Origin of the sequence: Streptomyces sp. NBC_01460, assembly GCF_036227405.1 — a bacterium.
Taxonomy (GTDB): domain Bacteria; phylum Actinomycetota; class Actinomycetes; order Streptomycetales; family Streptomycetaceae; genus Streptomyces.
This window is the reverse complement of sequence record NZ_CP109473.1, coordinates 5023148-5137403: the sequence shown is the minus strand read 5'-3', so window position 1 is coordinate 5137403 and position 114256 is coordinate 5023148. Positions and strand designations below refer to the sequence as shown.

General features: G+C 72.2%; 103 protein-coding genes and 1 pseudogene (2 of these 104 cut by a window edge). 39 read left to right on the top strand and 65 right to left on the bottom strand.

What is annotated here, in order from left to right; all coding sequences use genetic code 11:
• A protein-coding gene (locus OG488_RS23260) for a family 20 glycosylhydrolase (protein WP_329232058.1) crosses the window boundary here: on the bottom strand, positions 1–128 show its beginning. It extends 1459 nt beyond the left edge of the window; the window shows 128 of its 1587 coding nt (coding positions 1–128); its start codon is at positions 126–128; its stop codon lies beyond the left edge, outside the window.
• A gap of 372 nt (positions 129–500) precedes the next feature.
• On the opposite strand from OG488_RS23260, the gene OG488_RS23255 reads away from it, so the two are divergent.
• The 7 genes from OG488_RS23255 (at position 501) to OG488_RS23225 (ending at position 6298) form a co-directional block, all read left to right on the top strand.
• Positions 501–1061 carry a 2-oxo-4-hydroxy-4-carboxy-5-ureidoimidazoline decarboxylase gene (locus OG488_RS23255; RefSeq protein WP_329232056.1) on the top strand — a complete coding sequence of 187 codons (561 nt, stop codon included), beginning with the start codon at positions 501–503 and terminating at the stop codon, positions 1059–1061.
• A gap of 166 nt (positions 1062–1227) precedes the next feature.
• Complete coding sequence (gene sdhC, locus OG488_RS23250) at positions 1228–1608, top strand: succinate dehydrogenase, cytochrome b556 subunit (protein ID WP_073744455.1); 381 nt, start codon at positions 1228–1230, stop codon at positions 1606–1608.
• A gap of 5 nt (positions 1609–1613) precedes the next feature.
• Complete coding sequence (locus OG488_RS23245) at positions 1614–2096, top strand: succinate dehydrogenase hydrophobic membrane anchor subunit (RefSeq protein WP_329232054.1); 483 nt, start codon at positions 1614–1616, stop codon at positions 2094–2096.
• Positions 2097–2125: 29 nt separating this feature from the next.
• A complete protein-coding gene (gene sdhA, locus OG488_RS23240; protein ID WP_329232052.1) occupies positions 2126–3880 on the top strand; it encodes a succinate dehydrogenase flavoprotein subunit in 1755 nt (584 codons plus the stop codon).
• A complete protein-coding gene (locus tag OG488_RS23235) occupies positions 3880–4656 on the top strand; it encodes a succinate dehydrogenase iron-sulfur subunit (RefSeq protein WP_104788451.1) in 777 nt (258 codons plus the stop codon). Before sdhA ends, OG488_RS23235 begins: the two co-directional genes overlap by 1 nt.
• A 174-nt stretch (positions 4657–4830) precedes the next feature.
• Entirely contained in the window at positions 4831–5418 is a 588-nt protein-coding gene (locus OG488_RS23230) for a hypothetical protein (protein ID WP_329232049.1), read from the top strand.
• A gap of 109 nt (positions 5419–5527) precedes the next feature.
• Positions 5528–6298 (top strand): TetR/AcrR family transcriptional regulator, encoded by a 771-nt coding sequence (locus tag OG488_RS23225; protein ID WP_329232047.1) that lies wholly within the window; start codon positions 5528–5530, stop codon positions 6296–6298.
• 125 nt (positions 6299–6423) lie between these two features.
• On the opposite strand, the gene OG488_RS23220 is transcribed toward OG488_RS23225, so the two are convergent.
• The 3 genes from OG488_RS23220 to OG488_RS23210 form a co-directional block, all read right to left on the bottom strand.
• Positions 6424–7977, bottom strand: coding sequence for an ABC transporter substrate-binding protein (locus OG488_RS23220; protein ID WP_329232045.1), 1554 nt, complete (start codon positions 7975–7977; stop codon positions 6424–6426).
• 141 nt (positions 7978–8118) lie between these two features.
• The gene (locus tag OG488_RS23215; protein WP_329232043.1) at positions 8119–9426 is read right to left on the bottom strand and encodes a metallophosphoesterase; all 1308 of its coding nucleotides are present in this window, start codon (positions 9424–9426) and stop codon (positions 8119–8121) included.
• A gap of 54 nt (positions 9427–9480) precedes the next feature.
• The gene (locus tag OG488_RS23210) at positions 9481–9726 is read right to left on the bottom strand and encodes an SCO4848 family membrane protein (protein ID WP_329232041.1); all 246 of its coding nucleotides are present in this window, start codon (positions 9724–9726) and stop codon (positions 9481–9483) included.
• 121 nt (positions 9727–9847) lie between these two features.
• On the opposite strand from OG488_RS23210, the gene OG488_RS23205 reads away from it, so the two are divergent.
• Complete coding sequence (locus OG488_RS23205; protein ID WP_329232038.1) at positions 9848–11092, top strand: D-alanyl-D-alanine carboxypeptidase family protein; 1245 nt, start codon at positions 9848–9850, stop codon at positions 11090–11092.
• Here the strand turns inward: OG488_RS23205 and OG488_RS23200 are convergent.
• Positions 11040–11975, bottom strand: a complete 936-nt coding sequence (locus OG488_RS23200; protein WP_329238941.1) for a YihY/virulence factor BrkB family protein — start codon at positions 11973–11975, stop codon at positions 11040–11042. The genes OG488_RS23205 and OG488_RS23200 overlap by 53 nt on opposite strands.
• A gap of 128 nt (positions 11976–12103) precedes the next feature.
• On the opposite strand from OG488_RS23200, the gene OG488_RS23195 reads away from it, so the two are divergent.
• The gene (locus tag OG488_RS23195; RefSeq protein ID WP_329232036.1) at positions 12104–13453 is read left to right on the top strand and encodes an FAD-binding oxidoreductase; all 1350 of its coding nucleotides are present in this window, start codon (positions 12104–12106) and stop codon (positions 13451–13453) included.
• Positions 13454–13588: 135 nt separating this feature from the next.
• The gene (locus tag OG488_RS23190; protein ID WP_329232035.1) at positions 13589–14347 is read left to right on the top strand and encodes a decaprenylphospho-beta-D-erythro-pentofuranosid-2-ulose 2-reductase; all 759 of its coding nucleotides are present in this window, start codon (positions 13589–13591) and stop codon (positions 14345–14347) included.
• A gap of 130 nt (positions 14348–14477) precedes the next feature.
• Here OG488_RS23190 and OG488_RS23185 read toward each other — a convergent pair whose 3' ends face one another.
• Together OG488_RS23185 and trpS are read right to left on the bottom strand one after the other, a co-directional pair.
• Entirely contained in the window at positions 14478–15068 is a 591-nt protein-coding gene (locus OG488_RS23185; protein WP_329232033.1) for a 2'-5' RNA ligase family protein, read from the bottom strand.
• A gap of 90 nt (positions 15069–15158) precedes the next feature.
• The gene (gene trpS, locus OG488_RS23180; protein WP_329232031.1) at positions 15159–16172 is read right to left on the bottom strand and encodes a tryptophan--tRNA ligase; all 1014 of its coding nucleotides are present in this window, start codon (positions 16170–16172) and stop codon (positions 15159–15161) included.
• 54 nt (positions 16173–16226) lie between these two features.
• Here trpS and OG488_RS23175 point away from each other — a divergent pair, with 54 nt between their 5' ends.
• The 3 genes from OG488_RS23175 (at position 16227) to rocD (ending at position 19480) form a co-directional block, all read left to right on the top strand.
• A complete protein-coding gene (locus OG488_RS23175; protein WP_443074240.1) occupies positions 16227–16937 on the top strand; it encodes an RNA polymerase sigma factor in 711 nt (236 codons plus the stop codon).
• Positions 16934–17902: a hypothetical protein gene (locus OG488_RS23170; protein ID WP_329232030.1), complete on the top strand. Its 969-nt coding sequence runs from the start codon at positions 16934–16936 to the stop codon at positions 17900–17902. The genes OG488_RS23175 and OG488_RS23170 overlap by 4 nt, the downstream gene beginning before the upstream one ends.
• 348 nt (positions 17903–18250) lie before the next feature.
• Entirely contained in the window at positions 18251–19480 is a 1230-nt protein-coding gene (gene rocD, locus OG488_RS23165; protein WP_329232028.1) for an ornithine--oxo-acid transaminase, read from the top strand.
• Positions 19481–19592: 112 nt separating this feature from the next.
• Here the strand turns inward: rocD and OG488_RS23160 are convergent, their stop codons facing one another.
• The 3 genes from OG488_RS23160 to pdxR all read right to left on the bottom strand — a co-directional run bounded on the left by OG488_RS23160 (position 19593) and on the right by pdxR (position 22597).
• On the bottom strand, positions 19593–20780 hold the full coding sequence (locus OG488_RS23160; RefSeq protein ID WP_329232026.1) for a glutathionylspermidine synthase family protein: 1188 nt from the start codon (positions 20778–20780) through the stop codon (positions 19593–19595).
• 7 nt (positions 20781–20787) lie between these two features.
• Complete coding sequence (locus OG488_RS23155; RefSeq protein WP_329232024.1) at positions 20788–21069, bottom strand: hypothetical protein; 282 nt, start codon at positions 21067–21069, stop codon at positions 20788–20790.
• Positions 21070–21196: 127 nt separating this feature from the next.
• Positions 21197–22597: a MocR-like pyridoxine biosynthesis transcription factor PdxR gene (gene pdxR, locus OG488_RS23150; RefSeq protein WP_329232022.1), complete on the bottom strand. Its 1401-nt coding sequence runs from the start codon at positions 22595–22597 to the stop codon at positions 21197–21199.
• A 47-nt stretch (positions 22598–22644) separates the two neighbouring features.
• Between pdxR and OG488_RS23145 the strand changes: the two genes are divergently transcribed.
• Together OG488_RS23145 and OG488_RS23140 are read left to right on the top strand one after the other, a co-directional pair.
• A complete protein-coding gene (locus OG488_RS23145) occupies positions 22645–23154 on the top strand; it encodes a carboxymuconolactone decarboxylase family protein (RefSeq protein ID WP_329232020.1) in 510 nt (169 codons plus the stop codon).
• Between the two features lie 152 nt (positions 23155–23306).
• A complete protein-coding gene (locus OG488_RS23140) occupies positions 23307–24044 on the top strand; it encodes an isocitrate lyase/PEP mutase family protein (RefSeq protein WP_329232018.1) in 738 nt (245 codons plus the stop codon).
• A 207-nt stretch (positions 24045–24251) separates the two neighbouring features.
• Here OG488_RS23140 and OG488_RS23135 read toward each other — a convergent pair whose 3' ends face one another.
• The 4 genes from OG488_RS23135 to OG488_RS23120 form a co-directional block, all read right to left on the bottom strand.
• Positions 24252–25241, bottom strand: coding sequence for a malate dehydrogenase (locus OG488_RS23135; RefSeq protein ID WP_329232016.1), 990 nt, complete (start codon positions 25239–25241; stop codon positions 24252–24254).
• 176 nt (positions 25242–25417) lie between these two features.
• Positions 25418–26485, bottom strand: a complete 1068-nt coding sequence (locus OG488_RS23130; protein WP_329232013.1) for a helix-turn-helix domain-containing protein — start codon at positions 26483–26485, stop codon at positions 25418–25420.
• A gap of 413 nt (positions 26486–26898) precedes the next feature.
• Positions 26899–27498, bottom strand: a complete 600-nt coding sequence (locus OG488_RS23125; RefSeq protein WP_329232011.1) for a DUF3017 domain-containing protein — start codon at positions 27496–27498, stop codon at positions 26899–26901.
• 19 nt (positions 27499–27517) lie between these two features.
• Complete coding sequence (locus OG488_RS23120; RefSeq protein WP_329232009.1) at positions 27518–28396, bottom strand: bifunctional methylenetetrahydrofolate dehydrogenase/methenyltetrahydrofolate cyclohydrolase; 879 nt, start codon at positions 28394–28396, stop codon at positions 27518–27520.
• 235 nt (positions 28397–28631) lie between these two features.
• Between OG488_RS23120 and OG488_RS23115 the strand changes: the two genes are divergently transcribed.
• Positions 28632–29228, top strand: coding sequence for a hypothetical protein (locus tag OG488_RS23115; protein WP_329232007.1), 597 nt, complete (start codon positions 28632–28634; stop codon positions 29226–29228).
• Positions 29229–29288: 60 nt separating this feature from the next.
• Here the strand turns inward: OG488_RS23115 and OG488_RS23110 are convergent, their stop codons facing one another.
• The 3 genes from OG488_RS23110 to purN all read right to left on the bottom strand — a co-directional run bounded on the left by OG488_RS23110 (position 29289) and on the right by purN (position 33121).
• Positions 29289–30749 carry a DUF2079 domain-containing protein gene (locus OG488_RS23110; RefSeq protein WP_329232005.1) on the bottom strand — a complete coding sequence of 487 codons (1461 nt, stop codon included), beginning with the start codon at positions 30747–30749 and terminating at the stop codon, positions 29289–29291.
• Positions 30750–30924: 175 nt separating this feature from the next.
• Positions 30925–32478 (bottom strand): bifunctional phosphoribosylaminoimidazolecarboxamide formyltransferase/IMP cyclohydrolase, encoded by a 1554-nt coding sequence (gene purH, locus OG488_RS23105; RefSeq protein WP_329232003.1) that lies wholly within the window; start codon positions 32476–32478, stop codon positions 30925–30927.
• Positions 32465–33121, bottom strand: a complete 657-nt coding sequence (gene purN / locus OG488_RS23100) for a phosphoribosylglycinamide formyltransferase (protein ID WP_329232001.1) — start codon at positions 33119–33121, stop codon at positions 32465–32467. Before purN ends, purH begins: the two co-directional genes overlap by 14 nt.
• Positions 33122–33360: 239 nt before the next feature.
• On the opposite strand from purN, the gene OG488_RS23095 reads away from it, so the two are divergent.
• Positions 33361–34320, top strand: a complete 960-nt coding sequence (locus tag OG488_RS23095; RefSeq protein ID WP_329231999.1) for a hypothetical protein — start codon at positions 33361–33363, stop codon at positions 34318–34320.
• A gap of 19 nt (positions 34321–34339) precedes the next feature.
• Here OG488_RS23095 and OG488_RS23090 read toward each other — a convergent pair whose 3' ends face one another.
• Entirely contained in the window at positions 34340–36136 is a 1797-nt protein-coding gene (locus OG488_RS23090) for a cell division protein PerM (protein WP_329238934.1), read from the bottom strand.
• A gap of 131 nt (positions 36137–36267) precedes the next feature.
• Between OG488_RS23090 and OG488_RS23085 the strand changes: the two genes are divergently transcribed.
• The gene (locus tag OG488_RS23085) at positions 36268–37443 is read left to right on the top strand and encodes a helix-turn-helix domain-containing protein (RefSeq protein ID WP_329231997.1); all 1176 of its coding nucleotides are present in this window, start codon (positions 36268–36270) and stop codon (positions 37441–37443) included.
• Between the two features lie 163 nt (positions 37444–37606).
• Here the strand turns inward: OG488_RS23085 and sucD are convergent, their stop codons facing one another.
• From sucD to OG488_RS23060, 5 genes are all read right to left on the bottom strand, one after another.
• A complete protein-coding gene (gene sucD / locus OG488_RS23080; protein WP_329208168.1) occupies positions 37607–38491 on the bottom strand; it encodes a succinate--CoA ligase subunit alpha in 885 nt (294 codons plus the stop codon).
• A gap of 21 nt (positions 38492–38512) precedes the next feature.
• The gene (sucC, locus tag OG488_RS23075; RefSeq protein WP_329231995.1) at positions 38513–39694 is read right to left on the bottom strand and encodes an ADP-forming succinate--CoA ligase subunit beta; all 1182 of its coding nucleotides are present in this window, start codon (positions 39692–39694) and stop codon (positions 38513–38515) included.
• 288 nt (positions 39695–39982) lie between these two features.
• Positions 39983–41203 (bottom strand): VWA domain-containing protein, encoded by a 1221-nt coding sequence (locus tag OG488_RS23070; RefSeq protein ID WP_329231993.1) that lies wholly within the window; start codon positions 41201–41203, stop codon positions 39983–39985.
• Positions 41200–43557, bottom strand: a complete 2358-nt coding sequence (locus OG488_RS23065) for a DUF5682 family protein (protein WP_329231991.1) — start codon at positions 43555–43557, stop codon at positions 41200–41202. The genes OG488_RS23070 and OG488_RS23065 overlap by 4 nt, the downstream gene beginning before the upstream one ends.
• Positions 43554–44666: an ATP-binding protein gene (locus OG488_RS23060; RefSeq protein WP_329231989.1), complete on the bottom strand. Its 1113-nt coding sequence runs from the start codon at positions 44664–44666 to the stop codon at positions 43554–43556. The genes OG488_RS23065 and OG488_RS23060 overlap by 4 nt, the downstream gene beginning before the upstream one ends.
• Before the next feature lie 118 nt (positions 44667–44784).
• On the opposite strand from OG488_RS23060, the gene OG488_RS23055 reads away from it, so the two are divergent.
• Both OG488_RS23055 and OG488_RS23050 read left to right on the top strand, forming a co-directional pair.
• Positions 44785–45927 (top strand): hypothetical protein, encoded by a 1143-nt coding sequence (locus tag OG488_RS23055; RefSeq protein WP_443074239.1) that lies wholly within the window; start codon positions 44785–44787, stop codon positions 45925–45927.
• Between the two features lie 158 nt (positions 45928–46085).
• A complete protein-coding gene (locus tag OG488_RS23050) occupies positions 46086–47741 on the top strand; it encodes a DUF5691 domain-containing protein (protein ID WP_329231985.1) in 1656 nt (551 codons plus the stop codon).
• 114 nt (positions 47742–47855) lie between these two features.
• Here the strand turns inward: OG488_RS23050 and OG488_RS23045 are convergent, their stop codons facing one another.
• Complete coding sequence (locus tag OG488_RS23045; protein WP_329231982.1) at positions 47856–48269, bottom strand: cobalamin B12-binding domain-containing protein; 414 nt, start codon at positions 48267–48269, stop codon at positions 47856–47858.
• A 343-nt stretch (positions 48270–48612) separates the two neighbouring features.
• Between OG488_RS23045 and OG488_RS23040 the strand changes: the two genes are divergently transcribed.
• A complete protein-coding gene (locus OG488_RS23040) occupies positions 48613–49563 on the top strand; it encodes an esterase/lipase family protein (RefSeq protein WP_329231980.1) in 951 nt (316 codons plus the stop codon).
• Positions 49564–49801: 238 nt separating this feature from the next.
• Entirely contained in the window at positions 49802–51457 is a 1656-nt protein-coding gene (locus tag OG488_RS23035) for a M23 family metallopeptidase (RefSeq protein WP_329231978.1), read from the top strand.
• 91 nt (positions 51458–51548) lie between these two features.
• Here the strand turns inward: OG488_RS23035 and pcrA are convergent, their stop codons facing one another.
• Positions 51549–53987 (bottom strand): DNA helicase PcrA, encoded by a 2439-nt coding sequence (gene pcrA / locus OG488_RS23030; protein ID WP_329231976.1) that lies wholly within the window; start codon positions 53985–53987, stop codon positions 51549–51551.
• A gap of 451 nt (positions 53988–54438) precedes the next feature.
• Here pcrA and OG488_RS23025 point away from each other — a divergent pair, with 451 nt between their 5' ends.
• Positions 54439–55590: a C40 family peptidase gene (locus OG488_RS23025; protein WP_329231974.1), complete on the top strand. Its 1152-nt coding sequence runs from the start codon at positions 54439–54441 to the stop codon at positions 55588–55590.
• A 59-nt stretch (positions 55591–55649) separates the two neighbouring features.
• Here the strand turns inward: OG488_RS23025 and OG488_RS23020 are convergent, their stop codons facing one another.
• Positions 55650–56003, bottom strand: a complete 354-nt coding sequence (locus tag OG488_RS23020; protein ID WP_329231972.1) for a hypothetical protein — start codon at positions 56001–56003, stop codon at positions 55650–55652.
• A gap of 355 nt (positions 56004–56358) precedes the next feature.
• Here OG488_RS23020 and OG488_RS23015 point away from each other — a divergent pair, with 355 nt between their 5' ends.
• Together OG488_RS23015 and OG488_RS23010 are read left to right on the top strand one after the other, a co-directional pair.
• Entirely contained in the window at positions 56359–57429 is a 1071-nt protein-coding gene (locus tag OG488_RS23015; RefSeq protein ID WP_329231970.1) for a C40 family peptidase, read from the top strand.
• A gap of 12 nt (positions 57430–57441) precedes the next feature.
• Positions 57442–58197, top strand: a complete 756-nt coding sequence (locus OG488_RS23010; protein ID WP_329231967.1) for a GNAT family N-acetyltransferase — start codon at positions 57442–57444, stop codon at positions 58195–58197.
• A gap of 13 nt (positions 58198–58210) precedes the next feature.
• On the opposite strand, the gene OG488_RS23005 is transcribed toward OG488_RS23010, so the two are convergent.
• The gene (locus OG488_RS23005; protein ID WP_103516958.1) at positions 58211–58906 is read right to left on the bottom strand and encodes a LuxR C-terminal-related transcriptional regulator; all 696 of its coding nucleotides are present in this window, start codon (positions 58904–58906) and stop codon (positions 58211–58213) included.
• Positions 58903–60195: a PspC domain-containing protein gene (locus tag OG488_RS23000; protein WP_329231963.1), complete on the bottom strand. Its 1293-nt coding sequence runs from the start codon at positions 60193–60195 to the stop codon at positions 58903–58905. Before OG488_RS23000 ends, OG488_RS23005 begins: the two co-directional genes overlap by 4 nt.
• A gap of 214 nt (positions 60196–60409) precedes the next feature.
• On the opposite strand from OG488_RS23000, the gene OG488_RS22995 reads away from it, so the two are divergent.
• Together OG488_RS22995 and OG488_RS22990 are read left to right on the top strand one after the other, a co-directional pair.
• Complete coding sequence (locus OG488_RS22995) at positions 60410–61738, top strand: PspC domain-containing protein (protein ID WP_329231961.1); 1329 nt, start codon at positions 60410–60412, stop codon at positions 61736–61738.
• On the top strand, positions 61725–61955 hold the full coding sequence (locus OG488_RS22990; RefSeq protein WP_329231959.1) for a hypothetical protein: 231 nt from the start codon (positions 61725–61727) through the stop codon (positions 61953–61955). Before OG488_RS22995 ends, OG488_RS22990 begins: the two co-directional genes overlap by 14 nt.
• A 36-nt stretch (positions 61956–61991) precedes the next feature.
• Here the strand turns inward: OG488_RS22990 and OG488_RS22985 are convergent, their stop codons facing one another.
• From OG488_RS22985 to guaA, 5 genes are all read right to left on the bottom strand, one after another.
• Complete coding sequence (locus tag OG488_RS22985) at positions 61992–62501, bottom strand: DoxX family protein (protein ID WP_329231957.1); 510 nt, start codon at positions 62499–62501, stop codon at positions 61992–61994.
• A 75-nt stretch (positions 62502–62576) separates the two neighbouring features.
• Complete coding sequence (locus OG488_RS22980; protein WP_329231955.1) at positions 62577–63845, bottom strand: hypothetical protein; 1269 nt, start codon at positions 63843–63845, stop codon at positions 62577–62579.
• 129 nt (positions 63846–63974) lie between these two features.
• On the bottom strand, positions 63975–64730 hold the full coding sequence (locus tag OG488_RS22975) for an SAM-dependent methyltransferase (protein WP_329231952.1): 756 nt from the start codon (positions 64728–64730) through the stop codon (positions 63975–63977).
• A 43-nt stretch (positions 64731–64773) separates the two neighbouring features.
• Entirely contained in the window at positions 64774–64899 is a 126-nt protein-coding gene (locus tag OG488_RS22970; RefSeq protein ID WP_329231950.1) for a hypothetical protein, read from the bottom strand.
• A 25-nt stretch (positions 64900–64924) separates the two neighbouring features.
• Positions 64925–66511 (bottom strand): glutamine-hydrolyzing GMP synthase, encoded by a 1587-nt coding sequence (gene guaA, locus OG488_RS22965; protein WP_329231947.1) that lies wholly within the window; start codon positions 66509–66511, stop codon positions 64925–64927.
• 316 nt (positions 66512–66827) lie between these two features.
• Here guaA and OG488_RS22960 point away from each other — a divergent pair, with 316 nt between their 5' ends.
• On the top strand, positions 66828–67130 hold the full coding sequence (locus OG488_RS22960) for a chorismate mutase (protein ID WP_329231945.1): 303 nt from the start codon (positions 66828–66830) through the stop codon (positions 67128–67130).
• A gap of 287 nt (positions 67131–67417) precedes the next feature.
• On the opposite strand, the gene OG488_RS22955 is transcribed toward OG488_RS22960, so the two are convergent.
• The 6 genes from OG488_RS22955 to OG488_RS22930 all read right to left on the bottom strand — a co-directional run bounded on the left by OG488_RS22955 (position 67418) and on the right by OG488_RS22930 (position 79995).
• Positions 67418–68902: an alpha/beta hydrolase gene (locus OG488_RS22955; protein WP_329231943.1), complete on the bottom strand. Its 1485-nt coding sequence runs from the start codon at positions 68900–68902 to the stop codon at positions 67418–67420.
• Positions 68903–69325: 423 nt separating this feature from the next.
• The gene (locus OG488_RS22950; protein WP_329231941.1) at positions 69326–71161 is read right to left on the bottom strand and encodes a GMC family oxidoreductase; all 1836 of its coding nucleotides are present in this window, start codon (positions 71159–71161) and stop codon (positions 69326–69328) included.
• 45 nt (positions 71162–71206) lie between these two features.
• Positions 71207–72844, bottom strand: a complete 1638-nt coding sequence (locus OG488_RS22945; protein ID WP_329231939.1) for a succinic semialdehyde dehydrogenase — start codon at positions 72842–72844, stop codon at positions 71207–71209.
• A gap of 262 nt (positions 72845–73106) precedes the next feature.
• Complete coding sequence (locus OG488_RS22940) at positions 73107–74786, bottom strand: protein kinase domain-containing protein (RefSeq protein ID WP_329231937.1); 1680 nt, start codon at positions 74784–74786, stop codon at positions 73107–73109.
• Between the two features lie 119 nt (positions 74787–74905).
• Positions 74906–77770, bottom strand: a complete 2865-nt coding sequence (locus OG488_RS22935) for a protein kinase (RefSeq protein ID WP_329231935.1) — start codon at positions 77768–77770, stop codon at positions 74906–74908.
• A 191-nt stretch (positions 77771–77961) separates the two neighbouring features.
• Positions 77962–79995: a serine/threonine-protein kinase gene (locus tag OG488_RS22930; RefSeq protein WP_329231933.1), complete on the bottom strand. Its 2034-nt coding sequence runs from the start codon at positions 79993–79995 to the stop codon at positions 77962–77964.
• A 118-nt stretch (positions 79996–80113) separates the two neighbouring features.
• Here OG488_RS22930 and OG488_RS22925 point away from each other — a divergent pair, with 118 nt between their 5' ends.
• Positions 80114–81235: a serine hydrolase domain-containing protein gene (locus OG488_RS22925; RefSeq protein ID WP_329231931.1), complete on the top strand. Its 1122-nt coding sequence runs from the start codon at positions 80114–80116 to the stop codon at positions 81233–81235.
• A 13-nt stretch (positions 81236–81248) separates the two neighbouring features.
• Here OG488_RS22925 and OG488_RS22920 read toward each other — a convergent pair whose 3' ends face one another.
• Entirely contained in the window at positions 81249–82955 is a 1707-nt protein-coding gene (locus tag OG488_RS22920) for a glycerol-3-phosphate dehydrogenase/oxidase (protein ID WP_329231929.1), read from the bottom strand.
• Positions 82956–83210: 255 nt separating this feature from the next.
• Between OG488_RS22920 and OG488_RS22915 the strand changes: the two genes are divergently transcribed.
• Entirely contained in the window at positions 83211–84473 is a 1263-nt protein-coding gene (locus tag OG488_RS22915; protein ID WP_329231927.1) for a nucleotide sugar dehydrogenase, read from the top strand.
• 114 nt (positions 84474–84587) lie between these two features.
• Positions 84588–85217 (top strand): hypothetical protein, encoded by a 630-nt coding sequence (locus tag OG488_RS22910; RefSeq protein WP_329231925.1) that lies wholly within the window; start codon positions 84588–84590, stop codon positions 85215–85217.
• An 89-nt stretch (positions 85218–85306) separates the two neighbouring features.
• On the opposite strand, the gene OG488_RS22905 is transcribed toward OG488_RS22910, so the two are convergent.
• The 4 genes from OG488_RS22905 to OG488_RS22890 form a co-directional block, all read right to left on the bottom strand.
• Entirely contained in the window at positions 85307–86431 is a 1125-nt protein-coding gene (locus tag OG488_RS22905; protein WP_014154539.1) for a GuaB3 family IMP dehydrogenase-related protein, read from the bottom strand.
• A 104-nt stretch (positions 86432–86535) separates the two neighbouring features.
• On the bottom strand, positions 86536–88038 hold the full coding sequence (gene guaB / locus OG488_RS22900) for an IMP dehydrogenase (protein WP_329231923.1): 1503 nt from the start codon (positions 88036–88038) through the stop codon (positions 86536–86538).
• A gap of 135 nt (positions 88039–88173) precedes the next feature.
• Positions 88174–88749, bottom strand: a complete 576-nt coding sequence (locus OG488_RS22895; RefSeq protein ID WP_329231921.1) for a sigma-70 family RNA polymerase sigma factor — start codon at positions 88747–88749, stop codon at positions 88174–88176.
• A gap of 423 nt (positions 88750–89172) precedes the next feature.
• On the bottom strand, positions 89173–89784 hold the full coding sequence (locus OG488_RS22890; RefSeq protein WP_003948568.1) for a response regulator transcription factor: 612 nt from the start codon (positions 89782–89784) through the stop codon (positions 89173–89175).
• A gap of 429 nt (positions 89785–90213) precedes the next feature.
• Between OG488_RS22890 and OG488_RS22885 the strand changes: the two genes are divergently transcribed.
• Entirely contained in the window at positions 90214–90543 is a 330-nt protein-coding gene (locus tag OG488_RS22885; RefSeq protein WP_329231918.1) for a WhiB family transcriptional regulator, read from the top strand.
• Positions 90544–90764: 221 nt separating this feature from the next.
• On the opposite strand, the gene OG488_RS22880 is transcribed toward OG488_RS22885, so the two are convergent.
• Positions 90765–91655 (bottom strand): LysR family transcriptional regulator, encoded by an 891-nt coding sequence (locus OG488_RS22880; protein WP_329231916.1) that lies wholly within the window; start codon positions 91653–91655, stop codon positions 90765–90767.
• A gap of 82 nt (positions 91656–91737) precedes the next feature.
• Between OG488_RS22880 and OG488_RS22875 the strand changes: the two genes are divergently transcribed.
• Positions 91738–92412, top strand: coding sequence for an MOSC domain-containing protein (locus OG488_RS22875; protein WP_329231914.1), 675 nt, complete (start codon positions 91738–91740; stop codon positions 92410–92412).
• 317 nt (positions 92413–92729) lie between these two features.
• Here OG488_RS22875 and kdgD read toward each other — a convergent pair whose 3' ends face one another.
• Both kdgD and OG488_RS22865 read right to left on the bottom strand, forming a co-directional pair.
• Positions 92730–93659 (bottom strand): 5-dehydro-4-deoxyglucarate dehydratase, encoded by a 930-nt coding sequence (gene kdgD / locus OG488_RS22870; RefSeq protein WP_329231912.1) that lies wholly within the window; start codon positions 93657–93659, stop codon positions 92730–92732.
• Between the two features lie 311 nt (positions 93660–93970).
• A complete protein-coding gene (locus tag OG488_RS22865) occupies positions 93971–95152 on the bottom strand; it encodes an L-talarate/galactarate dehydratase (RefSeq protein ID WP_329231910.1) in 1182 nt (393 codons plus the stop codon).
• Positions 95153–95440: 288 nt separating this feature from the next.
• Between OG488_RS22865 and OG488_RS22860 the strand changes: the two genes are divergently transcribed.
• The 4 genes and pseudogenes from OG488_RS22860 to OG488_RS22845 all read left to right on the top strand — a co-directional run bounded on the left by OG488_RS22860 (position 95441) and on the right by OG488_RS22845 (position 98471).
• A complete protein-coding gene (locus OG488_RS22860) occupies positions 95441–96316 on the top strand; it encodes a LysR substrate-binding domain-containing protein (RefSeq protein WP_329231908.1) in 876 nt (291 codons plus the stop codon).
• A 69-nt stretch (positions 96317–96385) separates the two neighbouring features.
• Positions 96386–96748: pseudogene (locus OG488_RS22855) on the top strand (MFS transporter); the annotation flags it as partial.
• A 290-nt stretch (positions 96749–97038) separates the two neighbouring features.
• Entirely contained in the window at positions 97039–97479 is a 441-nt protein-coding gene (locus OG488_RS22850; protein WP_329239333.1) for a hypothetical protein, read from the top strand.
• Positions 97480–97697: 218 nt separating this feature from the next.
• Entirely contained in the window at positions 97698–98471 is a 774-nt protein-coding gene (locus OG488_RS22845; protein WP_329231906.1) for an SDR family NAD(P)-dependent oxidoreductase, read from the top strand.
• 71 nt (positions 98472–98542) lie between these two features.
• Here the strand turns inward: OG488_RS22845 and groL are convergent, their stop codons facing one another.
• The 3 genes from groL to OG488_RS22830 form a co-directional block, all read right to left on the bottom strand.
• Positions 98543–100171 (bottom strand): chaperonin GroEL, encoded by a 1629-nt coding sequence (gene groL / locus OG488_RS22840; RefSeq protein ID WP_329231904.1) that lies wholly within the window; start codon positions 100169–100171, stop codon positions 98543–98545.
• A 101-nt stretch (positions 100172–100272) separates the two neighbouring features.
• The gene (groES, locus tag OG488_RS22835; RefSeq protein WP_003966899.1) at positions 100273–100581 is read right to left on the bottom strand and encodes a co-chaperone GroES; all 309 of its coding nucleotides are present in this window, start codon (positions 100579–100581) and stop codon (positions 100273–100275) included.
• A gap of 290 nt (positions 100582–100871) precedes the next feature.
• On the bottom strand, positions 100872–101792 hold the full coding sequence (locus OG488_RS22830) for a polysaccharide deacetylase family protein (RefSeq protein ID WP_329231902.1): 921 nt from the start codon (positions 101790–101792) through the stop codon (positions 100872–100874).
• 123 nt (positions 101793–101915) lie between these two features.
• On the opposite strand from OG488_RS22830, the gene OG488_RS22825 reads away from it, so the two are divergent.
• Positions 101916–103139, top strand: a complete 1224-nt coding sequence (locus OG488_RS22825; RefSeq protein WP_329231900.1) for a THUMP-like domain-containing protein — start codon at positions 101916–101918, stop codon at positions 103137–103139.
• Here the strand turns inward: OG488_RS22825 and OG488_RS22820 are convergent, their stop codons facing one another.
• The 7 genes from OG488_RS22820 to tsaB form a co-directional block, all read right to left on the bottom strand.
• A complete protein-coding gene (locus OG488_RS22820) occupies positions 103140–103790 on the bottom strand; it encodes a hypothetical protein (RefSeq protein ID WP_329231898.1) in 651 nt (216 codons plus the stop codon).
• Positions 103791–103878: 88 nt separating this feature from the next.
• Positions 103879–104151 (bottom strand): DUF1876 domain-containing protein, encoded by a 273-nt coding sequence (locus tag OG488_RS22815; RefSeq protein WP_329231897.1) that lies wholly within the window; start codon positions 104149–104151, stop codon positions 103879–103881.
• 72 nt (positions 104152–104223) lie between these two features.
• Complete coding sequence (locus OG488_RS22810; RefSeq protein ID WP_329231895.1) at positions 104224–104685, bottom strand: VOC family protein; 462 nt, start codon at positions 104683–104685, stop codon at positions 104224–104226.
• Positions 104686–104805: 120 nt separating this feature from the next.
• Positions 104806–105081, bottom strand: a complete 276-nt coding sequence (locus OG488_RS22805; RefSeq protein ID WP_329231893.1) for a hypothetical protein — start codon at positions 105079–105081, stop codon at positions 104806–104808.
• On the bottom strand, positions 105078–106184 hold the full coding sequence (gene tsaD, locus OG488_RS22800; RefSeq protein ID WP_329231891.1) for a tRNA (adenosine(37)-N6)-threonylcarbamoyltransferase complex transferase subunit TsaD: 1107 nt from the start codon (positions 106182–106184) through the stop codon (positions 105078–105080). Before tsaD ends, OG488_RS22805 begins: the two co-directional genes overlap by 4 nt.
• Positions 106184–106675: a ribosomal protein S18-alanine N-acetyltransferase gene (gene rimI, locus OG488_RS22795; protein ID WP_329231889.1), complete on the bottom strand. Its 492-nt coding sequence runs from the start codon at positions 106673–106675 to the stop codon at positions 106184–106186. Before rimI ends, tsaD begins: the two co-directional genes overlap by 1 nt.
• Positions 106672–107319 carry a tRNA (adenosine(37)-N6)-threonylcarbamoyltransferase complex dimerization subunit type 1 TsaB gene (gene tsaB / locus OG488_RS22790; protein WP_329238931.1) on the bottom strand — a complete coding sequence of 216 codons (648 nt, stop codon included), beginning with the start codon at positions 107317–107319 and terminating at the stop codon, positions 106672–106674. Before tsaB ends, rimI begins: the two co-directional genes overlap by 4 nt.
• A 169-nt stretch (positions 107320–107488) precedes the next feature.
• Here tsaB and OG488_RS22785 point away from each other — a divergent pair, with 169 nt between their 5' ends.
• Complete coding sequence (locus OG488_RS22785) at positions 107489–108046, top strand: hypothetical protein (protein ID WP_329231887.1); 558 nt, start codon at positions 107489–107491, stop codon at positions 108044–108046.
• A 29-nt stretch (positions 108047–108075) separates the two neighbouring features.
• Here the strand turns inward: OG488_RS22785 and OG488_RS22780 are convergent, their stop codons facing one another.
• The 8 genes from OG488_RS22780 to glmS all read right to left on the bottom strand — a co-directional run.
• Entirely contained in the window at positions 108076–108279 is a 204-nt protein-coding gene (locus OG488_RS22780; RefSeq protein WP_329231885.1) for a hypothetical protein, read from the bottom strand.
• A 212-nt stretch (positions 108280–108491) separates the two neighbouring features.
• A complete protein-coding gene (gene tsaE, locus OG488_RS22775; protein ID WP_329231883.1) occupies positions 108492–109025 on the bottom strand; it encodes a tRNA (adenosine(37)-N6)-threonylcarbamoyltransferase complex ATPase subunit type 1 TsaE in 534 nt (177 codons plus the stop codon).
• Between the two features lie 19 nt (positions 109026–109044).
• Complete coding sequence (locus OG488_RS22770; RefSeq protein WP_329231881.1) at positions 109045–110274, bottom strand: alpha/beta fold hydrolase; 1230 nt, start codon at positions 110272–110274, stop codon at positions 109045–109047.
• A 62-nt stretch (positions 110275–110336) separates the two neighbouring features.
• Positions 110337–111491: an alanine racemase gene (alr, locus tag OG488_RS22765; protein WP_329231879.1), complete on the bottom strand. Its 1155-nt coding sequence runs from the start codon at positions 111489–111491 to the stop codon at positions 110337–110339.
• A 61-nt stretch (positions 111492–111552) separates the two neighbouring features.
• Positions 111553–111939 carry a DUF488 domain-containing protein gene (locus OG488_RS22760; protein WP_329231877.1) on the bottom strand — a complete coding sequence of 129 codons (387 nt, stop codon included), beginning with the start codon at positions 111937–111939 and terminating at the stop codon, positions 111553–111555.
• A gap of 65 nt (positions 111940–112004) precedes the next feature.
• Complete coding sequence (locus OG488_RS22755) at positions 112005–113450, bottom strand: NAD(P)H-hydrate dehydratase (protein WP_329231875.1); 1446 nt, start codon at positions 113448–113450, stop codon at positions 112005–112007.
• A 3-nt stretch (positions 113451–113453) separates the two neighbouring features.
• A complete protein-coding gene (locus tag OG488_RS22750; RefSeq protein ID WP_329231873.1) occupies positions 113454–113822 on the bottom strand; it encodes a holo-ACP synthase in 369 nt (122 codons plus the stop codon).
• A gap of 12 nt (positions 113823–113834) precedes the next feature.
• Positions 113835–114256, bottom strand: partial view of a glutamine--fructose-6-phosphate transaminase (isomerizing) gene (glmS, locus tag OG488_RS22745; RefSeq protein ID WP_329231871.1) — the 3' end only. It continues 1426 nt past the right edge of the window; the window shows 422 of its 1848 coding nt (coding positions 1427–1848); the start codon falls outside the window, past its right edge — the gene reads right to left on this strand; the stop codon is at positions 113835–113837.

Here is a 114256-nt window from a genome sequence, read left to right as displayed (position 1 = left end):
CGGGAGGCCGACGCACCGCTCCGGGCGCCGGGACCGGAGCCCTCGGGCCAGACGACGACGGTCAGGGTGACAGCGGCGGCCGCCGCGACGGCCGCGCCGGCCACCAGGGGTGCACGTGAGGGCGACATCGGTCAGAAACCTCCGGATCGGGGGAGAAACAGTTCAAAGAAGATGAGAAAGACGGGCATTTCCCCCGAGGATTCGTCCATCAAGCGTTCCGAAACTCTCCCGTCCGGGTGAATTTCTCGCATCCTTCGGCTGTGCGTCGCCCGGCCTCGTTAGCGTGAAGGCACATACGAATCAGTCCTCACTCCAGCCTCCGCACAACCTCTTCGCTCTCCGACCCCTCTCCAGGGTCACAGATGTCATTCATTCGAGGAGTCCCGCTGTCCAGGTCCAGCGAGTCCCACGCCGACCTGCCGAATCCACCGCAGCAGGCAGGGCGGACGACCGTTCCCGTCCAGCACCGAGGCCTCGCCCCGGTCCTTAGGGAGGCCCAGGTGGAGGCCCCCGTTCCGGAACCAGTGTCGGCGAGTCCACGCGGAAGTGCCCACTCGAGAGGTCTCGGCCGCTTCAACACCTGGCCACGCGAGCTCGCCGAAGCCGCTCTGCGGGAGTGCTGCGGCAGCAGTCGCTGGGCCCAGCGGATGGCCGCCCACCGCCCCTACCCGGACGTGGACACCCTGCTGGCCGGCGCGGACGAGGCGGGCTACGACCTGGCGCCCCCGGATCTCGCCGAGGCCCTCGCCGCGGAGAGCGCGCCCTGCCTGCACCACGACGCGCCGCGCGCCGCCCATCTGGCGCTCCGCGCCGCGCACGCCGCGTACGAGAGCCGGTTCGGCCACGCCTTCGTGATCTGCCTGGACGGCGTGCACCCCTCCCAGCACGTCGACCAGGTGCTGGCCGCGATCCGGACCCGGCTGGCACACGAACCGGACGACGAGCGCTCCCTCACCGCGGAGGAGATGCGGCGACTCGCCCGGGGCCGCATCATCGAGCTGGTGACGGAGGCGGACCGTGCGCCCGGCCCGTTCCCCCCGGTGGCATATGACCCGCGGTAGCCCGTCCGTGCCTGTTTGGCTGCAGCTTTGATCACACCGGAGGCCCCGCCGCCATGGAACCGACAAAGCGTCGCTACGATGGCCAGGGCCGGTGGACCGTACCCGGCCGGGTCAGACCGACAGTCAAGCCGGCCGACCCCAATCCCCGCTCCCGGAGGGTTCTTCCGTGCCGGCTGGAACGCTGTACCGCGGCCGGGAAGGCATGTGGTCCTGGGTGGCTCATCGAGTCACCGGTGTCCTCATTTTCTTCTTCCTGTTCGTACACGTCCTTGACACCGCACTCGTGCGTGTCTCCCCCGAGGCGTACGACGAGGTCGTGGCCACCTACAAGACCCCGCTCGTCGCGCTGCTCGAGTACGGCCTGGTGGCCGCGATCCTCTTCCACGCGCTGAACGGTCTCCGCATCGTCGCCGTGGACTTCTGGGCCAAGGGCCCGCGCTACCAGAAGCAGATGCTCTGGACCGTCCTCGGTATCTGGATCGTGCTGATGGTCGGGGCGCTGTACCCCGTCCTCGGCCACGCCGTACGCGAAGTCTTCGGGAGCTGAGGCCAATGTCAACCGAGACTCCTTCGTCGTCGGCGATCGGCGACGTCGAGGCCGTGAGCCTCTTCGACGTCGACAACCCGGCCCCGGTGATCGAGCCCCCGCGCCAGCGCACGGGCAAGACCCCCAAGGGTTCGCGCACGAACTTCGAGATGTACGCCTGGCTCTTCATGCGCCTGTCGGGCATCGTGCTGGTCGTCCTCGTCATCGGCCACCTGCTGATCCAGCTGGTGCTCGACGGCGGCGTGTCCAAGATCGGCTTCGCCTTCGTCGCGGGCCGCTGGGCCTCGCCGTTCTGGCAGGTCTGGGACCTGGCGATGCTGTGGCTCGCCATGCTGCACGGCGCCAACGGCCTCCGTACGGTCATCAACGACTACGCCGAACGGGACAACACCCGCTTCTGGCTGAAGATGCTCCTGTACACCGCCACGGTGTTCACCGTCCTGCTGGGCACGCTGGTGATCTTCACCTTCGACCCGAACATCCGCTAGGCGCCGGGACAGAGGGACCAGAGGAAACCATGCAGATCCACAAGTACGACACCGTCATCGTCGGCGCCGGCGGCGCCGGCATGCGCGCGGCCATCGAGTCGACCAAGCGCAGCCGCACCGCCGTGCTGACGAAGCTCTACCCCACCCGCTCCCACACGGGCGCCGCGCAGGGCGGCATGGCCGCCGCGCTGGCCAACGTGGAGGAGGACAACTGGGAGTGGCACACCTTCGACACGATCAAGGGCGGCGACTACCTGGTCGACCAGGACGCCGCCGAGATCCTGGCGAAGGAGGCCATCGACGCCGTCCTCGACCTGGAGAAGATGGGCCTGCCGTTCGGCCGTACGCCCGAGGGCAAGATCGACCAGCGCCGGTTCGGCGGTCACTCCCGCAACCACGGTGAGGCCCCGGTCCGCCGCGCCTGCTACTCGGGCGACCGCACCGGCCACATGATCCTCCAGACGCTGTACCAGAACTGCGTCAAGGAGGGCGTGGAATTCTTCAACGAGTTCTACGTCCTGGACCAGCTGGTCGTCGAGGAGGACGGCGTCAAGAAATCCGCCGGCGTCGTCGCCTACGAGCTGGCCACCGGCGAGATCCACGTCTTCCAGGCGAAGTCGGTCATCTACGCCTCGGGCGGCACCGGCAAGTTCTTCAAGGTGACGTCGAACGCGCACACCCTGACCGGTGACGGCCAGGCCGCCTGCTACCGCCGGGGTCTGCCGCTGGAGGACATGGAGTTCTTCCAGTTCCACCCGACCGGCATCTGGCGCATGGGCATCCTGCTGACGGAGGGCGCCCGCGGTGAGGGCGGCATCCTCCGCAACAAGGACGGCGAGCGCTTCATGGAGAAGTACGCGCCGGTCATGAAGGACCTCGCGTCCCGTGACGTCGTGTCCCGCTCCATCTACACCGAGATCCGTGAGGGCCGCGGCTGCGGTCCCGAGGGCGACCACGTCTACCTCGACCTCACGCACCTCCCGCCGGAGCAGCTGGACGCGAAGCTCCCGGACATCACCGAGTTCGCGCGTACGTACCTCGGCATCGAGCCCTACACGGACCCGATCCCGATCCAGCCGACCGCGCACTACGCCATGGGCGGCATCCCGACCAACGTCGAGGGTGAGGTGCTGGCCGACAACACCACCGTCGTCCCGGGCCTGTACGCCGCCGGCGAGGTCGCCTGCGTCTCCGTGCACGGCGCCAACCGTCTGGGCACCAACTCGCTGCTCGACATCAACGTCTTCGGGCGCCGTTCGGGCATCGCCGCCGCCGAGTACTCCGCGAAGAACGACTTCGTCGAGCTTCCCGAGAACCCGGCGCAGCTGGTCCAGGAGCAGGTCGAGCGGCTGCGGAACTCGACGGGCACCGAGCGGGTCCACGCGCTCCGCACGGAGCTGCAGGAGTGCATGGACGCCAACGTGATGGTGTTCCGCACCGAGCAGACCATCAAGACCGCGGTCGACAAGATCGCCGAGCTGCGCGCGCGCTACCTCGACGTGTCCATCCAGGACAAGGGCAGGCGGTTCAACACCGACCTGCTGGAGGCCATCGAGCTGGGCAACCTGCTCGACCTGGCCGAGGTCATGGCGACCTCCGCGCTGGCCCGCAAGGAGTCCCGCGGCGGTCACTACCGCGAGGACTACCCGAACCGCGACGACGTCAACTTCATGCGCCACACCATGGCGTACCGCGAGGTCGCGGACGACGGCACCGAGTCGATCCGGCTCGACTACAAGCCGGTCGTCACGACCCGCTACCAGCCGATGGAGCGTAAGTACTGATGGCAACCCCCACCCTGGAGAAGTCGGACAAGGCCCCGGAGCCCGAGGCCGGCTTCGCCGACACCCCGTACATCACGGCGACGTTCCGGATCCGCCGCTTCAACCCCGAGGTCACCGACGAGGTCGAGTGGCAGGACTTCCAGATCTCGATCGACCCGAAGGAGCGTGTGCTCGACGCCCTTCACAAGATCAAGTGGGAGCAGGACGGCACGCTGACGTTCCGGCGCTCCTGCGCGCACGGCATCTGCGGCTCCGACGCGATGCGGATCAACGGCAAGAACAGGCTCGCCTGCAAGACGCTGATCAAGGACATCAACCCGGAGAAGCCGATCACGGTCGAGGCCATCAAGGGCCTCACGGTCCTGAAGGACCTCGTGGTCGACATGGACCCGTTCTTCCAGGCCTACCGCGACGTCATGCCCTTCCTCGTCACCAAGGGCAACGAGCCGACCCGCGAGCGCCTGCAGTCCCCCGAGGACCGTGAGCGCTTCGACGACACCACCAAGTGCATCCTGTGCGCCGCGTGCACGTCCTCGTGCCCGGTGTTCTGGAACGACGGCCAGTACTTCGGCCCGGCGGCCATCGTCAACGCGCACCGCTTCATCTTCGACTCGCGTGACGAGGCCGGGGAGCAGCGTCTGGAGATCCTCAACGACCGTGACGGTGTGTGGCGTTGCCGCACGACGTTCAACTGCACGGACGCCTGCCCGCGTGGCATCGAGGTCACCAAGGCGATCCAGGAAGTGAAGCGCGCGCTCATCACCCGCCGCTTCTGACCCACGGGTCGCACCGAGAGGCCCCGTTCCCCGCACGGTCCGTGCGGGGAACGGGGCCTCTTCGTGCATCGGACGGGCCGGGACGGTACGGTCATGCGGAGCCGGTGACCGGCTCACGTCTCCCGGTGCAGCACAGCGCGGGAGCAGATGGCTTGATGGAGAACGGGGAACGTTGTGAGCGATCCGAATCCGTACGCGGACGACTCATACAAGTGGGGCCCGCCCCAGCCGCCGGGCAACCCGCCCACGATGCCGGACGGACAGGGCTACGGCTACCCCGCGCCGGGCGCCACTCCGGCGTACGGCTACCCGCAGCCGCTGCCCGACGGAGCGGCGCAGCCCGGCCCCGGCTACGGCTACCCGGGCCCCGGCCAGCCGACCGAACCCGGCTTCAACCTGCCGGTGCAGCAGGGCGGCGGCGTGCCCATGCTCTCGCTCGGTGACATCACGGTGATGAACGACGGCATCGTGACCCCGTCGGGCACCCTGCCGCTCAAGGGCGCGGTGTGGACGGCGACCGACATGTCGCGCACCGAGGAGAAGATCCCGACGGTGGGCATCGTGCTGGCGATCGTCTTCGCACTGTTCTGCCTCATCGGGCTGCTGTTCCTCCTGATGAAGGAGAAGCGCACCACCGGCTTCGTGCAGATCACGGTGACCAGCGGTGGACGGCACCACCAGACGATGATCCCGGCGACGGGCCCCGAGACCTTCCAGTGGGTCATGTCCCAGGTCAACACCGCGCGTTCGATGAGCGCCTGAGCCGAGGAGCCCGGACCAGGCCCCCGGGCCGGGTGCGGGCACCGGGGAGTGCCGCACCCGTCCGGGCCGCCGGATCCGGCGTGGGGTACTCCCGGTTAGCCTTGGGAGCGTGGTGGAGCAGGAGAAGTACGTGAAGGACTCGGACGGCTCGAAGCCGGCCGGAGGCGACCGGGCGACCGGGAAGTCCGGGGCGCCGAAGAGTGAGCAGACCCGCACCCGGATCCTGGAGACCGCGCTCCGGCTCTTCGAGGAGCGCGGATACGACCGGACGACGATGCGGGCGATCGCCCAGGAGGCAGGCGTCTCCGTCGGGAACGCCTACTACTACTTCTCGTCGAAGGAGCACCTGGTCCAGGGCTTCTACGACCGTCTCGCCGCCGACCACGAGACGGCGGTCCAGCCCGTCCTGGCCGGGGACGGGGATCTCGCCGTACGCATCCGGGGAGTACTGCTCACCTGGCTGGACGTGGCCGGCCCGCACCACCGCTTCGCCGCGCAGTTCTTCAAGAACGCAGCGGACCCGGACAGCCCTCTCTCCCCCTTCTCGGAGGAGTCGGCGGCGGCCCGGGACGCGGTCGTCTCGGTGCACGAGCGCTGCCTGGCCGGCTCCTCCGTCAAGGCGGATCCGGAACTGGCGGAAATACTGCCGCAGTTGATGTGGCTGATGCAGATGGGGCTCGTGCTGTTCTGGGTCTACGACCGGTCCGAGGGCACGGAACGCAGCCGCCGGCTCGTCGAGCGCACCGCCCCGATCGCCGCCCGGGCGATCGCGCTCTCCCGTTTCCGGGTGCTGCGGCCGCTCGTGCGGCAGATCCACGACGTGCTGGCCGAGTTCCTGCCCGGCCGGCCGTCCGGCACGCGGGACGTCAAACCCGGCTGAGCTCCCCGCCCGGACGCCGGGGACGGCTGAGCTCCCCGCCGGACGTCAGATCCGGCTGATCCGACGCCGGCGTCGGCGTCGGCGCCGGCGTCGGATCCGGCTGAGCTCCCTGCCGGGCGTGGACGTCAGATCCACTTGAGTTCCCACAGCCGCCAGAGCCCCGTGCCGTCGGAGAGGTACTGGGATCCGGAGACGGACTGCTTGCTGACGACGTAGTCCTTCTTCTGCCACAGCGGGACCAGCGGGACGTCCTTGCCGACCAGTTCCTGCAGCTCCTTGAAGTCGGCCGAGGTCCGGCCGCGGTCGCTGTACTGCTGCGTGGCGGCGATCAGCGCGTCCATCTTCGTGCTGGTGTAGCCGTTGTGCAGGGAGCTGTCGCGGCCGACGAGCGGCTGGCTGAAGGTGTCGGGGTCCGGGAAGTCGGGGAGCCAGCCCAGGGTGTACGCGTCGTACTCGCCGGCCGCGTACCCCTTCTGGAACGCCTGCCACTCGACAGCCTTCTCCGTGACGTCGAACAGTCCGTCCTTCTCCAGCTGGCGGACCAGCTCGGTGGACTCCTCCTTGTTGGCGTCGTCGTCCCGGTGGGCGAAGGTGATGTGCAGCGGGAGCTGCACCCCGGCCTCCTGCATCAGCGCCCGCGCCCGCGCCGGGTCCGACTGCGGGTAGGAGTCGAAGAAGGGGGTGCTGTGCCCGATGTATCCCTGCGGGATCAGCGAGTAGAGCGGCTCCACGGTGTTCCGGTAGACCTTGGTGACCAGCGGCCCGCGGTCGATGAGCCAGGCGATGGCCTGCCGGACCTTCTTGTCCGCGAGCGGCGATCCCTCACGGACGTTGAAGACGAGGTTGCGGATCTCGGCGCTGTCCGCCTCGGTGACGCGCTGGTCGGTGGCGCCCGGGTCGAGCTCGGCGAGCGTCTCGGCGGGAAGCTGACGGTGCGTGACATCGACGTCCCCGGCCGTCCAGGCCGCCTGGAGCGCCTCGGACCCGTCGAAGTAACGGATGTCGACGGGCCCGCCCGTCTGCTTCAGCGCGCCCCTGTACGACGAGTTGGGCACCAGCTCCGCCTGGACACCGGGCTCGAACGACTTGAGGGTGTACGGACCGGAGCCGTCGGCCTGGTTGCCCGTGCGGAGCTTGTCCTTCGGGTACAGGGTGGGATCGACGATGGATCCGGCGCCCGTCGCCAGCTTCTGCGGGAACGTCGCGTCCCGCGCGGAGAGGTTGAAGGTGATCGTCCGACCTTCGGACACGACGGTGTCGAGGCTGGGGAACAGCACGGAGGGGCCGGCGTCGGCCTTGATCCTGAGCATCCGCTCGAAGGAGTAACGGACGTCCGCGGCCGTGATCTTACGGCCGTTGGAGAAGGTCAGGTCGTCCCGCAGCACGCACTGGTACGTCTGGAGCTTCTGACCGACGAAGCCGCAGCTCTTGGCCGCGTCCGGTTCCGGCACGACCGCCCCGGACTTGAAAGTCATCAGCGACTGGTAGAGGTTGCTGTAGATCGCCCAGGAGCCTGCGTCGTAGGCGCCGGCCGGGTCGAGCGAGGTCACTTCGTCGGACGTGCCCACCGTGATCGGCGACTCGTTCACCTCGTCCGAGGGAAGCAGTTGCCAGGCGCCGACGCCTGCGATGACCAATACGGCCAGAATCGCGAGAATCCGTAGACGGATGAACCGCATTGCCGTGCTCCCTTGCCAACCCACCCCCGGCTCGCGTGCATGGAGGCGCACCTCACCGCATCACGGCCGCATGTTCACCGTCACTTAATCACACGATATTCACATATGGAAGGTCAGAGTGTTGTTTCACAGGTTTCGCACTCAGGCCTGCGGGGAAGCGAGTTGCACCACGGTGATGTCGGAGGGGGCGCCGACGCGTACGGGCGGACCCCACGCGCCCGCACCGCGCGAGACGTACAACTGGGTGTCGCCGTAGCGTTCGTAGCCGGCGACGGTCGGGTTGGCGAGCTCGGCCACCAGATTCCCGGGCCAGAGCTGGCCCCCGTGGGTGTGGCCGGAGAGCTGGAGACCCACGCCGTACTCGACGGCGTCGTCGATGACGACGGGCTGGTGCGCGAGGAGGACCGAAGCGCGGCCACGGTCCCGGTCGCCGAGTGCGCGGGCGAAGTCGGGGCCCTGGCCCTCGCTCTCGCCCGCGACGTCGTTGACTCCGGCGAGGTCGAAGCCGGCGACCTCGACGCGGGCGTTCTCCAGCGGGTGCAGGCCCAGTTCGCGTACGTGGTCGACCCACTCGGCGGCACCGGAGAAGTACTCGTGGTTGCCGGTGACGAAGTAACTGCCGTGACGGGCCTCGATCTGCGCGAGCGGCTCGGCCGCGGAGCCGAGGTCGGCGACCGATCCGTCGACGAGGTCTCCCACCACGGCGACCAGGTCGGGGCTGGTCGCGTTGATCGCGTCGACGACGCGCCGGGTGTGCGCGCGGCCGAGGACGGGCCCCAGGTGGATGTCGCTGACCATGGTGATCCGGAAGCCGTGGGCGGAGCGCGGCAGTCCGGCGAGCGGGATGGTGATCCGCTTGGTGCGGGGGCCGCGGAGCACGCTGTAGGTGCCGTACCCGACGGTGCCGAGCCCGGCGACGGCGGCGGCTCCGCCGACCGCGCGGGCGACGAACAGCCGCCGGGAGGGGTCGGCGACGGCCGGGGCGGTGGCCTCGGGGCGCGGCGCGACATCCGTACGGGTGCTGCCCGTGCCGGAGCCGGTGTCGGGTGCCGCGGACCGGGTCACCCGCTCGGCGGCCGGGTCCGGCGCCTCGCTCGTGTGCGGAGCCGCGCTCCCGGCCGCTCCGGCCCTGCGGGCGAGGACGCGGCGCAGCAGGGGGCGGGCGGCCTCACCCACCAGCAGGGCCAGTGTCAGGTAGAGCAGGGCTGCCAGCCACAGGTAGCCCGGCCAGGCGAGCACCTGCTGCACGGGGAAGGGCACACCCGCCCGGCTGGAGACGAGGGCCCCGACGCTCAGCGACGGCAGCGCGAAGGCGGCGACCGTGCCCGCCCTGCGGGCGAGGCTTCCCTTCCGCGTCGTGTCACCGATCAGGCGGCGCCACACATACCGGTGCACTCCCGCGAGCAGCGCGAGAACCGCGGCCGCCACGAGTACGAAGACCACGATCACGTACGCTCCCCCGCTGAAACGATCTTGTCCGGACGCCCGCTCGCACCCGGGGCGTCATCTGCCTTCGCGGCGCCAGGCCCTGACACCACGGAACCCGATGACCCCTACAGCCGTCCCCAGGAGAAACGAGGTGACGGCGAGCAGCAGATGGACCCAGAAGTAGGCGGTCGGGTCGCCCGCGTCGTCGAACGCGAGCCCGCTGCCGTCCTTCCACAGATTTTTGACAAAGGTGACCCAGATGACCCAGCTCCACGCTCCGAAGACGAGCAGGAACCAGGAGACGGGGCGGCTGAGCTTCATGGCATCAGTATCGCCGCCGCCTTTCCGTCCCCACGCCCGGGGTGGGCCGACCCGGCGGTATGCACGGCGGGTCAAGCCATCCGTGTCCCCATCCTCAGCAACGCCATGTACGTTTCCGACCGTGCCTGCTCTGAAAAAGACCGTGATGACGGTCCTCTCTGCCGCGTTGCTGTCCGTATGTGTCGTCAGCCCCGCGGGGGCGGCCGACAAGGACAAGACCGACGACAAACAGCCGAAGCCGACCGGTCAGATGTCGACCGTGGGCGGCAAGCGGCTCGGCGAGGTGGGGACCCAGGTCGACCTGGGTCCGGGCGCCCCGGTCCTGCCCAAGGAGCTCACCGCGCGGTCGTGGATCGTCGCCGACGCGGAGGACGGCAAGGTGCTCGCGTCGCACAACGCGCACTGGCGGCTCCCGCCCGCCTCCACCCTGAAGATGCTCTTCGCCGACACGGTCCTGCCCGCCCTGCAGCCGAAGACGATGACCCACCTGGTGACCGAGGACGAGCTCGCCGGCATCGGCGAGGGAAGCAGCCTGGTGGGCGTCAAGGAGGACCAGTCCTACACGGTGCACGACCTGTGGCTCGGCGTGTTCCTCCAGTCCGGCAACGACGCGGTGCATGTGCTGTCCGAGATGTACGGCGGCGTGCCCGCGACGGTCGCCGCGATGCAGCGGCACGCGGAGGAACTGCAGGCGCTGGACACGACGGTCGTCTCACCCGACGGCTACGACGCGCCGAAGCAGGTCTCCAGCGCGTACGACCTGACCCTGTTCGCCCGCAGCGGGATGCAGAAGGCCGACTTCCGCGAGTACGCCGCGACGGCGACGGCGACGTTCCCCGGCGAGCAGAAGAAGGGCAAGAAGCGGGAGACCTTCGAGATCAGGAACACCAACCGGCTGATCACCGGTGACATCGGAGTGGATCCGTACCAGGGCATCGCGGGCGTCAAGAACGGCTACACCACACACGCGGGCAACACCTTCACCGGCATCGCCGAACGCGACGGCAAGGTCCTCCTGGTGACGGTCATGAACCCCTCGTCCGAGGAGAGCCACGCCGTCTACAAGGAGGCCGCCCACCTGCTCGACTGGGGCTTCGCCAGCGAGGGCAAGGTGACCCCGGTGGGCGAGCTGGTGCCGCCGAGGTCCGCCGTGCCCGCGAAGGACTCGACACCCGCGGCGGGTGCGGACAAGGCCGAGAAGAAGCACCCGGCCGCAGCGGCCGCCACCGGACCGGCCGGTACCAACGGGGTCTGGACGGCGCTCGCCATCGCCGGCGGAGCGCTCGTGGTCCTGGCGGGTGCGGTGTTCCTGGTCAACCGGCGCTGGCCGCTGCCGGACCTGGTGCGCCGTCTCCCCCGTCACTGACGGCCGCGTCCTCCTCGTCCGCCGGTTCCTCGTCCTTGCTGGGTGTCGCCGTCCAGGCGGCACAGACCAGCAGCAGCTTCGCGCTGAAGTTGATCCACAGGAGGAGGGCGATCGGCACACCGAAGGCGCCGTACATGCTCTTCCCCGCGACGTCCCGCATGTAGCTGCCGAGCAGCAGCTTCAGCAGTTCGAAGCCGACCGCGCCCACCAGCCCGGCCACGATCAGCCGGCGGCGCGGCGGCTCCACCCCGGGCAGCAGGGTCAGCAGGTAGAGCAGGATCAGGAAGTCGGCGAAGACCGCCACGGCCACGGCGGCCACCTGGAGCAGCACCCCGCCCACGCCGTTCTCGGGGATGCCCAGGCGGTCGACCGTCCAGCCGATGGCCGTCGAGGCGACGGTGGACACGGCGAGCGTGACGAGCGCCGCGCCGCCGAGGCCGAGGAGCAGGCCCGCGTCCTTCAGCTTGCGGACGACGGGGTTCCCCTCGTCCACGTCGTCCTTCTCCCACACGGCGCGCAGGCAGTCCCGCATCGAGCCGACCCATCCGATGCCGGTGAAGAGCAGCAGCACACCGGCGACGACCCCCACCGTGCCCGCGTGGGCCACGAGGTTGTCGATGCCGAGCTGGTCCGAGATGCCCGGCACCTGGTCGGCGAGCTTGTCCTCGATCTTGTCGAGCTGCTGGGGCGAGAGCAGCGCGGCGCCGATCGCCGCGCCGACCGCGATCAGCGGGAAGAGCGCGAGGAAGCTGAGGAAGGTGATCGCCGCGGCGAGCCTCGCCCAGTGGACCCGTTCCAGCGTCTCGTAGGAGCGCCAGGCGTGCGTCATCATCAGCCGTGCGACGAGCGGCCCGATGACGGGAAGTTTTTTCAGCCAGTCCATGACGTACGCGTACCCCTCCGGGCGTGGAAAACCGATGTCCGGAGCCTCCTGGGACACCAATCACCCTTTTCGGTGAGTGCTGTAACAAATCCCTCAAAAGGGTTTTGTTGGGCGATACGGTCACCACCATGTCCGTCGACACGGTGTCCTTGACCGGCTGGGGCCGCACCGCCCCGACGACCGCGCTGCGGTTCCGCCCCCGTACGTACGAAGACGCCGCGGTCGCCGTGCGGGGCCGCGGGCCCCGCGGGGTCGTCGCCCGGGGCCTGGGCCGCGCGCACGGCGACGCCGCGCAGAACGCGGGCGGCTCCGTGGTCGACATGACGGCGCTGGACAGGATCAGGGCGGTCGACGCCGTCGCGGGGACCGTGGTCTGCGATGCCGGGGTGAGCCTGCACCGCCTGATGGCGACGCTGCTCCCTCTCGGCTGGTTCCTCCCGGTCACCCCGGCGACCCGGCAGGTCACCGTCGGTGGAGCGATCGGTTCCGATGTGCACGGCAGGAACCACCGGACCGCGGGCTCCTTCGCCCGGCACGTGCGCTCCCTGGAACTGCTGACCGCGGACGGCGAGGTCCGTACGGTGCTGCCGGGCACCGATCTGTTCGCCGCGACCACGGGTGGCCTGGGGCTGACCGGCGTGATCCTCTCAGCCACCCTCGGCCTGCGCCCCGTCGCCACCTCCCTGATGTCGGTCGACACCGCGCGGGCGGCCGATCTGGACGGGGCGCTGGCCCGGCTGAGCGCCTGCGGCGACCACACCCCGTACGCCGCGGCCTGGATCGACCTCCTGGCGCGCGGAAGGTCGACAGGGCGCGCGATCGTGACCCGTGGGGAGCACGCGCCCCTCGACGCGCTTCCGGCGCGCGCTCGGCGCACGGCGCTCGCCTTCCGCCCGGGGAAGCTCCCTCCCGCAGCGGTCCTCATCCCTGAAGGGCTGCTCGGCCGCACCCCGGCGGCACTCCTGAACGAGCTCCGTCACCGCGGCTCCCCCGCTTCGCGGACCGGGGAGCTGCAGAAGATCTCCACCTTCTTCCACCCCATGGACGCCGCCCCCGACTGGGCCCGTGTCCCCGGCAGGTCCGGCTCCGTGCAGTACCAGTTCACCCTCGGGCACGGCCACGAGGAGACCCTGCACCGCATCGTCCGGCAGATCACCCTGCGCCGGACCCCCGCCTTCCACGCCGTGCTCAAGCGCTTCGGCGAAGGCGGTCCGGGCTGGCTCTCGTTCCCGGCGCCCGGCTGGACCCTCTCCTTCGGGCTGCCCGCCGGTCTGCCCGGTCTGGCGCGCCTCCTGGACGGCCTCGACGCGGAGGTGGCGGCGGCCGGCGGCCGGGTGTGCCTGGCGAAGGACGCGCGGATGCGGCCCGGGCTGCTGCCCGCGATGTACCCGCGGCTCCCGGAGTTCCGGGCCCTGCGCGAGGAGCTGGACCCGACGGGGGCCTTCCGCTCCGACCTCTCCCGCCGCCTCGCGCTCTGAGACTCAGGGCCGCGGGATGCGCTCCGTCATGGCGCATCCGTCCGCTGCCTCGGCCCTGTCGCTCCCCCGCCCGTCCGTCTCCGTTCCTCCGTCCGCTCGACCGCGCTCTCCGTCATCCCCGCTAGGAGTAATCCCGTGAAGGACGCCTTCGGTGCCCCGCAGTCCCTGCTCGTTCTCGGCGGCACCTCGGAGATCGGCCTGGCCACCGCGCGGCGGCTGATCGCCCGCCGCACCCGGACCGTCCGGCTCGCCGGGCGGCCCTCCCCCGCCCTGGAGCGGGCCGCGTCCGAGCTCCGCGAGCTGGGCGCCGACGTCCGCACCGTCGCCTTCGACGCGCTCGATTCCGCGTCCCACGAGGAGGTGCTCGGGAAGCTCTTCACCGACGGCGACATCGACATGGTGCTGCTGGCCTTCGGCGTCCTGGGGGACCAGGCCCGCGACGAGGAGGAGCCCCTCTCCGCGGTGCGCGTCGCGCAGACCAACTACACGGGGGCGGTCTCCGCCGGGCTGGTGTGCGCCGGCGCACTGCAGGCGCAGGGACACGGGTCGCTGGTGGTGCTCTCGTCCGTGGCCGGTGAACGTGCCCGGCGCGCGGACTTCATCTACGGCTCCAGCAAGGCGGGCCTGGACGCCTTCGCGCAGGGGCTGGGCGACGCGCTGCACGGGACGGGGGTGCACGTGATGGTGGTGCGTCCCGGCTTCGTGCGGTCGCGCATGACGGCGGGACGTGAGGAGGCACCGCTCGCCACGACACCGGGCGCGGTCGCGGACGCCATCGTGACGGGTCTGAGGAGGCGCTCGGAGACGGTCTGGGTCCCCGGGGCGCTGCGGGTGGTGATGTCGGCTCTGCGGCACGTGCCGCGTCCGCTGTTCCGGCGCCTGCCGGTGCGGTAGGGACCGTGCCCCCCGGGGGACGACCGGCGCCTGACGTCGGGCGGGCGTCGGCCACGTCCTTGTCAGGCGGCACGGGACCGGCCCCGATCGGACCGGTGCGGGACCTAGGCCGATCGGACCGGTGCCGGGGTCAGGGGCGCAGGGACGGCTGGTCCGTGGAGCTGCCGCCCTGGGCCGGCACGGCCGGCGCACCGCCGCCGGCGCCGAACGGGAACTCGTTGATCTTGCGCCAGACGCCGTCCGTGCCCTGCTCGTACAGCGCGAAGGAACCGCAGGCCCAGGCCGCCTCGTACGACGAGAGCTCCTCGTACGCGCGGTCCATCGCCTCCTCAGCGATGCCGTGCGCCACGGTCACGTGCGGGTGGTACGGGAACTGGAGCTCGCGCACGAGAGGCCCGGAGGCCTCCCTGATCCGCTTCTGGAGCCAGGAGCAGGCCGAGGCGCCCTCGACCACCTGGACATAGACGACCGGCGAGAGCGGCCGGAAGGTGCCCGTGCCCGACAGCCTCATCGGGAAGGCGCGTCCGGCCGTGGCGATCTGGGAGAGGTGGGTCTCGATCGCCGGCAGGTCGGCCGCCTCGGCCTCGGTCGGCGGGAGAAGGGTGACGTGGGTGGGGATGCCGTACGCGGCAGGGTCCCCGAAGCTCGCGCGCCGCTCCTGGAGCAGGCTGCCGTACGGCTCCGGGACCGCGATCGAAACGCCGAGCGTTACGGTCCCCACATCGTTCTCCTCAATCTTCGAAGGTCGTTCTTCGGTCGTGCCGACGTCAGTGTGGCCCCTCCGGCCGTGCTCTCGCCAGGGTCCTTGGACTCAGTGCTTCGCGGGCAGAAGACCCATCCGGTCGTAGGTCTGCGCCAGGGTCTCCGCGGCGACGGTCCTGGCCTTCTCCGCGCCCTTGGCCAGGAGGGCGTCCAGGGTCTCCGGGTCGTCCAGGTACTCCTGGGTCCGGGTCCGGAACGGGGTGACGAACTCCACCATGACCTCGGCGAGGTCGGTCTTGAGCGCGCCGTAGCCCTTGCCCTCGTACTTCTGTTCCAGGTCCGTGACGGCGGTACCGGTCAGGGTGGAGTAGATGCTCAGCAGGTTGCTGACGCCGGGCTTCTTCTCCGCGTCGTAGCGGATCACGGTGTCCGTGTCGGTGACGGCGCTCCTGACCTTCTTGGCGGTGACCTTCGGGTCGTCGAGGAGGTTGATGAGCCCCTTCGGCGTGGAGGCCGACTTGCTCATCTTGACCGCCGGGTCCTGGAGGTCGAAGATCTTCGCCGTCTCCTTGAGGATGTACGGCGCCGGGACGGTGAAGGTCGGGCCGTAACGGCCGTTGAAACGCTCGGCGAGGTCACGGGTGAGCTCGATGTGCTGGCGCTGGTCCTCGCCGACCGGGACCTGGTTGGCCTGGTAGAGAAGAATGTCGGCGACCTGGAGCACCGGGTAGGTGAAGAGGCCCACGGTCGCGCGGTCCGCGCCCTGCTTGGCGGACTTGTCCTTGAACTGCGTCATGCGGGACGCCTCGCCGAAGCCGGTGAGGCAGTTCATGATCCAGCCGAGCTGGGCGTGTTCGGGCACATGGCTCTGCACGAAGAGGGTGCAGCGTTCCGGATCGAGCCCGGCCGCCAGCAACTGGGCGACGGCGAGCCGGGTGTTGGCCCGGAGCTCCTTCGGATCCTGCGGCACGGTGATCGCGTGCAGGTCCACCACCATGTAGAAGGCGTCGTGGGACTCCTGCAGCGCCACCCACTGGCGGACCGCACCGAGATAGTTGCCGAGGTGGAACGAGCCTGCGGTGGGCTGGATTCCGGAGAGCACGCGGGGTCGATCAGAGGCCATGCACTCATTGTCTCAGGTGCGGAACCGATCTCCGGCAACCGGTGTAGGAAAGATGTGAGGACGCTGGAGGGGGCATTGGAGCCGGGCCCGGAGGAGGGCCGTGCCATCGACGACGGGGGTGGGGGTGGTGCTGTCGGGCGTGCCGGAGGGCCGTCGGGGGGTGGTGCCGACGACGAGGCCCGGGTGATCGCCCGCGTGCGCGCGGGGGACGCGGAGGCATACGCGCAGCTGGTGCGTGCCCATACGGGCGTCGCGCTGCGGGCCGCGGTCGCCTTCGGAGCGGGGGCGGACGCGGAGGATGTGGTGCAGGCGGCCTTCTTCAAGGCGTACCGGGCCCTGGGCCGTTTCCGGGACGGAGCGCCGTTCAGGCCGTGGCTGCTGCGCATCGTGATGAATGAGACCAGAAACACGGTCCGCTCGGCAGGGCGTGCCCGAGCGGTGGCCGGACGCGAGGCCTGTTACCAGGGAGCGGACCCGGTGATACCCGATGCGGCGGACCCGGCGGTGGCTGCCCTCGCACAGGAGCGCAGGACGCTCCTGACGGCGGCACTGGACGAGCTGAGCGAGGAGCAGCGCCAGGTGGTGACCTGCCGCTATCTCCTGGAGATGGGCGAGGCGGAGACGGCGCAGACCCTCGGCTGGCCCCGGGGGACGGTGAAGTCCCGGCTGAATCGTGCGCTGAGGAAGCTGGAGCGGCGGCTCGGCGGACAGCTGGGCCCTGAGCGGGACGGCCGGATCGCAGGGGAAGGCGGGGAGAAGCGATGAGCGACGCGAGGGACGCGGATGAGCCCGAGCGTCCGGAGGACGGGCGGCGGGCGCGGCTGCGGGCCGAGGATGAGCCCGGGCGTCCGGAGGACGGGCGGCGGGCGCGGCTGCGGGCCGAGGATGAGCCCGGGCGTCCGGAGGACGGGCGGCGGGCGCGGCTGCGGGCCGAGCTGATGGCGCTGGGCGGCGGGCCGGGCGTGCCGGAGACCGACGGCGCCACGATGGCCGAGCGGGTCATGGCGCAGATCGTCGCCGAGGGGGTGCCCGCGCCCGTGCGGGAGCCGGCGGGGTGCCTGGAGCGGATCCGTGTGTGGTCCCGACGGCGTCTCAGGGTCCTGGCCGCCGCCTGCTCCGGTCTGCTGGTCGTGCTGGTGCTGACGCCGCCGGTGCGGGCCGCGGTCGTCGAGTGGTTCGGCTTCGGCGGGGTCGAGGTGCGGTGGGCCCCGGAACCACCGGAGGGTCTTCCGGGGCGGGAGGCGGAAGGGCCGGCCTGCGGCGCCCCGGTGTCCATGCCGGAGGCGGCCCGGCGCGCGGGCTTCCGGCCGGTCGTGCCCGGCGTGCTCGGCCCACCGGACACGGTCGCGGTGACGGGTCTGCCGGAGGGCCGGTCGATGGTCACGCTGTGCTGGCGGGAGGGCGGGCGGGCGATACGCCTCGACGCGTTCACGGCCGGTCTCGATCCGTACGTCACCAAGCAGGTGCGCACCGAGCCGCAGTGGCTGGAGCTGGAGCAGGGCGACGGCGGGGAAGGGCGGACGGCGGGGAGCACGTCCGCAGCGGCGTGGTTCGCGGAGCCTCATCTTCTGGAATTCATGATGATCGGGGAGCACGGCGACCGCTGGGTCCGGACGGAACGGACCTCGGGGCCGACGTTGCTGTGGATGCGGGACGGACGGATGACCTTCCGGCTGGAAGGCGTGGACTCGCCGGCACGGGCGCGCGAGATCGCCGAGTCCACGCTCTGAGCGGTCACCGAAAAGAGGCCGCAGCAGGCGGAACCTCAGCGATCCGGCCGGTGTATCCAAGGTGATGCTGTCCCGAGAGGCCGGGCGGTCCTGCGGGTGGGCCGGCCTGGCCGTGGGGTCGGCGCTGACGTCGGCGGTCCTGCGGTCCGGAGCGCGGCGGCGGGAGCCCCGCCGGCGTCAGGATCTCCTCGACGGCTGATCGGCGGAGGGAGCGGAACCGCGAGGGCGAGGCCCGGAAAGGGGGTCCACGAGGCGCGCCGCGCACGGAAGGTTTCCGTGTCCCGCGTCCGACCGACGATACAAAGTGGGCACCACCCGCGCCCACGCCGCACGACGAACGGAGATCCCGTGTCGACCACGGAAACCGCCATTGCCTCCGCCGAGGCGCACAGCGCACACAATTACCACCCGCTGCCGGTCGTCGTCGCCTCGGCGGACGGCGCCTGGATGACCGACGTGGAGGGGCGCCGCTATCTCGACATGCTCGCCGGCTACTCGGCGCTCAACTTCGGACACGGCAACCGACGTCTGATCGACGCGGCCAAGGCACAGCTCGACCGTGTGACGCTGACGTCACGTGCCTTCCACCACGACCGGTTCGCCGAGTTCTGCGCGCAGCTCGCCGAGCTCTGCGGCATGGAGATGGTCCTCCCCATGAACACGGGGGCGGAGGCGGTGGAGACGGCGGTGAAGACGGCCCGCAAGTGGGGGTACCGCGTCAAGGGCGTACCGGACGGGATGGCGAAGATCATCGTGGCCGCGGACAACTTCCACGGCAGGACGACCACGATCGTGAGCTTCTCCACGGACGCCGAGGCGCGGGCCGACTACGGCCCGTACACACCAGGGTTCGAGATCGTGCCGTACGGGGATCTGACCGCGCTCTCCGAGGCGATGACGGAGAACACCGTCGCGGTGCTCATGGAACCGATCCAGGGCGAGGCCGGGGTGCTGGTCCCGCCGTCCGGTTATCTCGCCGGAGTGCGGGAGATGACCCGCGATCGGAACGTGCTCTTCATCGCCGACGAGATCCAGTCGGGTCTGGGCCGCACCGGCCGGACGTTCGCCTGTGAGCACGAGGGCGTCGTGCCCGACATGTACGTCCTGGGCAAGGCGCTGGGCGGTGGTGTCGTGCCCGTCTCCGCCGTGGTCTCGTCCGCCGCCGTCCTGGGGGTCCACAAGCCGGGCGAGCACGGATCGACGTTCGGCGGGAATCCGCTGGCCTGCGCCGTCGCCCTGGAGGTGATCGCGATGCTCCGTACCGGTGAGTTCCAGCAGCGCGCGGCGGAGCTGGGCGACCATCTCCACCGCGAGCTGGGCCTGCTGACGGGCGGCGGCGCGGTGGAGGCCGTGCGGGGCCGAGGCCTGTGGGCGGGGATCGATATCGCCCCGGCTCTCGGGACCGGCCGGGAGATCTCGGAGAAGCTGATGGACCGCGGTGTGCTGGTCAAGGACACGCACGGCTCCACGATCCGGATCGCCCCGCCCCTGGTGATCAGCAAGGAGGACCTGGACTGGGGCCTGGAACAGCTCCGCGGCGTGCTGGCCGGGCGGCCGGCCGAGCGGGTGACCAGCTGACCGGCGGCGCCGGCCGGTCCGAGGGGCGGTGACCCAGGCCGGCCCGGACCGGCCGGGCGGCCGGGGCTGCCGGTCACCGGCCCTGACTGCCGAGGCTGCCGGGGCCGCCGGCTCAGAGGATGACGTGGGGCAGGAAGCGGGCGTACTCGTCCGTGATCAGCCCCGCCGATTCCCGGATCCCCAGTCCGGCGGCCTCGTTCTCCACCACCCAGGCGCCGAGCACCACACGGTTGCCCGAGAAGTCGGGCAGTGGTGCCAGCTCCTGGTAGCAGCAGGGCTCGTCGCGCAGCACCGGAGCGCTGCCCGGTTCGTGGACGGTGACCCCGGCGCCCTCACGGCCGAGCAGCGGCTTGGCGACGTACCCCGCGGCGCCGGCCCCGGCCAGTTCGCGGGGGCCGTCGAGATAGGCGGGGAGGAGATGGGGGTGGCCCGGGTACAGCTCCCAGAGGATGGCCAGCAGCGCCTTGTTGGAGAGGAGCATCTTCCAGGCGGGTTCGATCCAGCAGGTGCTGCCGGTGCCACCGCCGTTGTCGAGGGTGTCCAGCACATGGGGACCGAAGCGGTCCGTCGCCAGCCACTCCCACGGGTACAGCTTGAAGCAGCTGCGGATGAAGCGGAGCCGCTCGTCGACGAAGCGGCCGGACAGCCGGTCCCAGCCGATCCGCTCGACGGAGAGCGCCTCGGTGGCGATCCCCGCCTGCTCGGCGGTCTCCCGCAGATAGGCGACCGTCATCAGGTCCTCACCCAGCTCGTCGCCGTCGGAGTGGGCGAAGTGCAGGGGACCGGGGGGCAGCAGCGGGGCCTGCCGCTTCCAGGCGTCGACGAGACGCTCGTGCAGCGAGTTCCACTGGTCCGCCCCGGGGAAGCGGTCCTCCATCCAGAACCACTGGGGGCTGGCCGCCTCCACCAGCGACGTGGGGGTGTCGGCGTTGTACTCCAGCATCTTGGCCGGGCCGGTCCCGTCGTACCGAAGGTCGAACCTGCCGTACAGGGAAGGAAGTTCGGCACGGCGTCGCCAGGACTCGGCTATCAGCCGCGCCAAGCGGGCGTCCGTGATGCCGAGATCGGCGAAGCGGTCGCGCTCGACGATGTGCGCGGCCGCGGCCAGGCACATCGTGTGGAGCTCCTCCACGACCTCCTCCAGCGCCTCGACCTCGGGAAGGGAGAACACGTAGTAGGCGCTCTCGTCCCAGTACGGGCGCAGTGACCCGTCCGGGTAGCGGGTCAGGGGGTAGATCAGCCCCTGCTCCTCGACGGTCTCCTGCCAGCCCGGGCGCGGGTCCGTGGTGCGGCGTTCCATGAGGGGGTCAGCCGCCGCTGGAGCCGGAGGAGCCGAATCCGCCGCGATCGACCGCGGACTTGTCGAAACTGCCGCCGGACATCCGGTTCTTGTGGCTGCTGCCCCCGTAGTAGTAGGTACCGCTGCCGTTGCTGTCCTCGCACTCGTAGCTCGGCAGGATCTCCTGGGTCACCCGGTCGACGCACCGCTCGTCCGGTTCCGAACTGCAAGCGGTGAGCGTGGCCGCGAGCATTCCCATGCCTCCGAGCACGACGGTGCTCGACCTCAGCCTGCGCCTGCGCGTGTCCATGTGCTGTCTCCCCGTCGTACCGACAAGCCGGCGTCTGCCCGCCTGCGAACTGCCAGTCAGATTAGATGCATGGCACGCACGGCTGAAACCCGGTGTCGCGCGTTCTCTCGCCACAGCGGCGTCCCGCCTACGGGAGCACCCGGCAGAGCGCGTCCAGCGCGCCTGCCCAGCCGCTCTCCGACGGCGTGCCGTAACCGATGACCAGCCCGTCCCGCCCCGGCTCCGCGTCCTGGTGCCGGAAGCGCGAGAGCTTCTCCAGCGCGAGCCCCTGCCAGGTGGCTGCCTGGACGACCGACTGCTCCGTCCCCTCGGGGAGTTCGAGCACGGCGTGCAGCCCCGCCGCGATCCCGCTCACCCGGAAGCCCGGTGCCCGCTCGGCGAGCGCCTCCACGAGCTCGTCGCGGCGGCGACGGTAGCGCAGCCGCATGGCCCGCACATGCCGGTCGTACGCCCCTGACGCGATGAACTCGGCGAGCGTCAGCTGGTCCGGCACACCGGACATCCAGTCGAAGCCGCCCTTCGCCTCGCACACCTCCTCCACCAGTTCCTCGGGCAGCACCATCCAGGCCAGCCGCAGGCCCGGGGCCAGCGACTTGCTCGCCGTCCCCATGTAGACGACCCGTTCCGGATCGAGCCCCTGCAGCGCGCCCACGGGCTGGCGGTCGTAGCGGAACTCGCCGTCGTAGTCGTCCTCCAGGATCAGCCCGCCCGAGGAACGCGCCCAGTCGACCGCCGCCGCCCGCCGGTCGGGATGGAGCGGGACACCCGTGGGGAACTGGTGGGCGGGAGTCAGCAGCACCGCCCCCACACCCGGCACCTCTCCCAGCGCCCCGGTCCTGGCCCCGAGCCCGTCCACCGGGATGCACGGGGTGGTCAGCCCCGCCTCGGCGAGGAGATTCCAGTGGATGTCCAGGCCGTAGGACTCGACGGCGGTCCGCCGCACCTTGTGGCGCCGCAGTACCTTGCCCATCAGAGTCAGCCCGTGGACGAACCCGGAGCAGATCACGATGCGTTCGGGATCCGCGTACACCCCGCGGGCCCGCGCGAGATAGTCCGCCAGCGCGGCCCTCAGTTCGACGCGCCCCCGCGGGTCGTCGTACCCGAAGGCCATGTCGGGAGCGGCCGTGAGCGCGCGCCTGGTGGCCTTGAGCCATTCGGCGCGCGGGAAGGCCGAGAGGTCCGGGGACCCCGGCATCAGATTGTGGGCGGGGCGCCGCCGCACCGGCCGGGCCCGGGGATCCCGCCCGACGGGACCGGGCGCGTCGGCCCGCCGCGCGACCCTGGTCCCCGAGCCCTGCCGTGCCGTGAGCCAGCCCTCGGCCACGAGCTCGGCATAGGCGTCGGCGACGGTGTTGCGCGCGATCCCGAGGTCCGCGGCCAGTGTCCGGGAGGAGGGCAGCCGGGTACCGGGCGTCAGCCGCCCCGTCCGTACGGCTTCCCGCAGCGCGTCCATCAGCCCGCTGCGGAGGCCCGGGCCGATGGGCTCGATGTGCAGGTCGGCGCCGAAAGCGGCCCAGGAATCTGTCATGGAAGTGGACCATACCGGTGCGCCATCCGGCCGTTAGCGTCGAACGCATGACGACGCACACGCATCACACGCCCACCGCCAACGCCCCCGAACACCCCGCCCGTCTGCAGTGGGCCCAGCTCGCCCCCGACGTCTACAAGGCCATGGTCCGGCTGGACGCGGCGTCCCGTAAGGGCCTGGACCCGGTCCTGCTGGAGCTGGTGAAGATCCGCGCCTCGCAGCTCAACCACTGCGCCTTCTGCCTGGACATGCACACGAAGGACGCCCTCGCGGCGGGCGAGTCCGTCGAGCGGATCATCCAGCTCAGCGCGTGGGAGGAGTCGCAGCACTTCTACACGGAGAAGGAGCTGGCGGCCATCGAGCTGACGGAGGCGGTGACCGTCCTCACCGACGGTTTCGTGCCCGACGAGGTCTACGCGAAGGCCGCCAAGCACTTCGAGGAGGCCGAGCTCGCCCAGCTGATCGCCGCGATCACCGTGATCAACGCCTGGAACCGGTTCGGCGTGACCGCGCGGCTGACCCCGGGGCACTACACGCCCGGCGACATCAAGCACTGAGCCCGGGCCGCCGGGCCCGTGTCGCCGGATCGGTGGCACCGAGCCCGGACGGCCGGACCCGGAACACCGGCGCGGCGCGGGGCGGCGGGGCGAGCATCCTCGCTCCGCCGCCCCGGCCGTGCAGCCCCGCACCCTCCAGCACCGGAGCCCTGATGAACGACCCCGTCTCCGTCTTCCACGCCCTGCACCATGGCCGCCCCCCGGGCGACCCGCTCGTCCTGCCCGGGCCGTGGGACGCCGCGAGCGCCCGCGTGTTCGAGGACGCCGGATTCCCCGCCCTGGCCACACCGAGCGCGGGCATCGCCGCCTCCCTCGGCTACGACGACGGAAGCACGCCCCCCGCCGAGATGTTCGCAGCCGTGGCCCGGATCGTCCGGTCCGTGTCCGTTCCGGTGTCGGCGGACATCGAGGACGGCTACGGACTGGCCCCCGACGAACTGGTCGAACGCCTCCTGGAGGCCGGCGCGGTCGGTTGCAATCTGGAGGACTCGACCGACGGCGTGCTCGTCGACCCGCGCCGGCAGGCCGACCGGCTCGCAGCGGTGTGCGCGGCGGCGGACGGGCGCCTCGTCGTCAACGCCCGTGTCGACACGTACATCCACGGGGACCCCGCCGCCACGGACGTGGTCGCGGACACGATCGTCCGCGCACGTCTCTACGCCGGAGCCGGAGCGGACTGCGTCTACCCGATCAAGGCCCCGGCGGACGTCCTTCCGCGCCTGGCCGCGGCGGTCCCGGCCCCGCTCAACGCGCTCGGCCTGCCCGACGGCCCGTCCACCGTCCGGCGGCTCGGCGAGCTGGGCGCGGCACGGATCACCTTCGGTCCCCAGCTGCAGCGCGGGGCCACGGACGCCGTACGCGCCCTCGCGGGCCGGCTGCTCGGCCGCTGAACCGCGTCGGCCGCCGAGTTGCGTCGGCCGCTGAGCCGCATAGACCGCTGAGCTGCTCGGCCGCTGAGCCGTATCGGGTCGCTGAACCGCTCGGTCGCAGAACCGCGTTCGGCCGCTGCGTACACACACGAGGGCGCCCCCCGCAGCAGTTGCTGACGGGGGGCGCCCTCGTGACGGTGCGGGGTCCGACCGGTGGCCGGATTCCGGTCAGATCAGGCCGAGCTCGCGGACCGCGTCGCGCTCCTCGGTGAGCTCCTTCACCGACGCGTCGATGCGCGCACGGGAGAACTCGTTGATGTCCAGGCCCTGGACGATCTCGAACTTTCCGTCCTTCGTGGTGACCGGGAAGGAGGAGATGATGCCCTCGGGCACGCCGTAGGAGCCGTCCGACGGGATACCCATCGAGGTCCAGTCGCCCTCGGCCGTGCCGTTGACCCAGGTGTGCACGTGGTCGATGGCGGCGTTGGCGGCCGAGGCGGCCGAGGACGCGCCACGGGCCTCGATGATCGCGGCGCCGCGCTTGGCGACGGTCGGGATGAAGGTGTCGGCCAGCCATGCCTCGTCGTTGACGACCTCGGCGGCGTTCTTGCCGGCGATCTCCGCGTGGAAGATGTCCGGGTACTGGGTCGCCGAGTGGTTGCCCCAGATCGTGAGCCGCTTGATGTCGGAGACGGCGGCACCGGTCTTGGCGGCCAGCTGCGAGATCGCGCGGTTGTGGTCCAGGCGGGTCATCGCGGTGAAGCGCTCGGCCGGTACGTCCGGGGCGGCGGCCTGGGCGATGAGGGCGTTGGTGTTGGCCGGGTTGCCGACGACGAGGACCTTGATGTCGTCCGCGGCGTTGTCGTTGATGGCTTTGCCCTGCGGCTTGAAGATGCCGCCGTTGGCGGACAGCAGGTCGCCGCGCTCCATGCCCTTGGTGCGGGGGCGGGCGCCGACCAGGAGGGCGACGTTGGCGCCGGCGAAGCCGACGTTGGCGTCGTCCGTGATCTCGATGTTGCGCAGCAGCGGGAAGGCGCAGTCGTCGAGCTCCATGGCGGTGCCCTCGGCGGCCTTCAGGCCCTGCGGGATCTCGAGGAGTCGCAGGTTGACCGGCACGTCCGGGCCGAGCAGGTGGCCGGAGGCGATGCGGAAGAGCAGCGCGTAGCCGATCTGGCCGGCTGCGCCGGTCACGGTGACATTCACGGGAGTGCGGGTCATGGCGATCTCCGTTAGACAGCTGGCGGTGGGGGTCCCTGCCCCTGGTGCGGGATACCTCTGAATCTTGACGTGAAGAGATATCCAGCGGTCAGGCTATCCGACCCTCGTCCCCCGGACCGCCCGCCCCCCTGTGGCACCGCACACAGTCGGTTACGTAGCGCAGCCGTACCGTCCCGTCACTCCGGGGTGGTGCAGCCGGTCGCTCCGGAGACGAGGGTGGCGCAGGCCTTCGCGTCGGAGGCCTTCCTCACGGCGACCATCGGGGTGTAGGCGTCGGCATCAGCACCCCCGCCGACCGTGCCGTCCTGCTCGGACGCGCCGGAGGCGATCCGGACGGTGTCGCCCGGCGACACCTGGGTGATGCGGGCCCACGCGGTCCCGCAGGTCCTGCTGTAGCGGACCTCGACGAGGCCTCCCCCGACGGTCGCCCTGGCGACGGTGGAGGCGAACCGGCCGCCGCACCCCATGGCTTCCGGGTCCTGTCCGTCGCAGTCGGCACCGCTGCACCCGACCCCGGCCGGCAGCGCGGCCACGCTGGTGGCCGGATCGGCGGGCGGGGTCGCCGCCACCGCACCGGCGTCGTCGCCTCCGCCCGGCTCGGTGACCAGGACGGCCCCGGCTATGAGCAGGAGCACGCCCAGGGTTCCCGCCAGCAGCAGGGGCATCCGGCGGCGCCCGCCGCCCCGCCGCTCGCCCGGGCCGCCGGCCGCCGGGGTACCGCTTCCGCCGGGGTCCGGTGCCGAGCCCTGCCGCGGCTGCTGCGGAATCCGCGGGACCGTGCCGCGCTGGACGGGGACGGACGGGGTCCGGCCGGCGTCATGGCCCCCTCCCCCGGGAGCAGGGGCGGTGGAGACCCCCGCGCCGCCGCCCGCACGCCGGCCCGCCACGGGCGCCGCGGCCACGCCCGCCTCGCCGAGCGCCGCGCGCGCCTGGGAGATCCTGATGGCTTCCATGGTCATGTCGTGGCGCATCTCGGAGCGGCTCCAGGCCCGCTCGGCCAGCTCCCACATGGTCGTCAGGTGGTGCTGGGGCGCGCCCGTCACCTCGGCGAGCGCGACGATCGCCCCCTTCGGGGCGAGCAGCCTGCCGTGGAGATAACGCTCCCACGAGGTCTTGCTGTAGCCGGTGCGGTCGGCGACCGCGGCCAGGCTCAGGCCGCAGCGATCCACCAGTCCGCGCAGTTGGCCGACGAACTCCCGCATCTGCGGATCGAGTTCTTCCGGTAGTGCCTTCCAACGAGGCATCGCTTCCCCCCAGTCGAGTCCCCGCGCTTCGGACTACCCAGAAGGATGCACCGATCCCGCTCACCAGTTCCGGAGAACGGGTCGCACGGGTGCATGCGGTAGGAGCGCACGCTCCTCCGCGCGCCGTAGGACGCACCGCGTCGCGCGCCCCAGGACTCACCGCATCGCGCACCGGAGGACGCACCACGCCGGCTTCACACCGTTGCCGAACGATCACAGCGTGGCGGAATGGTCACTTCCGTGCCACAGGCGGCAAGCACCCCTTGAACCCGACACCTCAGGTCCATGACGCTTGACCCAGGACAGGGCAAGGCCGCTCAAGTCGCCGCATTCCGGCGCTTCTCGCACCGGCGCCCCGTCCGGTGTCCGTCCCTTCTCGGGGGAGGGGACGGACACCCTTCGCACACGGAGCCCTAGCGGATCGTGAAGTGGACCACGTCCTGCAGGATCGGCACCTGCAGCCACGGGCCCGGCTGCGCCATCAGCGCGAGCAGCACGATCAGCGTGCCCATCAGCCCGTACGTGACCAGATCGGTGAACCGGGACCGGACGGCGAGCATGCCGACGGAGGGGACGACCCAGCGCAGCACCCCACCGGCGAGCAGGGCGATACCCATCAGCATCGCGCCGACCCTGAACGCCTGGTCGAAGGCGTTGGTCCCCACGATCAGCAGACCGACACCGGCGGTGCAGAGCACCGTGAGCAGAGGCCACTGACGCGCGGGCGCGGGGGCGTCCCCCGGTGCCGCGCGGCCGCCGCCCTCGGGGCGCGCGGTGTCACGGGTCAGCGAGAAGCGGCGCGAGGGCGCCCAGGTCGAGCCGCTGCCCTCGGCTTCCGCCGCGGCCCCTTCCGCCTCGGCGACGGGTTCCCCGGAGGCCTCGGCCTCCCCGGGCTCCTGTGCCGCAACGGCTTCCCCGGTTCCCTCGGACACCCGGTCCTCCTCGGGGCCCTCCGCCTCCGCGACCGGTTCGGCCGCGTGCGTACCGTCCGCCGGACTCGTACCAGCACCCATGACGCTCCTCCGGTCCAGGTCAGCCGGCGGACACGGCGGAGGCCTCGGCGGCGGCGCGTTCGGCCGCCTCGACCACGTTGACGAGCAGCTGGGCCCGGGTCATGGGGCCGACGCCGCCCGGGTTCGGGGCGACCCAGGCCGCCACCTCGGCGACACCGGGGTGGACGTCGCCGACGATCTTGCCGTTCTCGTCGCGGCTGACGCCGACGTCCAGGACGGCCGCGCCCGGCTTGACGTCCTCGGGCTTGATCAGGTGGGGCACACCGGCGGCCGCGACGATGATGTCCGCCTGCCGGAGGTGCGCCGAGAGGTCACGGGTGCCGGTGTGGCACTGGGTCACGGTCGCGTTCTCGGACCTGCGCGTCAGCAGCAGCGGGAGGGGGCGGCCGATGGTGACACCCCGGCCGACGACGACCACGTGGGCCCCGTTGATCTCCACGCCGTGCCGGCGGAGGAGGGTGACGACGCCCTGCGGGGTGCAGGGGAGCGGGCCCGACTCGTTCAGCACGAGCTTGCCCAGGTTCATGGGGTGCAGCCCGTCCGCGTCCTTGGCCGGGTCCATCAGCTCCAGGATGCGGTTGGTGTCGATCCCCTCGGGGAGGGGGAGCTGCACGATGTAACCCGTGCAGTCGGGGTTGGCGTTGAGCTCCCGTACGACCTCCTCGATCTCCTCCTGGGAGGCGGTGTCGGGGAGTTCGCGCTGGATGGATCCCATGCCGACCTGGGCGCAGTCGCGGTGCTTGCCGTTCACGTACCAGCGGCTGCCCGGATCGTCCCCGACGAGCAGGGTCCCCAGGCCGGGGGTGATGCCCTGTGCCTTGAGGGCCGCCACGCGGACGGTCAGATCGGACTTGATCGCAGCTGCGGTGGCCTTGCCATCGAGAATCTGGGCAGTCATGACGCCCATCCTCGCGGATGACCCCGTCCGGGTACCAATCGTGGCTTGCCACGTGGACGCGAGATTGCACTTGCACAACACATTCGGCAATCAGCTGGACAAAAAGCCGATGTCACGACGACGATAAGGCCCGCATCACCGCGGACAGTGTCGGGGGGACCACCGTTCTGATTGCACACGATTCCTCCGCCCGGGCCGCGTCGTCCCCGCATATTCACAACGGAGGAATCTCGCCATGAGCTTCGGCGATCCCAACAACCCCTACGGCCAGCAGCAGGGCCAGCAGCAGGGCGGCCAGCCGGGCTACGGCTACCCGCAGCAGTCCCCGCAGGGCGTGCCCCAGCAGGGCTACGGCTACCCGCAGGCCCCGCCGGTCCAGGGCGGTTACGGCTACCCGGGCGGCCCCACCGAGATGCCGGGCGGCGTGAAGGCCTCGCGCGTCCTGCTCTACGTGATAGCCGGCCTCCAGGTCATCGGTGCGATCTTCGTGGCGCTCGCCGCCGCGGCCGTGAACGCGGCCAAGGAGGACCCGACGCTCAAGGAGGACGTCCAGTTCCAGCAGCTCGCCGACTACTCGGGCGCAGCGCTGTGGGGCATCGTCGTCTTCGCGATCCTGTGGGGCGTCCTGGCCGTCTTCCTCGCCGCCAAGTTCGGCAAGGGGGGCAACGGAATCCGCATCACGGCCATCGTCTTCGGCGTGATCACCGCGATCCTGGGCATCTACCCGTTCATCGTGATCGGCCTCATCCACACGATCCTGGCCATCCTGGTCGTCGTCTTCGTGGCCAAGTCCGACGGTGGCGCCTGGTTCAACCGCCAGCAGCAGCACTGACACCCCGGCGCACCCGCGCTCGAAGGCCGTGGCACCCGCTCAACCGCGGGTGGGCGGCCTTCAGCCGTTTCCGGGCACCGGCGTGGTCCGCTCCATGACGACGAAGGAGCCCGCCTCGCGGGTGATCCGGTACTTCGCCTCGGGATGCAGTTGCTCGGCGTACTTCACCGGGTCGTCGATCGGCCGCGACCAGCCGAAGTCCAGGTTGATCGCGACGACGTCGGGTGCGGTGCCGGGTGCCCCGCCGACCCAGTAGACGGTGCGGTCCGCGGTCAGGTGTGCCATCAGCGTGATGTCCGTCTCCACCCGCGCGCCGACGGGGATGGCGTCCAGCGCCTGTTCGGCGGCGTGGGTGCGCGCGTCGGAGCGGTACGTCTCCGGGCGCAGCAGGTCGCGCAGCGGAAGGTGCTGGGTGAGGGCGACGGCGACGGCCGCGGCCATCGGGACGGCGACGTTCGCATACGAGACGAGCCAGGGCCGCTTCGAACCCTGGCTGCGGCGGACGCCGTCGGCCATGGCGAGGAAGACCACCGGCATGAGGATCGCGCTGTAGTGCCAGACCATGCCCCAGTGGTTGGAGTCCTGGGAGAGCAGACGCCAGCCGATCGTGGGCAGGACGAGCAGGATCAGGGGGGAACGCAGCGCCATGAAGGCGGTGATGCCGACGAGGAAGACCAGCATCTCCAGCTTGACGGAGGAGTTGAACACGCCGAGGACGGAGTCGAGCAGGGAGACCTCCTGCCCGCCGTTCTCCTCGATCTTCTTCCAGTAGTCGTACTCCCCCGCGCTGCTGGCCGCCGGGATGAGCACGAGGACGGTCAGCGCGAACGCGACGATTCCGAAGGCCGCCAGCAGGAACCCCTGGAGCCGCCGCCCGTACAGCGCGAGGAGTCCGCCGACGACGGCGACGGTCACCCCGAGGTCCTCCTTGACCAGGACCAGCGGCAGCGACCACAGGACGACCGCCCGCCAGCGCTCCATGAGCAGCGCCCGGCAGACCAGGGCCAGCAGCGGGACGGCGAGGGCTATCTCGTGGAAGTCCGACTTCACCGCCTCCTGCAGTCCCCAGGACAGCCCGTACGCGACGGTGACGCAGAGGCCGGAGCGGCCGCCCAGCATCTGCTGGACGGTGCGCCCGACGATCACCGCGGAGACGGCGAACAGCGCGGCCTGGGCGAACAGCAGGGCCACCGCGGACGGCCAGATCCAGTAGAGCGGGACGAGGAGCGCGACCACGGGACTGAAGTGGTCGCCGAGTATCAGGAAGCCCGGGCCCTTGATGTCGACGACCGGGGCGTCGAACCCGGCGTAGGCCCGCACCTCCTGCTCGAAGATGCCCAGGTCCCAGGAGGGTGACTGGAAGTGGCTGAACCGCAGGTACCCGTAGAGGAAGTAGAGCGCGCACAGGACCGCGGCCGCGATCAGGTACGGGCGCAGGGGCGCCGGGTGCGGTGTGCTCCGGGCCGGTCCGGGCGCCTGCTCCCCGGGCGCGTCGGTCTCACTCTGGTTCAGGTCAAGCACGGTGCCCCCGCAACGGAATCCCTCACTGGTCACTGCCGGTCGCACCGGTCCCGCCCGCCACGGCCCGACAAGGCCATTCATTAGAACAGAGGAACGACCGTCATCCGTACGCCGGGACGCGCCGCAGGCCGCACCCCGAGCGGGTGCGGCCTGCGGCGGTGCTCCGACCCGACGGTCAGTGGAAGAAGTGGCGCGTACCGGTGAAGTACATGGTCACGCCCGCCTTCTTCGCGGCCTCGACGACGAGTTCGTCACGGACGGAGCCGCCCGGCTGGGCGACGGCCTTGATGCCGGCGGCGGTCAGGATCTCCAGACCGTCGGGGAAGGGGAAGAACGCGTCGGACGCGGCGTACGCGCCCCGGGCCCGCTCCTCGCCGGCCCGCTCGACGGCGAGCTTCGCGGAGTCGACGCGGTTGACCTGGCCCATGCCGACGCCGACCGAGGCGCCGTCCTTGGCGAGCAGGATCGCGTTGGACTTGACCGCGCGGCACGCCTTCCACGCGAAGGAGAGCTCCCTGAGCTCCTCGGCCGAGAGTGCCTCTCCGGTGGCGAGGGTCCAGTTGGCCGGGTCGTCGCCGTCGGCCTGGAGCCTGTCGGTGACCTGGAGGAGCGCGCCGCCGTCGATCGGCTTGACCTCGACGGTGGAGGCCGGGGCGTCGGGGCAGCGCAGGACGCGGATGTTCTTCTTGCGGGCCAGGACCTCGACCGCGCCGTCCTCGTACGCCGGGGCGACGATGACCTCGGTGAAGATCTCCGCCACCTGCTCGGCCATCTCGACGGTCACGGGACGGTTGACGGCGATGACGCCGCCGAACGCGGACAGCGGGTCGCAGGCGTGCGCGTTGCGGTGCGCAGTCGCGACGTCGTCGGCGATGGCGATGCCGCACGGGTTGGCGTGCTTGATGATCGCGACGCACGGTTCGGCGTGGTCGTAGGCGGCACGGCGCGCGGCGTCGGTGTCCGTGTAGTTGTTGTAGGACATCTCCTTGCCGTGCAGCTGCTCGGCCTCGGCGAGGCCGCCCTCGCCGGAGGTGTAGAGCGCGGCGGGCTGGTGCGGGTTCTCGCCGTAGCGCAGGACGTTCTTGCGCGCGTACGTCGCACCGGAGAAGTCGGGGAAGCCCGAGTCGTCGGCGGCCGCGTAGCCGTCGGCGAACCAGGAGGCGACGGCCACGTCGTACGCGGCGGTGTGCTGGAAGGCCTCGGCGGCGAGCCGCTTGCGGGCGGTCAGGTCGAAGCCGCCCGCCGTGACCGCCGCGAGGACGTCGGCGTAGCGCTCCGGGCTCGTCACCACGGCCACGGACGGGTGGTTCTTGGCGGCGGCGCGGACCATCGAGGGACCGCCGATGTCGATCTGCTCCACGCACTCGTCGTCGGAGGCGCCGGAGGCGACGGTCGCCTTGAACGGGTAGAGGTTGACGACCACGAGGTCGAACGGCTCCACGCCGAGCTCGGCGAGCTGCTCGCGGTGGGCGTCCAGGCGCAGGTCGGCGAGGATGCCGGCGTGCACCCGGGGGTGGAGCGTCTTGACGCGGCCGTTGAGGCACTCGGGGAAGCCGGTGAGCTCCTCGACCTTGGTGACCGGCACTCCGGCGGCCGCGATCTTCCCGGCGGTGGAGCCGGTGGACACCAGCTCGACACCCGCCTCGTGCAGACCGCGGGCGAGGTCTTCGAGCCCCGTCTTGTCGTAGACACTGACCAGGGCGCGGCGGATGGGCTTATTCACCGACATGACCGAGATGAACCTTTCGTCCCTCAATGCGATAGCCGTCACGGGCGAGCCGCCCCACGGCCTCGACGAGCAGCTTGCGCTCGACTTCCTTGATGCGTTCGTGGAGGGCGGCTTCGCCCTCCACGGTTTCCTCTTCGGTCACCTCGACCACGCCCTGCGCGATGATCGGACCGGTGTCGACGCCGTCGTCGACGAAGTGGACGGTGCACCCGGTGACCTTCACGCCGTACGCGAGCGCGTCGCGCACGCCGTGAGCACCGGGAAAGCTGGGGAGCAGGGCGGGGTGGGTGTTGACGACACGGCCGCCGAACTCGGCGAGGAAGCCCTTGCCCACGATCTTCATGAACCCCGCGGAGACGACGAGGTCCGGGCGGTGCTCCGCCACGGCCGCGGTCAGGGCCTCGTCCCAGGCGTCACGGCTCGCGTACTCGCCGAGCTTGCGGACGAAGGTGGGAAGCCCGGCGCGCTCGGCGCGCTCGATGCCGACGGTGCCGTAACGGTCCGCGCCGACCGCGACGATCCGGGCGCCGTAGCCCTCGGGGTCGTCGCCGATCGCGTCGAGGAGTGCCTGGAGGTTCGTGCCTGAGCCGGAGACGAGCACGACCACACGGGCCGGAGCGGCGGAGGGGGGCGGCGAGGCCACAACAGGGCCCTTTCTCGCGTGGTGGAGCAGGTACGCGATGTACAGGAGGTGCGTTTGTATGGTCGTACGAAAGAAGCTCACCCCGCGATACGGGGAACTCTACGAACGGTCCGACCGTCAGCAACGATACCGGCACACCCGGCGGCCCCCACGGGACGGGGGCGTGACCGGGAGGTAGCGTCAGGGGACAGGGAACCGCCCCCGGGCGGAAATGACGAGATGGGGAAGACGTTCACCACATGCCGGACCGCCTCCGCACCGCCCTTGGCCACCCGCTGCCCGAGCGGGCATCCACGCTGATGCGGGAACGCCAGTCCTCATCGCCGGACTCCTCGTCGGGCTCGGGTTCCCCTTCGGGATCGGGATCCTCGTCCGGGTCGTCGAAGGCGTCAGGGTCATCCGGGTCGCCAGGGGCGCCAGGGTCGTCCGGGTCATCCGGGTCGTCCGACGACAACCCGTTCGCGGCGCCGCCCGAGGACCGTCCCGACCAGCCCTGGCAGCCCCGCCACCCTTCCCACGCGCCGGGTAACCAGGGCAACGGCGGGAGCGGTGACGGCAGCGAGGGACAGCCCGACGACCGGCCGGTCTGGGGCAGTCAGTGGAGCGACCAGCAGCCGGGACGCCAGAACGGCGGGTTCGGCGGCCGTCCGGCCGGGAGCGGCGGGCCGGGCGGGCAGGGCGGCGGCCCCGAGAACAGTCCCGGCGGGCTGCGCTGGGACCCGACCGACCCCGCCCAGCGGCGCGCCCGCTACGCGGTGCTGGGCGGCATGTGGGCGTTCTTCTTCGCCCTCTTCGACTTCCCCGAGATCGCGATGCTGCTCGGCGCCCTCGCCGTCTACTGGTCGATCAGCGCCCTCCGCGGCGGCCCGCGCAAGCCCCCGGCGACCGGCGCGGGATCGCCCGCGGCGACCGGCGGCAACACCCCGGACAGGGCGACCCCTCCCCCGGCACCGGGCGCCGCGCCCGGAGCGGCCCCCGGCACCGCGCAGATCAGCAGCCGTCAGCAGACGACGGCGGCCGTGAGCGGCCTGGTGACGGCGCTGCTGGCCCTGGCCATCGTGGCCACCGGCTACACGGTCCAGCTGGTCTACCGCGACTACTACACCTGCGTGAACGACGCGCTCACCAAGTCCGGCGCGCTCGCCTGCAACGAGAAGCTGCCCGACCCGCTGGAGCCCTTCTTCGGCGTGAAGAAGTAGCCCACCCGCACCGGACGCGCTACACGCCGTCCTCCCGGCCGGATTCCGAGCGCCCCTGGGCCTCCGGAACCCGGCCGGTCGGCGTATCGGGCCGGGGGCCGGAGTCGGACTCGGGCTGGGGCTCGGGTTCGGACCGGGGCTCGGGCTCGCGCTGGGGCTGGGGCTGGGGCTGGGGCTCTGGAGCGTCCGCCTCCGGTGCGGGCTCGGACACGGGCGCTTCGGTGGCAGCCGAGGAGGCAGCGGCCTCAGGGGCGGGCGGGGGTGCCGGGACGGAGGGCGGCGGCTCGACAGGGGGAGGTGCCTGCGCCGCCCCCGGGGCTGCCGGGAAGTCGGCCATCAGCCCGCCCGAGTTCTTCTTCAGCGCGGCCCAGCGGGCCTTTCTCGCGCCGTCCTCGTGCCAGGGGCCGGCCGACAGGAAGTCGTACGGTTCCGCGTCCTCGCCCGCACCACCGGGCTTCTTCGCCCCGTCCTGCTCCGGCTTCTGATCCGGCTTCGGATCGGGCTCCGCCGGCCGCGACGCCCCCTTCACCGCGTCCCATCGCCATCCCCACCTGCGCTCCCTCAGTCGCCACGCCCTCAACAGCAACGCCGCCGGTACGCCGACGAGGGCCACCCACGCGAGGGCCGCCGGACCCACCAGCCACCACACGGGGCCGAACTCGGCCAGCGCCCCGGTACCCAGCGGACCACCCGACGCCGCCGCCAGCGCCGCCGCGCCCGCCCCGCAGCCGACGGCCGCCACTCCCGCGACCACCGCAGTCGTACCCTGCCCCCACGCCTCCTCGCGCGCACCGGCCACCGGCGCCGCCCCTCGCGCGACGAACCGGGCGACGGTCAGACCGGCCACCAGCGGCACCGCGACAGCGGCCCAGTTCGCCGGCGTGCCCGGGCCGTGGGACGGCACCGCGGCGAGCAGCGGGAAGTCCGGCAGCGCGGGAGGCCCGGTGAAGGCGAGCGGGGTCGCCAGGGAGGCCGTACCGAGGGCGAATCCCGGGCCGAGGCCGTAGGACGCTCCCCACATCGCCGCGTTCGGTACGAGCGCCGTCGCCAGCAGGAGGACGGAGACCCGGCCCGCCCAGTCGCCGGACAGCCCGAGGAAGGACTCCCTCGCCGCTCCCGAATGCCACACCAGCGCCACCGCCACGAGCAGTGCCCCACCGCCGAGGAGCATCAGGACACCGGCGGCGGCCGACCGCAGCGCGACACCGGCCCCGGACCGGAAGCGGGCGCGGGCGGCCGCCTCCTGGAGCCGCAACGGCGCCCAGACAAGGAGGGGGGCCAGCGGCCGTCCGCGCCCCGCCCACACCCCCGCTGCCGCCGCAGCGGTCACCACGGCGGTGAGCGGAAAGGCCAGCGAGGCCCGGTCGGCGGGCAGCGCGCCTCCTCGCGCGTACGCCGCTGCGGCGAGCACCACCAGCAGGTATCCGGCGCTCACCGCGCAGAACGCGCCGACCGGCGAGTGCCCGCCCCCGGTCTCGCCCGCAGGCTCCGCCGACTCCCGGGCGGCACGGTGCACCAGCCACACCGGCAGCACACCGAGCAGCAGGGGAACGGTCGCCACGGGTGCGGGGTGTCCGCCCACCGTGTCGGCCCTGACGAGTTCGGCCCCATGGGCGAGCAGCCAGAGCCCTGTCGCCACGTGGAAGGCTCCGCTCGGCCCGCTGTCCGGGTAGGGAGAGCTGATCCACAGCATCGTGACCAGGACGGCAAGCGCGCCGAGTCCCAGCCCCGCCGCGAGCACCCCGCGCACGAAGGCGGAGGCCACGGCGGCGGACCTGCTCCGCTCGGCAGGCAACATCGGGCTGCACTCGGTCACTTGGGTCACGCGGCCATGCTGCCAACGACACGCGCTTATTTCGTGTAACGGGCGAATGGCCGCTGTGTCGCCCAATATACGTTTATGTACTTTTTCACCCAGTGCAGTGCCCTCGGGGACGGGGGCCGGGCATGACACGGAGCGCCACCGGTCCCGCCCCCGGCGTCCCGCTGCCCTCCCCGGTGGAGCGCCGCAGGCTGCGCGAGGCCAGGGCGCTGAGTGAGGAACAGGTCGCGACCGCCGTGGGCGTCACGCCCGCCACCGTCCGCGCCTGGGAAACAGGGCGCGCCAGCCCACGGGGCCGCCGGCGCACGGCCTACGCCAGGCTGATCGGCTGCGCCGAAGGCCGTCCAGCGCCGCACCTCTCCGTCGAAGCCACCGGGAGCAGCACGATGTCCCCGACCGAGCCCGGCACCATCCCCGCCCTCGCTGTCACCACCACCACCGGCCGAACCGCATCCGCCGGGGACGCCCCGGCCCGGGAGGGCTTCACCGCCGAGAAGGCGTTCGACGCCCTGTACGACCACGCGGCCCCTGGACTCACCCGCCAGATGTATCTGCTGACGGGTCGTCGGAGACTCGCCAGGGAGGCGGTCGAGCACGCGTTCAGGATCGCCTGGCAGCGCTGGCCCGAGGTGGCCAGGGACCGTGATCCGGCGGGCTGGGCGCGGGCAGCGGCGTACGAGTACGCGATGTCGCCCTGGCATCGGCTGCGCCGCGCCCACCGCCGGGCGGACGCCCCGCCCGAGGACCCGGAGCGGCACACGCTGCTCGACGCGCTGCTCGGCCTGCCGCCCTCGTACCGTCGCACGCTGCTGCTGCACGACGGTGTGGGGCTGGGGCTGCCGGAGACGGCCGCCGAGACGGAGGCGAGCACCCTTGCCGCGGCGAACCGGCTGGTGCACGCGCGGGCGGCTGTCGTCGAACAGCTGGCCGGGCCGTCGGAGCTCTCGGAAGCGGGCCACGGGACCCTGGGGCTCCACGGGCGGCTGAGCGCACTCGCCCTCGCCGAAGAGGTGCCCGCGCCGCCACCGGCCCCGGTCGTCCGGGCGGGCAGTGAGCGCATCGCGGAGCTCTGGACCCGGGCCGCGCTCTGTTTCGGGGTGCTGCTCGTCAGCGCGACGGCGTTCACCCTGCACACCGCGCCCACCCAGTACGAGCAGCCGCTGTCACCCGCCGAACGCGTCGGCGGCGTCCCGCCCCGGGGCGGCCCGGAGCATCTGACGCCACAGGACCTGAAGTTGCAGAAGGCGCTGCGGGGCGAACTCACCCACGGTCCGGAGCGCCTGGTTCCGCGCATTCCCTGACGCCTGCGCACTCCCTGCCGCGTCCGCGTTTCCTGACGCGTCCGCCCCGAAGACGTACGAGAACGGCGCGGGTCCGCACCCCCTCGATGAGGGGTGCGGACCCGCGCCGGTTTCCGCGTGAAGCGGTGAAGCGGTGAAGCGGTGATCCGTGTGGGGCGGGCGGTCAGCCGCCGAGGATCTCGCGCGCCAGCTTGGCGGTCTCGGTCGGCGTCTTGCCGACCTTGACGCCGGCGGCCTCGAGGGCCTCCTTCTTGGCGGCCGCGGTGCCGGAGGAGCCGGAGACGATGGCGCCGGCGTGGCCCATGGTCTTGCCCTCGGGCGCGGTGAAGCCCGCGACGTAGCCGACGACCGGCTTCGTGACGTTCTTCGCGATGTAGTCGGCGGCACGCTCCTCGGCGTCGCCACCGATCTCGCCGATCATCACGATGAGGTCGGTCTCGGGGTCCGCCTCGAACGCCGCGAGGGCGTCGATGTGCGTGGTGCCGATGACCGGGTCGCCACCGATGCCGACGGCGGACGAGAAGCCGATGTCACGGAGCTCGTACATCATCTGGTAGGTCAGCGTGCCGGACTTGGACACGAGACCGATGCGGCCGGGCTTGGTGATGTCACCCGGGATGATGCCGGCGTTGGACTGGCCGGGGGTGATCAGACCGGGGCAGTTCGGACCGATGATCCGGGTCTTGTTGCCCTTCGAACCGGCGTACGCCCAGAAGGCGGCCGAGTCGTGGACGGCGATGCCCTCGGTGATCACGACGGCCAGCGGGATCTCGGCGTCGATGGCCTCGACGACGGCGGCCTTCGCGAAGGCCGGCGGCACGAAGAGGACCGACACGTCGGCGCCGGTCTTCTCGATCGCCTCGGCGACCGACCCGAATACGGGAACCTCGGTGCCGTCGAAGTCGACGGAGGTGCCCGCCTTGCGGGGGTTCACGCCACCGACGATGTTGGTGCCGTCGGCCAGCATGAGCTTGGTGTGCTTCATGCCCGTGGCGCCGGTCATCCCCTGGACGATGACCTTGCTGTCCTTGGTGAGGAAGATAGCCATGGTGTTGGAGTCCCTCGTCCCTTACTTCGCAGCCGCGGCGAGCTCGGCGGCCTTGTCGGCCGCGCCGTCCATGGTGTCCACACGCTGCACGAGCGGGTGGTTGGCGTCGGAGAGGATCTTGCGACCCAGCTCCGCGTTGTTGCCGTCGAGGCGCACGACCAGCGGCTTGGTGACGTCCTCACCCTTGGACTTGAGCAGCTCCAGGGCCTGGACGATGCCGTTGGCGACCTCGTCGCAGGCGGTGATGCCACCGAAGACGTTGACGAAGACGGACTTGACGTCCGGGTCGCCGAGGATGATCTCCAGGCCGTTCGCCATGACCTCTGCGGAGGCGCCGCCACCGATGTCGAGGAAGTTGGCGGGCTTCACGTTGCCGTGGTTCTCACCGGCGTACGCGACGACGTCCAGGGTCGACATGACCAGACCGGCACCGTTTCCGATGATGCCGACCTCGCCCTCGAGCTTGACGTAGTTGAGGTTCTTGGCCTTGGCGGCGGCCTCGAGGGGGTTGGCCGCGGCCTTGTCCTCGAGCGCCTCGTGGTCGGCCTGGCGGAAGTCGGCGTTCTCGTCGAGAGACACCTTTCCGTCCAGCGCCAGGATGCGGCCGTCCTTGGTCTTCACCAGCGGGTTGACCTCGACGAGGAGCGCGTCCTCGGCGACGAAGGTGTCCCACAGGGTCACCAGCGCCTCGGCGACACCCTCGGCCACCTCGGCCGGGAACTTCGCCAGGGCCACGATCTCGCGGGCCTTCTCGATGTCGACGCCGTCCACGGCGTTGACCGGGACCTTCGCGAGGGCCTCGGGGGTCTTCTCCGCGACCTCCTCGATGTCCATGCCGCCCTGCACCGACGCCATGGCGAGGAAGGTGCGGTTGGTGCGGTCCAGGAGGTACGAGACGTAGTACTCCGCCTCGATCTCCGGGGACAGCTCGGCGATCATCACCTTGTGGACCGTGTGGCCCTTGATGTCCATGCCGAGGATGTCGGTCGCGCGAGCGACCGCCTCGTCCGGGTCTGCCGCCAGCTTCACGCCGCCGGCCTTGCCTCGGCCACCGACCTTCACCTGCGCCTTGACGACGGACTTGCCGCCCAGCCGCTCGGTCGCCTCGCGGGCTGCCTCAGGCGTGTCGATGACTTCACCGGCCAGCACCGGTACACCGTGCTTGGCGAAGAGGTCCCTCGCCTGGTACTCGAACAGGTCCACGCGCGTCCGTCCCTTTTAGTGGTCTCGCGGTTGGTTTTCTGCGTGGGCGTGCCGCGAGGGCAACGTGACGGCGCGGTCACAGGGGATGCGCACACGGTGACCGGGTACGCGGCATGTCCATCCGGCAGGTTATCCCCCGTGCCGCACCGGACCCTAAATTGCAGATCACACATGAGCGGTGATACCGGTCACAGACCGCGCTGGTGGCCGGGGTGCGGAGGACAAAACGGCACGTCCGCGGTGTGATCCGGACGGCCCCGGCCCGGCGGCGGGAGCCGGGCGGCGGTGTCACCGGCCGGTGTCCGGCACCGGCAGGGGCCGCCTCTCGATCGCCGCCGCCATGACCTCGGGAAAGAGGTCCGGAGTGCAGGCGAAGGCCGGTGCGCCGAGCGCCGCCAGCGCGGCCGCGTGCGCCCGGTCGTAGGAGGGTGCGCCCTCGTCGGAGAGCGCGAGCAGGGTCACGAGACCCACGCCGGACGCGGTCATCGCGGCGGCCCGTCGGACCATCTCGTCGCGGATCCCTCCCTCGTGGAGATCGCTGATGAGGACGACGACGGTGTCCGCCGGACGGGTGATCCTCGACTGGCAGTAGGCGAGGGCGCGGTTGATGTCCGTCCCGCCGCCGAGCCGGGTGCCGAACAGGACGTCGACCGGGTCGTCGAGCTGGTCGGTGAGATCGACGACGGCCGTGTCGAACACGACGAGCCGGGTCGAGACGGTCCGCATCGAGGCGAGCACCGCGCCGAAGACCGCGGCGTGGACGACGGACGCGGCCATGGACGCCGACTGGTCGACACAGAGGATGACCTCCTTCTTCACCGACCGGTCCGCCCGCCCGTATCCGACGAGGCGCTCGGGCACCACCGTGCCGGACCCCTCGCGGCCGGGCACGGGCACGTAGTTCCCGAGGTTGGCCCGGATCGTACGGTCCCAGTCGATGTCCCGGTGGCGCGGCCGACGGGCCCGGGCGGAGCGGTCCAGCGCGCCGGTGAGCGTCGCCCTCGTGCGCGTGGCCAGCCGTCGCTCCAGGTCCTCGACGACCTTGCGTACGACGGCCCGGGCCGTCTCCTTCGTCGTCTCCGGCATGGCTCGGCCGAGCGAGAGCAGGGTGCCGACCAGGTGCACGTCGGGCTCGACGGCCTCCAGCATCTCCGGCTCCAGCAGCAGGGCGGCGAGCCCGAGGCGGTCGATCGCGTCGCGCTGCATGACCTGGACGACGGAGCTCGGGAAGTACGTACGGATGTCGCCCAGCCAGCGGGCCATGGCCGGGGCGGAGGCCCCGAGCCCGGCGGAACGCTCGCCCCCGCCCCGGCCGCCCGGCTTCCTCCCGCCGTACAGCGCGGTCAGCGCTCCGTCCATCGCCGCGTCACGTCCGGTGAGCTCACGGCCCGTGCTCTCGGCGCCGTCCGCTCCGAGCACCATGCGCCAGCGCCGCAGCCGCTCGTCGTCGGCGGGTGTCCCGTCCATCGCGCTCTCCTCTTCCCTGGTGTCCGCGCGGTCCGTGCTCATCCGGTCACCGCCACTCCCGCCGGGCCGACCGCTCCGACCGCTCCGTCCGGGCCGTCCGCGCCGAGCAGCAACCGGAGCACCGGGACCACCGCGTCCGCGCGCTCCTCGTCGAGTGCTTCGCCGAAGCCGGGCGCAGCGGGTACGCCCTCCCCGCGCTCGCCGCGCGCGGTGCCGGCGCCCGGGCCGCGGCGGACGAGTTCGCCCAGCGTGCGACGCACACCGGGCTCGTAGGCCGAGAACGTGCGGCGCACCAGGGGCAGTACGTCGGTGAACGCGTCGGCCGGTACACCCGTGAGCCAGGTGTCGACGAGCCCGAGGAGCCGTTCGTCGTGGACGAGCAGCAGGCCGCCGCCCGCCGCTCCGCCCACGAAGCCCTCGATCCAGGCCGCCGCGCCGGCGGGCGCCGTCCCGGGCGAGAGGGCCAGTCCCATGACACGTGCGGCGTCGCTCCCGGAGAGCCGCCCGTCGTCCAGGAGCAGCCGCGTGGCGCGGCCCCTGATCACGCCGGCGACCGCGTCGCCGCCGGACAGCGTGCGCAGGACGGCGGCCCACCGTTCGGGCAGTCCGTCCGCCCGCACGGCGCCCGCGAGCAGCGCGATCGCGGTGTGCACGCCGTCCATCCGGCGGTGCGCCTCGGCGGCGGCGTCCGCGTCGAGGCCGGTGCAGGCGGACGGCAGGCCCACGCAGACGCGCTCGGCGAGGCCGACGGCCACCTCGCCCAGGGCGGTGGTGTCGGTGGCCCGCACGTCCCCGTACCGCAGGGAGCGGGCCAGGGCGGGCAGTGCGTCGGCGAGGTGGCCGACGTCCGCGTCGAGGGCGGCCCGGTCGGCGAGGGCCCTCATCACGACGGGCAGCGCCTCGGGCAGGCCGGCCAGGAGGCACTGCTCGGCGAGCGCCGTGACCCGGGCGAGCGACGAGGCCGACACGGCGTCCGACTCGGCCCTGGCGGTCGCGGCGCCCAGCACGGTGGTGCCCCACACCCCGGCTTCGGCGGTCCGGACGAACAGCTCGGGCTCCCAGCGCAGCCGCCAGCTCTCCCGGAACGTCCCCGTGCTTCCCCGGCCCGCGGCCGGTTCGCCCCAGTCCACTCCGAGGAGCCGCAACCGGTGCAGCAGTCTGCTGCGGGCCGCGTCGGTCTCCTTGCGCAGGTCGAGCTCCAGCTCGCGCTTCTCCGCCTCCGGTCTCAGCCTCAGGGCCCGCTGCTGCCTGTCCAGGTCGCGCTGGAGGGGCACGGCGGGGGCGGTCTCCGGGACCTCGCCGAGGATCTCGCCGACGACGAGCCGGTCCCGCACGAGGGCGAGCGGCACGTCGGAGCCCCCGCACATGACAGCCCTGACCGCGTCGGTGGCCTCGTCCAGACCGACGGCCGGGCGGCCCCGCAGGGCCGCCAGGGTCTCGGCGAGCCGGACGGCCTCGATGACATCCGCCGAGGACACGGCCCTGTCCGAAGCGCGCAGCAGCCCGGCGGCCTTCGTCATCCAGCGCTCGACGGGCCGGTCGGGTGCGCCGAACAGGTGCCCGTACCAGCCGGGCGACTCGATCCCCGCGCCGTATCCGCTGTACCGGGCGAGCCGGCGATGGGTCCAGGGCACCCAGGTCAGCTCCGCCCTGACCTTGGGCATCCCCTTGAGGAGGGCCCGGTCCGCGGCGACCGTCGTCCTCGCGGTGAGCGCGGGCACGTGCCACGCGCCGCAGACCACGGCGAAGCCGTCGCCGAACTCCTTGCGGGCGGCGCGCAGCTGGAGGCGCATGGCGGCCTCCCGGACGGCGTCCTGCGGATGCCCCCCGTCCCCGTGCGCCTCACGCAGCGCCGTCATCGCCTCGGCGAGCGCGGCGAACGGGGCACACGGGTCGGCCGGAGCGCCGTCCGCCGCACGGTGCTCGACGACGTCCTCCCACCAGCGCTCGGGGTCGTCGTGACCGGCGGCCCCGGCGAGGATGCCGATCGGGTCGATGCCAGGGTCCTTCCCCTCCTTCTCGACACCTGCCTGCTGCCGGTCCGTCAGCGCCAGTGAGTGCGCGGCCGGCAGGTCCACGAAGCGCACGGGGACCTCGTGCGACAGGGCCCAGCGGATCGCCACCCACTCGGGCGAGAACTCGGCCATCGGCCAGAACGCGGCGCGCCCCGGATCGTCCACGGCGTGGGCGAGCAGCGCGACCGGCGGACGCATCCTGCCGTGCGCGGCGAGCGGCAGCAGGGCGTCGCCCTCGGGCGGCCCCTCGACGAGCACCGCGCTCGGCCGGGCGGATTCCAGGGCCGCCAGGACCGCGCGGGCGGAGCCGGGGCCGTGGTGACGGACCCCCAGGAGCAGCGGACCGTTCGCAGGGGCGCGCCCCACGGTACGAGGGGTCATGCGGCGGCCTCACGGCAGGCGCGGTAGAAGTCCTTCCAGCCGTCCCGCTCGCGGACGACGGTCTCCACGTACTCCTGCCAGACCACCCGGTCGGCGGCAGGGTCGCGGACCACGGCCGCCAGAACGCCCGCCGCGACGTCCCCGGGGCGCAGGACCCCGTCGCCGAAGTGGGCGGCGAGCGCGAGACCTCCGGTGACGACGGAGATGGCCTCGGCTGTGGACAGCGTCCCGGAAGGCGACTTGAGGGTGGTGCGGCCGTCCGTGGTGATGCCGTCCCGCAGTTCACGGAAGACCGTGACGACGCGCCGGATCTCGGCCATGCCGTCGGGCGCGGGGGGCAGGTCGAGCGCCCGTCCGATCTGGGCCACGCGCCGGGACACGATGTCCACCTCGGCCTCGGGGGTCGCGGGCAGGGGCAGCACGACGGTGTTGAAGCGGCGGCGCAGGGCGCTGGAGAGCTCGTTGACCCCGCGGTCCCGGTCGTTGGCCGTGGCGACGAGGTTGAAGCCCCGGACCGCCTGGACCTCCTGTCCCAGCTCCGGGACGGGCAGCGTCTTCTCCGAAAGGATCGTGATGAGTGCGTCCTGCACGTCTGCGGGGATGCGGGTGAGCTCCTCGATGCGGGCGGTCATGCCGTCGGCCATGGCCCGCATGACCGGGCTCGGCACCAGGGCCGCGCGGCTGGGCCCGTCGGCCAGCAGCCGCGCGTAGTTCCATCCGTAGCGGACCGCTTCCTCGGGGGTGCCCGCCGTGCCCTGGACGAGCAGGGTCGAGTCCCCGCTGACGGCTGCGGCGAGATGTTCGGAGACCCATGTCTTGGCGGTCCCCGGGACGCCGAGGAGCAGTAGGGCCCGGTCCGTGGCGAGTGTGGTCACGGCGACCTCGACGAGGCGGCGCGGCCCCACGTACTTCGGTGTGATCAGCGTGCCGTCGGGGAGCGTCCCGCCCAGCAGGTAGGTGGAGACGGCCCAGGGCGAGAGCTTCCAACGGGCGGGCCTGGGACGGTCGTCGGCGGCGGCGAGCGCCTTGAGCTCACCCGCGAAGGCGTGCTCGGCATGCGGCCTCAGGACGTCGCCGCCGGCTGCGTCGGTCTGTACGGACACGGTCATGGATCCCCCTCCGGATCGGTCGATCCGATGCGGTTTCCACCGTGCACCACGGCACTGACAATCGGCTCCGGCCAGCGGCCGGGGCCCATTGTCAGTGGCTCCCTCTACCGTCGGTTCCATGGTGCTATCTCACGGGGGAGAGACCGGGCGTCCCACGGGCCCGGTGGAGCGTCGGACGGCGGGCCGGGTGCCGGCGCCCGGCTTCGACGAGGTGTCGGGCACGGCGGATCAGGAGCCGGAAAGCGCTCCTGACGAGGCGTCGCGCGCGGTGGACAGGCCGTCCGGGGACTCCGCGAGCCGGGCCGCGGCGGCCCGTCGCGCCGGCCGCAGGGCCGAGCGCGTCACGGGCGGTGCGCAGGAGCTGGAGCAGCGTCTCGCCGATCTGCTCCGCGGCGGGCTCGCCGCGACGGACCGGCCGGAGTACGGGCTGTGGGAGGAGACCGCGGCACGCATGGTCGACGCCCAGGCGCCCGGACTCGCGCACCGGCTGCGTGAGTTGGGGTCCGTGTCCGCGTCGGGGCCCGGCTGGCCGGTGCGGCTGCTCGAGGAGTGCGCGCTCCTGCATCTGCTGGACTCGGCCTGGCTGAGGCTCGACCGGCTGCCCGGTCCGCTGGCGGCGACGGTCCGTACGAGAGTGGGGCTGACGGCCTCCGCCGAGGGGCCTGCCGTGCGCGACCGCTGGACGGTCCTCGCGCAGTACGACACACCGGACGGCAGGATCACCACCCGCCGTATCTGGCTGTACGGCGAGGAGTCGGGGCGGACGGCGCTCCTGCTGTCCTACGGCGCGCCAGGGCGCGCCCCGGCCCGGACGCTGCCGGTGGGCACCGTGATCGACGCCGAGGTGACGCCGTACCCCGGCGGCGGAGGACTGCGGGCGGAGCTGGGAAGGCAGTTCGGTGATCCCGTCGTCACGGCGGCTCCGCAGCACGGCGGCACGACGGCCGATGCCCTCGGCGCGTACGGGCGTGCCCTGCGGGACGACCCCTGGCTGGACGCCTGGCCGGCCATCCTGCGCGACGTCATACCCGCGCCGTCCGGGGACGGCTGGCAGCTGATCGGCGCGGCGGACGGATCCGCCCTGCCGATCGCACCCCCGGCGCTGTCCCGGCCGGGCCTGTGGAAGCTCGTCGCCCTCTCCGGCGGCAGCCCCCTGACGGTGTTCGGCGAGTGCGGACACCGCGGTTTCGACCCGCTCGCGGCCTGGTGCCCGGAGGCATCGGACGACATCGGCGCGGGCACGGCCGTGGCGCTCGTCTGACGCGGGCCACTGCTCGACCCGACCGCCCCGACCTCGTCCATCCACCGAATTCCTCACCTCACCACGTGCCCCGGCCGACCACTTCCTCCCGACCCACCGCATTCCTCGACCGACCGCATTCCTCGACCCGCGCTTGCCGGACCACCGGAAGGGACCCGATGCCCACCACCGCCACGACCACCGGCGTGCCCGTGGACACCCCCTGGGAGGACCTCGTCACCTCGGCCCTGCTCGGCACCGACCGGCGCCCTCTCCGGGCGGAGGACGGGGCCGCGCTCGGGCCGGCGGCGCTGCTCGACGCGGCGGCGGTGCACACCGTGTGGCGCCGGGCGGCTCTGCGTCCTGCCACCGGGGCCGCCCCACCGGAGCCCGCACCCGCCGACCTCCGTCCGCCGCTGCCCCGTGCCGCCCGCCGCCGGCTCGCCCAGCTGCTCGCCGACCGCTCGGTCCCGCCCGGCGGGGGACGCCGGGGCACGGCCCCCGATCTCACCGAGCTCATCCCCCAGTGGCTGGCCTCCGCCGGTGCGCGGGGCTACCGGGCGCCGGCGGAGCTGCTGCCCGCCCTGCTGGACGCGGCGCGGGCGCGCACGGACCTGCGCCCGCACGTCCTCGCCTTCGCCGGGCCGCGCGGGCTCTGGCTGGCCGGGCTGAATCCGGAGTGGAGGTTCGCGCTGCGTGCCGATGCACGCGGTGCCAGGCGACCCGACACGGCCGACCCGGAAGCGGTGCGCAGGCTCTGGGAGGAGGGCCTCTTCGCCGAACGGGTGGCCCTGCTCGGGGCGCTGCGGGAGCGGGATGCCTCCGCGGCCCGGTCCCTGCTCGCCGCCACGTGGTCCGCGGAGAGGGCGGAGGACCGGCTGATGTTCCTCGATTCCCTGCGCTCAGGCCTCTCCGGGGCCGACGAGGCGTTCCTGGAGGACGCCCTGACGGACCGCAGCCGCAACGTGCGCGCGACGGCGGCCGAACTGCTCTCCGCGCTGCCCGGTTCGGCGCTCGCCCTCCGGATGGCCGACCGCGCCATGTCCTGCGTGAATCCCGACCGTACGGGAGGTGCCGTCTCCGTCGCCGTGGAGGCGCCGCACGAGTGCGACGCGGCGATGCAGCGGGACGGCGTGGTCCCCGTACCGCCCTCGGGGCGCGGCGAACGGTCGTGGTGGCTGGGCCAGTTGGTGGAGGCCACCCCGCTGGACGTCTGGCGGGACAGGTTCGACGGCCGGACGGCCCGCGAGCTCGTCACACTGCCGGTCGCCGACGGCTGGGCAGGTGAGCTGCACGCCGCCTGGTGCCGCGCCGCGGTGCGGCAACGGGACCCCGCGTGGGCGCGGGCGCTGCTCGGCACCCCCGCGACACCGCCGGCGGACGGCCCGGGGACGGCCTCGCTGGCGGAGCGCTCCCAGCTCCTCGCCACCCTGCCCTCGGCCGAACGGGCGCTCTGGGTCGCCGGTTTCATAGCCGCGCACGGCCTGTCCGAGGCCTTCCAGCTGTTGGGCGTCTGCTCCGTGCCCTGGGACGGGCCGCTCGGCCGGGCCGTGGTCGACGCACTGGACATCGCCCGGGACGCGGGGAGTTACCCCTGGAGCTTCAGCGGGGTGATGGGCCTGGCCGAGCGCTGCCTGAACCCTGCCGAGGCGGACCGGCTCGCGGTGCTGACCACCACTCCCGACGAACCGGAAGGTGCTTCGCCGGGGGCCGGGGGCTACTGGTCGGAGGCCTTCCAGCGCCTCGTCTCCACCCTGCGGCTGCGCGCCGCCATGGACGCGGAGCTGGCAGACGACGGCGGGGCTGAACGGCACGCGCGGAACGGCACAGGCTGAACGGCACGCGCGGAACGGCACGACCGAGGACCTCCCACACGCGCCGCTCCCAGCGGTCAGCCCGTACGCAGATCCGGGATCAGCACCCGGGGATCAGCTCCCGCTGCGGCGGGCTCAGGCCCCCGCGGGCTGGCGGACGTGCGCGTTGACCCAGTCCACGATCGAGGCAGTCGTCGCGCCCGGGGTGAAGATCTCCGCGACGCCCTGCTCCTTGAGCGGAGCGATGTCCGCCTCGGGGATGATGCCGCCGCCGAACACCTTGATGTCCTCCGCCTCGCGCTCCTTGAGCAGCTCGATGACCTTGGCGAAGAGCGTGTTGTGGGCGCCGGAGAGGATGGAGAGACCGATGGCGTCGGCGTCCTCCTGGATCGCCGTGTCCACGATCTGCTCGGGGGTCTGGTGGAGCCCCGTGTAGATGACCTCCATACCCGCGTCCCGCAGCGCCCGCGCGATCACCTTCGCCCCGCGGTCATGGCCGTCGAGGCCCGGCTTGGCGACCACCACACGGATCGGACCGGTCACACCCATCACTGCCTCCACATGCGTCTCCCGTGCCCGGAGGGCCGGTGATGTGAACGAACGTTATCCACAGCATCCCGCACATGGTCGTTTCGCGGTGGACCGGGAGGGGGAAATCACACATGGGACATGTTCGCCGGCGTCGTTCCCGGCACCGTGCGGCCCACCGGCCGCGCGGGGAGCGTCGCCAGGGAGCCGCAACGAGGTCGTCGTACCACCGTGCCGTCAGCCGCACGGCACGGTGGTACGGCCCTGGCAGCGTCAGGGCCGCCGGTCACCTCCGCGACGACTCCCGTGAGGGCGTACGGGGCAGGGAGCCGCCTCCCCCGCGTGCCAGTGCAGGAGGTCGGCCATGAAGGTCCTGTCCTTCCTACCCCTACTGCTGCGCAGGCCGTGCCTGCGCCCCGCCTGGTTGTCGTCGACGCTGATCAGGGCCACCGCGCTGGAGCTGGTGATCCTCGCCGGACACGTGCTCATCTACCCGTCCGGCCTGACCCCGGAGCGCCGGGCCCCCGCGGCCCCGCCCCCATCCGGCACAGGCACCGGCACCGGCCGTGACGGAGACGGACACCCGGCACCGGACACCGACGCAGACCCGGACACCGACGGAATCACCCGTTCGGCCGAAGCCACCGTGCTGCCCACCGCGGCCGGCGACCGGCCGCCCGTCGTCCTGCTGCACGGGTTCATCGACAACCGCTCCGTCTTCGTCCTGCTCCGCCGCTCCCTGGCCCGCCACGGCTGGCACCATCTCGAGTCGCTCAACTACTCACCCCTGACCTGCGACATCCGCACCGCGGCCGAACTGCTGGATCGCCATGTGGAGGAGATCTGCGCCCGCACGGGGCACCGCGAGATCGACATCGTCGGGCACAGTCTCGGCGGCCTCATCGCGCGGTACTACGTGCAGCGGCTCGGCGGGGACCGCCGGGTGCGCACGCTCGTCACTCTCGGTACGCCGCACGGCGGCACGGCCGCCGCCCCGCTGGCGGGCGCCCACCCCATCGTCCGCCAGATGCGCGCCGGCTCCGATCTGATCGAGGAGCTGCGCCGCCCCGCTCCGGGCTGCCGGACGCGGTTCGTCAGCTTCTGGAGCGAGCTGGACCGGGTGATGCTCCCCGTCGAGACGGCCTGCGTCGACCACCCGGACCTCGACGCGGTGAATGTGCGTGTCACCGGTATCGGCCACCTGGCCCTTCCGGTGCACCCCGCGGTCGCGTCCGCGATCCGTCAGGCGCTCGAGTCCGACGGTGCGGCCGTCGGCACCCCGGGAACCGCCCCGGGAGCCGCCTCGGTCGCCTGATCTCCGGCGGCTGAACGACCGCACAGCGCACGCCGAATAGAACGAATTTCGAACATAGGGCCAAGCATGTACGCCCGGTCCCCCGAAAGGCGGCCGATTGCCCGTTTCCTACAGGGCTGGAGGCCTCCGAAGATTGTCGTGCCCTCCTACCGCCGGGTACAGTCGCGGCCACCACGCACCCGGGATCCCCCCACCGGACCCCGGAACAGGTCCTGCTGCCGAGGCGAGAGAGAAGTTGGTGAACGACCAGCACCCCCACGCCGGGTATGCCGGATACGACGGCCAGTCCACCGGCAGCTTCGACACCGATCCTCTCTTCGGGAGCCTGCCGGGTCAGCACGACACCAGCCACGAGGTCACGTACGGCGACGGCTACGCCCCGGCGTACGACGGCGGTTACGGCGGCTACGACGCGAACCAGTGGGACACCGGGGCGCATCAGCAGGCCCCGTACGACGCCTACGGCGCCCAGGGCCACCCGCAGGCGCCCCAGCCCCAGAGCTACGACACGACCGCCACCTGGATGCCCGAGGCCGGAATCCCGGCCCAGGCCGGACTCCCCGACGCGACGGGCCAGTGGGACACCACGGCCTGGAACCCGACCGGCCAGGACACGCAGTGGACGGCGGGCGACACCGGAGCCTTCCCCACCACCACGTTCGACACCACGGCCTACGCGACCGGCACCTACACCGCCCCCGTCTTCGAGACGGCGGGGTACGAGAGCTACGCGGCCGCCGACACAGGCGCCTACGACGCCACCGCCTGGAACACCGGCGCCACGCCCGAGAGCCCCGCGTACCCGTCCGAACAGACGTCGTACCCCTCGTACGAACACGAGTCGGCCTCCTACGAGCCGTACGAGACAGCCGAGTTCGCCGCGCACGACGGCATCGGCTCCCACGATCTCCACGGCTCTCCCGACTCCTCCGGCCCCCTGGACCACGCCGAGGACGCCGGAACCGAAGCCGGCACCGCGCAGACGGACGCGTACACCGACACGTACACCGATGCGTACGGCGAGGGCTCCCACGCATCACACCCCGGGGCCGACGGACCCGAGTCCCTGCCGGACGTCGTCGACGTGACAGCGGAGACCGCGTCCGTGGCGGCCGCCGCGCACCCCGTGAGCCGCTCCACCGCTCCGCGCGGTGGGAGCAGGGGCCGGCGACGCACCCCCGCGAAGCGTTCCGCCCTCCTCACCGTCGCCGTCCCCTCCGCCTGCGTCATGAGCGTCGCGGGCATCGCCGCCGCTTCGGTGAGCGGCGTCGGCGCCGAGGAGACGAAGGACGAGACCACCTCCATGGCGGCCGCCGACACGGTCAAGCCCGCGGTGGCCAACAACAAGCTGGACACCCAGCTCGCCGCCCTCAGCGCCGACGCCGAGAACTTCGCCGACCGGGCCAGCCGCACCCAGGAGCGCATCGACCTGAAGGAGCGTCAGGCCGCCGAGAAGAAGAAGCGCGAGGAGGAGGCGGCGCGCCGCGAGGCCGCGCGCCCCAAGTTCGTCCTGCCGGTGAAGCAGCACGGCCTCAGCGCCACCTACGGCCAGGCCGGCGTGAACTGGATGTCGGTGCACACGGGCATCGACTTCCCCGTCTCCTACGGCACCCCCGTGATGGCGGCGACCGACGGCACCGTGCGCACCCAGTGGAACAGTGCCTACGGCAACATGGCCATCGTCACCGCGGCCGACGGCACGGAGACGTGGTACTGCCACCTCAGCACCACCAAGATCCGTTCGGGCTCGGTCAAGGCCGGTGACGTCATCGCCTACTCGGGGAACTCCGGCAACTCCACCGGTCCGCACCTCCACTTCGAGGTACGGCCGGGCGGCGGCTCGGCGATCGACCCGATGCCGTGGCTCCGCAGCCACGGGATCAACCCGTACTGATCCCTCCGCCCCGCGGCCCGGGAAAGCCCCGGCCCCGGACGTCCCGCGCAGGGACGTCCGGGGCCTGGGCTCTTCCGTCGCGGCGGCCCGGTCAGAGCTTCTCGACCGGCGCGTAGCGCAGGAGCAGCTTCTTGGGCCGCTCGTCCCCGAAATCGACCGTCGCCTTCGCCTGGTCGCCGAAGCCCTCGACCGCCGTCACCGTGCCCAGCCCGAACTGGTCGTGCGTGACGCGGTCCCCCGCGACCAGGGTGACCACCGGCTTCTCGGAGGTGCGCCGGGTCGCGAATCCCGACGGGCCGGACTTCGCGCGCGACGAGGACAGCGACGACGTGATGCCGGACGTCGGGCCCGCCGGAGCGGCCATCGGCCCCTTGCGCTTCCACTCCAGGTGCTGGTCCGGGATCTCCTCCAGGAACCGCGACGGCGGGTTGTACGAGGGCTGGCCCCACGCACTGCGCATCGCCGCCCGGGTCAGGTACAGGCGCTCGCGGGCGCGCGTGATGCCGACGTAGGCGAGCCGGCGCTCCTCCTCCAGCTCCTTCACCTGTCCCAGCGCGCGCATGTGCGGGAAGACGCCGTCCTCCATGCCCGTCAGGAACACCACGGGGAATTCGAGGCCCTTCGCGGTGTGCAGCGTCATCAGCGTGACGACACCGGAGCCGTCCTCGTCCTCGTCGGGGATCTGGTCGGCGTCGGCGACGAGCGCGACCTTCTCCAGGAACTCGGCGAGGGTGCCGGAGCCCTCCTCCTCCGCCCGCTCCTGCTCGAATTCGAGAGCGACGGAGGCGAGCTCCTGGAGGTTCTCGATACGGGTCTCGTCCTGCGGGTCGGTGGACGCCTGGAGTTCGGCGAGATAGCCGGTCCGCTCCATGACGGCCTCGACCACGACCGCCGGGCCCGCGCCGGACTCCACGATCGTGCGGAGCTCCTCCATCAGCGTGTTGAACCGCTTCACGGCGTTCGCCGACCGGGCCGCCATGCCGTAGGCCTCGTCGACACGGCGCAGCGCCTGCGGGAACGAGATCTTCTCGCGCATCGAGAGGGCGTCGATCATCGCCTCGGCCCGGTCGCCGATGCCGCGCTTGGGCACGTTGAGGATGCGGCGCAGCGGGACGGTGTCCTCGGGGTTGGACAGCACCCGGAGGTAGGCCAGGACGTCCCTGACCTCCTTGCGCTCGTAGAAGCGCACTCCGCCGACGACCTTGTAGGGCAGTCCGACGCGGATGAAGATCTCCTCGAAGACTCGGGACTGGGCGTTGGTGCGGTAGAAGACGGCGACGTCGCCCGCCTTCGCGTCCCCGGCGTCCGTCAGCCGGTCGATCTCGTCGGCGACGAACTGCGCCTCGTCGTGCTCGGTGTCGGCGACGTAGCCGGTGATCCGGGCGCCGGTGCCCGCGTTCGTCCAGAGGTTCTTGGGGCGGCGGCTCTCGTTGCGCTCGATGACGGCGTTGGCGGCCGACAGGATCGTCTGCGTGGAGCGGTAGTTCTGCTCCAGCATGATCGTCGTCGCGTCCGGATAGTCCTCCTCGAACTGGAGGATGTTGCGGATGGTCGCGCCGCGGAAGGCGTAGATCGACTGGTCCGCGTCACCGACGACGCAGAGCTCGCCCGGGGCGTCGGCCTCGCCCGCCGGGCCCACCAGCTCGCGCACGAGGGTGTACTGCGCGTGGTTGGTGTCCTGGTACTCGTCGACCATGACGTGCCGGAAGCGACGGCGGTAGTGCTCGGCGACGTCGGGGAACGCCTGGAGCAGGTGGACCGTCGTCATGATGATGTCGTCGAAGTCGAGGGCGTTGGCCTCGCGCAGCCGCGCCTGGTAGAGCGCGTAGGCCTGGGCCAGCGTCTTCTCGAAGCCGTCGGCGGCCTGTCCGGCGAAGGTCTCCTCGTCGATCAGCTCGTTCTTGAGGTTCGAGACCTTCGCCGTGAACGACTTCGGCGGGTAGCGCTTCGGGTCGAGGTCCAGATCACGGCAGACCAGGGCCATCAGCCGCTTGGAGTCGGCGGCGTCGTAGATCGAGAACGACGAGGTGAAGCCGAGGCGCTTCGACTCCCGGCGCAGGATCCGCACGCAGGCGCTGTGGAACGTCATGACCCACATGGCGTTGGCGCGCGGGCCGACGAGGTCCTCGACGCGCTCCTTCATCTCGCCGGCGGCCTTGTTGGTGAAGGTGATCGCGAGGATCTGCCCGGGGTGCACCCCGCGCTCCGCCAGGAGGTGGGCGATCCGGTGGGTGAGCACCCGGGTCTTGCCCGAACCGGCCCCGGCGACGATGAGCAGCGGGGACCCGGCGTGCACGACGGCGGCGCGCTGCTCGGTGTTCAGCCCGTCGAGCAGCGCCGCGGAGTCGACCACGGGGCGCGGGGCACCGTCGCGGTAATAGGCGTCACGCGGCGGCGGAGGGGCGTCGAAGACGTCCTCGAAGAGGCCCTCCGGCACCGCTTCGGGCGCGTGCCCCTCGGGGGGCGGCGGGGGGCCGTCCTCCGCTTGCTGGAGGCCGGTCAGGAAACTGTCGTCAAAGAGGCTGCTCATCGCCTCACGAGTCTAGGCGGCCGCACCGACAGCCCGGGCCGCATCGGCGACAAGAGCCGGGAACCGTGCGCACAACGCGAGGAGGCGCCCACGTTCCGTGAGATTCGGGGGGTGGTTCCGGCCACACGGACCGTCACTCCGAAAAGGTCACGGAAATGTATCGGGCATATCGAACATCAACCTTCACAGGGACGCCACGGGTTGGCTAGCGTGCTCCGACGGGTGCCCCGTACCCCCTTGAGGCGAACCGCGCCGCACGGGCGCCCCCCGCCGAATCCGTACTCCCCCGAAGGGAGCCCGGAACCGGGGACCCACACGCAGCACCGGGGTGAATCGGTCCGTATCCACCGGACCGTAGGGCAGCCTTCCGTTCCGCCCGAACCCTCCCCCAGTGCCTGAACGGCCTGGGGGGACCCCCATCGCCAACCCGGTAGGCGGTCCACGGAAGGAGATGCCGGCCTTGGCGTCGCATCGCAAGCCGCGCACACGGGTGCGCACCACCACCCCCGCCGTCGGTCTCACGACCGCGGCGCTCGCCTCCGTCACCCTGCTCTCCACGCAGAGCGCGACGGCTGCTCCCGCCGAGCCGAAGCCCAGCATCGAGGAAGTACAGAAGAAGGTCGACGCCCTCTACCGCCAGGCCGGCACCGCGACGCAGCGGTTCAACCAGGCGAAGACCGCCTCGGCCGAGCAGCGGTCCAAGGTGGACGCGCTCCTGGAGGCGGCGGCGAAGCGGGCCGACAAGCTCAACGAGACGCGCCGCGAGCTGGGCAACTACGCGGCCGCGCAGTACCGTAGCGGCTCGATCGCCCCGACGGCCACGTTCTTCCTCGCGGACGACCCCCAGTCGTACTTCGACCAGGACCAGCTGATGGCGCGGATGACCAGCCAACAGCAGAAGTCGGTCGCCGACTTCCGTACGCAGCAGAAGGAAGCGGCGGAGAAGCGCGTCGAGGCGACGAAGAGCCTGGAGACACTCACCGCGTCGCAGGCCACGCTGCGCACCAGCAAGCAGCAGGTGCAGACGAAGCTCACCGAGGCGCGCAGCCTGCTGTCGAAGCTCACCGCCGAGGAGAAGGCACGGCTCGCGGAGCTGGAGCGCAAGAAGGAGGCCGAGGCCGAGCGCAAGGCCGAGGAGCTGGCCAGGCAGCAGGCGGCCGCCGCGAAGGAGAAGGCCGAGCAGGCCGACGCGGAGGAGGCGGCGCAAGGGGACACCGGCACCACGGCCGGGGGAGGCTCCGACAGCGGCTACGCCTCGAAGGCCGAGAAGGTCCTGTCCTTCGCCCGCGCCCAGATCGGCAAGCCGTACGTCTGGGGGGCGACGGGCCCGTCCTCGTACGACTGCTCGGGGCTCACCCAGGCCGCGTGGAAGGCGGCCGGTGTCGATCTCCCGCGCACCACCTGGGACCAGGTCGAGGTCGGGACCCGGGTGGCCACGGCGGATCTGCAGCCGGGGGACCTGGTCTTCTTCTACGACGACATCAGCCACGTCGGCATCTACAAGGGCGACGGCATGATGATCCACGCGCCGAAGCCCGGCGCGAACGTCCGCGAGGAGTCGATCTACTACATGCCGATCTACGGCAGCGTGCGCCCCGCGTAGCGCGCGGGACACCACCGGCGGGCGGGTTCGGGGCACAAGCCCCGGCCCGCCCGTTCCGCTCAGGTCCAGAGCGTGGCGACGAAGATGTTGGCGACGGTCAGCCCGCCGACCGCGGCGAACGCGCCCTTGCCCGCCTTCTCGTCGTCCCGCTTCACGTAGACGAGCGCCAGGATCACGACCAGGAGCAGCAGTTTCACGCCGATCTTGACGTTGTTCACGCTCTGGTCGTCGGCCTGGTTCAGTCCGACCAGGGCGACGCCCGTGACGAGCATGGTGAGCGCGCCGTGCAGCATGGCCGGGACGAAGCGGGCCGTACCCGCCCCCATGGCCTTCATCTGGGTCAGGAAGCCGCCCAGCAGGGAGGCGATACCGATGATGTGCAGGGCCACGAAGACATTGATGAGTACGTCCATGGCCGCAGCCTAACGGCGGCCATATCACCACTCTTCGGCACGGTACGACTTACCGATGAGTTCATCCCAGGTCTGCGCGAATTGCCGGACTCCGGTTGATTTTTCCGGTCATCCGAGAGAAACGAAACAGCACATGCAGGCAATACCTGTCATTACGCCTCTTCCCTGTGCGCCGGGTTTAGCGTCCCTCCCAGGTGACCGGCTCCGCATCACCGCCCCCGTACCGGGCGGCGTGCCGGTCGCCCCGCCAGGAATCCGGCGGCGGGCCGCTCCCCCCTGTGGTGGCCCGCCGCCGGACCCGGCGGGCCCGCCGGCATCCCCGACGGGCAGTCGAACGGAAGGACGCACCACCCCCGTGCCCCGCCATCGAGACGCCGCTCACCGCAAGCCCAAGCAGCGCCTGTTCACCGGGCCTGCTGCCCGCACCGCAGCGACCCTCGCCCTCGCCGGGGCCGCGACCGCGGCCACTCTCGAAGGTGCCGCCCAGGCGGACCCCCGGCCCACCCCGGCCCAGGTCGAGGCGCAGGTCGACCGGCTGTACCACGACGCCGAGGTCGCCACCGAGAAGTACAACGGCGCGAAGGAGGAGGCCGCCGCCTCCGAGAAGGCCCTCGACGCCCTGCGCGACGAGGCCGCCCGCAGGACCGAGCGCCTCAACACCGCACGTGACGCCCTCGGCTCGTACGCCACCGCCCAGTACCGCAGCGCAGGCATCGACCCCGCCGTCCGGCTGGCCCTCTCCTCGGACCCCGACCAGTACCTGGAGCGCGCCTCCTACGAGGACCGGGCGGGCGACCGGCAGGCGAGCGCGATCAGCGGGGTGCGCCGGCAGATCGGCGACATCGCCCAGCTGCGCGCCAGGGCCGAGGACGAGCTCACGGTGCTCGCCTCCCGCCGGGCCGACCTGCGGAAGCACAAGGACGAGGTCCGCACCAAGCTCGCCGACGCGCGGAAACTCCTGGCCACGCTCACCGCCGAGCAGCGCGCCGGCTACGAGCGCTCGGCCGACGCCGCGCACGGCGGCGGCGCCACCCGCGCCGACCGGAGCGCCCCGCGCGGCTCCGTCGCCGCCCCCAACGCGCGCGCGGCCCAGGCCGTCGGCTTCGCCTACGGGGCGCTCGGCAAGCCGTACGTCTGGGGGGCCACCGGCCCCTCGTCCTTCGACTGCTCCGGCCTCACCATGGCCGCCTGGCGCGCGGCGGGAGTGTCCCTGCCCCGCACGACGTACACCCAGATCAACGCCGGACAGCGCGTCTCGCGATCCGAACTCGCCCCGGGCGACCTGGTGTTCTTCTACCCCGGGGTCACCCACGTCGGGCTCTACATCGGCGGCGGACAGATGATCCACGCCCCGCGCCCCGGAGCCCCCGTCCGTATCGCGCCGATCAGCGAAATGCCCTTCGCGGGAGCCACCCGCGTCGCATAGGCTCCCGGCCTCATGGACACAGCCATCCAGAACTACGTGCGCACCCTCACGCTCAGCTCACCGGACCACTACCGGGTGGGACCGTTCACGGTGCGCCACAATCCGGACTGGGAGCTGAAGTTCGCCAACTACGCCATCCCCGACCAGGGCGCCGAGCCCACGGAGAGGGACGTCTCCGACCTGGTCGAGGCGTTCCGCTCACGCGGACGGCTGCCCCGGCTGGAATTCCTGCCCTCCTGGGCACCCGCCGTCGAACCCGCCCTGCTGGGGGCGGGGTTCACGGTGGAGCACCGCGCCCCGGTCATGGCCTGCACCGCCGCCGGCCTCCGCGCGGCGAAGCCGGTCGACGGCCTCCGCATCGCCGAGCCCGTCACCGACGCGGAGTTCACCTCGGCCGCCGCCGTCCAGCACACCGGCTTCGGCGGCGAGGGCGGGCCCGAGGACGGCGAGATCGCCTGGCTGCGGGGAGCTACGGCGGGAGGCGGCGTCTCGGCCCTGGCCACCGTGGACGGACGTCCCGCCGGAGCGGGCGGCTGCTCCACCCCGTCCGACGGGATCGGCGAACTGGCGGGCCTGGCCGTCGCCGACGCCTTCCGCCGCCGGGGCGTGGGCGCGGCGCTCGCCGCCTGGCTGACCCGCACCGCCTTCGAGCGCGGCTTCCACACCGTGTGGCTGGAACCCGGCGGTCCCGACGTCGAGCGGATCTACGCGGGCGTCGGCTACCGCAGGACCGGCGAGAAGCTCAACATCTCGCTCGGTCCCGCCTGAGCACGCGTACGGCTCAGACCAGCCGTCGCGCCGTCGCCCACCGGGTCAGCTCGTGCCGGTTGGAGAGCTGGAGCTTGCGCAGCACGGCGGAGACGTGGGACTCGACCGTCTTCACCGAGATGAACAGCTGCTTGGCGATCTCCTTGTACGCGTAACCCCGGGCGATCAGCCGCAGCACCTCGCGCTCGCGCTGCGTCAGCCGGTCCAGGTCCTCGTCGACCGGCGGGGCGTCCGTCGAGGCGAAGGCGTCGAGGACGAACCCGGCCAGCCGGGGCGAGAACACCGCGTCGCCGTCCTGGACACGGAAGACGGAGTCGACCAGGTCGGCGCCTGTGATGGTCTTCGTGACATAGCCGCGGGCGCCGCCGCGGATGACCCCGATGACGTCCTCGGCGGCGTCCGAGACGGACAGCGCCAGGAAGCGCACCGGGTTCTCGACCGCGCCCATCATCGGGGCGCAGCGCCGCAGCACCTCGACGCCGCCGCCTCCCGGGAGGTGGACGTCGAGGAGGACGACCTCGGGGCGGGTCGCGGTGATCACGGTGACGGCCTGGTCGACGTCGGCGGCCTCGCCGACGACCTCGACCCCGGTCTCCTCGGTACGGCCGATCTCGGCCTGGACCCCGGTGCGGAACATCCGGTGGTCGTCGACGAGCACGACGCGTACCCGGCGCTCCGGGCCCCCGGTCGCTTCGGTGTTCTCGGTCATTCGCTCGCCCTCTCCATCTCCAGCTCGACCTCCGTGCCCCCGCCGGGCACCGAACGCAAGCGCGCCGTCCCCCCGTTGCGCTGCATCCGGCCGATGATTGATTCTCGTACGCCCATCCTGTCGCCCGGGACGGAATCCAGGTCGAAGCCCGGGCCCCGGTCCCGTACGGAGACGAAGACCGTGCGGCCCTCGACCTCCGCGAAGACCTGGACGGCACCGCCCTCGCCACCGTACTTGGCGGCGTTGACCATCGCCTCGCGTGCGGCCTGCATCTGCGCCGCCAGCCTCTCGTCGAGCGGGCAGTCGCCGACGACCACGACCTCCAGCGGGACCCCGTGCTTGTCCTCGACCTCGGCGGCGGCGCGCTTGACGGCCTCGGCGAGGGTCGACGGTTCCTCTGCCTCGTCCTTGCCGGTGCCCTCGGGGTTGTACAGCCAGTTGCGCAGCTCGCGCTCCTGGGCGCGGGCGAGCCTGCGGACCTCACCGCCGTCGTCCGCGTTGCGCTGGATCAGGGTGAGGGTGTGCAGGACGGAGTCGTGGACGTGTGCGGCGACCTCGGCACGCTCCTGGGCCCGGATGCGCATCAGACGCTCCTCGGAGAGGTCCTGCGTCATGCGCACCAGATAGGGCCCGGCGAGGAGCGCGATGCCGGTCAGCACGGCGATGGCCGCGGTCAGCGCGGTGCCCAGCTGGGCCGCCGAGCCGCGCACCACCATGAAGGCGGCGAGACCGAGACCGACGAGCGCGACGCCGGCCAGTCCGCGGGCCAGGTGCAGCACACGGCGCCGGCGGCCGACCTCCATCCACCGGGCGCGCCGGGCGTTGTCGGCCTGGCGCCACACGAGGACGGAGCCCGCGCCGATGAGCAGCGCCGGCCAGACGTAGCGGTCCGCCTTGCTGCCCATGTCGACGTTGCCGACGAAGGTCACGGCGCCGACGAGCAGGGCGACCAGGGCGAAGACCTGGCCCTTGTCGGGCTTGCGCAGTCGTCGCCGGCCGTCCGGCGCGGTCTCGAAGAGGGACCGGGTCTCCACGCCGCCGACCCCGCCTACGCCGAGCGGCACGACGATCCAGAACACGGCGTAGAGCAGGGCGCCCAGGCCGTCGGCGAAGAACAGCCCGAGGAAGACGAACCGGACCCACGCGACGGGCAGCCCCAGATGCCCGGCGAGCCCGCGCGCGACACCGCCGAGCATCCGTCCGTCGGCGCTGCGGTACAGCTTGCGCGGCGCCGGCTCCTCCGGGTCCGGGGCGTGGGAGCTCGCGGCTCGCGTCGTGGCTGCTGGCATGCACCGATCGTCACACGTTCCGCCGGGTCGCGGCATCAGGGTCTGCCCGGACTCGACCCTGAGGCCCCGGGCCCCGGGACGGGCTCCGCCGCCCCTGACCGGCCGGGCGGAGCGGGACGGCCCGGGTCCCCAGGGGCCTCCGGGACGCAATATCAGGGACGGGCCAGGGTCGTCGCGGGTCCCACAAGGGCGTACGGACCGTCACCATGGAGCCATGACCGTTCCCCAGGACGCCTCCCCCGGCGTCGCTCCGCCCTCCGAACCGGCACCGCGGCTGCAGCGCAGCAAGCGGCAGAAGGTGGTGGCCGGGGTGTGCGGCGGGCTCGGCCGGTACTGCGACGTGGACCCGGTGATCTTCCGGATCGTGCTCGGTGTCCTCGCGGTGACGGGCGGCATCGGCCTGATCTTCTACGGCTTCGCCTGGCTGCTGCTCCCCGTGGACGGCGAGGACGAGAACGAGGCGCGCCGGCTGCTGTCCGGCCGGGTCGAGGGCGCCTCGCTGGTCGCACTGCTGCTGGCCCTGGTGGGATGCGGGCTGCTGCTGTCGATGCTGCACAACGGCGGGATGCTCGCGTTCGCCGCGATGCTCTCGCTGACCGTGATCGGCTTCTCGGTCTGGACGCAGCACCGCAGGACGGCCCCCTACGAGGACGCCCAGGGCACGGCCGCGCACGTTCCGAAGAGCGCGGCGCACGCCGCCGGTCACGGTGCGCCTCCCGAGGTGAAGGCACCGCCCACGACGGGCAGCCCGTCCTGGTGGCGGGATCCGATCGTCAAGGACGGCACGACGGGCCCCGCCGGCACCGGCTATCTGTGGGGCCCGGCGAGCGCGGTGGCCGAGGCGGAGCCCCAAGGGAAGGGGGCGGCGCACGCGCCGTACCACCCTCCCCGCCGTGCGCCGGGCACCCGGGGCCCCCGCTCGATCGCCGGTCTCGTCTTCCTGCTGGCCCTCGTCGCCGGCGGTCTGGGCACGGGGCTGAGCTGGGGGTCCCATCCGCTGGGGACCAGCCTGCAGACCGGGCTCGCCGCCGCGCTCGGGGTGTTCGGCCTCGGTCTGCTGCTCGCCTCCGTCCTCGGCAGGACCGGCTTCGGCACGATCCTGCTGGCCATGATCACGGCGGGGCTCCTGGCAGGGGCCTCCGTGGTCCCCCGGGACATCGGCACGGACTGGGTGCGGGAGGAATGGAGCCCGGCCTCGGCCGCCGCGGTCCGGCCCCTGTACAAGCTGGACCTCGGTGACGCGAGGCTCGACCTGTCCCGGGTCGCCCTCCCGAAGGGCGGGACCCTGCGGACCCGCGTCGAGGTCGGGGCCGGCCGGGCGGTCGTCGTCGTCCCGGCCGGGGTGACGGTGGAGGTGGACGCGGAAGCGGGGCTGGGCGACGTCCGGTTCCCGTCCGACCCGCGCAAGGACGTGGACGTCGCCCCCGACCGTCACACCCGCCGGACCATCGTTCCCCCCGGGGACGGCCCGTCCACGGGCACGATCGAGCTGGGTATGGGAATCGGCGTCGGACAGCTGGAGGTCACCCGTGCTGCGTCATGAGATCCGGCCCGGCCGCGCGGTGGCGGGCCTGGTCATGCTGACCCTGGCCGGCGGTTACGCGGCGGACGCGGCCGGGGCGTGGAACGCCCCATGGACGTTCTTCGTCCCCGTCTTCCTGGGCGGTCTGTGGCTCGCGGCCACGGTGACCTGGGTGAACTACCGGCTGCGCCGACGGCGTGCGGCGAGGAAGGCGTCCGCCGCGACCGGGTCCTCGTAGAAGGCCGGTTCCCCGGATTCCGCTCTCCCCGGGTCCTCAGATCCTCCCCGGGCGTCGGCTCCCCCTCAGGGCGTCCAGGGACCAGTACGACGCGCCCGCCAGCAGCAGCGGCAGCCAGGCCATCAGGTAGACCAGGTCGTTGCCGTAGTAGTACGGCGTGCTCTGCCAGCTGACGGTCAGCCACAGGCTCAGCGAGATCAGGGCGCCGCCGAAGGCGGCGAGGCGGGCCCACAGGCCGGCGAGGGTGCCGAGGCCGACGAGGAGCTCACCGATCGCGATGGCGTAACCGAAGCCCTCGGGGCTCTTCAGCGCCAGGTCGACGAGGCCGGGGATCGCCGCGCTGTCGCGTACGCCGTTCATCATCTCGCCGATGGAGCCGGGCCCGCTCGCCGACAGGAACGCGCTGTCGGTGAGCTTGTCGAGCCCCGCGTAGACGAAGGTGACGCCGAGGAAGATACGCAGCGGCAGGAGCGCGTGGTCCCGCGCCCGGTCCCGCAGACCCCTCGGCTCGTCCAGTCCGTACGAACCGCCCCTGTACCCGCTCATCGCTGTCCCGCTTTCCGTTGGCCCTTCAACAGACCATACGTACGCCGGTTCCGCGCCGCTCACCAGGTGCGCGGTTCAGTCCGTGACGTCGATGAGGCAGGAGTTCGTCTCCACACCCGCCGCCGTGACGACCTGCACCTCCACGGTGCCGGGTTCGACCTCCACGGGCACGGGCACGGTGAGCACGGTGTCCGACGGGTTGGCGAAGCCTCCGGTGACCGGGATCAGGGGGACGTGCACATGCACCCGGCCGATCCTGACGACCACCCGCGCCAGCCTGTCGGGACTGCCGGCACCGGGCGGGACGAATCCGGCACCGCGGATCTCGATGTCGTCGCCGGTACGGATGGGGGCGTCCAGGTCACCCGCCTCCCGGGTCCGGACGACCGACAGGATGACGGGCCGGCCGCCCTCCGCGTACTTCCCGGCGAAGTACGTCGCCGCCGAGACGGCCACCAGGACGGCCAGGCCCCACGGCAGATCCGGGAGCTGCTCCGGCCGACGGGCCAGACGGACCGCGGCGAACAGCACGGCGACGGCGCTGACCAGCACGTACTGCACATCGGTGAAGCTGCCGCGCCCGGAGTCGTCGGTCAGCAGATCGGCCGCCCGGGGCCGGTCCGCACGCAGCTTCTGCAACCGCTGGGCCAGCACGCGCACGGTCACCACCCGGCGTACGACGACGGCGACGGCGCACACCAGCGCGAGCACGGTGAGCACGCCCGCCGAGCGGACCAGGTCCAGCCCCTCGATCAGGGCGTCGCGGTCGGCGTGGTCGGACGCCCCGGCCAGCTGCAGTTCGAGGACGAGCACGGCGAAGGCGGCGAGGAGCACCCAGGACGCGGCGACCGTGCGTGAGGTGGAGAGCCGGTTGTCCTCGCCGATCAGCGGGGCGAGGAGGCCTCCTCGGGCCCGGTGGACGCGGGCCGCACCGGTCAGGAGGCCCGCGGTGACGAGCGCCGCGATCAGGCCCGCGGTGCGGGCCGTGGACCAGCCGGCGCCGATCGCGGTCACGGCCTCGCCGATGACCAGCAGGGCGACGCCGCCCCAGACCACCGCGAGGGTGCGCTGCCAGAGCGTGTGGAGCCAGGCGTCACCGGCCTCGCGGCTCCGCTCGGCGACGGCGCGGGCCGACTCGGTCAGCTCGTCCGACACCCATTGGCGGGACGCGGACACGGACTGGGCGACACCGGCGGGCAGCCCCTGCCCGGCGGCGAGTTCGTCCCGTTTGGTGAGGAAGGCCGCCACCGCGCGCCGGTGTCCTTCGTGTGCTCCGTGCGGGCAGTCGCCGCACGTACAGCCACCGCCGTGCGCACTCTTCGCCCTCGCCTCGTCCAACGCCACGGAGAACGCCGCCCTTTCCCACCCCGGTAGAACCAACTCGCCTGTGATTTCTGCGAATTGTGCCGTACGCGGCGGGCTCGTCCCACATCGGGGCGGGCCGGGGGCGCCTGTCGTAGAAATGTGCGATTTTCAGGCGCTGAGCACGAGGTAGGCGAGGCCCAGTGTCCCCCGGTATCCGCCGTAGTACCCGGTGCGACGGGCGTCGACGGCCTCGGTCACCTCGGCGTGCAGCGGATGCCCGGGGTGGGCCAGCGCCCAGCGCTCGCCGCGCCCTATGTTGGCGGCCGACTCGAAGAGGTCCCACTCACGCCGGTCGGCGACGGTCACCTGGAGCGGCCTCAGCCCCGCGGCCTCCGCCTGCCGGATCAGCTCCAGCAGCGAGCCGAAGTCGTCGGGCTCGGCGCCCAGCCCCTCCAGCGCCGCGGCCGAGGGCTCACGCTCCCAGAACCCGTCCCCGAACAGCACCCGTCCACCGGGACGTACGGCGGCCCGCAGGGCCTTCAGCGCTTCCGGGGTGCCGCCGGGCCAGGCGTGCGAGGAACCGATGGAGACGACGAGGTCGTAGCCGTCACCCGGGTACTCCGCCGCCGGCACCTCGTGGAACCGCACCCGGTCCGCGAGCCCACGCTCCCGCGCCAGCCGCAGGCCGCGCGCGACGGCTTCCGGGTCGGTCTCGATGCCGTCCCCGGTGGATCCGGGGGCCGCTTCGACCAGGCGCATCAGCAACTCGCCCCACCCGCTCCCGAAGTCGGCGACGCGGGCGCCGGGGGCCGGCTCGCAGGCGGCGATCAGCCGGCCGGCGTGTTCCTCGGAGAGCGGGGTGTTCCACGTCAGGCGGTCGTTCCCGGGGGCGGACATGAGGGCTCTGATCTCTTCGCTCGGCATGACCGGGAGCCTGGCACGGGACGTCGGCGGAGGCCAGGGATTTCTACCGGCCCCGGTTGTAGATCTCCGTGAGGTCCGCCTCGATCGGGAAGGGCGAGTCCAGCTTGATCTTGTTGTGATGGATACCGGATACGCCGATGCCGCCGCCCAGACGAATGAGCGACGGCATCGGCGTTGACCTCAGGGAGCAGGGATCACTCCCACTCGATCGTCCCCGGCGGCTTGCTCGTCACGTCGAGGACCACACGGTTGACGTCGGCGACCTCGTTGGTGATGCGGGTGGAGATCTTCGCCAGCGTCTCGTAGGGCAGGCGCGACCAGTCGGCCGTCATGGCGTCCTCGGAGGAGACCGGGCGCAGCACGATCGGGTGACCGTAGGTGCGGCCGTCGCCCTGGACACCGACGCTGCGGACGTCCGCGAGCAGGACCACGGGGCACTGCCAGATGTCACGGTCCAGGCCGGCCGCGGTCAGCTCCTCGCGGGCGATGGCGTCGGCCTCGCGCAGCAGGTCGAGCCGCTCCTTGGTGACGTCGCCGACGATGCGGATCCCGAGACCGGGGCCCGGGAACGGCTGGCGCTGGACGATCTCCTCCGGCAGGCCGAGCTCCTGGCCGACCATCCGGACCTCGTCCTTGAACAGCTGGCGCAGCGGCTCGACGAGCTGGAACTCGATGTCGTCGGGGAGCCCGCCCACGTTGTGGTGGGACTTGATGTTGGCGGTGCCGGTGCCGCCACCGGACTCGACGACGTCCGGGTAGAGGGTGCCCTGGACGAGGAAGGCGACCTCGGGGCCGTCCTCCTGGAGGATCTCCAGCTGGGCCTGCTCGAAGACGCGGATGAACTCGCGGCCGATGATCTTCCGCTTCTGCTCCGGGTCGGACACACCGGCCAGGGCGTCGAGGAAGCGCTTCTCCGCGTCGACCACCTTCAGCTTCGCGCCGGTCGCGGCGACGAAGTCCTTCTCGACCTGCTCGGTCTCGCCCTTGCGCATCAGACCGTGGTCGACGTACACGCAGGTGAGCTGGGAACCGATGGCCTTCTGCACGAGGGCCGCGGCGACCGCGGAGTCCACGCCGCCGGAGAGGCCGCAGATGGCGCGCTTGTCGCCGACCTGCTCGCGGATCAGGGCGATCTGCTCCTCGACCACGTTGGTGGTCGTCCAGGTCGGCTCGATGCCCGCGCCCCGGTAGAGGAAGTGCTCCAGGACCTGCTGGCCGTAGGTCGAGTGCATGACCTCCGGGTGGTACTGGACGCCGTAGAGCTTCTTCTCGTCGTTCTCGAAGGCGGCGACCGGCACGACGTCCGTGGACGCGGTGACGGTGAAGCCCTCGGGGGCGGCGGAGCAGGCGTCGCCGTGCGACATCCAGACCGGCTGCTCGGTGGGCGTGCCCTCGAAGAGCGTGGAGCCGGCCTTGGAGACGGCGAGCGAGGTGCGGCCGTACTCGCGGGCACCGTTGTCGTCGACCGTGCCGCCGAGCGTGGTGGCCATGAGCTGGAAGCCGTAGCACATGCCGAAGACCGGGACCCCGGCCTCGAACAGCGAACGGTCGAGGCTGGGCGCGCCCTCCGCGTACACCGAGGACGGTCCGCCGGAGAGGATGATCGCCCGGGGGTTCCTGGCCAGCATCTCGGCCACCGGCATCGTGGACGGGACGATCTCGCTGTAGACCCGGGCCTCACGGACGCGACGGGCGATGAGCTGGGCGTACTGGGCGCCGAAGTCGACAACCAGGACGACGTCGGTCGTGGTGTCGGGGGCGGCGGGGGGTGCTGCTGGCACGGGGCGGCCTTCCGGCGGTGGAGAGGGGGTCGGTCCTCCCAATTCTACCGGCCGTGGAACGGCGTCCCGCCGGGCTCCCGTCTCACGATCCGGGCCCGGCGTGGACCCGGGCCCGGGGCGGGGTCCATACTTGCCCTCATGCGTCAGCACACGATCTTCGTCTTTACCTATGGCACCCGGCCCGCCGGCTGCCATGGTCGTGCTGCTTGAGCACCTGACAAGCAACTTTCCAAGGCGCCCCGGGCCGACAGGCCCGGGGCGCCTTGGCGTCCGGCGGACCTGTCGCTCCGGGGGCCCTGCCCACCAGGAGTCACGGATGACCAGCACCGCACCCACGAAGACGGCCGCCGAGCGGACCGGCGCCCACACCGACGAGGCCGCGACCCTGATCGGGGGCGCCCGAACGCGCATCGACGCGCTGGACGACCGGATCATCGGCCTCGTCCAGGAACGGATGGCCGTCTCCGCGGTCATCCAGGAGGCCAGGATCACGTCCGGCGGCCGCCGGGTGAACCTGTCCCGTGAGATGGACGTCCTCAGCCACTACAGCGACGCCCTGGGGAAGCCGGGCACGGCGCTCGCCATGACGCTGCTGGAGCTGTGCCGCGGCCGGGTGTGACGTCCGGGAAGGCTGTACGGCCGCACCCGCGTTCGGTCCCGGTCTCACCCGTACGGCGCGTGACCGGGGCCCTGACGGCTTCGTTGGTCCGGGTGTCCGTGCCAGCCAGGGGCGGCATCGGCAGGGATCCACGCGTGGCTCCGCCGGACCGTGTGACGTACCTCGGGTACGTCGTGGGACCACGGCCCGGCGTGTGTGACCGGTCGGCAGGGGACAGCAGCCCGGTCACCCGTACGGCCGGCCCCGGGGACGCCCGGGACCGGCCGCTTTCGGATCGATCAGTCGGATCAGGACAGCACTGCGGGGCACCTGGTGCCGTGTGGTGGCACGGTGAGGCCGGTCAGGTATCCGTCGACGGCGTCCTCCATGCAGGGGCCGCTGGTGACACTGCCGTGGCCCCGGCCCTCGTAGGTGAGGAGCACGCCGCCGCGGCCGAGCTGCCGGGTGACCGAGACCGCCCACGGATAGCCGGTGGCCGGGTCGTGGAGCGCGTTGGCCAGCAGGATCGGCGGGGCTCCGTCCACCGTCAGGCGGTGCTGCGGGTCGGTCGCCGGCGCGCCGAGGCACGCCGCTGTCATCCGGATCGGCAGGAGGTGCGGCAGATCGGGCGCGGTCCTGTTCATCGTGCGGACGAGTGAGGCGTACTCCCGGTGGTCACGCACGGGCAGGTGCCAGTCGGCGCAGAAGACGGGGACGGCCGCCGGCAGCGGCACGGCCGGGGCGGTCGAGGCGGGGAGCGGGCTGCTCGCCTCCATGTCGACGACGACGGTGGCCAGGTCGGCGTAGCGGGCGGTGTAGAACCCCTTGAAGGCGATCCGGTTGACCAGCTCCTCCGGCGGGAGGGAGGCTCCCGGCCGGTCGGGGTTCTCCAGTTCGCCGCGTTCGGCCCGGCTCAGCAGACCCCGCCAGACCGCGCGCACGTCGCGGCCGTGGAGCGCGCAGGCCGCGTCGTCGGCGCACCACCGCACGAACGCGTCGAAGGAGTCCTGAGCGGCCGCGGCCCCGCCCCGGAGGAAGTCGCGGGTGCGGGAGACGCTGTGGTCCATGACGCTTTCCAGCACCATGGCGCGGATCCGGTGGGGGTAGGTCTCGGCGTACTGCGCCCCGAGCAGCGTGCCGTACGAGCTCCCGTGGAACGTCAGCCGGTCCTCGCCGAGGGCGGCCCGCAGCGCGTCCAGATCCTCGACCGTCCGGCGCGTGTCGAGGTGATCGAACACCGGGCCGGTGCGTTTCCGGCAGTCCGCGCGGAGCCGCTCGTTGTACGCGAGGGTGGCCTCGAACTCCGCCTGGCTCGCCAGATCCGCCGACGGCCGCCGGGCGAGCAGATCGGCGGAGCAGGTCACCGGGCTGCTCCCACCCACACCACGCGGGTCGAAGCTGACGATGTCGAACCTTCGACGGACCTCGGGGCTGAACCGGCCGATGCCTCCCACCACCCGCTCCACACCGGAGTCACCGGGTCCCCCGGGGCCGAACACCAGGGAGCCGACGCGTGCGCCGGGGCCGGTGGCCCGGCGGCGGGCCACGGCCAGGTCGAACGTCGGCCCGTCGGGACGGGCCCGGTCGACCGGCACCGTGAGGGTGGCGCACTCGGCGCCCGGGGTGTCCGGCGCGTCGCACGGAGCCCATCGCAGCGGGCTCGTGGTCACCGGCGCCGCTGTCGCGACGGGCGCGGCGGTGAGCCCGGGGACGGTGGCGAGGATGGCGAGCGCGAGCGTGGCCGTGTTCCGTAAGCCGCGGCACCGTGCGGCGGAACTGCCTCTGAACAGCATGAATCGTCCTCCTGGTGGACGGGGAGACGTGCTCATGGACGCGAGGCCCGGCCGGGGCTCTCCCCGCAGGCTAGGCGCGCCGCCCGCCGCCCGGAGCGGTTGTCCGGGTCCGTTCCGGGGCGGGCCAGGGTGACATCAGGGGCGGCGGGATGTGGCGCACGCCACATGAAGATTCCGTGAAACGGAGGACAACCGTTGCCGGGCCCCACAGGTCATCCATGGCGAACCCACCGGCTTCGTTCCGTACCCGGCGACGGCAGGCCCGTTCGCCCTCGCGGGCGGCGCGGCCGTGGTGCCGGTGCCGGCGCGGTGTTCGTCGTGCGGCGCCGCACGAACGGTGACGCCGCCGCATGAGACGCGTCACCGGGAGGTACGTGGAGGGGCTGCACTCGGAGGGGGGTGCAGCCCCTCGGCGTTCCCGGGTCAGGCCTCCGACGCCGCCTTCTTCGGCGGCACCGCCGGAATCCCCAGGAACGGCAGTTTCAGCGCGCCGAACGCCTCCTTCGGCACCGCGGGCGACGCCGGCTCGACGGCGGCGAGCCGCTCGTACGCCGCGTCCTGCGCCGGGCGGGGGTCCTCCTCGCCCTTGTTGGGCCAGAACGACATGGCGCGCTCCGCCTGCGCGGTGATGGTCAGCGACGGATTGACGCCGAGGTTGGCGGAGACCGCGGAGCCGTCGACCACGGAGATGCCGGGGTGCCCGTACAGCCGGTGGTACGGGTCGATGACTCCCTCCTCCGGGCTCGCCCCGATCGGGCAGCCGCCGAGGAAGTGCGCCGTGAGCGGTGTGCCCATCAGCTCCCCGATGTTCGACCCGGCGAAGCCGTTGATCTCCTGGGCGAGCAGCGTCGCGCCCTGGGTGGCCTCGGCGATCTGGGTCGGGTTGGGCGAGCCGTGGCCCTGCCGGGCGGTGAGCAGGCCCTTGCCGAGGCCGCCGGGCTTGCGGTACGCGGTCAGCGAGTTGTCCAGCGACTGCATGACGAGGCCGATGATGGTCCGCTCCGACCAGCGCCGGTTGGACAGCGAGCGCATCAGGAGCCACGGGTGCTTGGCCACGTTGCCGAACCAGCTGAGCACCCGGTGGGTGCTGTAGGGCACCTGGAGGATGGTCAGCGCGCCCATCGCGTTGGAGCCCTTGCCGTAGCGCACCGGCTCGATGTGGGTGTTCTCGTCCGGGTGGATGGACGAGGTGATGGCGACGCCCCGGGTGAAGTCGGCCTTGGCCGTGCCGTGCTTCTTCCGGTAGCGGCGGTCGCTGGTCTGCGCCCCCACCAGGCCCTCGGAGTTGGTCCGGGTCAGCTCACCGAGGCGGGACGAGATCCGGGGCAGCAGTCCTTCGTCCTTCATGGTGTGCAGCAGGGTCTGGGTGCCGTACGTGCCCGCGGCGACGACCACCTTCCGGGCCCGCAGCACGGACGGCGTGGCCTTGCGGCGGTTGGTGGGGACGGTCGACACGCGGTAGCCGCCGTCCGGGCCGTCCGTGACGGCGACGACGGACGTCATCGGGTGGATGACGGCCCCGGCCTTCTCCGCGAGGTACAGGTAGTTCTCGTTGAGGGTGTTCTTCGCGCCGTGGCGGCAGCCCGTCATGCACTCGCCGCACTGGGAGCAGGCCGTCCGGGCGGGGCCCGCACCCCCGAAGTACGGGTCGGCGGCCTCCCCTCCGGGCTTCGTGTCGACCGTGCCGTCGGCGTCCTTCCCGTCACCGAAGAAGACGCCGACGGGGGCGAGGTGGAAGGTGTCGCCGACCCCCATGGTCTCGGCCACGGCCTTGAGGTGGACGTCCGCGGGGGTCACCGTCGGGTTGAGCCGCACCCCGAGCATCCGCTTCGCCTGGTCGTAGTACGGCGCCAGCTCGTCCTTCCAGTCGGTGATGCCGGACCACTGGCGGTCCTCGAAGAACGGCGCGGGCGGCACGTACAGGGTGTTGGCGTAGTTGAGGGAACCACCGCCGACACCGGCGCCCGCCAGCACCATCACCTTGCCCAGCAGGTGCACCCGCTGGATGCCGAACAGGCCGAGCGCCGGCGCCCAGAGGTAGTTCTTGATGTCCCAGGAGTTCTTCGGGAGCGTCGCGCGCGTGAAGCGGCGGCCCGCCTCCAGGACGCCGACCCGGTACCCCTTCTCGCTCAGCCGCAGGGCCGAGACCGCGCCGCCGAAGCCCGACCCGACGACGAGGACGTCGTAGTCGTACGCGTCGTCGTGCGCCGCCGGAGTGGCCGGGGCGGCCTGATTCTGGGCAGGGCTGTCCTGGGACATGGCTCTCCTCGGTACGAAAAGGGCAGATGGGAGGGGCGCTGGGGATCAGCGCAGCCGGAAGGCCTTCATCGCCTTGAGGCTGCGGCTCATGAAGGCCGTGTACGTCTCGTCGTCCATCCCGAAGGCCGGCGCGAGGGGCATCAGCCGCTGCTGGGCGACCGTCTGGGCCTCGGTGTACTTCAGGATGCCCTCGGAGCCGTGGCGTCGGCCGAGTCCGGAGTCCTTCATGCCGCCCATGGGCGACTGGACGCTGCCGTACGCGGGCGCGTACCCCTCGTTGATGTTGACGGTGCCCGCGCGCAGCCGGGCCGCGATCCGGTGGCCGCGCCGGGAGTCGTTGGTCCAGACGCTCGCGTTGAGGCCGTAGGGCGTGGCGTTGGCGAGGGTGACCGCCTCGTCCTCGTCGGTGAAGCGGTAGAGGGAGACGACCGGGCCGAAGGTCTCCTGGGCGCAGACGGCCATCGGCTCCTGCACGTTGTCGAGGATGGTCGGCTCGTAGAAGAGCGGACCGATGTCGGGGCGGGCGACGCCTCCCGCGACGAGGGTGGCCCCCTTCTCGACGGCTTCCGCCACGTGCCTGCTGACGGTCTCCAGCTGGCGTTCGCCCACGAGTGAGCCCATGTCGGCCCCGTACGCCAGGGAGGCGCCGAGCCGCATGGCCCTGGTCCGGGCGGCGAAGCGCTCCACGAAGGCGTCCGCGACGGACGCGTGGACGTACAGCCTCTCGATGGAGATGCAGAGCTGTCCGGCCGAGGAGAAGCAGGCGCGCACGGCGCCCTCCGCGGCCTTCTCGACGTCGGCGTCCGCGAGGACCAGCATGGGGTTCTTGCCGCCGAGCTCCAGCGAGACACCGACGAGCCGTGCCGCGGCGCGCTGGGCGACGTCACGTCCCGTGGTGGTCGAGCCGGTGAAGGAGACGTAGTCGGCGCGCTGGACGACCTCGGGCCCGACGACCGGCCCCTCGCCGAGGACGACCTGGAACACCTCGGCGGGCAGTCCGGCCTCGATCAGCAGGTCACGGGCCCACAGCGCGGTGAGCGCGGTCTCCGTGTCGGGCTTCATCACGACGGCGTTGCCGGAGACGAAGGCGGGGAGCGCGTCGCCGACGGAGAGTTCGAGCGGGTAGTTCCAGGGGGCGATCTGGCCGATGACACCGCGCGGCTGGCGCAGTTCGGTGACCTTGGTCAGCGCCGGGACGACCCCGGTGTGACGCTTCGGCTTGAGGTAGGCGGCGGCCCTGCGCCCGTAGTGCCGGGCCGAGACGGCGACGGCCTGCACCTCCTCGTGGGCGTGCAGCCGGGCCTTGCCGGTCTCCAGCTGGATGAGGTCGAGGACCTCGGACTGGCGCTGCAGGATCAGGTCGTGGAAGCGCAGCAGCACCGCCGCCCTGGCCCTGACCGGGGTCGCGGCCCAGACGGGCTGGGCGGCGCGGGCCCGGTCGAAGGCGGTCTCCACGTCCTCGGGGGTGGACTCGGGGAGGTCCGCCAGCTTCGCCCCGGTGAAGGGGCTGTGGTTGGACGTGCGGCCGGAGCCCACGACGCCACGGGTCAGCTGGGCGATCACCTCGGGTGTGACCACGTCCGCGGCGGTACGCGCGCCCGCGGGGGCGGTGGCCACCGGATTGGTGCCGACGCGGGTGCCGGAGGCGGCGGAGGTGGTCGAGGAAGCCTGCGAGTCCGTCATGAGGGCGAGAGTATGTCCAGCCGCCGACTTTGGGTACCCGTGGGTAACAGGTTTTCACCAACCCCGCCAGAGACTCCTGCCACGCTCAGCCATTCAGCCAGTGATCACTGGCTGAATAACCGCTGATCAGGGGCGATCCACCCTCGTTCTCGGGATCGGGCGTCGGGAATCGTGAATTTTCGGCCGTCCGGCCACTGCCAGGCCGGTGTCCTCCCCGCCCGTCGCCGCCGGACCCTCCGAGGGTGTCCCCAGGGGGGCTCCCTCAGCCCGCGTCCTCCGGCGGTGTCCAACTGCGCAGCATGGTCTCGAAGAGCTGCCGGGTCTCGTCCTGGTCCTCCTCGGGACCGGTCAGGTAGAACGCGTACTCCGGCCCGCCCGTCTCGGCGAAGTACATCTGGTCGATGCCGTGGCGGGGGCCGGGCTGGCCCTGGGACTCGATCCAGGTGAACTCCCACCGGGAGCCGGGACGGTCGCGGAAGACGTTCTCCTCCAGCGTGAGACGTTCGTACTCCGGCAGGCGCTGGGACAGGTCCTTCTCGATGCTCTGCATGTGCGAGTACGAGGTGTCGAAGTCCGGCTGCGGATCGAGGCTGATCCGGAGGCTGTGCGCCCCGTTGTCGGGGCTGTACTCGATCCGCTCGCCACCGGTCTGCCGCTCCCAGCCCTCCGGGAGCAGGAGGCCGAATCCCTCGGGGGCGTCGACCCGCTTCCAGCCGTCGGGGGTCTTCCCCGAGGCGGGCTCGCCCTCCCCCGCCGGGTCCCCGGCCGGATCCCCCGCGGCGCCCTCGGAGGAGGACGCGGAGGGCGCCGGGCCCCCGGCGCTCCGCCCCGAGGCCTCTCCGGCCGTGCTTCCGCCGGCGTCACCGCTGTACCTGATGACCAGGCCCACCGCACTGCCGATCAGCGCGGCCACCGCGAGGACCACCAGGACGGTGCGCCAGGGTTTCCGGGCGCTCCCGGTGGTGGACGGCGAGGTGTACGCGGGCCCGTCCGGCTCCGGCACGGGCCGGGCGAGGTGGGCGGTGGAACCGTCCGGGCCGGAGAAGGCGCTCAGTTCCTCCTCCGAGACCCGCTGCGTGGGGACGTGCGCCTGCGCGGCACGGGGCCTTCGCCCCTCCATCGCGTCCAGCAGCATGCGCTCCGTCTCCTCGGCCGTCGGACGGTCCGCGGGGTCCTTGCGCAGCAGGGCGGTGATCACGGGCGCCAGCGCGCCGCCACGTGTCGGCGGCAGCGGTTCCTCCGCGACCACGGCCTGCATGGTGGAGATGGGGGACGTACGGCGGAAGGGCGAGCTGCCCTCGACCGCCGTGTAGAGCGTGGCGCCCAGCGACCAGAGGTCGGAGGCGGGGCCCGGGTCGCCGCCCCGGACCCGCTCGGGTGCCAGGTAGTCGATGGAGCCGACCAGTTCACCGGTCCTGGTGATGGTGGAGTCGCCCTCGATCGCGGCGATCCCGAAGTCGGTCAGCAGGACCTGGCCGTCGCGGGCGAGCAGGACGTTGGCCGGCTTCACGTCCCGGTGCAGGACTCCAGCGCCGTGTGCGGCCCGCAGGGCGCTCAGCACATGGAGTCCGATCCTGGCGGCCTCGCGCGGATCGACCTCGCCGGACTCCTTCGCCGCGTCGGCGAGCGAGGGCCCGTCGACGTACTGCATGACGATCCAGGGGCGGTTGTCGTACTCGATGACGTCGTGGACGGTGACGACTCCCGGGTGCGTGATCCGGGCCGCCGCGCGTGCCTCCTTCTGGGTGCGGGCGTGGAGCACGGCCCGGTCCGCCTCGGCGACGTACAGTCCGGCCGTCAGTTCCTTGACGGCCACGGTCCGGTGGAGCACCTCGTCCTGGGCGCGCCAGACCTTGCCCATGCCGCCGCGCCCCAGGACGTCACCCAGTCGGTACCGTCCGGCCAGTACGATCCCCGCGTCCGTGCCCTGCGCGTGTTCCACGTGTGTCCCCGCCCCGTTTTCCTTGGGACGACAGGGTACGGACGGGAGGCGGTGTCACGGAACCTCGCACCGCCCACGAAACCGCACTGTGATGCTTGTCGCGTTTCACTGTCGCGTCGTCAGGAGTTCACCCGGTAGGAGGAGATGGCCTGTTCGTAGATCTCGGAGACCTTGTCCCGCTCGTTCTCCGGGCCGATGACCTGGACGATGTGGTACCGGCCGTCCACGATCATGGCGAGGTTGCGGACGTACACCTGGCGGCCGTCGCCCTCCTGCCAGGTGAACTGCCCCTCGGCCATGGCCTGTCGTCCGACGTCGACACGGCGCAGACCGGTGGACGTGGCCCAGCTCGACTCGCGGAAGGGCTTCAACTCGGGCTCCTTGGTCCGCTGGTAGTCGAGCGGATCCCCGCCGTTGGCCTTGACGGTGTCCCGGCCGGGGACCACCAGCACGCTGAACCCGTCGCTGCCGTAACGGACCTGACGGTCCGCGTCGGCCGGGCTGCGCTGCCAGCCCTCCGGTACGCCGATCTCGAAGCCCTCCGCGTCCTCACGCAGCTTGTAGCCCGGCGCGAGGGCGACGGCGGAGCGGCTGGTCTGCGGCTTCTCCGAGCCCGACGAGCCCCCGGAGTCCGAGGGCTTCGAGGACCGCGAAGGCTCGGGCGAACCCGACGACGACGCCTTCCCGTCGGACGGGCCGTCGCCGGGGCCCGGCTCCGCGGGTGCGACGGAGTCCGAAGGCGCCGCGCCCGTCCCCGATCCGTCCTTGGGCATGAACAGCATGGCGTAGGCGACGGCGGCGGCCATCGCCAGCAGGATCAGCACCAGCAGCAGGCGTCCGAGCCGCCGCGGCGCCCGGCCGCCGGGCTGCGGCTGGCGGAGCACCTTGGGCCCCTTGGGCTCGCGGGGCGGGCGCGACGGCTTCTCGTACGCCGGGGGCTGCTCGTAGGCCTGCCGCTCACGGCGCTGCGGCCTCCCCTGACGGTGCCGGCCGTGCGCCGCGCCCCGGCCGCGGCGCCGGCGCACCAGCTCGCCCCGGCGGCGTACGACCGGCAGACGGGTGGCGTCGGCGGGCGGCATCGTGACGATGTCGGTGCCGACCTCCGGCTCGGGGGCCGAGCGCACGAGGGAGCGGAGCCAGCCGCGCAGCTCCTCGAAGTCGGGCCGTTCCGTGGGGTCCTGACGCAGCAGCGACTCGACGACGGGACGGAGCGGGCCGCACTCCTCCGCGAAGGCGGGCGGTTCGCCGCAGACCATCTGGACGAGCTCGGAGGCGTTCTCCTCCGGGTACGGGGCGTGGCCCTGCACGGCGCGGTAGAGGAGCGCGCCGAGCGCCCAGAGGTCGGTGGAGGGGCCGATGGGCGGGGCGAGCTGCCAGTTGTCGTGGACCGGACCCGCCTGCTCGGGCGCCCACCGCTCGGTGACGGCGCCGACGACGGCTATGCGGGCCTGGCGGGCGCGTTCGGCGGCGAGAGGGGTGGCCGGACCCCGGTAGGCGGGGGCGTCACCGCGTCCCGCGACGACCTCGTCCCACCCTCCGGCGGGTCCCCGCGCGACGGCCGGCCGGGGCAGCCGGTCCGGGCGCTCCGCGGGACCGCTGCCGAGGCGCCTGGCGTCGGCGCGCAGCGCGTCCTCGCCGGAGCGGCCCGGGCCCCCGGAGCCGCCCGCGGGCACGGGGCGGCCGGAACCGGCGCCGTCGCCCCAGGTGCCGGCGAGGTGGACGCGCCGGCCGGCGGGCGGCGGGCCGCCCGGGCCCTCGTCGTCGTCCTCGTCGTCCTCGTCGTCGTACGGGTAGGGGTACGGGGCCTCGGCCGCCCGGCCCCAGCCGGTCGTCAGCTGCGGGGGCCCGGGAGTACGCGGAGCGGCGGGCTCCTCGGCCCCGCCCCCCTCCTGGCCGCTGTCCTGGTCGTGCTCCTCGCGCCTGCGCTCCTCACCGGCGCGGGCCGCGGCGCGGGCTCCCGCACGGTAGGCCGCGATGGCCCCGGCGCGGGCGGCACGCAGCTGCGCCGCGCTCCCCGCCCCGGGCTCCGCCGGGGGCAGGGCGGGGGGTGCCGCCTCGATCTCGGCACGGGTGGCGGGGGCCTGCCCGCCGTCGGCGGGTGTCCTGGGCGCCGGCAGGGCCTCCGGGACGGGATGCGCCCCGGGCCCGGGCGGCGCGAGGTCCGGCCGGTACGCCACCGGAGGCTCGTAGGGACCGGTCCCGACGGCGGGAGGCTCGTACGGACCCGACTCGACCGACGAAGGCTCGTACGGACCCGGCTCGACCACCGGAGGCTCGTACGGACCCGGCTCGACCACCGGAGGCTCGTACGGACCCGGCTCGACCGCCGGGGGCTCGTACGGGCCGGTGGGGCCTGATTCGACCGCCGGGGGCCCGTAGGCGTTCTGCTCGTCCGGCTGCGGCGCCGGAACGTATCCGCACAGCGCCTCCTCGGCCGCGCCCGCCGCGAGTCCGGTCAGCACCACGCGGCCGTCGTCGCAGACCAGGACCGTGCGGACGGTGATGTTGCGGTGCGTCCAGCCGTGCGCGTGGAGCACCCGCAGCGCCGTGAGGACGTCGGAGCCGATCTCGGCGGCCCGGTACGGATTGAGGGGCCGCTCGGCGAGAAGGGCGGCGAGCGGCCGGGCGGCGACCAGCTCGCTCACGATCCAGAGCGATCCCGCCTCGGCGAACACGTCGAAGACCTGGTCCAGGCGCGGATGGTCGGGCACCTGCGCCGCCGCCTGCGCGGCCTCGATCGCCCGCCGGACCGCGGGGTCCGTGGACCGCCGCACCGTACGGCCGGTGGCCCGCCTGGCCGAGGGCACACCGTCGGCGTCGAGCACCTCGGCGTCCACGACCTCCGGCAGCGGCACCTGCCGCACCAGGACTTCCTGCCCGCTGTACGTGTCGAACGCCCGTGTCTCGGCCAGTTCGTACGCATCGGACGGAGGCAGGGGAAGGCGGTAGCGGTCGGCAAGCACCCGACCCGCGTAGTCGTCCACGACGCCTCCCCAGAGCGCGCTGTCCCCCGGTCACCGAGACCGCGTCAATCCGTCAATTGCGGTCACTTGCTGTGCAATTGACCCATGATTGCGGCTGCGTACGGTCCTCGGTCTCTCACCATACGTGGCAAGGGGCGGCGGCGCGGCCGGGTCACGCCAACCCGGCCGCTCCGAGCCCCCGTCCGGTCCGGTCAGTCGGTGGGCTCGAACGAGGCGAAGGCGGTCTCGCGCAGGGTCTTGCACGCGTCGCCGTCCCACTCGTCCGCCTTGCAGCTGATCATGATCGAGTAGCCGTGGGTGGCGTCGACCTTGAAGCCCCGGTTGAGGACCCGGACCCGCATGCCCTGCTGGTTGCGCGTGAACTCCCAGTCCGCGACGGTCGGGTAGCCGTTGTACTCGACCTTCTTTATCCCGATGTGCGAGTAGCCGCTGCTGCTCGCGGCGACCGCTCCCATCAGACCGCGCCATGCGGCAGCGGCGTCGTCACCGGGCGAGGAGTTGTAGTCGATCTGGACGCGCGGGAAGCCACCGCGTTCGTTGTAGATGCCGCCCGAGTTGCTTCCCGCTATGCCGTTGCGCTTGAAGCCCTCGGGCATCGCCATCGAGAAGTGGAACCGCTCGTCGGTGACCTTCCTGTACCCGGCGGGCAGCGCGTCCGGGTCGGGGGAAGGCTTCTCGGTCTCCGGTGAGGGCGAGGTGTCGCCCGACGCCTCACCCTTGTCCTCTCCCTGGCCGTCCTTGCCGCCGTCCTGCTTCCCGCTCTCCTCGTCCTTGCCCGCGCCCCCTCCGGTCGCGGGCTCGGAGCCACCGCCGGCCGTGGCTCCGGCCGAGGCGGTGTCGCCCTTGGAGCCGCCGCCCTGGTTGCCCGTGTCGTCGTCGCCGAGCGTGAGGGCGAGGATCGTGCCGAGCACGGCGAGCACGACGACACCGGCGATGACCGCCAGCGTGCGGCGCGGCACGACATCGGTGATCGACGCGCGGGCCGCGGCCGGACGTCCGGGCGGGGCTGCGGCCGGGCCGGAGGCCGATGCGGTGGCCACCGGGGTCCTGGCGTTGCGCACCGACCGCAGTGCGTCACGCAGCCGGTCCTTCGTGCCCTCGGCGATCCCCGCCGCGCCCGCCGGGGCGGACGCCGAGGAGGACTCCGCAGCGGAGGCGGGCGCCTGACTGCCGGAAGCCTGGCTTCCGGAGACCCCGGAAGCGCCGGGCCCACTGCTCGCGGCGGCGGAAGCAGGTACGGCGGCAGCGGCGGCCGCCGCTGTCTTCTTCGGACCGCCCTTGCCGCTCCGGCCTCCCTTGTCGCTCCCGGCGTCACCGATCGTGGGCAGGGCCATGACCTGCGTACGTTCGGCCGGAGGGACGGCGGGCGCCTCCGGGGCGTTGATCACGGCGTTGAGCAGGGCGCGCGCACCGGCGTCGTCCAGCCGCCGATCGGGGTCCCTGGCCAGCAGGCCGTAGATGACCTCCTCCAGCGGTCCGGCGTTGACGGGCGTCTCGACCGGCTCGGTCATCACCGCCGTCAGGGTGGCGATGGCCGAGCCCTTGTCGTACGGCGGCCGGCCCTCGACGCTCGCGTACAGCAGCCCGCCGAGCGACCAGAGGTCGGCGGGCGGCCCCGGCTTGTGCCCTCGGGCGCGTTCGGGCGAGATGTACGACGGGGCGCCGACGAGCATGCCCGTCGAGGTGACGGAGGGGTCGCCCTCGACCTGTGCGATCCCGAAGTCCGTCAGGACGACCCGGCCGTCCTCCGAGATCAGCACGTTGGACGGCTTCACGTCCCGGTGCAGGATGCCCTCGCGGTGCGCCGAGCGCAGCACGTCGAGGATGGCGAGTCCGACCTCGGCCGCACGCCTCGGGGTCAGCGTCCCGTCCTCGCGGATCACCTCGGCGAGGGACTTGCCCTCGATGAGCTCCATGACGATCCACGGCCGGTCGTCCTCGTCGACGACGTCGTAGACCGTCACCGCACTGGTGTTGCGGATCCTCGCGATCGCCTTCGCCTCACGCAGCGTCCGCGTGATGAGGCGCCGCTTCTCCTCGTCGTCGATGGACGAGGGGAACCGCAGTTCCTTGACCGCGACCGTGCGCCCCAGTGTCTCGTCGGCAGCACGCCAGACCGTGCCCATGCCGCCCCGGCCGAGCACCTCCCCGAGGCGGTACCGCCCCGCCAGGAGACGTCCGTCCTTGTCCCCTTGGGGCTCCCGCGCCTGCTCCGCCTCCGACATGCGTCCCCTCTGCGATCAACCCGCCCTGGCAGAGCGTTCATTGTCCCTCACCCCGGGACCGCCCATGGTCCCGGGTCCGGGTCGGCCATGATGTGACCGGAGGAAGGAACCCCTTGCCATGCCGATATTCAGGGCGCTGCCCGTCGCCCCGCTGGTGCTGACCCTGCTCGCCCCGGGAACCGCGAGCCTGCCCAGCGAACCACACCCCACGCCCGCATCGTCCTACCTCCCCCGGCTCGTCGTCGAGGGGCGCGCCCCGGCAGCCGCCTTTCTGGCACGCCACCACACCCCCGCCCGCGAGGAGACCTTCGGCTCCGCCGGCCCCGGCATCGGGGCGGGGGACCACTTCCGGGCCGGCAGCATCACCAAGACGTTCGTCGCGACGGTGGTCCTCCAACTCGCCCACGAGGGACGGATCGCGCTGGACGACAGCGTGGAGGAGTACCTGCCGGGCCTCGTGCGGGGGCACGGGAACGACGGCTCCGTCCTCACCCTGCGCGCGCTCCTCACCCACACCAGCGGCCTCCCCGACTACCTGACGGCCCTTCCCGCCACGGACCCGGCGCTCACGGGGGCCGCCGGCCCGTCGGCGCGGCCGGTCACCCCCACCGCCGCGGTCCGCGCGGCCGTGGCCCGCCCTCCGGTGGCCGCGCGGGGCTCGTACGCGTACTCCAACACCAACTACGCGCTGCTCGGCCTGGTCGTCCGGCGCGTCACCGGGCATCCGTACGCCACCGAGATACGGCGCCGGGTCCTCGAACCCCTGCGGCTGACCGGCACCTCGCTGCCCGGCGCCCGGGCGACCCTGCCCCTCCCCCACTCCCGCGGATACCACCGCTCCCCCGACGACGGCACCGTGCGCGACGTCACGGCCGTCGACCCGCGGTTCGCGGGGGCGGCGGGGGAGGTGGTCTCCACGCTGGCGGACCTGGACGACTTCTACGCGGCGCTGCTGGGCGGCCGGCTGCTGCCCCCCGCCGAGCTTGCCACGCTCCTCGACACCCGGCCCTCGGGCGGCACGTACGGCATGGGGATCTATCCGCAGGAACTCTCCTGCGGCACCACCGTCTGGGGCCACAACGGGCACATCACCGGCAGTTACGTCCGGACCGCCGCGACCCGCGACGGACGGCACGTCCTCACCTTCCGGGTCAACACGGACACACCGCCCGGCGAGGCCCTCGAAACGGGTCTGCTGGAGGCGGAGTTCTGCCCGCCCGCCCGCTCCGAGGGCACGTAGGGCCACAGGGCACCTAGAGCGGCACGATGTCCGGCGCCCCCAGCCGCGCCGCGTCCGCCGTCAGGTCGTCGGGCTGGCGCTGCGACTCACGCTCCGCCTCGACCCGCTTGCGGTAGTGCTCCACCTCCCGCTCGACCTGGTCCGTGTCCCAGCCGAGGACCGGCGCCATCAGGTCCGCGCACTCGCGGGCGCACCGGGTGCCCCGGTCGAAGGTCTCGATGGAGATCCGGGTGCGCCGGGTCAGGACGTCGTCGAGGTGCCGGGCGCCCTCGTGGGAGGCGGCGTAGACGACTTCCGCCCGGAGGTAGTCCTCGGCACCGGCCAGCGGCTCCCCCAGCGACGCGTCGGCCTTCACCAGGTCGAGGAGCTCCTCGGCCATCGAGCCGTACCGGTTGAGCAGGTGCTCCACCCGGACGACGTGCAGCCCGGTGCGGGCGGCGATCCTGGCGCGGGCGTTCCACAGGGCCCGGTACCCCTCGGCGCCCAGCAGCGGGACGTCCTCCGTTACGCAGTCCGCCACCCGCTGGTCCAGGGCGTGGACCGCCTCGTCCACGGCGTCCTTCGCCATCACCCGGTACGTCGTGTACTTGCCGCCCGCCACCACGACGAGTCCGGGCGCCGGGTGGGCCACGGTGTGCTCGCGCGAGAGCTTGCTCGTGGCTTCCGACTCGCCGGCCAGCAGGGGCCGGAGCCCGGCGTAGACGCCCTCGACGTCGTCCCTGCCGAGCGGGGTGTTCAGCACCGCGTTGACGTGCTCGAGCAGGTAGTCGATGTCGGCGCTGGAGGCGGCCGGGTGGGCCTTGTCCAGGTCCCAGTCGGTGTCCGTCGTGCCGATGATCCAGTGGCGGCCCCACGGGATCACGAAGAGCACGGACTTCTCGGTCCGCAGGATGAGGCCGGTCGAGGAGTGGATGCGGTCCTTGGGCACGACGAGGTGGATCCCCTTCGACGCGCGGACGTGGAACTGTCCGCGCTCACCGATCAGGGCCTGGGTGTCGTCGGTCCACACCCCGGTCGCGTTGACCACCTGCTTGGCCCTGACCTCGTACTCCCCGCCGCCCTCGACGTCCTGCACCCGCGCGCCGACGACGCGCTCGCCCTCCCGGAGGAAGCCGGTCACCCGCGCCCGGTTGGCCACCTGGGCGCCGTAGCCCGCGGCCGTGCGGACCAGGGTCGCCACGTAGCGCGCGTCGTCCATCTGGGCGTCGTAGTACTGCAGGGCTCCGACCAGGGCGTCCTTCTTGAGGGCCGGGGCGACCCGCAGGGCGCGACGGCGCGAGAGGTGCCGGTGCGCGGGCAGCCCGCGGCCGTGGCCGGAGGACAACGACATCGCGTCGTACAGCGCGACGCCCGAGCCCGCGTAGAGCCGCTCCCAGCCCTTGTGCTGCAACGGGTAGAGGAAGGGCACGGGCTTCACCAGGTGCGGTGCCAGCCGCTCCAGCAGCAGCCCCCGCTCCTTCAGCGCCTCCCGTACGAGGGCGAAGTCCAGCATCTCCAGATAGCGCAGCCCGCCGTGGATCAGCTTGCTGGACCGGCTGGACGTGCCGGACGCCCAGTCGCGCGCCTCGACCAGCCCGGTCGAGAGTCCTCTGGTGACCGCGTCCAGCGCGGTCCCGGCGCCGACCACGCCCGCTCCCACGACCAGTACGTCCAGTTCGCGCTCGGCCATCGCGGTCAGCGCGTCGGCGCGCTCCGCGGGTCCCAGTGTCGCTGTCCTCACTGCTGCCTCCCGGTAATCCCGGTGCATCGGGGTGGTACGGCACGGGAGCGGGGGCCGGCCGGAAGGCCGGGCGCCCGTGCCCATCTCTCGATTCTGTCCGCGGTCTCCGACTTCAGCCACCGCCTGTGGACAACACCCGCCCCACACGCGTCACAGAATGCGACATATAGGTCATATTTACGCCTAGTCTGACATTGCGCTGTCCTCAGCAGTTGCGCTTTCTGTCTCCTGGCCTTAGGGAAAGGACCGGCCCACATGCCCGCAGACCTCGCCGTCATCGGACTCGGACACCTCGGCCTGCCCCTCGCCCAAGCAGCCGTCGGCGCGGGAATCCACACCGTCGGTTACGACACCGACCCACGCCCCTTCGCCGAACTCTCCGCGGGCCGTACGCCGGTCGAGGGATCACTCAGCGCGTCCGACATCCGGCGGATGGTCTCGGGCGGTTTCCGGCCCACAGCGGACCCGGCCGCGCTGGGCCGGGTCCGCACCGCCGCGATCTGCGCCCCCACCCCCCTCGGGCCGGACCGCACCCTCGACCTCCGCGCCGTGACGGACGCGGCCCGGGCGCTCGCCGCCCGGCTGCGGCCGCACACCACCGTCCTGGTGGAATCCGCCGTTCCTCCCGGCACGACCGAGAACGTCGTACGCCCGCTGCTGGAGGAGGGCTCCGGCCTGCGCGCCGGGCGCGACTTCCACCTCGCCCACTCCCCGGGGCGCCTGGACCCCGGGAACCGCACCCACGTCTTCGGCAACACCCCGAAGGTCATCGGGGGCCTCACCCCCGCGTGCACCGAATCGGCCGCCGCCTTCTACGGACGGCTCACCGACAAGGTCGTCCGGGCCCGCGGGCCGCGCGAGGCGGAGATGACGAAGGTCCTCGAGACCAACTTCCGGCACGTCAACATCGCGCTGGTCAACGAGATGGCGGTGCTCTGCCACGACCTCGGTGTCGACCTCTGGGACGTCATCAGGTGCGCCGAGACGAAGCCGTTCGGCTTCGAGGCGTTCCGCCCCGGACCCGGCGTCGGAGGCCACGCCGCACCGGTGGATCCCGGCTGCTTCCCGTACTACAGCCGCACGCCCGGGCACCCGTTGCGCATGGTCTCGCTCGCCAAGGAGATCAACGACCGCATGCCGAGCTATGTGATCCAGCGCTGCGCGACGCTGCTGAACGAGCACGGCAAGTCCGTCCGGGGGGCCAGGGTCCTGCTGCTCGGGGTCACGTACAAGCCGGACCTCGCCGACCAGGAGGCCTCCCCCGCGCGCGAGATCGCGACCCGGCTCATGGACATGGGGGCCCAGATCGGCTACCACGACCCGCACGTCCTGGACTGGCGCGTGCGCGACCTGCCCGTACCGCGCGCCGACTCCCTCTACGAGGCGGCGGCGGGGGCGGATCTGACGGTGCTTCTGCAGCACCACCGCACGTACGACCTCCAGGGGCTCGCGGTGAAGGCGCAGCTCCTCCTCGACACCCGGGGGGCCACTCCGGCTGGGGCCGCCCATCGCCTCTGACCTGCCCCGGGGCGGGGCCGCCGGGATTCCGGTGGGCGGTGTCGGCACGGGCTGCTAGCCTGCGGCGTCACTTCTCGCACATTCGTGCGTACCGCTTCCCAGGGGGGAACCCGTATGAGCCAGCCCGTGCAGCCGCCGAACCCACCGCAGCAGCCCTACGGCGGCGGTCAGCCGACCGACGGCAACCCGTACGCGGCGCAGCAGCCCCCGGCCCCCACGGGCAACCCGTACGCCGGCCAGCAGCCCTCCGCGCCGACCGGCAACCCGTTCGCGGGCGGACAGCAGCAGCCCGGCCAGTTCGGCGGCGGCGCACCGTTCGCTCCCGCCGCGCCGGCCCGAGGCGGCTCCGGCCTCGGCCTCGGCGTACTGGCCGCCTTCGTCGCGGCCCTCGTGGGTGCCGGCGTCTACGGCGGGATCATCGGCGCCACCGAGCACCAGATCGGTTACGCGGCGGTCGGTGTCGGCTTCCTCGTAGGGTTCGCCGGGGGCAAGGTCGGTGGCCGCAACCCCGCGCTGCCGGTCATCGGTGCGATCCTCGCCCTGATCGGCGTGTACGGCGGTCAGCTGCTCGGCGAGGCGATCATCGCCACCAAGTCCGCCCCGGTCACGGTCACAGAGATATTCTTCGAGCACTTCAGCTTGCTGAACGAGGCGTGGAAGGCCGACACCAACGCGATCAGCATCCTCTTCTTCGCGATCGCCGCGGCGGCCGCCTTCTCGTCCGCCAAGAAGGCCGCCCACTGAGACCGCTCACCAGGGCCGCCGACTGAGCCACGCACGGAGGAGGGCCCGGACCGCATCTGCGGTCCGGGCCCTCCTCCGTGCGGCGTCGGTCAGCGGCGGTGCTGCGAGTCCGCCACCGTCACCTCGACGCGCTGGAACTCCTTGAGGTCGCTGTAGCCCGTGGTGGCCATCGCCCGGCGCAGGGCGCCGAAGATGTTCATCGAGCCGTCGGGGGTGTGCGAGGGGCCGGTCAGGACCTCCTCGGTCGTCCCGACGGAGCCCAGGTCGACCAGCTTGCCGCGCGGCACGTCCTCGTGGACCGCCTCCATGCCCCAGTGCCGGCCGCGGCCGGGCGCGTCCGTGGCGCGGGCCAGCGGGGAACCCATCATCACGGCGTCCGCGCCGCAGGCGATGGCCTTCGGCAGGTCGCCGGACCAGCCGACGCCACCGTCCGCGATGACGTGGACGTACCGGCCGCCGGACTCGTCCATGTAGTCGCGGCGGGCACCGGCCACGTCGGCGACCGCGGTCGCCATCGGGACCTGGATGCCGAAGACGTTGCGCGTGGTGTGCGCGGCGCCGCCGCCGAAGCCGACGAGGACACCGGCCGCGCCGGTCCGCATCAGGTGCAGGGCGGCGGTGTACGTGGCGCAGCCGCCCACGATGACCGGGACGTCCAGCTCGTAGATGAACTGCTTCAGGTTGAGCGGCTCGGCCGCGCCGGAGACGTGCTCGGCGGAGACCGTCGTACCGCGGATGACGAAGATGTCGACGCCCGCGTCGACGACCGCCTTGGAGAACTGCGCGGTGCGCTGCGGCGACAGCGCGGCGGCGGTGACGACACCGGAGTCGCGCACCTCCTTGATGCGCTGCCCGATCAGCTCCTCCTGGATGGGGGCGGAGTAGATCTCCTGGAGCCGCGGGGTGGCGGCCTCGACGGGCATCTCGGCGATCTCGTCGAGGAGCGCCTGCGGGTCGGCGTGCCGGGTCCACAGCCCTTCGAGGTTCAGGACCCCGAGGCCGCCCAGTTCACCGATGCGGATGGCGGTCTGCGGGGAGACCACCGAGTCCATCGGCGCGGCCAGGAAGGGCAGCTCGAAACGGTAGGCGTCGATCTGCCAGGCGATCGAGACCTCCTTCGGGTCACGGGTACGGCGGCTCGGTACGACAGCGATGTCGTCGAACGCGTATGCCCTGCGGCCGCGCTTGCCGCGCCCGATCTCGATCTCAGTCACGATGGTGTGGCCTTTCCCTCTACGTCTGCGCTGACCAGTATCCCCGACGCACGCGTGAGGGGCGGTCCCGGGAAGCCGGTCCGCCCCTCACCTGCGCTGGTGTCTTACTTCCTGCTGTAGTTCGGTGCTTCGACCGTCATCTGGATGTCGTGCGGGTGGCTCTCCTTGAGACCCGCCGAGGTGATGCGGACGAAGCGGCCCTTGCTCTCCATCTCGTCGACGGTCGCGGCGCCGACGTAGCCCATGGTCTGGCGGAGGCCGCCGACCAGCTGGTGGAGGACGTTGGCCAGCGGGCCACGGTAGGGCACCTGTCCCTCGATGCCCTCGGGGACGAGCTTGTCGTCCGAGGACACCTCTGCCTGGAAGTAGCGGTCCTTGGAGTACGACCGGCCCTGTCCGCGGGACTGCATGGCACCCAGCGAACCCATGCCGCGGTACGACTTGAACTGCTTGCCGTTGATGAACATCAGCTCGCCCGGGGACTCCTCGCAGCCCGCGAGGAGACTGCCCAGCATCACGCTGTCCGCGCCGGCGGACAGCGCCTTGCCGATGTCGCCGGAGTACTGGAGGCCGCCGTCGCCGATCACGGGGACACCCGCGGCGCGTGCGGCGAGCGCGGCCTCGTAGATCGCGGTGACCTGCGGGACGCCGATGCCGGCGACCACGCGGGTGGTACAGATCGAACCGGGTCCGACGCCGACCTTCACCCCGTCGACGCCCGCGTCGATCAGCGCCTGGGCGCCGTCGCGGGTGGCGACGTTGCCGCCGATGACGTCGATGCCGACGCTCGACTTGATCTTCGCCATCCAGTCGAGGGCGTTGCTGTTGTGTCCGTGCGAGGTGTCGACGATCAGGAAGTCGACCCCGGCGGAGGCGAGCGCCTGCGCCCGGTCCAGCGCCTCGGGGCTGGCGCCCACGGCGGCGCCGACCAGCAGACGGCCTTCCGCGTCCTTGGCGGCGTTCGGGTACTGCTCGGCCTTCTTGAAGTCCTTGACCGTGATGAGGCCCTTGAGGATGCCGGCGTCGTCGACCAGGGGCAGCTTCTCGATCTTGTGGCGGCGCAGCAGCTCCATGGCCTCCACACCCGAGATCCCGACACGGCCGGTGACCAGCGGCATCGGCGTCATGACCTCGCGCACCTGGCGCGACCGGTCCGACTCGAAGGCCATGTCGCGGTTGGTCACGATGCCGAGGAGCTTGCCCGCGGGGTCGGTGACCGGCACTCCGCTGATGCGGAACTTCGCACAGAGCGCGTCCGCCTCGCCGAGCGTGGCGTCGGGGTGCACGGTGATCGGGTCGGTGACCATCCCCGACTCGGACCGCTTGACCAGGTCGACCTGGTTCACCTGGTCCTCGATCGAGAGGTTGCGGTGCAGCACGCCGACGCCGCCCTGGCGGGCCATGGCGATGGCCATCCGCGACTCGGTCACCTTGTCCATGGCGGCCGACAGCAGGGGGATGTTCACCCGCACGTTGCGCGAGATGAGGGACGAGGTGTCGACCGCGTTGGGCAGGACCTCGGACGCGCCCGGCAGCAGCAGCACGTCGTCGTATGTCAGCCCGAGTGTCGCGAACTTCTCAGGCACTCCGTCGACGTTTGCAGTCATGACACCTTCCCCAAATGGTCTTGATCGGTGCGGATGTCCATGCTAACGGGCTCCACGGGTGTCTCATTCCACGATCAAGATCACCTGGCGGTTCTGTGGCTTCCTCCACACCGGGCGCCCCTCCGGAACCGGTCCCTACTGGCCCGCGAGGGCCCGCAGTCTGCTCAGCGCGCGGTGCTGGGCGACACGGACCGCACCAGGTGACATGCCGAGCATCTGCCCGGTCTCCTCCGCGGTCAGGCCGACCGCGACCCGGAGCACGAGCAGCTCGCGCTGGTTGTCCGGAAGGTTGGCGAGCAGCTTCTTCGCCCAGGCCGCGTCGCTGCTGAGCAGCGCCCGCTCCTCGGGACCGAGGGAGTCGTCGGGCCGTTCCGGCATCTCGTCGGAGGGCACGGCCGTCGATCCGGGGTGCCGCATCGCGGCGCGCTGGAGGTCGGCGACCTTGTGGCCGGCGATGGCGAAGACGAAGGCCTCGAAGGGCCTGCCGGTGTCCTTGTACCGCGGCAGCGCCATCAGCACCGCGACGCAGACCTCCTGCGCGAGGTCCTCCACGAAGTGACGGGCATCACCGGGCAGGCGGTTCAGCCGGGACCTGCAGTACCGCAGGGCGAGGGGGTGCACGTGGGCGAGCAGGTCATGGGTGGCCTGCGCGTCACCGTCCACGGCGCGGTGCACCAGAGCACCGATCACCGTCGTCCCGTCCTCACGCATCGGACCATGGTGCCCCGGCCCCGTCCGATCCGAGGCATCGCGTCCCGAGTTGTGCACCGAAGCGTTATCAGCCTGGTGCGCCGATCCGCCGCCGACGGGTGCGCCGCCGCGGCCGACGGAATCGTCGCCGCGGCCCGTCGCCGTGTCGGGACGGCCGGCAGGTGCTTCGGGTCGTGCGTCCTGTGCGCCGCGAGCGAGTGCTCCAGCGTTCTGAGCGGGTGCGCCGGATGTCATGTCCTGCGCCCTCCCCTTCCGCTCGACCGAATGTTCCCCGAGGAACTCCACAACCCCAAGGATGCGGCATCGGCCGGGAAGCGTCACATAGCGCTGGTGGGGAGGGCCCGGCCGCAGGTCCACCGCCCACCGCCACCCCGTCCGCCGGCGTGCGGACGGGATCGCACGGCTACGGGCCGCGCCGCGGCATCAGCGGACCAGGCCCCAGCGGAATCCGAGCGCGACGGCGTGCGCGCGGTCCGAGGCCCCGAGCTTCTTGAACAGACGCCTCGCGTGCGTCTTCACCGTGTCCTCGGAGAGGAAGAGCTCACGCCCGATCTCCGCGTTGGAGCGGCCGTGGCTCATGCCTTCGAGCACCTGGATCTCCCGCGCGGTGAGCGTCGGCGCCGCCCCCATCTCGGCGGACCGGAGCCGACGGGGGGCGAGCCGCCACGTCGGGTCCGCGAGCGCCTGGGTCACGGTCGCCCGCAGCTCGGCGCGCGAGGCGTCCTTGTGCAGATAGCCGCGGGCTCCGGCGGCCACCGCGAGAGCGACACCGTCCAGATCCTCGGCGACGGTCAGCATGATGATCCGGGCGCCGGGGTCCGCCGAGAGCAGCCGCCTGACCGTCTCCACACCCCCCAGACCGGGCATGCGTACGTCCATCAGAATCAGATCCGAACGGTCGGCCCCCCAGCGGCGGAGGACTTCCTCGCCGTTGGCCGCCGTCGTCACGCGCTCGACGCCGGGAACGGTCGCAACCGCGCGGCGGAGCGCTTCTCGGGCAAGCGGGGAGTCGTCGCAGACGAGGACGGATGTCATGACCGTCCTCCGCAGCTGATGCGCGTCACCTTGAGCCTCCAGGCTGATACAAGTCGTCACCTGTGCGGTTGACCCCCTCGGACATCTGCCCGAGCTCGTTCTCCGTCAACCGCCTCCCCCTCATCAACGACGGTCACTCGAAAGAGTTACGGGCCAAAGCATCCGGTTCGGCACTCTAAGTGAGGGGGTGCGCACGGAGAAGAGCGACACGGAATCCTTCACCCCTCAACCAGCCCCTCACTCTGCGACCTGCCCCATTTAGCGGGATTTCTTACCTTTTGCTGGCGTCTGCGGCTAGATTCGTAATCAGTCATATTTACATCTACTAACACCGTAGATGTACGGTCGGGACTCCGGCACCGACGACGGACGAGCTCCGACGGTCGGGGACGCCGTTTCCGAACCAGCAAGGTTTCGAGGGGACACGCAATGGCAGATTTCTCCCGCCTTCCCGGACCCAACGCGGACCTGTGGGACTGGCAGCTGCTGGCCGCCTGCCGCGGGGTCGACAGTTCGCTGTTCTTCCACCCCGAAGGAGAACGGGGAGCAGCCCGGAGCGCCCGTGAGACCTCGGCGAAGGAGGTCTGCATGCGCTGCCCGGTACGCGCCGAGTGCGCGGCGCACGCGCTCGCCGTCCGGGAGCCCTACGGCGTGTGGGGCGGCCTGACCGAGGACGAACGCGAGGAGCTCATGGGCCGGGCGCGCAACCGCCTGATCTCCGCCCACACGGGGCCCGCCCCGGAGGCCGGCCACACCTGACGGTCCGCACGACCCGCCGAACGCAGAAACGTTTTTTCACGCCGGATGCGCCCCGCGGACCCCACACCCCGGTCACCGCGGGGGCCGTACGGTTCGACGTGCGGCCCGCTCGTCGTGGGGGCGAATCCCGAGCAGCCGGAATCACCGTACGGCCGGTTCACCGTACGGCCGGTTCACCGTACGGCCGGTTCACCGTACGGCCGGTTCACCGTACGGCCGGTTCAGCGCGCGGCAGCCAGGGTCAACTGGTCCAGCGTCGCCGCCACTGCCGGCACCCGCGCCAGATCGGGCAGGGTGAGGGCGACGATCTCCCGCTCCACGGCCGGCTCCACCGTCACCGTGCGTGCCCCCTTGGGCCGTACGGACTCGAGGGCGAGCTCGGGCAGGACGGCGACGCCGAGCCCCGCCCCGACGAGCCCGATCACCGCGGGGTAGTCGTCCGTGGCGAAGTCGATCCTCGGGGTGAAACCGGACGCCTCGCAGACCTCCACCAGCTGCCGCCTGCAGCGGGGGCAGCCGGCGATCCACGGCTCGTCGGCCAGGTCCCCGATGCCCACCGCGTCCGAGCCCGCCAGCCGGTGCCCCTCGGGGACCAGGCCGATCAGCCGGTCCCGCAGCAGCGGACGCACGACCAGGTCGTCCCACTCGCCGCCGGTGGTCCCGTAGCGGAACGCCAGTGCGATGTCGCAGTCGCCGTCGCGCAGCATCTCCACCGAGCGCGGCGGCTCCGCCTCGACGAGCGAGACCCGGGTTCCGGGGTGCGCGGCGCGCAGGGCGGCCAGGGCGCCGGGCACCAGGCTGGAGCTCCCGCTCGGGAAGGACACGAGCCGGACCCGGCCGGCCCGCAGACCCGCGATCGCGGCGACCTCCTCCTCCGCGGCGGTGAGCCCCGCGAGGATGCCGGACGCGTGCCGGACCAGCGCCTCACCCGCCTGGGTGAGGCGCATCTCGCGCCCCGTACGGATCAGCAGCGGAGTGCCCGCGGAGCCCTCCAGGGCCTTCATCTGCTGACTGACGGCAGGCTGGGTGCAGCCCAGCTCGCGCGCGGCGGCGGAGAACGAACCGGTGGTGGCCACGGCGCGCAGGACACGGAGATGACGGGCTTCGATCACCCGTCAACCATAAGCGACTCTTGCAGAATGGGTCGATTAATCATGAGCGCCTTTGAGTGCCCCGCTATTAGCCTGTCCGGTTATGAAGGTGCTCACCGTGAACCTCGGCCGCCCCACGCCCTCCCCCCACTCCGACGGGGCCGACGGGCTCACCGGGATCGGCAAGCGTCCGTCGGACGGCCCCGTGCGGGTCGCCGACCCCGGCCCCAAGGGCAGCGGCGGCAGCGGTCTGACCGGTGACGCGGTGTGCGATCTCCGGCACCACGGTGGATCGGACCAGGCGGTGTACGCGTACGCCCGTGAGGAGCTCGACGCGTGGGAGAAGGAGCTCGGCCGGCCCCTGCCCAACGGCTCGTTCGGCGAGAACCTCACCACGCTCGGCCTCACCGTGAGCCACGCGCGGATCGGTGAGCGCTGGCGGATCGGCGACGAGCTGCTCCTGGAGGTGACGTCGGGGCGTATCCCGTGCCGTACGTTCGCGGGCCACCTGGGCGAGCGCGGCTGGGTGAAGCGGTTCACGCGCGAGGGGGCGACCGGTGCGTATCTCCGCGTGATCGAACCGGGGACGATCCGCTCCGGCGATCCGGTCGAGGTGGTGCACGTGCCCGACCACGGGATCACCGCGGCCATCGAGTTCCGGGCGACGACCACGGAGCGGGAGCTGCTCCCGCGCCTGCTCGACGCCGGCGACGCCCTGCACACCGAGACACTGCGCGCCGCGCGGACGTACGTGGCGCAGCGAGGCTCCGGCTCCTAGCCGCTCCGGGGCATGACCGGCCGGAGCCGGACGGGGGCCCCGTCGGACTCCGGGCGTCGCCGGGGGGCAGCCCAAGGTGAGGGTGCCGTCGACCTACTGCGGATGCCGGGGCGGGACTGCGGCGTGCGCCCGGGCCGCGCGGGGGCGATGCGCGCCCCGGGCCGGACGCCCTCCGCACAGCGTCGCGGCGAACAGCCGGAGCTGCCCGGCGGTACGGGCGACCTCGCCCCGCAGCCGCCACACGGCGAGGCCGGTTCGCCTGCGCGATGGGCGTGGTCACCTCGGGGTCCTCCCCCACTGCTGTCGGTGAGGATGCGTCAGGCGGTCGCGGCGGGAACGCCCGCGATGAGCGCGGTCAGTTCGGCGAGTTCGCCCTCGGTGAGGTCGGTCAACGGAGGGCGGACCGGTCCGGCGCCGTGGCCGGTGGCGGTCATGCCGGCCTTGACGATGCTGACCGCGTATCCGCCCTGCCGGTCGCGGATCTCCGTGTACGGCAGCACGAACTCGTCGAGCAGCTTGATGACGGTGTCGTGGCGGCGTCCGCGGACGGCGCCGTAGAACTCCAGGGCGAAGTCGGGGAGGAAGTTGAAGATCGCCGAGGAGTAGGTGGTGACGCCGAGTTCGAGGTACGGGAGGGCGAACATCTCGGCGGTGGGCAGACCGCCGACGTAGGTGAGGCGCTCCCCGAGCCGGGCGTAGATCCGGGTCATGGCGTCGATGTCGCCGATGCCGTCCTTGTAACCGATGAGGTTGGGGCAGGAGTCGGCGAGGCGGGCCAGGGTGTCCGCGCTGTACGTGGCGTTGGCCCGGCCGTAGACGATGACGCCGAGGCGGGTCGAGCGGCAGACGGCCTCGACGTGCCGGGCGAGCCCCTCCTGTCCGGCTTCGGTGAGGTAGGGCGGGAACAGCAGGATGCCGTCGGCGCCCGCGCGTTCGGCGGCCCGGGCGTACTCGACCGCGGTGCGGGTCCCGTAGCCGGCGGGGGCGAGGATCGGGGTGTCGTCGGGGGCAGCCTGCACGGCCGCGGTGACGACCTGCTCGGTCTCGGACGCGGTCAGGGAGAAGAACTCCCCCGTGCCGCCCGCGGCGAAGAGGCCGCCGACCTCGTAGGCCGCCAGGCGCTCGATGTTGGCGCGGTAGGCGTCGGCGTCGAAGGAGAGGTCGTCGGCGGTGAAGTGGGTGACCGGGAAGGAGAGCAGACCCGAGCCGATACGCCGGCCGAGCTCGGAAGGGGTGAACGACGTCATGGCGGGTTGCTCCTGTGGAGGTGGGTGGGCGGGACGGGGCGGCCCTCGGACCGCTGTCGCCCGCGAGGTCAGGCGGACGGGGCGTGGGCGTCGGCGGTGTCACTCCGCGCCGTGCCGCTCTCCACGCTACGAGCGACAGGTCATGCCGGTCCAACACTGTTTTCGCATTGACTCATACCCGTTGAGCATCATGAGCCCCGGAACATACGGCTGGTGCGGACCCCGCGCTGTCCGTCAGCGGGGCCCGCACCAGGTGGGGGGCCGCCGGAGCGTGGTCGCGTACCGGCGGGAGGGCGGCGTGGGCCGCGGGTTCAGGGGCGCTTGCCGACCTCGTGGGTGGCGGTCGTCCAGGCGCGCGTCTGCTCACTGAGCGTGATGCCGAGTCCGGGGCGGGAGGAGACGTGCATGCGGCCGTCGCTGATGGCGAGGCGCTCGTCGAAGAGCGGCTCCAGCCAGTCGAAGTGCTCCACCCACGGCTCGATCGGGTAGGCGGCGGCCAGGTGGAGGTGGATCTCCATGGCGAAGTGGGGGGCGAGCTGGAGGTTGTTGTGCTCGGCCAGTGCGGCGAGCTTGAGGAACTGGGTGATGCCGCCGATGCGCGGGGCGTCCGGCTGGATGACGTCGCAGGCGTTGTGCCGTATGAGCTCGTGGTGCTCGGCGACGCTGGCCAGCATCTCGCCCGTGGCGATCGGGGTGTCCAGGGCGGCGGCGAGCGCGGCGTGGCCCTGGGCGTCGTAGGCGTCGAGCGGCTCCTCGATCCAGACGAGGCCGAAGCCCTCCAGGGCGCGGCCCATGCGCTGGGCGGTGGGCCGGTCCCACTGCTGGTTGGCGTCGACCATGAGCGGGACGTCGTCGCCGAGGTGCTCACGCACGGCCGTCAGGCGGGCCAGGTCCTGCTTGCCGTCCGGGTGGCCGACCTTGATCTTGATGCCGCCGATGCCGTGCGACAGGGACGCGGTCGCGTTGTCCAGGACCTGCTCGACGGGGTTGTGGAGGAAGCCGCCGGAGGTGTTGTAGCAGCGCACCGAATCGCGGTGCGCACCCAGCAGTTTGGCCAGCGGCAGCCCGGCCCGCTTGGCCTTCAGGTCCCACAGCGCGATGTCGATGGCGGCGATGGCCTGCGTGGCGACACCGCTGCGGCCGACCGAGGCACCCGCCCACACCAGCTTGGTCCAGAGCCTGCCGATGTCACTGGGGTCCTCGCCGATCAGGTTGTCGGCGATCTCCCTGGCGTGGGCGTACTGGGCGGGGCCGCCCGCGCGCTTCGAGTAGCTGAACCCGACGCCCTGATGACCCTGGGCGGTCTCGATCTCCACGAACAGGAAGGCCACTTCGGTCATCGGCTTCTGGCGTCCGGTCAGCACTTTGGCGTCGCTGATCGGCGTGTGCAGCGGCAGCGTGACGGCGGAGAGCCTGACCCAGGTGATGGCGTCGAGCGTCGCCTCGCCCTGACGGAGCGCGGCGGAGGCGGCTGTGTGAATCGTGGTCACCACTACATGTCCCTGCTGTGTGAGGCGGATGCGGGGGTACAGCCCGGCGCCCCCGGGGGTGGACCGGGACATCCTCGCGGGTTCCACCGGGCCGGACATGACGGGAGGGGGCAGCGGAGGCCGCTGATCGTCGACGGCACGGCACCGACCCGGACCAAGGGGTTCCGGGAACGTACCTCAGAGCGGAATCAAAGATTCCGCCGAGGAGTGTCGGTCACTGGTGACGCTAAGGTCAGCGATCGATCCATGTCCAACATAGTTTTTGGATGATTCGATACCCGGAGGGCATCGTTGTTCACGCTCGCACAACTGGTGAGTTTCGTCGCCGTCGCCGAGGAACTGCACTTCACCCGGGCCGCCGCGCGCCTCCGCATGACCCAGCCCCCGCTGAGCCGCCAGATCCAGCTGCTCGAACACGAACTGGGCGTCCAGCTCCTGGACCGCACGAACCGCACCGTCCGTCTCACCCCGGCCGGCCGCGCCTTCCTCAACGAGGCGCGCACGATCCTGCGCCAGTCGGAGGAGGCCACCCTCGCCGCGAAGCAGGTCTCCGCGGGCCGGGCCGGCGCCATCGCCGTCGGCTTCACGGCCGCCGCCGCCTACTCCGCGCTCGGGCCGCTCCTGGCCGTCGCACGCTCCGTCATGGCCGGCACCGAGATCGTGCTGCGCGAGAAGGTCACCCGTGACCAGCTCGAGGCGATCACCGAGGGCTCCCTCGACCTGGGGATGATCCGCCCCTCCAGCACCGGCCCCGACCTGGAGACCCGCCCTGCCATACGGGAGGGCCTCGTCGCGGCCGTGCCGCGCGATCACCCGCTCGCCACGGGGGACGGACCGCTGCCGATGCGCGCGTTCGACGGTCAGGACGTGCTGATGTACTCGCCGGTGGAGGCCCGTTACTTCCACGAGCTGCTCGTCAGCATCTTCCGCGCCGCGCAGATCGCGCCCCGCTTCACCCAGTACCTCAGCCAGGTCCACAGCCTCCTGGCCATGGTCAACGCGGGGTGGGGCGTCGCCTTCGTGCCTGAGGCCGCCGCGCAGATGCGCTTCTCCGGCATCGCCTTCCGGTCGCTGGAGCTCGCCGACCCCACGCCGGTCGAGCTGCACCTCGTCTGGCGGCGCGTCAACGACAACCCGGCGCTGCACGCCCTGCTCCGGCACCTGTGACGGAGCGCGACTCCTGTTCGCTCCGCAGTGATCCGTACAGGAAAGGTATCGCAGCCTACGAAAATCACAATGGACGGGAATGGGAAGCGACCCTACGGTCATCTCCAGCCACTGGCGCTGTGGCTAGGACCACACGCGGCGACGCCGCCGCCACTCCCAGGTCTGGGAGATCGCCCGCATGACAGCTCCCGCCCGGCAGGACGCGCCGGCGACAGCAGCCGCTCCCCCGGGGCAGGCCGCCTCAGGTACGTCGTCCTGGCCATGCTCTTCGTCGTCACCACGGTCAACTACGCCGACAGATCGACGCTGTCGATCGCCGGTGACTCCATGCAGAAGGACCTGCACATCAGCTCCTCGGAGCTGGGTCTGCTCTTCTCCGCCTTCTCGTGGTCGTACCTGATCGCCCAGACCCCCGGCGGATGGCTGCTCGACCGCTTCGGCTCCAAGAAGGTCCACGGGATCGCCCTCTTCCTGTGGTCGCTGTTCACCATGGCGCAGGGGGGCCGTCGGCTTCTTCGCCGGTGCCGCGATCGTGCTGATGTTCGTCCTGCGCTTCGTGGTCGGCTTCGCCGAGGCACCCTCCTTCCCCGGCAACTCCCGCATCGTCGCGGCCTGGTTCCCACCGGTGAACGCGGCTTCGCCTCCGCGCTCTTCAACTCCGCGCAGTACTTCGCCACCGTCGCGTTCGCCCCGCTCATGGGCCGGCTCGTCACGGCCATGGGGTGGGAGCACGTCTTCACCGTGGTCGCCGGGGTGGGCGTCGTCCTGGCGCTGATCTGTACGAACGGCATCGTCACCCCCTGCTCGTCGGCTACATCATCGACACCACGGGCTCCTTCGACCTGGCCCTCGGCTTCATCAGCGCGTGCGCCGCCCTGGCGGTCGTCAGCTACGCCTTCGTCGTCAAGGACATCAAGCGCCTGCACCTCGGCGAGGAGGACGAGGAGGACGAGGAGGACACCCTCGCCGCCAGGACCGCGTCCGTCCGACGCGACGACCGACCGTGCCGGACCGCCGGCCGCCCGGCACACGCGGCGGCCGGCTCCGTCGCACCGACCCGGAACTCACCGGAGGCCCATGAACCCCCCGGCTGCCGACGAGCAGTCCCTCCGCGACCTGATCAACTCCGCTCCGCCGCAGCACCTGCGCACCGCCCTGCCTGACGTCCTCGCCGAGACCACCGCCGCACGGAGGCGGGATCACCGGCCGCCCCCTCGTCAGGGTTGTGCGCGAGCGCCGTCGCCGACGCGGAGTTCGACGCCCGCCGTCGGACGGCGCACGACATCGGCCGGGCCGTCCGGACGGCCCTCCGTCAGGACGGCCGTCCCTGAGGGAGAAGCCGGGTCGGCCGCCCGCCCACGCGGGCACTAACGTGCCGCTTATGACGACTGCACTGATTACGGGCGCGACGGCGGGGATCGGGGCCGCCTTCGCACGGCGGCTCGCGGGTGACGGGCACAATCTGGTGCTGGTGGCCCGCGACACGGAGCGGCTGCGGGCCCAGGCCACGGAGCTGCACGACGGGCACGGCATCGAGGCCGAGGTGCTGACGGCCGACCTGTCCACGGACGCCGGGATCGAGGCGGTCGAAGCACGGCTGGCGAACCGCGTGAGCCCCGTCGACCTGCTGGTGAACAACGCCGGCTTCGGCAACAAGGGGCGTTACCTGGACGTCTCGATGGCCGATGAGCTGACGATGCTGAAGGTCCACTGCGAGGCGGTGCTCCGGCTCACCTCGGCGGCGGCGGGCCCGATGCGGGAGCGCGGTCGCGGCGGGGTGGTGAACGTGGCGTCCGTCGCCGCCTTCCTGCCGCGGGGGACGTACGGGGCGTCGAAGGCGTGGGTCGTCCAGTTCACCCAGGGCGCCGCGAAGGACCTGGCGGGTTCGGGGGTGCGGCTGATGGCCCTGTGCCCGGGCTTCGTGCGCACCGAGTTCCACCAGCGGGCCGGGATGGGGACGGGCAACATCCCGGACTGGATGTGGCTCGACGCCGACAAACTGGTGGCCGCGGCCCTGGCGGACCTGGCCCGGGGCAGGTCGGTGTCGATCCCGGACCCGCGCTACAAGGCGATGATGGGCCTGGTGAAGCTGACGCCGCGCGGCCTGCTCGGTGGAGTGACCTCCCGCGCGGGCCGGACGTACGGCCCGAAGTAGCCCCGCGCACGCACCGAGGCCCGGTGCCCCCGCGACGGGGGTACCGGGCCTCGGCGGCGTACGGAGCCGTACTAGTGGGAGTGGCCGTGACCGTGGCCGTGACCGGCGTCGGCCTCTTCCTCGGCCGGCTTCTCGACGACCAGGGTCTCGGTCGTGAGCAGCAGCGACGCGATGGACGCGGCGTTCTCCAGGGCGGAGCGGGTGACCTTGACCGGGTCGATGACGCCGGCCTTCACCAGGTCGCCGTACTCGCCGGTCGCGGCGTTGAAGCCCTGGCCCTTGTCGAGCTCGGCGACCTTCGCGGTGATGACGTAGCCCTCGAGGCCCGCGTTCTCCGCGATCCAGCGGAGCGGCTCGACGGCGGCGCGGCGCACGACCGCGACACCCGTGGCCTCGTCGCCGGTCTTGCCGAGGTTGCCCTCGAGGACCTTGACGGCGTGGACGATGGCGGAGCCACCACCGGAGACGATGCCCTCCTCGACCGCGGCGCGGGTCGCGGAGATGGCGTCCTCGAGACGGTGCTTCTTCTCCTTGAGCTCCACCTCGGTGGCGGCACCGACGCGGATCACGCAGACGCCGCCGGCCAGCTTCGCGAGGCGCTCCTGGAGCTTCTCGCGGTCCCAGTCGGAGTCCGTGGACTCGATCTCGGCCTTGATCTGGTTGACGCGGCCCTTGACGTCGGCGGAGTCGCCGCCGCCGTCGACGATGGTCGTGTCGTCCTTGGAGACCGTGACACGGCGGGCCGTGCCGAGCACGTCCAGACCGGCCTGGTCGAGCTTGAGGCCGACCTCCTCGGCGATGACGGTGGCACCGGTGAGGGTGGCGATGTCGCCGAGCATGGCCTTGCGGCGGTCACCGAAGCCGGGGGCCTTCACCGCGACGGCGTTGAAGGTGCCACGGATCTTGTTGACGACGAGGGTGGAGAGCGCCTCGCCCTCGACGTCCTCGGCGATGATCAGGAGGGGCTTGGAGGCGCCGGCCTGGATGACCTTCTCCAGCAGCGGGAGCAGTTCCTGGATCGAGCCGATCTTGCCCTGGTGGATCAGGATGTACGGGTCGTCGAGGACGGCCTCCATACGCTCCTGGTCGGTCACCATGTACGGGGACAGGTAGCCCTTGTCGAAGGCCATGCCCTCGGTGAACTCGAGGTCCAGACCGAAGGTGTTGGACTCCTCGACGGTGATGACACCGTCCTTGCCGACCTTGTCCATCGCGTCCGCGATGAGCTCGCCGACCTGCGGGTCCTGCGCGGAGAGCGCGGCCACGGCGGCGATGTCGGCCTTGTCCTCGATCGGGCGGGCGGTCGCGAGGAGCTCCTCGGACACGGCCTTCACCGCGGCGTCGATGCCCTTCTTCAGGGCTGCCGGGGACGCGCCCGCGGCGACGTTGCGCAGGCCTTCGCGGACGAGGGCCTGGGCGAGCACGGTGGCGGTGGTGGTGCCGTCACCAGCTACGTCGTTGGTCTTGGTCGCCACCTCCTTCACCAGCTGGGCACCGAGGTTCTCGTACGGGTCGTCGAGCTCGACCTCGCGCGCGATGGTGACGCCGTCGTTGGTGATGGTGGGGGCGCCGAACTTCTTGTCGATGACGACGTTGCGGCCCTTCGGACCGATCGTCACCTTCACCGTGTCGGCAAGCTTGTTGACGCCGCGCTCAAGGGCGCGACGGGCGTCCTCGTCGAACTTCAGAATCTTCGCCATGGGCTGTTTTCTTCCCTCTCAAAACGAACTGCGCCCCTCGCCGCCCGGCTAGGTATTTCGCAGGCGGCCAGGGGCGCAGAACAGAAGCAAACGTGGGTGAATTACTTCTCGACGATCGCGAGGACGTCGCGCGCCGAGAGGACGAGGTACTCCTCGCCGTTGTACTTCACCTCGGTGCCGCCGTACTTGCTGTACAGAACGACATCGCCGGTCTTGACGTCGAGCGGAAGGCGCTCGCCGTTCTCGAAGCGGCCCGGGCCCACGGCCAGGACGACGCCCTCCTGGGGCTTCTCCTTGGCGGTGTCCGGAATGACCAGGCCGGAAGCCGTGGTCTGCTCGGCGTCGAGCGGCTGGACCACAATGCGGTCCTCGAGCGGCTTGATCGCAACCTTGGAGCTGGTGGTCGACACGATCCGGTCTCCCCCTTCGGAGATCTCACGGGGTTTAACAGTCTGTGGGGTGGCGACCAGGTCGATCCGTCGTCGCGGGTGCCGGACCTGCCCTGTCGCACGGTGGTGCTGGCACTCTCCCTCGGGGAGTGCCAGCACTGAGACTATGACCGCGATTAGCACTCGGTCAAGCGGAGTGCCAATTCACCACCCTCGCGTGGCGTCGCGGGAGCGGCCCGCGCCCGGGACGACGGGGGAGACCACCGCGTCGTCCCGGCGGCGGACGGCCGGGTGCGCCCGCCGCCTCCCGGTCAGACGTAGTCCTCCAGCCTGGCCACCGCGTACCCCTTGTCCGTGACCGTCTTCATGACGCGCCGGACCATGTCGGCCATGGAGCCCTCCCAGTCCTCCTCACCCCGGAAGTGGGTGAGGATGATGTCGCCGGGGTGCAGGTCCCTGTCCCACTCGCGCCACTCCATGTGGTCGGGGAACGCCTCGGCCGCCCACAGGGGCACGGCCGTGATGCCGCAGGACTTCGCGACGCGCAGGGTGTCGCCGTTGTAGTTGCCGTACGGCGGCCGGAAGAGGGTGGGCCTCTTCCCGAGGAACCTCTCGATCTTGTCCTGCTCGCCACAGATCTCCCGCCGCTGCTCGGACGCCGAAAGCCCCGGGAGGTAGCGGTGGTTGAGCGTGTGGTTGTTGAGGGTGACCCCCCGGGCCTGCATGTCCTTGAAGTAGCCGTAGTCGTCGCTCACCACGTAGTCGCTGAGGAACGCGCTGTACGGGATCTTCAGCTCCGTCATCATCCGGAGCAGTTCGGGGTCCTTCTCCGCCCCGTCGTCCATCGTCAGGAAGACGATCCGCTCCTTGGTGGGGACCGTGGTGAAGACGGGCGGCAGCGTCTCCCCGCCCTCCACCTCGAACCCCTTGCGGGTGGTGATGCGCGGCTTCACGGCGGGCGGCGCGGGAGCGGCGAGCGGAACCTTCGCCAGGCCCCACTTCTTCGCGACGGCGACACGGGCGGCCAGTTCCCGCTTCAGGCGCTCCGCCCGCGCCCTGGCCCTCGCCTCGGCCGCGGCGGGGCCCGCCTGCGCCGCGGCGGCTCCCGGCCGCCCTGCGGCGGGTCCGTCCCGGCCGGCGGCCCCTTCGTCCGTACCGTCGGCACACCCGGAGGCGGCGGCGCCGATCAGGAGGGCGGCCAGGACCGCGCAGACCGTCCTGTGGCGCTTCATGACAGATTTTTCTTTTTGTCGTACTAGCTGCATGGCGCCGCATCCTGCCACCGGGTCACCGGCGGCCTCCGGCGACACCTCCGGGGGATCCGCCGGGTCCCCCGGCTGGCTCACAATGGACGGGTGAACGCCCTTCCCCCCGCAGACCAGGCCGACCCCGCCGACCCGCTCGCCTCCTTCGCCGCCCTGCGCACCCCCGAGGGCGCGGCGCTCCTGGACGAGCTGCGCGACCACGATCCCGCCCGGGAGCTGGCGACCGCGACCCGGCTGCGCCGCACGCACCCCGCCGCCCTCGTCTCGGCGGCGCTCGGCCAGGCGCGGCTGCGGCAGCGCGCGGTCGCGAAGTTCGGGGCGGCGGACGCGTACCGCATGTTCTTCACCCCGAACGGCGTGGAACAGGCGACCCGCACCTCGGTCGCCTCCTACCGTGCCGGGCGGTTCGCGGAGCTCGGCGTACGGAGCGTGGCCGACCTCTGCTGCGGGATCGGCGGCGACGCGATCGCCCTGGCCCGGGCCGGCATCCGGGTCCTGGCCGTGGACCGGGACCCGCTCACCGCGCGGGTGGCCCGGGCCAACGCCGAGGCGCTCGGCCTCCAGGACCTCGTCGAGGTGCGGTGCGCCGACGTCACCGGGATCGACACCTCCCCGTACGACGCGGTCTTCGTCGACCCGGCCCGGCGCGGCGGACGCGGCCGGATCTTCGACCCCGAGGCCTACTCACCGCCCCTCTCCTGGGCGACGGAGGCCGCGTCGAAGGCCCCCCGCGCGGCGCTGAAGATCGCCCCCGGGGTCCCGCACGAGGCGATCGGACCGCAGGCCGAGGCCGAGTGGATCTCGGACGGCGGCGACGTGAAGGAGGCCGTGCTCTGGTTCGGTGAGGGCTTCACGCCCGGCGCCTACCGGGCCACACTCCTGCCCTCGCGCGCGACGCTCGTCTCCGAGGGCCCGCTCCCCGCCCCGCCGGTCGGCCCCGTCGGCCGGTATCTGTACGAGCCGGACGGCGCCGTCATCCGTGCCCATCTGGTGGCCGACATCGTCGGGCGGTGCGACGGCAGGCTGATCGACGAGACCATCGCGTACGTGACGAGCGACGTGCCGTACGCGTCCGACGCCACGGCCGCGTACGAGATCACCGATCAGCTGCCCTTCAACATGAAGAAGCTCAAGGCACTGCTGAGAGAGCGTCAGGTCGGTGTCCTGACCGTCAAGAAGCGCGGCTCCGCGGTCGAACCGGAGGAGCTGCGCCGGAAGATGAAGCTCCAGGGGCCCCACTCGGCCACCGTCTTCCTGACCCGGGTGGCCGGGGCCCCGACGATGCTGATCGGGCAGCCGGTGAAGCGCCCCTGATCAGCCGCCCGCGGTGGCGGGCTGTTCCGTCCTCGCCCCGACCAGCACCCGCAGCACCCAGCGCCGGTGGGCGAACGCCTTGACGAGGCCGGTCAGTCCGGTCAGCCAGGCGAGGAGACCCAGCCCCATCAGCCAGGCCACCGTGCCGTACGTCTCCTGGCCGGCGCGGGCGGTCGCGGGCACGACGACGCAGCCGAGGAGTCCGGCCGCGCAGAGCGCGAACGACGTCAGCAGCCAGGCGACGTTCGCCTTCGGCATGCGCAGCGGCAGGTCTCCCACGGGGTCACGGTCCAGCGCCCCCCACTCCACGAGGAGCCGGTGGACCCGTACGTCCCGTGCCACACCCACGGCCAGGAACGCGGCACCGGGGATCAGCACGGCCGCGCCGATGGCGAGGCTGATGACCCCGGGGATCGTGTCGAAGGGCCCCTGCGCCTCCTCGAACATGACGAAGGCCGCCCCCGCGAGTGACCAGCCCACCGCCGCGACCCCCGTCCACATCCAGAGGACGCCGAGGCGGCCGGGGCCGACGAACATCCTGACCAGCTCGCCCAGGATCAGTGCCCGGTCCCGCAGGAGCGCCTCGCGGTCGGGCCAGGTGCGTATCTCCACGGGCGGGGGCGAAGGCGGCAGAGGTGAACGGCGCGGCATGGCCCAGACATTACCGAGCACACCCGGTGCACCGGCACCCACGTCCGCCGGTGGTCGGTCAGGTCAGGTCAGGTCAGGTCAGGTCAGGTCAGGTCAGTGGATACGACGTGCGGCCTGACGCGTCGTCGATCTCGTCGTGCGCCTTGGTGAGCAGCTTCATCGCGAGTTCGTTCAGCGCGCGGGCACCGGCGATCTCCTCGCCCACCCGTGGCTGCAGCGTGTCGGAGGGGTGACGGCTGGCGTATCCGTGGGCCCGTACCTCGGTCCCGTCGCTGAGCCGTACGAGGGCCGCCGCACGGGTGCGGTGGGTGTCCTCCTCGAATTCCAGCTCGATATGCCATCCGACGGTGGTCTCCATCATGACGGTCACCTCCCGGATTCCCTGTTCCCAGGGTGCGCCCCTTCCCCTGCCCGCGCACGGCGTGGCCGGGGCTCAGGCGTCCCGGAGAGCCTGGACGTCCAGCTTCCGCATCCCCATCATGGCCTTCATCGCCCGTTCCGCCCGGGCCCGGTCGGGGCCGCTGAGCAGCTCCGGCAGCTCGCGCGGCACGATCTGCCAGGACAGCCCGTACTTGTCCTTCAGCCACCCGCACTGGCTCTCCTCACCGTCCTCGGTGAACTTCGCCCACAGCCGGTCGACCTCCTCCTGGTCCGCGCAGTCCACGCTCAGCGAGACGGCCTCGTCGAAGGTGAACTGCGGGCCGCCGTTGAGGCCCAGGTACTCCTGGCCGGCGAGCACGAAGTCGACGGTCAGCACCGATCCGGCCGACTCGGACCCCTCGGGCCGGCGGGTGACGTTCTCGATGCGGGAGTCACCGCCGAAGACCGAGACGTAGAACTCGGCCGCTTCCTCCGCCTGGTTGTCGAACCACAGACAGGGCCTGATCTTCTGCATGGTCTGCTCCTTCGCTCGGAACGCCGTCGTTCGCGTGCAAGGTAGACCGGTCCCGCCCCGGAAAGTCATCGGAACACGCGTGCCACGGCCCCCGTCAGCCGCCCGCCGGGCGGAGCGACATCAGCCGCCCGCAGGGCCGAGCGACTCGAAGCGCCACCGGTGGACCGGGCGGCTGATCAGGCCGGCCTCCGGCTCCGGCAGCTCCGGCAGCTCGGACATCTCGTCGTATCCCGCGTCCCACCAGGTCAGCACGAGCACCCGGTCCTGGGGGGCGCGCAGCAGCTCGCTGCGCAGCGGCTCCCCGGCCAGTTCGGACACCCTCGCCCGGGCCCACTCCAGCAGCTCCGCGCCACGGCCCTCCGCCGCGCGGGCCTCCCACATCAGGGCGACGGTCATGAGTAGAGGTTGTCCTTGCTGATCTCGTGCACATGGTCGTGGCCGTGGCTGTGGCCGCCCGCACCCGGCACATGGGGTTCCGTGACCGGCAGCGAGGAGTCCGCGGAGAGGTCCAGGTCGGACACCGGGCGGTTGCGCGCCACCATCTCGGCGCCCAGCGCGGCGACCATGGCCCCGTTGTCCGTGCACAGGCCCGGCCGGGGCACCCGCAGCCGGATCCCCGCCTTCTCGCACCGTTCCTGCGCGAGCGCCCGGAGCCGCGAGTTGGCGGCGACCCCGCCGCCGATCATCAGGTGGTCGACGCCCTCGTCCTTGCAGGCGCGGACGGCCTTGCGGGTGAGGACGTCCACGACGGCCTCCTGGAAGGACGCCGCCACGTCCCGTACGGGCACGTCCTCACCGGCCGCGCGCTTCGCCTCGATCCAGCGCGCCACGGACGTCTTCAGACCGGAGAACGAGAAGTCGTACGCGGGATCGCGGGAGCCGCTCAGTCCGCGCGGGAACGCGATCGCCTTCGGGTCGCCCTCCCGTGCCAGCCGGTCGATGACCGGACCGCCGGGGAAGCCGAGGTCCAGGACCCGGGCGATCTTGTCGAAGGCCTCGCCCGCCGCGTCGTCGATGGTCGCGCCCAGCGGCCGCACGTCGTTGGTGATGTCCGGGGCCAGCAGCAGCGAGGAGTGCCCGCCGCTCACCAGCAGGGCCATCGTCGGCTCGGGCAGCGGGCCGTGCTCCAGCTGGTCGACGCAGATGTGGGAGGCCAGGTGGTTCACCCCGTAGAGCGGCTTGTTCAGCGCGTACGCGTACGCCTTGGCCGCCGAGACGCCGACGAGCAGCGCGCCGGCGAGCCCGGGACCGGCGGTGACCGCGATGCCGTCGAGGTCACGGGCGCTGATCCCGGCGTCCTTCAGGGCGCGCTCGATGGTGGGGACCATCGACTCCAGGTGGGCGCGGGAGGCGATCTCCGGGACGACGCCTCCGAAGCGGGCGTGCGTGTCGACGCTGGAGGCGACGGCGTCGGCGAGGAGCGTCGTGCCGCGCACGATGCCGACGCCGGTCTCGTCGCAGGAGGTCTCGATACCGAGTACGAGCGGTTCGTCAGCCATCAGTCTGTCTCTGTTCCTTGTACGGTCAGACGCATGACGAGTGCGTCGATGTTCCCCGGCTGGTAGTACCCCCGGCGGAAGCCGATGGGTTCGAAGCCGAAGCGTTCGTAGAGCTTCTGCGCGCGGGTGTTGTCGACACGGACCTCCAGGAGCACCGCGGTGCACTCGAAGGCGGTGGCGTGCCGGAGCAGGTCGGTCAGGAGTTCGGATCCCAGGCCGCCGCCCCACTGACCGCGGCTGACCGCGATCGTCTGGACGTCGGCGAGGTCACCGGCCGAGGCGAGGCCCGCGTAGCCGACGATCCGGCCGTCCGCGGGGTCCTCGGCCACGACGTAGCGGTGGGTGGCACGCGGCCCGCGGGCGCGGGCCAGCTCGGACCAGAACATGCCCGCCGACCAGGCGTCGTCGGGGAACAGCTGGTGTTCCAGCTCGAGCACCGGCGCGATGTCCCACCAGCGCATCTCGCGGAGCACAGCGGTCGCGGTGGTCACTTGGGGGTGACCACCTTGTAGTTCTTGGGGACCTGGGCGTCCGGCCTGCGCAGGTAGAGCGGCTGCGGCGGCAGCAGCGCCGCGCCGGCGGCCAGCCGCTCGGCGGCCAGGGCGGCGAGGGCTCCGGCGGAGACGTGCTCCGGGCCGCGGGCCTCCGGGAAGGCCTCGGGGTAGAGCAGCGCACCGGCGCCGGCCACGGGGAGTCCGGCGAGCCGGTCGGCGATGTCGGCGGGCCGGTCGACGGCGGGTTCGCCGTCCCGCGTGCGGAAGTCCTCGTACCGCGCCCAGTAGACCTCCTTGCGGCGCGCGTCGGTCGCGACGGCGAACGGGCCTTCGAGGCCCTCCCGTCCGGCGGCGTACGCGAGGGCGTCGAGCGTGCACAGCCCGTGCACGGGCACGGAGAGGGCGGAGCCGAAGGTCGCCGCGGTGACCAGGCCGACGCGCAGCCCGGTGTACGGGCCGGGTCCGACCCCGACGACCAGGCCGGTCACGGCGTCGAGGGTCACCCCGGCCTCGGTGAGGACCCGGTCGACGGCGGGGAGCAGCAGCTCCCCGTGCCTGCGGGCGTCGACCTGACCGGTCTCGGCGACGACGGAGGCGCCGTCGTGGAGGGCGACGGTGACGGCGGGGGTGGCGGTATCCATGGCGAGCAGCAGCACACAAACAGCCTACGGCTCCGCCGACTCGGCCACGGCAGCCCGTACGTCGTCCCGGCCTCCCCTTCCGCTGCTGGTACCGTCGCCGGGTATACGCGTGTACGACGTAAATGCTTGTACGACATGCGACGGACGGCATGTGAAAGGGGACCTCACGGTGGCAAGGGGCAGCTCGGGAATCGTGGCCGGGCTCACCGCCGCGGCGTTGGCCGCGGTCTGTTTCCTCGCCTACCAGGCGTCGGCGAACGCGCCCGACTCGGTCGCCGTCCCGTCGGCGGAGGCTTCGGGGCCGAAGGCCACCCCCTCCAGGAAGCCCGCGGCTCCGAAGGCGCCCCTCGCGATCCCGGAGGACTCCGACACCGGGGCCCGTGTGGTGTACGCGCTGAAGGACCGCCGCGTGTGGATCGTGGACGACAAGGAGAAGGCGCTCCGGACGTTCACCGTGATGCCGAGCTCCGTGAGCCCGCTGCCCGGCGTCTACCGGGTGACCTCGCGCTCCGGCAGCATCAAGGGGTCCGACGGCGTCCTGATCGAACACGTGGTGCGCTTCGCGGACGTCGGCGACGTCTCCGTGGGCTTCAGCGCCGCCCAGGACGGTTCGCTGGAGAGCCCCGACCCCACCAAGAAGACCGGCGGGGTGCGGATGAAGCGGGCCGACGGCAACGTGGTGTGGACCTTCGCGACGGTCGGCGTGAAGGTCGTCGTCGTCCCGTAGCGCGCCCAGCCGTGCTCCCTTGCGGGAGGTCAGGCCGCGTCGCGCTCCTCGGCGGGCGGCACGTCCTGCACGCCGTCCTCGTGCGCCTGCGCGTCGCGGGGCGGCGTGGACACCGCTGTCGCGGCGGCGCAGGAAGCCAGCAGGTCCCTCATCGACACCGCGGACGCCGTCGGTGTCTCCGGCCGTGACGCCTGCGGCGACTGCGGGTGCACTTCACGCTCGGGTGCCGGCATGGATGCCTCCTCGGGCTTCGACGAGAGACACAGTTAGGTAGACCTAACCAGCCTCTGTACCCCATGTGACCACGACGGGCCTCCCTGGCGCAACATTTTACCGACGTCCTGTCGGAAAGCACCGGGACGTACGGGTACGGAATGCGCCGGGGAGCGCCGTACGGGGAGCCCCGGCGCGGAAGCCGCCGCGCGCGGTCCGTCGGCGCCCGCACTCAGCGCGCCGCCAGCTCCGCGCCCAGCCCCGCCCAGCGCGCCCCGATCCCCACCAGGGTCACCGTGCGGCGCTCGTCGTCCGTGTCGCCGACGGCGCGGTCGATCACCACGCGGAGCCGGTCCTCCGACAGCTCCTCGACCTTGCCGTCGCCCCACTCCACGACGATCACCGACTCCGGCAGGTTCACGTCCAGGTCGAGGTCCTCCATCTCGTCGAGGCCTCCGCCCAGGCGGTACGCGTCGACATGGACCAGGGCGGGGCCCCCGCCCAGCGGCGGATGGACCCGGGCGATCACGAAGGTCGGCGAGGTGACGGCACCCCGCACCCCGAGGCCTTCGCCGAGGCCGCGGGTCAGGGTGGTCTTGCCCGCGCCGAGCTCACCGGTGAGCATGACCAGGTCGCCGGGGGCCAGCACACCGGCGATCCGGCGGCCCAGCTCCTTCATCTCTTCGGGGGACTCGACGGCGACGTCCAGGGTGACGGCGGCCGGTGCGACGGGGTCGGCCACCGGGCCGTTGTGCGCTGCTTCCATGCCGACCAACGTTAGAGGATCAGCGTGCCTCGGCCGGAACGGCTCCGATCCGTACCAGCAGGTCCGCGAGACGGTCGGTGACCGTCTCCGGGTGCTCCAGCATCACCAGGTGCCCGGCGTCCGGCACGATGACCAGCTCGGCGTCCGGAAGCTCGTCCGCGATGGCCTCGCTGTGCGAGCTGGGCGTCACGAGGTCCTTGTCCCCGGCCAGGATGAGCACCGGGATGTCGCGGAAGGCGGGCAGGGCGCCGCTCTTGTCGTGCTCGGTGAACGCCGGGTAGAACTCGGCGACCACATCGATCGGGGTCGACTCGATGAGCCGCTCCGCGAACCGCGCGACCGCGGGGTCCACGTCCCGCGAGCCGAACGAGTACCGCTTGATCAGCCCCGCGAACAGGTCCGCGGTCGCCCGCCGCCCCCGCTCCACCAGCTCCGCCTGCGAACCGAGCGCCTTCAGCACCCCGGGCAGCACCCGGCGCACGGCGTTCACGCCCGCCACCGGGAGCCCGAAGTTCACCTCGCCGAGCTTGCCGCTCGACGTCCCGACGAACGCGACGGCGGCCACCCGGTCGCGGATCAGCTCCGGGTACCGGTCGGCGAGCGCCATCATCGTCATGCCGCCCATGGAGTGCCCGACGAGCACCAGCGGGCCCTCGGGGGCCGCCGCGTCCAGGACCGCCTTGAGATCACGGCCGAGCTGGTCGATGCCGACCGGTACGCCCTCGGCCTGCGCCCTGCCCCGCTCCGAGCGGCCGTGGCTGCGCTGGTCCCAGTGGACCGTACGCACCAGCCCGCGCAGGGCCGCCCGCTGGAAGTGCCAGGAGTCCTGGCCGAGGCAGTATCCGTGGCTGAAGACGACGGTCAGGGGCGCGGGGTCCTTGCTGCCGAAGAGCCTGCGCCGGCGCCCTCCGGAGCCCGCGGGGGCGCTCGCCCCGGCGGAGCCCCTGCCCGCACGGCTCGTCCCGCCGTCCGGCTCGATCTCGTCGACCTCGTAGTACAGCTCGGTGCCGTCGTCGGCGACCGCCCGGCCGGGCAGCCCGCGCAGGGACCCGTACGGACCGGAGGCGTCCAGGGCCAGGCGGGCCTTCTTGCGCATGCCGCGGCCCACGGTGAGCCGCTCGACGGCGACGCCCGCGGCCGCACCGGCGGCGATGACGCCTATCGCCGCACCGGCGACGCCCGCCCGGCGCCAGCCGGCCGCCGCGACGGCCGCTGTCGCCACCACGTCCTCCGCGCTGGTCTCGCTCACGGTGCCGCGCTCCTTCGTCGTCGTTGTCGTCGTCGTCGGACCATGATCCTGCCCGGACCGGCTCAGTCCCTGCCGGAGTCCTCGTGGAGATGGACGCGGGGGACGCGGGGGCCGATGCGCGTGACGATCTCGTACGCGATCGTGTCCGCCGCCCGGGCCCAGTCCTCCGCGCTCGGCTCGCCCCGGTCCCCCGGCCCGAACAGCACGGCTTCCGCGCCCGCCTCCAGGGTGTCGCCCCCGAGGTCGACCACGAACTGGTCCATCGCGACCCGGCCCGCGACCCTGCGGACGGCTCCCCCCACCAGGACGGGCCCCCGGCCCGAGGCGTGGCGCGGGACGCCGTCCGCGTAGCCGACCGGCACCAGGGCCAGCGTCGTCTCGGCGGAGGTCGTGTAGTGGTGCCCGTAGCTGATGCCGTGGCCCGGGGGCACCTGCTTGACCAGGGCGACGGACGCCGCGAGCGTCATCACGGGGCGCAGACCGAAGTCGGCGGCGGTGCCCAGCTCGGGGCTGGGCGAGATGCCGTACATCGCGATCCCGGTGCGCACCAGGTCGAAGTGGGACTCCGGCACCGTGAGCGTCGCCGGGGAGTTGGCGATGTGCCGCACCTCGGGCCGGACGCCTTCCTTCTCTGCGTACGCCACCATGTCCCGGAAGACGTCCAGCTGGGCGGCGATCGACGGGTGGCCGGGCTCGTCGGCACAGGCGAAGTGCGACCAGAGACCGGTGATCCGCAGGACACCCGCCTCCTCGGCGGCGCGCGCGGCCGTGACCAGCTCCGGCCAGTCCGCGGGCTGGCAGCCGTTGCGTCCGAGGCCCGTGTCGGCCTTGAGCTGGACCCGGGCCGGGACACCTGCCTCCGTGGCGGCGGCGACGACCTCGTCGAGGGCCCACATCCCGCTCACCGAGACGTCGATGTCCGCCTCGACCGCCTCGCGCCAGGGCCCTCCGGGCGTCCACAGCCAGCACATCATCCGTCCGCCGATGCCGGCGGCCCGCAGCGCGAGCGCCTCCTGCGGCGTGGCGGTGCCCAGCCAGGCCGCGCCGGCCTCCCGCGCCGCCCTGGCGCAGGGCACCGCTCCGTGCCCGTACGCGTCGGACTTCACCACGGCCATGAGCTGCGCCCCGGACGCCCGCGCACGCAGGGCGCGCACATTGGCGCGCAGCGCGTCGAGGTCGATCTCGGCACGGGCTCTCAGGGTCGCTGTCTCGTTCATCGCGCCCAGTCTCTCAGAGCCGTACGCCTGTGCCCTCGACCTCCTGTGCCCGGTGAGGCGGTCAGCGGTGGTCCAGGGCGTCCTCCAGATGCGCGACGAGGACCGGGACATGGCTGGCCGGGACGTCCTTCACGGAGGTCACGAGGGTGACGGCGCCGCCCTCGCGCAGCAGCGCCAGCAGCCCCTCGACGGCCTCGGTGTGGGCGGGGTCGCGGAGCTCGGCGCGGTAACGGTCGGCGAATGCGTCGTACCGGTCGCCCGTGCGGTCCTCGTGGTACCAGGTGCGGAGCTCGTCGGACGGCGTCACGTCCTTGGCCCACAGGTCGACCGCCGCCTGCTCCTCGGAGATCCCGCGCGGCCAGAGCCGGTCGACCAGGACACGGGTCCCGTCGTCGTCCTCCGGCAGGTCGTACACCCTGCGTACGCGTATGCCGCTGCCGCTGGCCACGACCGATCACCGTCCGTTCCCGTCGTTCGGGGCCCGGCTGTTCCCGGCCTTCGTTCCAGCGTGGATCAGGCCCGCACGTCCCGCCAGGCCGCCGGGAGGGCGCCTGCCACGTCCTGGGCGGACACCGGTGCCCCGTCGGACGCCCGGCGGGCCGCGAGGCCGTGCAGATAGGCGCCCACCGACGCGGCGTCACGCGGTGCGAGACCCGCGGCCAGCAGCGAACCGGTCAGTCCGGACAGCACGTCGCCGCTGCCCGCCGTGGCCAGCCAGGACGTACCGGTCGGGTTGACCCGCACCGGCAGGTCCGCGGCGTCCGCCACGAGAGTCGTCGAGCCCTTCAGCAGCACCGTGGCGCGGTACCGCGCGGCCAGTTCCCGTACGGCGGCGAGCCGCCCCGCCTCGACCTCCTCGCGCGGGACGCCGAGCAGCGCGGCGGCCTCGCCGGCGTGCGGGGTGAGGACGGTGGCGGCGGTCCGGGAGCGCACGGCCCCCTCGTCCATCAGCCGCAGCCCGTCCGCGTCGACCAGCACCGGGACGTCCGCGGCCAGCACGTCGGCCACCGCCCCGGCCGCCGCCGAGGAGTCGCCGAGCCCCGGCCCGACCACCCAGGCCTGCACCCGGCCCGCCTTCGACGGCGGCCCGGGGTGCACCAGGGTCTCCGGGAAGCGGGCGATCACCGCGTCGGCCCCGGGACCCGCGTAGCGCACGGCTCCCGCGCCGCCGTGCAGCGCCCCGGCGACCGCGAGCACGGCCGCGCCCGGATACCGCTCCGAGCCGGCGGCCACCCCGACGACCCCGCGGCGGTACTTGTCGCTCTCGGCGTCGGGCTCGGGCAGCAGGGCGGCGACGTCGGCGTACTGGAGGGCCTCCAGGTCCGGGCGCGCGGGCAGCTGCGCCGTCAGGCCGATGTCGACGAGCCGGAGCGCACCCGCGTGCTCGGCGGCCGGGTCGATGAGCAGCCCCGGCTTGTACGTGCCGAAGGTGACGGTGGCGTCCGCCCGCACGGCCGCGCCGAGCACCTGCCCGGTGTCGGCCTCGACCCCGCTCGGCAGGTCCACCGCCAGCACCGGCGCATGCCCCCGGGTGACGGCGCGCACCAGCTCCGCCGCCTCGGGGCGCAGGCCGCCGCGGCCCCCGATCCCGGTGATGCCGTCGACGACGAGGTCGACGGGGCCCAGCCCGTCGGGGGTGTCCAGGACCTGCCCGCCCGCCGCGAGCAGGGCGGCCAGTCCGGCCCGGTGGACCGTGTCCGGCGAGGTCAGCAGGGCCCGTACGCCTGCTCCGCGCCGGGCCAGCCGGGCTCCCGCGTGGAGCGTGTCCCCGCCGTTGTCGCCGCTGCCGACGAGGAGGAGCACCCGGGAGCCGTACACCCGTCCGTTGCGCCGGAGCAGATCACCGCAGGCCACCGCGAGTCCGGCCGCGGCGCGCTGCATCAGCGCCCCGTCCGGCAGCCGTGCCATGAGTGCCTTCTCGGCGGCCCGTACGGTCTCGACGCTGTAGGCATGTCGCATGCCTCAACCCTCCGCGATCACCACGGCCGACGCCACCCCCGCGTCGTGGCTGAGCGACACGTGCCAGCTGCGCACGCCGAGCTCGGCCGCCCGTGCCGCGACGGTGCCGCGCACCTCCAGCCGGGGCCGGCCGCTCTCCTCGACGCAGACCTCGGCGTCGGTCCAGAGCAGTCCGCCCGGGGCGCCCAGAGCCTTGGCCAGGGCCTCCTTGGCGGCGAACCTGGCCGCCAGCGAGGCGATTCCCCGTCGCTCCCCGCCCGGCAGCAGCAACTCCCGCTCCAGGAAGAGCCGATCGGCCAGCTGGGGCGTGCGCTCCAGCGCGGCGCCGAAGCGCTCGATCTCCGCCACATCGATCCCGACCCCAATGATCACGCGCTCACTCACTCACTCGACTGTCACGGACTTCGCCAGGTTGCGCGGCTGGTCCACCTCGTTGCCCCGGGCGGTCGCCAGCTCGCACGCGAAGACCTGCAACGGCACCGTGGCGACCAGCGGCTGAAGCAGCGTAGGCGTGACCGGGATCCTGATGAGGTGGTCGGCGTACGGGACGACCTCCTCGTCGCCCTCCTCCGCGATGACGACGGTACGGGCTCCGCGGGCCCTGATCTCCTGGATGTTCGACACGATCTTGTCGTGCAGCACCGAACGGCCGCGCGGGGACGGCACGATCACGACGACCGGCAGGCCCTCCTCGATGAGCGCGATCGGCCCGTGCTTGAGCTCCCCCGCGGCGAAGCCCTCGGCGTGCATGTACGCGAGCTCCTTGAGCTTCAACGCGCCCTCCATGGCCACCGGGTAGCCCACGT

Bases quoted from the DNA above. Each gene is read 5' to 3' on its own strand.
- OG488_RS23245 (WP_329232054.1), top strand. From the start codon at position 1,614: ATGTCAACCGAGACTCCTTCGTCGTCGGCGATCGGCGACGTCGAGGCC.
- sdhA (WP_329232052.1), top strand. From the start codon at position 2,126: ATGCAGATCCACAAGTACGACACCGTCATCGTCGGCGCCGGCGGCGCC.
- OG488_RS23235 (WP_104788451.1), top strand. From the start codon at position 3,880: ATGGCAACCCCCACCCTGGAGAAGTCGGACAAGGCCCCGGAGCCCGAG.
- OG488_RS23220 (WP_329232045.1), bottom strand. From the start codon at position 7,977: ATGCGGTTCATCCGTCTACGGATTCTCGCGATTCTGGCCGTATTGGTC.
- OG488_RS23210 (WP_329232041.1), bottom strand. From the start codon at position 9,726: ATGAAGCTCAGCCGCCCCGTCTCCTGGTTCCTGCTCGTCTTCGGAGCG.
- OG488_RS23200 (WP_329238941.1), bottom strand. From the start codon at position 11,975: ATGGACTGGCTGAAAAAACTTCCCGTCATCGGGCCGCTCGTCGCACGG.
- OG488_RS23195 (WP_329232036.1), top strand. From the start codon at position 12,104: ATGTCCGTCGACACGGTGTCCTTGACCGGCTGGGGCCGCACCGCCCCG.
- trpS (WP_329232031.1), bottom strand. From the start codon at position 16,172: ATGGCCTCTGATCGACCCCGCGTGCTCTCCGGAATCCAGCCCACCGCA.
- OG488_RS23170 (WP_329232030.1), top strand. From the start codon at position 16,934: ATGAGCGACGCGAGGGACGCGGATGAGCCCGAGCGTCCGGAGGACGGG.
- OG488_RS23160 (WP_329232026.1), bottom strand. From the start codon at position 20,780: ATGGAACGCCGCACCACGGACCCGCGCCCGGGCTGGCAGGAGACCGTC.
- OG488_RS23155 (WP_329232024.1), bottom strand. From the start codon at position 21,069: ATGGACACGCGCAGGCGCAGGCTGAGGTCGAGCACCGTCGTGCTCGGA.
- pdxR (WP_329232022.1), bottom strand. From the start codon at position 22,597: ATGACAGATTCCTGGGCCGCTTTCGGCGCCGACCTGCACATCGAGCCC.
- OG488_RS23145 (WP_329232020.1), top strand. From the start codon at position 22,645: ATGACGACGCACACGCATCACACGCCCACCGCCAACGCCCCCGAACAC.
- OG488_RS23140 (WP_329232018.1), top strand. From the start codon at position 23,307: ATGAACGACCCCGTCTCCGTCTTCCACGCCCTGCACCATGGCCGCCCC.
- OG488_RS23135 (WP_329232016.1), bottom strand. From the start codon at position 25,241: ATGACCCGCACTCCCGTGAATGTCACCGTGACCGGCGCAGCCGGCCAG.
- OG488_RS23130 (WP_329232013.1), bottom strand. From the start codon at position 26,485: ATGCCTCGTTGGAAGGCACTACCGGAAGAACTCGATCCGCAGATGCGG.
- OG488_RS23125 (WP_329232011.1), bottom strand. From the start codon at position 27,498: ATGGGTGCTGGTACGAGTCCGGCGGACGGTACGCACGCGGCCGAACCG.
- OG488_RS23120 (WP_329232009.1), bottom strand. From the start codon at position 28,396: ATGACTGCCCAGATTCTCGATGGCAAGGCCACCGCAGCTGCGATCAAG.
- OG488_RS23115 (WP_329232007.1), top strand. From the start codon at position 28,632: ATGAGCTTCGGCGATCCCAACAACCCCTACGGCCAGCAGCAGGGCCAG.
- purH (WP_329232003.1), bottom strand. From the start codon at position 32,478: ATGTCGGTGAATAAGCCCATCCGCCGCGCCCTGGTCAGTGTCTACGAC.
- OG488_RS23095 (WP_329231999.1), top strand. From the start codon at position 33,361: ATGCCGGACCGCCTCCGCACCGCCCTTGGCCACCCGCTGCCCGAGCGG.
- OG488_RS23085 (WP_329231997.1), top strand. From the start codon at position 36,268: ATGACACGGAGCGCCACCGGTCCCGCCCCCGGCGTCCCGCTGCCCTCC.
- sucD (WP_329208168.1), bottom strand. From the start codon at position 38,491: ATGGCTATCTTCCTCACCAAGGACAGCAAGGTCATCGTCCAGGGGATG.
- OG488_RS23070 (WP_329231993.1), bottom strand. From the start codon at position 41,203: ATGAGCACGGACCGCGCGGACACCAGGGAAGAGGAGAGCGCGATGGAC.
- OG488_RS23065 (WP_329231991.1), bottom strand. From the start codon at position 43,557: ATGACCCCTCGTACCGTGGGGCGCGCCCCTGCGAACGGTCCGCTGCTC.
- OG488_RS23060 (WP_329231989.1), bottom strand. From the start codon at position 44,666: ATGACCGTGTCCGTACAGACCGACGCAGCCGGCGGCGACGTCCTGAGG.
- OG488_RS23055 (WP_443074239.1), top strand. From the start codon at position 44,785: ATGGTGCTATCTCACGGGGGAGAGACCGGGCGTCCCACGGGCCCGGTG.
- OG488_RS23050 (WP_329231985.1), top strand. From the start codon at position 46,086: ATGCCCACCACCGCCACGACCACCGGCGTGCCCGTGGACACCCCCTGG.
- OG488_RS23045 (WP_329231982.1), bottom strand. From the start codon at position 48,269: ATGGGTGTGACCGGTCCGATCCGTGTGGTGGTCGCCAAGCCGGGCCTC.
- OG488_RS23040 (WP_329231980.1), top strand. From the start codon at position 48,613: ATGAAGGTCCTGTCCTTCCTACCCCTACTGCTGCGCAGGCCGTGCCTG.
- pcrA (WP_329231976.1), bottom strand. From the start codon at position 53,987: ATGAGCAGCCTCTTTGACGACAGTTTCCTGACCGGCCTCCAGCAAGCG.
- OG488_RS23025 (WP_329231974.1), top strand. From the start codon at position 54,439: ATGCCGGCCTTGGCGTCGCATCGCAAGCCGCGCACACGGGTGCGCACC.
- OG488_RS23020 (WP_329231972.1), bottom strand. From the start codon at position 56,003: ATGGACGTACTCATCAATGTCTTCGTGGCCCTGCACATCATCGGTATC.
- OG488_RS23010 (WP_329231967.1), top strand. From the start codon at position 57,442: ATGGACACAGCCATCCAGAACTACGTGCGCACCCTCACGCTCAGCTCA.
- OG488_RS23005 (WP_103516958.1), bottom strand. From the start codon at position 58,906: ATGACCGAGAACACCGAAGCGACCGGGGGCCCGGAGCGCCGGGTACGC.
- OG488_RS23000 (WP_329231963.1), bottom strand. From the start codon at position 60,195: ATGCCAGCAGCCACGACGCGAGCCGCGAGCTCCCACGCCCCGGACCCG.
- OG488_RS22995 (WP_329231961.1), top strand. From the start codon at position 60,410: ATGACCGTTCCCCAGGACGCCTCCCCCGGCGTCGCTCCGCCCTCCGAA.
- OG488_RS22985 (WP_329231957.1), bottom strand. From the start codon at position 62,501: ATGAGCGGGTACAGGGGCGGTTCGTACGGACTGGACGAGCCGAGGGGT.
- OG488_RS22975 (WP_329231952.1), bottom strand. From the start codon at position 64,730: ATGCCGAGCGAAGAGATCAGAGCCCTCATGTCCGCCCCCGGGAACGAC.
- OG488_RS22970 (WP_329231950.1), bottom strand. From the start codon at position 64,899: ATGCCGTCGCTCATTCGTCTGGGCGGCGGCATCGGCGTATCCGGTATC.
- OG488_RS22960 (WP_329231945.1), top strand. From the start codon at position 66,828: ATGACCAGCACCGCACCCACGAAGACGGCCGCCGAGCGGACCGGCGCC.
- OG488_RS22955 (WP_329231943.1), bottom strand. From the start codon at position 68,902: ATGCTGTTCAGAGGCAGTTCCGCCGCACGGTGCCGCGGCTTACGGAAC.
- OG488_RS22950 (WP_329231941.1), bottom strand. From the start codon at position 71,161: ATGTCCCAGGACAGCCCTGCCCAGAATCAGGCCGCCCCGGCCACTCCG.
- OG488_RS22945 (WP_329231939.1), bottom strand. From the start codon at position 72,844: ATGACGGACTCGCAGGCTTCCTCGACCACCTCCGCCGCCTCCGGCACC.
- OG488_RS22930 (WP_329231933.1), bottom strand. From the start codon at position 79,995: ATGTCGGAGGCGGAGCAGGCGCGGGAGCCCCAAGGGGACAAGGACGGA.
- OG488_RS22925 (WP_329231931.1), top strand. From the start codon at position 80,114: ATGCCGATATTCAGGGCGCTGCCCGTCGCCCCGCTGGTGCTGACCCTG.
- OG488_RS22915 (WP_329231927.1), top strand. From the start codon at position 83,211: ATGCCCGCAGACCTCGCCGTCATCGGACTCGGACACCTCGGCCTGCCC.
- OG488_RS22910 (WP_329231925.1), top strand. From the start codon at position 84,588: ATGAGCCAGCCCGTGCAGCCGCCGAACCCACCGCAGCAGCCCTACGGC.
- guaB (WP_329231923.1), bottom strand. From the start codon at position 88,038: ATGACTGCAAACGTCGACGGAGTGCCTGAGAAGTTCGCGACACTCGGG.
- OG488_RS22895 (WP_329231921.1), bottom strand. From the start codon at position 88,749: ATGCGTGAGGACGGGACGACGGTGATCGGTGCTCTGGTGCACCGCGCC.
- OG488_RS22890 (WP_003948568.1), bottom strand. From the start codon at position 89,784: ATGACATCCGTCCTCGTCTGCGACGACTCCCCGCTTGCCCGAGAAGCG.
- OG488_RS22885 (WP_329231918.1), top strand. From the start codon at position 90,214: ATGGCAGATTTCTCCCGCCTTCCCGGACCCAACGCGGACCTGTGGGAC.
- OG488_RS22875 (WP_329231914.1), top strand. From the start codon at position 91,738: ATGAAGGTGCTCACCGTGAACCTCGGCCGCCCCACGCCCTCCCCCCAC.
- kdgD (WP_329231912.1), bottom strand. From the start codon at position 93,659: ATGACGTCGTTCACCCCTTCCGAGCTCGGCCGGCGTATCGGCTCGGGT.
- OG488_RS22845 (WP_329231906.1), top strand. From the start codon at position 97,698: ATGACGACTGCACTGATTACGGGCGCGACGGCGGGGATCGGGGCCGCC.
- groL (WP_329231904.1), bottom strand. From the start codon at position 100,171: ATGGCGAAGATTCTGAAGTTCGACGAGGACGCCCGTCGCGCCCTTGAG.
- OG488_RS22830 (WP_329231902.1), bottom strand. From the start codon at position 101,792: ATGAAGCGCCACAGGACGGTCTGCGCGGTCCTGGCCGCCCTCCTGATC.
- OG488_RS22820 (WP_329231898.1), bottom strand. From the start codon at position 103,790: ATGCCGCGCCGTTCACCTCTGCCGCCTTCGCCCCCGCCCGTGGAGATA.
- OG488_RS22815 (WP_329231897.1), bottom strand. From the start codon at position 104,151: ATGATGGAGACCACCGTCGGATGGCATATCGAGCTGGAATTCGAGGAG.
- OG488_RS22810 (WP_329231895.1), bottom strand. From the start codon at position 104,685: ATGCAGAAGATCAGGCCCTGTCTGTGGTTCGACAACCAGGCGGAGGAA.
- OG488_RS22805 (WP_329231893.1), bottom strand. From the start codon at position 105,081: ATGACCGTCGCCCTGATGTGGGAGGCCCGCGCGGCGGAGGGCCGTGGC.
- tsaD (WP_329231891.1), bottom strand. From the start codon at position 106,184: ATGGCTGACGAACCGCTCGTACTCGGTATCGAGACCTCCTGCGACGAG.
- tsaB (WP_329238931.1), bottom strand. From the start codon at position 107,319: ATGGATACCGCCACCCCCGCCGTCACCGTCGCCCTCCACGACGGCGCC.
- OG488_RS22780 (WP_329231885.1), bottom strand. From the start codon at position 108,279: ATGCCGGCACCCGAGCGTGAAGTGCACCCGCAGTCGCCGCAGGCGTCA.
- tsaE (WP_329231883.1), bottom strand. From the start codon at position 109,025: ATGGAAGCAGCGCACAACGGCCCGGTGGCCGACCCCGTCGCACCGGCC.
- alr (WP_329231879.1), bottom strand. From the start codon at position 111,491: ATGAACGAGACAGCGACCCTGAGAGCCCGTGCCGAGATCGACCTCGAC.
- OG488_RS22755 (WP_329231875.1), bottom strand. From the start codon at position 113,450: ATGCGACATGCCTACAGCGTCGAGACCGTACGGGCCGCCGAGAAGGCA.